Genomic DNA, 94164 nt, shown 5'->3' with positions numbered 1-94164 from the left:
AGGCCGGCCCCGGGCGCGACGCGCGGCCCGAGGTCGCCGGCGGCGCGCGCGAGGGCGGCGCGGCGGCGGTGCAGGGCGACGGCGCCGAGGACGGCGGCGACGGCGACCGCGAAGAGGAGGCGGAGGGCGCCGGGGTCGGCGAGGCGGAGCCCCTCCCCGAGGACGTCGAGCGTGAGCGGCGGGGCCGGCACGTCGGTCACGGGAACGCCCTCCAGCGCGTGGCCCCGAGGACGAGCCCGGCGAGGGCGAGCCAGAACGCCGGCGCGAGGAGCCGCGGGAACAGCTCGACGGGTCGGGACGTGCCCGTCGCCTCGAAGATGCGGGTCTTCTCCATCCGGTCGAGCACCTGCTGGAGCCCGTGCTCGAGCGTCTCGCGGTCGGTCGCGTTCGCGTACACACCGCCGGTGACCTGCGCGATCCGCTGGAGCAGCCCGGGGTTCACCGGGAACTCCCGGTACTGGTAGACCGGCTGGCCGAACAGGTCGGCGCCGATCGGGTACGGCACCACCCCGCCCTTGCCGACGAGGATGGGGAAGACGCGGATGCCGAGGGTCCGGGCCATCTCGGCGGCCTCCAGCGGCGCGAGCTGGCCGGAGTTGTTCTCGCCGTCGGTGATGAGGACGATCGCCTTCGACTTCGCGTCGGACTCCCGCAGCCGGTTCACCGCGGTGCCGAGCGCGTTGCCGATGGCGGTGCCGTCCTCGATCACGCCGAAGTCGAGCCGGTCCACCAGGGCGCGGAGGATGCCGTAGTCGAGCGTGAGCGGCGCCTGCGTGTAGGCGTCGCCGGCGAAGACCACGAGGCCGATCCGATCGCTGGTGCGCCGGCCGATGAAGCCCTTCAGGACCTCCTTCGCGACGTGCAGCCGGTTGTCCGGCTTGAAGTCGGCCGCCTTCATGGAGGTGGAGAGGTCGAAGGCGATGACGATGTCGATCCCCTCGACCTGGCTGGCCTCGGGGCGCCGCTCGCGCGCCTGGGGCCGGGCGAGGGCGACCGCGGCGAGGCCGAGCGCGGCCACGACGAGCGCGTGCGGGAGCCACCAGACCCGGGCCACGACCCCCCGCCCGGCGCGGGCGAGGGTGGCGGCGCGGGGGTGGCGGAGCCGCGGTGCGCGGCGGCGCTCGAGGAGGATCGCGGCGATCGCGAGGGGGATCGCCGCGAGGAGGACGAGGGCCCACGGGTGGGCGAGGTGCAGGGGAGCGGGGATCACGCCGAGCTCCCATTCCGATTCGCGGACGGACTCTCCGTGCCCGTGCCCGTGAGCGTACCCGCCCCCGTGCCCGCGTCCCGCGTCCCGTGGCCCGCGCCCCCTGGCCCGGCCTCCCTGCCGTCGCGGGCCACGGCCGGAGATTCCCCCACCGGTTCCGAGCCCGGAGGCCTGCGCGTCCGCGCGAGGAGCTCCCGCGCGAAGGCGCTCGCGGCGTGGCTCGCCTCGGGGGCAGGCTCGGCCTTCGCGAACTTCACCAGGTCCGCGGTGGCGAGGAAGCCGCCGAGCGCCTCGGGGGCGATCCGCGGATCGCCGCTCCGCTCCACGACGGCGATCAGCTCGCCGGTGGTCAGGTCGAGGGCGTTCGCCCCCGTGATCGCGCCGAGGTACTCGCGCACGATCGCCGAGAGGCGCGCCACGTGCTCCCGGCCCATCCCGCGCGCGGGGAGCCGCTCCGCCTCGAGCGCGTCGAGCCGCCGCTCGAACCGGACGTCGGCGGGGAGCGGCACCGGCGGCTCCGCGGCGCCCCGGGCCCGGGCGCGCCACCACCGCCAGCCGAAGAAGGCGGCGAGCGCCGCGGCGACGACGCCGATGGTCCACCAGACGAGCGCGAGGGACCGGACCAGGAGCGGCGCCGGCGGGGCGATGTCGCGGAGCTCGAGCTTCCCGGGCGGCGCGGCGGGGTCGATGATCCCGACCCCGGTCACCCGCGGCCCGGGTACGCGCAGGACCGCCGGACCGCCGGGGGTCGTCACCGGGAGGACGAGCTCCGGGACGTCCTGCGGCCCGAGCGCGAAGAGCGCGAGGGTCAGCGTGCAGGTGGTGGTGACCTCGCCCTTCGCCTCCGCGCGCTGGCAGCGGCCGTCCTGGGCGCGGAACGGCGCGAGGACGGGCGCGGCGGGGAGCGCGTACGACTCGTCGCCGCGGTGCCGGATCTCGATCGCGTAGCCGAACGGCTCGCCGAGCTTCACCTCGGCCTTCTCCGCCCTGGCCTGGAACGAGAGCGGCCGCGCGGCCGGCGCCGCGGCGGGCGCCTCCGGCCCGGGCGCGGTCGCCGCGACGGAGGCGGCGAGGGAGGCGACGGCGGCGAGGAGGACGCCCGCGCTCACCCGAACCTCCGCGCCCGCGCCCGGAAGAAGGCGAGCAGGGGCGAGACGTAGTCGGCGTCGTCCGCCCGGACATGGACCGGGTCGAGCTCGAGCCGGGCGAAGAGCTTCCGGAGCGCCTCGTCGTCGGCGCGGAGCGCGTCGGCGAGCCCCCGGCGCACGCGGCGATCGGCGAGATCCACGCGCGACACCGTCCCCGTCTCCGGATCCTCGATCCAGGCGAGCCCCGACGTCGGCAGCTCCGCCTCGAGCCGGTCGGAGATCCGGATCGGGACGACGTCGTGCTTGCGCGCGGCGATGCGCAGCGCGCGCTCGTAGGGCGGCGCGCCGCCGGCGCCCTCGACGAAGTCCGAGAGGAGGAAGGCCACCGTCCGGCGGCGGAGCGCGCGCCGGAGGTACTCGAGGGCGGTGCCGACGGAGGTGCCGCGGGAGCGCGGCCGGAACTGGAGGATCTCGGAGACCAGCCGGAGCGCGTGCCGGCGCCCCTTCCGCGGCGGCACCGCCCGCTCGACGCGGTCCGTGAACAGGACGAGCCCCACCCGGTCGCCGTTCGCGACGGCGGAGAGGGCGAGGAGCGCGGCGATCTCGGCGGCGACGTCGGCCTTGGTCCGCTCGCGCGACCCGAAGTCGGTGGAGGCGGAGAGGTCGCAGAGGATCATCACCGTGAGCTCGCGCTCCTCCACGAAGCGCTTCACGTGGAGCTGACCGGTCCGCGCGGAGACGTTCCAGTCGATCGAACGCACCTCGTCGCCGGGCGCGTAGGGCCGGACCTCGCTGAACGCCATGCCCCGGCCCTTGAACACGGAGTGGTACTGGCCGGAGAGGGTGTCCTCCACCGCCCGCCGCGTCGCGAGCTCGATGCGCCGCACGCGCTGCAGCAGATCCCGCGCGTCCGAGCGCGGGCCGGCCGCCCCTGGCCGCGCGCCGATCACGGCACCTCGATCCGATCGAGCACCTTCGAGACGACCTTCTCCGGCGTGAGCTCCTCCGCCTCCGCCTCGTAGGTGAGCGTGATCCGGTGCCGGAGCACGTCGTAGGCGACCGCCTTCACGTCCTCGGGGGTGACGAAGGCGCGGCGGCGGAGGAAGGCGTGCGCGCGCGCCGCGAGGGCGAGGAACAGCGTCGCGCGCGGCGAGGCGCCGTACTCGACGAGCCCGGCCAGCTCGGGCAGGCCGTGGCCGCGCGGGTCGCGGGTCGCGAAGACCAGGTTCACGATGTAGTCCTTCACGCGATCGTCCATGTAGATCCGCAGGACGGTCGCGCGCGCCGCGGCGAGCTCCTCCGGGCCGACCACCTTCCCGGCGCGGGGCGGCGTGGACACCACCATCCGGTCCATGATGACGCGCTCCTCCTCGCGCGTCGGGTAGCCGACCTTCACCTTCAGCATGAAGCGATCGACCTGCGCCTCGGGGAGCGGGTAGGTGCCCTCCTGCTCGACGGGGTTCTGCGTGGCGAGGACGATGAACGGATCCGGCAGCGCGAAGGTCTGGTCGCCGAGGGTGACCTGGCGCTCCTGCATCGCCTCGAGGAGCGCCGACTGGACCTTCGCGGGCGCGCGGTTCACCTCGTCGGCGAGCACCACGTTCGCGAAGACCGGCCCCTTCTTCGGGGAGAAGGTCTGCGACCTGGGGTCGTAGACCTGGGTGCCGATCACGTCGGCGGGGAGCAGGTCCGGCGTGAACTGGATCCGGCTGAAGGCGCAGTCCACCGCGTCGGCGATGGTCTTGACCGCGAGCGTCTTCGCCAGCCCCGGCACCCCCTCGAGGAGGACGTGGCCGCCCGTGAGGAGGCCGATGAGGGCCCGCTCGACCATGTAGCGCTGGCCCACCACGACCTTGCCGGTCTCGGCGAGCAGCGCCTCGACGAAGGCGGCGCGCGAGACGAGCTCGTCCTGCACCGCCTGGATGTCCGCCCGGATGTCCGCCCGGATGTCCGTGCCCAAGGAGTCCCCTTCTTCCCGAGAGTCGCCGGGAGAGCTTAGCCCGCGCCCGGCCGAGGTGGGAGAACAGCCGACGGGCGGGCGTGTTCCCCGGGCGGCGATTCGCGGCGTCGGCGCGCCGTCCCACGTTCAGGGCGGGTTGGCGGCGCTCGCGGGTCCGGGCCGACCCCGGGTGCGCGCGGCGCGGCGGGAGGGGCTTCACCTCGGGCGCCACGAACAACGCAGCGTGAGATCAGTGAAATTCACGATCCGTCCTGAGGTGGTGCGGGGGCCCGAATCACGGTGGGTCATGGTGACCCGACGTGAATCGATCGATCGCGGTCGGCGCCTGTCGGGAAATGCGCACCTCGACGACGCAAGTTGGATTGCGTAGGGTGAGTCACGATTCGTCAATCGGTCGGTGTGGCCTCGTCGTTACACGAACGTTCTGAAACGTTGTGACAGCAACGGAGGAACACGAGATGAGCAACTCGGGCAACTCGAATATGGGCCGGCGTTCGCTCCTGAAGGCGACGGCGATCGCGGGCGCAGGGATGCTGCTCGGTGGCAAGGCGGAGGCCGACGAGCGGCAGGGCGGCGCGCGTCGCCACCACACCCCGCCCCGCCGGATCACGGGCGTCCTCGCCCCGGCCATCACGCCGTTCCAGGCCGGGACCTACAAGCCGGACGTCAAGCGGTACATCCGGCACTGCCGGTGGCTCCTGTCGCACGGGTGCTCGGCGCTCGCGATCTTCGGGACCAACAGCGAGGCGAACTCGATGTCCCTCGAGGAGCGCGAGCAGCTGCTGTACGAGCTCGCCGACGGCGGCGTGAACCCGAGCGACCTGATGCCCGGCACGGGCGCCTGCGACGTCCCGAGCGCCGTGCGGCTCACCCGCGCCGCGGTCTCGGTCGGCGCGTCGGGCCAGCTCATGCTGCCGCCCTTCTATTACAAGGGCGTCCCCGACGACGGGCTGTTCCGCTACTACTCCGAGGTGATCCAGCGCGTGGGCGACTCGGGGATGCGGATCTACCTGTACCACATCCCTGGTACCTCGGGCGTGGCCATCCCCCTGCCCGTCATCGAGCGGCTCGTCAAGGCGTACCCGGTCGTCGTCGCGGGCATGAAGGACAGCGGCAACAACTTCACGTTCACGCAGTCCGTCATCTCCGCCGTCGGCAGCGTCTTCGACGTGTTCGTGGGCAGCGAGCAGTGGCTGCTCCAGAACATGCGGGCGGGCGGCGTGGGCTGCATCAGCGCCACCGCCAACGTGAACCCCGGCGCCATCGACCGCCTCTTCCGGACCTGGCAGGCCGCGGACGCCGATGCGCAGCAGGCCGCGCTGAACGTCGTGCGCGGGATCTTCTCGTCGTTCCCGATGATCCCGGCGCTCAAGTACGCCGTCTCGTACTACGGCGCCGATCCCGCGTGGCCGACCGTGCGGGCGCCGTGGGTGGAGCTGACCGCCGCGCAGGGCGCGCAGCTCGTCTCGAAGCTCGCCGCCGTCGGGTTCACCATGCCCGGCCTCCAGACGACGCGCTGACCTCCGGCCGTGGGGGGGGGGGGGGGGGGGGGCGGCGGGGGGGGGGGGGGGGCGGGCCCGGCGCCGCCGCCGCCCCGCCCCCGCCCGGTCGAGCGCGGCGCGCCCCGCGCGCCGCGGGCGCGCCGCGCCCTTCTCACCGCATCCCTTTCCTCGAACGGAGTGATCGCGACATGTCCAATCCCATCCGCGGCCTGCTGCTCGCGCTCGTCCTCGCCCTGCCGGCGGGGGCGACCCGGGCCGAAGACGTCGTGCGCGTCGGCAACCTCAAGTTCGTCCAGTACGGCGCCGTCTCGTACATGAAGGTCATCGGGCACAAGTACGGCTTGAAGGTGGAGGAGAAGTTCTTCGAGAAGGGCATCGACGTGATGGCCCAGATCAAGGCCGGCACGATCGACATCGGCGCGGGCGCGACCGACGCCGCGATCGAGGGCTACGCGAACGGGACGCCGCTCTACATCGTCGCCGGCCTCGGCCGCGGCGGGTCGATGCTCCTCTCCCGCAAGAGCCTGCCGATCAAGAAGATCGAGGAGCTGAAGGGCAAGAAGGTCGCCGTGCTCCACGGCTCGGCCCAGGAGCTGATGCTCTACGCCGAGCTCGTCCAGCACAAGCTCACCTGGTCCGTGAACGCCGGCCAGGACGTGCGCATCGTCCAGACCAGGGCCTCCGCCGAGGCGAACAAGCTGCTCCAGGCGGGCACGGTGGACGCCGTCTGCGAGTCCGATCCCTACGCGAGCCAGGCGATCAGCGGCGGGTTCGGCCGCGAGATCATGAAGCCGTACGACACGCCGCTCGGCGAGCCGGTCCGCGCCCTCGTCATGACGAAGAAGATGTACGAGAACCGCGACCTGGCCCAGCGCGTCCTCCGGTGCTTCGTGGAGGCGACCCGGACCTTCCAGGCGCAGCCGGCCCTGGCCGAGAAGTACACCCGCGAGACCGTCTTCGGCGGCACCCTCAACCACCAGGACTACGCGGACAGCGCCGCGAACGGGCCGCTCACGACCGACATCACGCTCAACTACGTGCAGAACACCGCGTACTTCATGGTCAAGTACGGCGCGGGCAAGCTGCCGATCCACCCCGTCGCGGCGGACTTCGTGCGACTCGACCTGCTCGAGGCCGCGAAGCGCGCCCACGGCAAGTAGCGCCGTCTCACCCTGGCTCGACGGAGGTTCCGTGCGCGTCACCCTCGGCTTGAAGGTGCTCAGCCTCATCAGCGGATCGATGGCCCTGCTCGCCGCGATCCTCCTGGGCGCCGACAACTACCAGACGAGCGGGATGTTCCAGGATCAGCTCAGGGAGCGAGCCCGGGCGGTGGCGCTCGGGCTCGCGAACAACCTGGGATACGCCACGTTCGCGGGCGACCGCGCTGGGCTCCAGGCCGCCGCCGACGCGACGGTGCGGGACCTCCCCGACATCGGCTACGTCCTGCTGCGCGGCGCCGACTCGCAGGTCCTCGCCCACGCCACCGATCCGGATCTCGGCAAGGTCGCCCCGGAGCAGCTCGGGACGCCGCGGCAGCCCGAGGGGCGCACGCCGGTGGAGCGGGCCCAGACGGTGCAGGGCGTCCCGGTGATCGAGGTGTCCGTCCCGATCATCCTCGAGGAGGTCGGCGCGGCGCACACCGCAGACGGGAGCGCTGGGCGGCGGGTGGGCCTCGCCCAGGTGGCGTTCCGCGCGGACGAGATCCGGCGCGAGCTCCGCGCCGCCTACGCGCGCTCCATCGTGCTCGGCCTCGCGATCTTCGGCGCCTGCCTGCTCGGGGCCCTGTTCCTCGCCCGGATGATCACGCGCCGGCTCGAGCGGCTGACGCGCGCGGCGGCGACCATGGCCGGCGGCGACCTCCAGCAGAGCGTCGAGGTCGGCGGGAACGACGAGATCACCGAGCTCGCCTCGAGCTTCGGGCGCATGGCCGAGTCGCTCCGAGGGATGGTGATCGACGTGAAGTCCGCCGCGAACGCCGTCTCCACCGCGAGCGACGCCATGGCGGCGAGCACGGTGCAGATGTCCGAGGGGGCGGCGGCGCAGGCGTCCTCGGCGGAGGAGGCCTCCTCGTCCATCGAGGAGATGGCCTCCGGGATCCGTCAGAACGCCGCGAACGCCGGCCAGACGGAGCGGATCGCGAGCGAGACCGCCCAGACGGCCATCGAGGGCGGCAAGGCGGTGACGGAGACGGTGGCCGCCATCCGGACCATCGCCGATCGGATCTCGATCGTGGACGAGATCGCGTACCAGACGAACCTGCTCGCGCTGAACGCGAGCATCGAGGCCGCGCGGGCCGGCCAGCACGGGCGCGGGTTCGCGGTCGTGGCGGTCGAGGTGCGCAAGCTCGCCGAGCGCAGCCGGGTGGCGGCCAAGGAGATCGGCGACCTCTCGAGCTCGAGCGTCCAGCTCGCCGAGCGTGCCGGCAAGCTCCTCGGCGAGATCGTCCCGGACGTGCAGCGGACCGCCGCGCTCGTCGCGGAGATCACCAGCGCGAGCCGCCAGCAGAGCACCGGGACCGAGCAGCTCCGCCGCGCGATCCAGCAGCTCGACGTGGTGACCCAGCAGAACGCGGCGTCGGCGGAGGAGATCTCCGCGACCGCCGAGGAGCTCTCGCAGCAGTCCCGGGCGCTCCAGGCGAGCGTCGCCTCGTTCCGGACGGCCGCGGACGCCGGCCCGGAGCGGGGAGCCGCTGGCCCGCGGGCCGCCCCGGGCGCGCCCAGCGGCAACGCCGCGTCTCACTATCAGGGGGCGCGTCGAGACGAGGTCGTCCCGCTCCAGCGGTGACGTCGGAGGAACGGGTCGCAGGCAGCCGGGCCTCGGTGCGGTACAGTCCCCCCGTGTCCCCCGACTCCTCCGCGCCGTCGCCCGCCCCGCCGGGCGACGCGCGCTGGTCACGTCGCGTCGCGCTCGCCGCCGCCCTCGCGCTCGGCGCCGTCGCCCTCGGCGTCCTGCTCGTGGCCCGTCCCGGCCGTCCGATGTGGTTCGACGAGTGCGTCACGGTCGCGCTCGCGCGCTATCCGCTCGCGCAGCTCCTCGGCCAGCTCGGCGGCACCGAGGCGAACGGCGCCCTCTACACCGTCTTCCTCGCCGCCCTCCTCCGTGTCACCGATCCGCTCGGCCTGGACGCCCTCGCCGTCGCGCGCACCCTCTCGGCGACCTTCGGCGTCATCGCCGTCCCGGCCCTCTTCCTCGCCGGACGTCGACTCGTCGGCGACCGGGCCGCGCTCGTCGGAGGCGGCCTCCTCTCCGTGAGCCACTTCCACGTCTTCTATTCGCTCGAGGCGCGCTCCTACATGCTCGCGCTCCTCCTGGTCGTCCTCTCGACGCTCGCGCTCCTCGCGCTCCTCGAAAAGCCGCGGCCGGCGGCGGCCGTCGCCTTCGGCCTCCTCGCCGCCCTCGCCACCTGGGCCCACCTCTTCGCCGCCTTCGTGCTCGCCGCCCAGGTCCTGGCCGCGCTCCGCCACCCTGGAATCCGCCGCGCGCGCGCCTGGCTCGCCTTGGGCGCGGCGATCGGGGGCGTGGGCGCGGCCGCGGCCATCGTCCTCGCAATGCACGGCGACGGCGGCCAGACGGCGTGGATCGGCCCGCTGTCGTGGGGCCAGGTGGCCATGGTCTTCGTCCACCTCGCCGGCGGCGCGCGGCTCCTCCTCCTGCCGGCGGCGGCTGGCGCGGTCGTCGCGGCGGTCGTGGCGAGTCGCGGCGGCGAGCGCGGGTTCGGCGCGGCGCTGGCGCTCGCCTGGGTGGTCGTCCCGGTCGGCCTCGCCGTCGCCGTCTCGGCGGTGAAGCCGCTCCTCGTGGCCCGCTACCTCCTCGTGGCCCTGCCCGGCTTCACCCTCCTCGTCGCGCTCGGGATCTGCGCGCTCCGCCGACCCCGGCTCGTCGCCGGGGCGGCCCTCCTCTTCGCCGTCGTCGCCGCCTACGAGGTGGGGCGCGACCGGCGCGCCGTGCCGCCGTGGCAGCCGATCGACCGGGTCTCGGCGCGCCTCCTCGGGATCGCCCGCCCCGGCGACGCGCTGGTGGTCAGCCACCCGGCGCTCGCCGTCTCCATCGACCGGGAGCTGGCTCGACTCGGCCTTGGTCCGGGGCCGGAGCGCGTCGAGCCGGTCCCGGGCGACCCGCTCTCGCTCGACGGCGCGTCGCGCCCGCCGCTCGATGCGCGGCTCGCCGGGCGGGCCGGGGCCCTCTTCGTGCTGCGCGACGAGCGATCGGGCTCGGCTCGCGCCCGCGCCGCGTTCGGGATCGGCGCTCGCGTCACCGACGACGAGGAGGTGGGCGGGGTCCGGCTGCTCCGCCTGGAGCGCCCGCTCGGGCGCTGATCCCGGCGAGCGCGAGGAGCCCTGGCGCAGTCCCAGCCGAAGCCCGAGGCCCGGCCGCAGCCGGATCAGTGCGCGTGGTTCAGCGCCCGGAGCCCCCACATCAGCGCGAGCCCGACGAGCAGCGCCCCGGAGAGCTGCCACTTCGAGCCGCCGCGCCGGTGGAGGTCCGGGAGGATGTCCGAGAGCGACAGGTGCAGGAACGTCCCCGCGCTCGCCGCGAGCACGAACGACGTGAACGTCTCGACGCGCACGAGCTCCTTCAGGGCGAAGTACAGGCCGGCCCCGAGCGGCACCATCAGCGCGAAGGCGGCGTTCATCGCGAGCGTCTTCCCGCGCGAGTAGCCCTCCGCGCGCAGGATCGTCGAGAGCGAGAACGAGTTCGGCACCTTGTGGGCGAGGATCGCGAGGAACACCAGCGCGCCGAGCTCCGGGGTCATGGTGGCGGCGCCGAGCGCGAAGCCGTCCACGAGCGTGTGCGCGCTCATCCCGGCGAAGGCCGCGAGCCCCATCGTGTGCACGTCGCAGACGGCCTCGTGCCCGTGCAGGTGGTGCTCGCCGGGAGCGTGCAGGTGCCCCACGGCGATCTCGCCGCCCTCCGCGCCCGAGAGGCGCGCGTTCGGCCCGGGCTCCGCGCAGACGTGCACGAGCACGAACCGCTCGAGGAGGTACAGCACCAGGAACCCGAGGAGCACGAAGGGCGACGCGCTCGCCCCCGCGCCCTCGACGGCCTCCGGGAGCATGTGGAAGAACGCGGCGCCGAGCATCACGCCCGCGGAGAAGGAGAGGCCGAGGTCGGAGCGGCCCATCCGCCCGAGCAGGGGGAGCGAGCCGCCGGCGAGGGCGCCGGCGAGGATGGCGCCGGTGTAGAAGGCGAGGGCCTGGGTCTGGGTCATGTCTCGTCCAGCTCGGGACCGCGCCGGAAGCTCGGGTCGAGCTCGAAGCTCTCCCCCCCGGGCGGGAAGTGCTGGTCCACGAGGGCCCGGACGTCGGCGGCGGTGACGAGCCGGTCGGCGTCGCGCCGGAAGAGGACGCCCCCGCGGCGCCCCCGCGTGTACCAGAGGAGGTGCTTGCGCAGCTCGCGGATCGCGGCGCGCTCGGCGGCGGCGGCGTCCTCCGCCGGAGCCTGCCGCCGCCGGTGCTCGATCTGGAGCCGCACGTGCTCGAGCACGGTCGAGGCCCACTCGTCGCGCGTGGGCGGCGGCGGCCGCGGCAGCCCGAGCTCGGCCGCGCGCAGCTCGCGGAAGATCCAGGGGTTCCCGCAGGCGCCGCGGGCGACCAGCACCGCGTCGCAGCCGGTCTCCGCCCGCATCCGGAGGGCGTCCGCCGCGCTCCAGACGTCGCCCGAGCCGAGCACCGGGACGGAGACGGCCTCCTTCACCGCGCGCAGGAGCTCCCAGCGCGCCTTGCCGGAGTACATCTGCGCCCGGGTCCGGCCGTGCAGCGCCACCGCGGCTGCGCCGCCCGCCTCGGCCGCGCGCGCGACCTCGACGCAGTTCAGCTCGGTGTCGTCCCAGCCCGCCCGGATCTTGACCGTCACCGGGACCTGGACCGCGGCGCGGATCGCCCGCACCGCCTGCTCGACCCGGCGCGGGTCGCGCCCGAGCGCGGCGCCCGCGCCGGTGCCGCAGACCTTCTTCACCGGGCAGGCCATGTTGACGTCGATGATCCCCGCGCCCGCCTCGACCGCCACCGCCGCGCCGCGCGCGAGCACGTCGGGCTCGGCGGCGAAGATCTGCACCGCGAAGGGCTCCTCGTCCGGCTCGCGATCCAGGTAGCTCCGGGTCTGGAGCTGACCGTGCACGAGGCCGTGCGCGCTCACCATCTCGGTGTAGGCGAAGCTCGCGCCCATGCGGCGGCAGATCGCGCGGAAGGGGCGATCCGACACGCCGGCGAGCGGCGCGAGGAAGAAGCGTCCGGGGAAGCGATGAGGACCGATCTGCATGGGGCGACGGGCGATCCGGCAGGCGCGGGGTGTAGCACGGCCGTTCAGGGTGTGGAAATCCAGGAATGCTCCGGCGCGCCGGCGGTTCGGGACTAAGCCCCGAGGCCGCCGTGCGCAAACCTTCCCGAGCCAGCCATCTGACCCGCGCGCCCATCGCGCGTCATCGCGGTCGCCCGCTCCTCCCCGGGACATGCGGGGGGGCTGCCGCCTTCCGAGCCCGTGCACAGGCTGCTGGTGGCCGAGGTGACTGGGACGAGGTCCGTCCGGCGGGGAGCGCGAATCCAGCGAGCGCGCGCCGGGTCGCGGACGCGTCGAGGAGGGCACACGAGGTGCGTATCGGTGGGTGTACGTACCTCACGGTGGACGGCGACGATTTTGATCTCCCGCGCAGGGCCGGTACGATGCAACCCAGAGCAGGCGCCGGTCTTTTCGCCGGTTTCCGAAACAGCCGAGGAGCGATGAGGCGGATCCGCACGACCTTCCTGGTTCTCTGTTCCGTGACGTTCCTCCCGGTGCGCGCGTTCGCGCAGGGCACCGTCGGCGCGGCCGCCGCGGAAGCCGCCGCACAGGCCCTGCCGCCTGCGGCGGTCCCCGAGCCCGCCCTGGTGCCGCCGGCGCCCGCGGCGCCCGCCCACAAGAGCGCCCCGGTGGACGAGGCCCTCGCCGAGGTGGACACCCCGGACGAGCCCGCCATCGCGGAGGAGATCCAGGCGGAGTCGGCCGAGCTCGACGAGATCCGCAAGGCCGAGGAGGCCGCGAAGGTCCGCGTGCCGCGCGGGGCGAAGCCGGGCCGCGCCGAGGGGCTCGGGCTCGAGTCGCCGCTCCGGGATCGCGTGGACGGCGCGCTCGAGCGCGACACCACCGCGCCCGCCGAGGGCGGCCGGATCGCGCTCCTCCCCGAGCTGGATCACGATCTCGCCCGCCTCAAGTCCGAGTACGACATCCCCATCGACGTGAACGACGCGGTCGTCGCGTACATCCGCTTCTTCCAGTCGCCGGTCATGCGCGGCCACTTCGTGAAGTGGCTCGGGCGCGCGCACCGCTACATGGAGAAGTACCGCACGATCCTCAAGAGCGCGGGGCTGCCGGAGGACACGGTCTTCCTCGCGATGATCGAGAGCGGGTTCGCGAACTTCGCCTACAGCCGCGCGAGCGCCTCGGGCCCGTGGCAGTTCATCGCCCCGACCGGCAGGATGTTCGGGCTCGCGCAGGACTTCTGGGTGGACGAGCGGCGCGATCCGGAGAAGTCCGCCCGCGCGGCCGCGCGGTACCTGAAGCAGCTCTACGAGCAGACCGGCGACTGGCGCCTCGCGTGGGCCGGCTACAACGCCGGCGTGGGCCGGGTGCTCCTGGGCAAGTCCCAGGGCTACCAGGACTTCTGGGAGATGGCCGCGGTGAAGGGGCGCGGCGCGCCGTTCCGCGAGGAGACGAAGGGGTACGTCCCGAAGCTCATGGCGGCCGCGATCGTCTTCAAGCACCAGGACGCGTTCGGGTTCCCCGCCGACGAGATCGAGCGCGAGAAGTGGACCGATTACCGGGAGGTCACCATCCCGCAGGCGACGCTCCTCTCCGTCGTCGCGCGCGCCGCCGGCGTGCCGGAGCGGGTGGTCCTCGATCTGAACCCCGAGCTGCGTCGCGCCTGCACGCCGCCGCGGCCGTACAAGCTCAAGATCCCGCAGAGCCAGGCGGAGGTGTTCGCGCAGAGCTGGCCGGCGATGCAGGACCAGGCCCGGCTCACCTTCGCCGGCCACGTGATCCGCCGCGGCGAGACGCTCGCCCGGATCGCCCGGCGGTACGGCGTGTCCACCGGCGGCATCCTGGAGATGAACGGGCTCAAGCCCGGCAGGCGCCTCCGGCCCGGGACCGAGCTGCTCATCCCGCGGCCCGTCGGGAACGCCGTCGCCCTCGCCCGCGCCCCCGAGCCCGTCGTACGCAACGCCTCCGAGACGCGCCGCGAGCGCGCGCTGGTCGCGCGCGCGTCGGCCCGGGAGAAGGCCCCCGCGAAGGCGGCGGGTCGCGCCAAGGTCCGCGTCCGCGCCGGCGACACGCTCTGGTCGATCTCCCAGCGGTACGGGGTCGAGCTCGGCGAGCTCTGCAAGTGGAACGGGATCAAGAACCCGCAGCGGCACAAGCTGGTGGTGGGGGCCCGGCTCGTCGTCTACCCGGAGCGCGGGTAGGCCGATCGCCCCGGCGCCGCCCTGCTCGACTCGAAACGGCCCGCACGGCTCCTGCCGTTCGGGCCGTCTCCGTCTCCGGGGCGCGCTCGCCCCGCATCACGTATGCGGTCGCCCTACGACAGCGTCCGCGCCGGATCGACCCGCGCGGCGATGGCGGCGGGGGCCAGGGCCCCGACCACGGCGGCGGCGGCCGGGACCGCGATCCCGAGGAGCAGGATCCAGGCGGGGAAGGCGAAGAACGTCTCCGGCCGGAACGGGAAGTCCGGGAGGAGCCCGAGGGCGACCCGATCCGCGAGGGCGGCGACGCCGAGCGCGGCGAGCGTCCCGACCGCGCCGCCGAGCACGCCGATGATCCCCGCCTCCGCGAGGACGATCGCCCGCACGTCCGCCGGGGCGGCCCCCACCGCCGCCAGCACCGCGATCTCCTTCGCCCGGCCGCGGATGCTCGCCGAGAGGGACTGCGCGATGGCGAGCGCCGCCAGGGCGCACATCACCGCCGCGAGCAGGACCAGCGCGCCCGTCGTGACGAGGACCACCGTGCCGACCCGCTCCGCCGCCGCGCGCTCGCCCTCGTCCACCGCGAACCCCATCCGTCGCGCCGCGGCGACGAGCCCCGGCACGTCATCCGGGCGCCGCGCGAGCAGCGTCACCTGCGTGTAGCCCTGGTCCGACTTGCCGTACTCACGGTGCAGACGCCTCACCGTGTCGAGCGGCACCGCCGCCATGTAGAGCGGCACGCGATCCGAGAGACCGGCGAGGACGAGGCGGCCGTCGTACACCCGGGCCTCGGTCTTCTGCGGGACGATCGAGAAGCCGATCCTGACCGGCACCTCGACGCCGACCAGGGAGATGCCGGGGGGGAGCCGCCGCACGTTCCACGCCGGCGCGATGGTCTTGTCGTAGACCTCGAGCAGGCGCCCCGAGAGGACCGTCGGGATCGGGCCTCCGTCCCGGGGATCGACGAACGGCCTCCCGCGGAGGTCCTGCGCGACGAGCCCCGGGGCCACCCCCACCACCGGCACCTGCACCGTCATCCCCGGCGGCCAGTTGTAGTCGAGCCCGCGGGGCGGGCCCGGCACCGCCAGCGGCACGCGCAGCGCGAGCCGCGGCCACGCGTCGGCGACGCCGGGCAGCGCGCGGAGCCGCGCCACCGCCCCGTCGTCGAGCTGCCCGCCCCCGAGGACGCCGCCGAGCGACACCGCGCCGGGGACGACGTCCACGAGCCGGGCCTCGGCGGGGAACATCCGGCGGGCCGCGTGCGAGACGCCGAGCCCGAGGGCGAGGAAGAGCACCAGGGACGCCGCGCCCACGCAGGCGGCCGCGGTGTTCACGATCGCGCCGCGGCGGTCCGCGCGCAGGCTCGCCCGCGCGATCCAGAGCAGGCCGCGCGCGCTCACGAGGAGAGCCTCCCGTCGTGGAGGTGGAGCACCCGCGCCGCCGCCCGCGAGACGCGCTCCTCGTGCGTCACGACGAGGACGGTGAGCCCGTCGCGCGCCAGCTCCCCGAACAGCGAGATGATGCCCTCGCCGGTCACCGCGTCGAGGTTGCCGGTCGGCTCGTCCGCGAGGATCACCCGCGGTCTCGTGAAGATCGCCCGCGCGATCGCGACGCGCTGCCGCTCGCCGCCGGAGAGCCGCGCGGGCGGCGCCTTGGCCTTCGCCGCGAGCCCGACCCGGTCGAGCGCGTCCGCCGCCCGCTCCCGGACGTCGGCGCGGTCCGTCCCGTCGCGCCGGAGCATGCCCGGGAGCATGACGTTCTCGAGCGCGGAGAGCCCCTGGAGCAGGTTGAAGGACTGGAACACGAACCCGACCGCCCGGTTCCGCAGCGCGGCGCGCCGGGTGGGCGAGAGGCCGGCGAGCGGCACGTCCGCGATCGTCACCTCGCCCCCGTAGTCGGTGTCCAGGGCGCCGGCGATGTAGAGGAGCGTGGACTTCCCGGAGCCCGACGGGCCCACGATGGCGACGAGCTCGCCCGGCGCGACCTCGAGGTCCACCCCCCGCAGGATCGGGAGGGCCTGCTCGCCGTCGCGGAACGTCTTCGTGACGCCGGCGAGCCGGATCACGGCGCCGCCCCCGGCGCCCGCATCTCCACGTCGAGCGAGACGAGGAGCGCGCCCGGCGCCAGCTCGGCCCCCGCCGAGAGCGCCGCGAGCCGCGCCGCCGGCTCGAGGAAGCGGTCCACCACGGAGCGGACCACGAAGCCGGAGGGCCCCGTCCCGAACGCGTCGTCCGGCAGCGCCCGCACGCTCGCGACGAGCTTGCGCGGATCGAGCACGGCGCCGCCGAGGCCGCCCCGGAGCGCCGCCGCGGAGGCCTGGGTCGGGGGCTCGAAGCCGGGGCCCGCGCCGCCGAGCCGGGCGCGGAGCGCGTCGAGCGCGCCCGGCGGGCCGCCCGCCGCCACGATCCGGCGCGCCTGCGCGTCCACGGTCCACGCGATCTCCCCGGAGGGCGTCACGACGCGCCACGTCGCCGGGTCGCTCGCCGCGGGCGCGGACGGCCCCGGGTTGGCGGCGACGGCGCGCGGGCCGCCGCGCGGAGGCTTCGCGCGCACCGCCCGGTGCGGCGCGATCCGCTCCGACAGCGCCGCCGCCGCCGCCGCGTCCCTCACCGGCAGCACCGCCTCGAAGTGCCCCACGAGGAGCGGGTCGGCGCGGACCGCCTCCTCGGAGACGGCGGCGAGGTCCAGGCTCGGCGGGAGCGAGAGGGCGATCGCGGCGCCCGGCGCGAGGAGGTCGAGGACGTCGTGCTGCGGGTCGATCCCGCGCGCGGCGAGCCGCGCCCGCTCCCGGGCGGGCAGGAGCGGCAGGAGCTTGCGGCCCAGGGCGGAGAAGTCGCCGTCGAAGCGGCCCGCGAGCGGCGCGCGCGGGTCGAGGCGCGCGACGAGCCCGGCGGCCGCGCCGTTCGCGGCGAGGGCGCGGAACGAGGCCTCGCGGTCGCCGAGGAGGACCGCGGCCCCGAGCCGGACGCCCTCGGCGCCGCCGGAGGTCGCGAGGGCGACGCCGTCCTTCAGCGCCCACTCCCCGGCGAGCCGGCGCGAGCCGGGCGGCACGAACAGGATCGCCGCGTACCGGTCGCCCAGGGCCCGCCGCGCCGTCTTCCAGGGCGCGGCCTCGGCGAGGCTCTCGGGGGGAGGCCGCGCGGCGGCGGCGGCGACGACCTCCGCCGCGAGGGGGCCGGCGGCGAGGAGCGCGGTCCGCTCGACCACCGCGTAGGCCAGGGCTGGCGGGGCGCCCGGGGCCGTCGCGAAGGTCGTGATCGAGACCGTGCCCCGGGTGTCCGAGGCGCGCTGCACGGCGCCGAGCCGGTCGCGGGCGATCCGGGCGAACAGCGCGTCGAGCTTCGCGGCGTCGCCCACCGGCAGGACGAGGAGCCGGGCAGGGTCGGCCGCGCCCCGGCCGGGCAGGGGGTAGGAGGCGATCGCCGCGCCGCGGCGCGGCTCGATGCCTGCGTCGCGGAGCGCCTTCGGGTCGAGCGGGTCGAAGCCGAGCTGGGCGCCGAGGGTGCCGCGCGCCTGGACCAGCTCGGCGCCGCCGGGGAAGCCGGCCACCGCGGCGTGCAGGGCCGCCAGCTCGCGCGCTGCGCGACCCGCCTCGGGCACCACCAGCGCCAGCTCGACCGCGGCCGGGACGAACCGCTCCGGCGGCGGACCCGCCTGCCTGCCAGGGCACGTACAGCTCGAGAGAGCGGCGACGGCGGCGAGGAAGGCGGACGGTCCTGTGGCACGCCCCAGCACGCCCGTTTCTTACCATGTTAAGAGAGGCCCGCTCATGATCTTCTCCAGCGAGGACGACGCTCCCATCGCGCTCGAGCTGCTGCCGGACTGGGGCGCGCGGTTCGGGCGGGCCGCGGGCCGGCTCGAGCTCGAGATCGGCTCGGGTCACGGCGGGTTCGCGCTCGCCTACGCGAAGGCCTTCCCCGAGCGCGCGCTCGTCGCCATCGAGCAGCGGAAGAAGTTCGCCGCGATGGTCGCGGCCAAGGCCGAGAAGCGCGCGCTCCCGAACCTGCTCGTGCTCTGCGGCGACGCGCGGCTCCTCGCCCCGCGGCTCTTCCCCGCCGGCGGGCTCGCGGCGATCCACGTCCACTTCCCCGATCCGTGGTGGAAGCGCCGCCATCACCGGCGCCGGCTGGTGGACGACCGGATGTCCACGCTGCTCCTCGGCCTCCTCGCGCCGGGTGGGCTCCTCGACTTTCGCACCGACGTGGAGCGCTACGCCCTCGAGGCGGTGGCGCGCCTCGAGGAGGCCGGGTTCGCCAACGAGGCCGGCCCCGGCCGGTTCGCCGAGCCCCCGCCCGACGAGATCCCGTCCACGCGGGAGCGGCGGTACCTCGCCACCGGCCAGCCGGTGTGGCGGCTCCGGCTGCGGAAGCCCTGAAGCGCCGCTCGATTGGGCTGAGCCCTGCTGCGGCGCACGCTGCCTGCCTGCGCCGGGCAGGCTCCTCCGTCCGCTGCTCGCCCTTCGACTCCGGCGCGCAGCGCGCGCCTACGCTCAGGGCGAACGGAGCTTCGAAGCGCCTGCGCTGCTCCGTCGTCGTGTGCCCCGGCTCGGCGACGGCATCGTGTGCCTCGCGACGGGCTCGACCCGAGAGGCGCTACGAAGCGCCGGAGCTACCACTTCCCTGCGGTCGAGCTCTCCTGGTCCTCGCCGGGACCGGTCGCGGCGATGTCGGGGCCGGTCGCGGAGCCGCCCCCCGGCTCGACGCCGGCAGGCGAGGCCGGGGCGCCCTCTTCGCGCCCGCCGGCGGACCCGGGCGAGGCCGGCGCGTTCGAGCCCATGCCGCCGGGCGTGCCCTGGCTCGCCTCCACGCGCGTGGCGATCTGGCGCCCGTCCTCTCGCTCGTCGTAGCTCACCCGCACGTCGGCGCCGGGCGCGAGGTCGGCCAGGCTGGCCTGCTGGCCGTTGACCACGATGGCGGCGTCGTCGGGCACGGCGACGGTCCGCTGGAGCCCGTCATCGGTGTCGATCACGAGCGCGTCGGGGGTGGACCGCGCCACGCGCCCGGAGAGCCGCTGCTCCCCCGGCGCCCGCTCGATCTCGCCCGGCGCGAGCGGCGCGGTGCTCGCGCTCGCGGCCGGCTCGGCGCGCTGCCCTTCGGGCTCCGCGCTCGCCGAGCGCGACGACTGGGTGGTGCTGCACGCGAGCCCGAGCCCGAGCGCGAGCGCGCCGAGGGCGAGGTCGAGGATCTTCATGGGTCCCTCCCGGAAAAGCGGAAGGTGAGGCCGCCCTGGGTGGGCGGCGAGCCCCGGACAAAGCGACGGGCGGGCGGACGGGGGGACACGTCCTGCGACCCTCCGGCGCCGCCCGCGCCCCGGCGGACCGGGCGTTCCAGCGCCGGCGAGGCTACACTCGCGAGCACCATGCGTCGCCTCCTCTCGCTCGCCGTCCTCTCCCTCGCCCTCGCGCTCCCCGCGTGCCGCCGCGCGGCGGGGCCCGCCGATCGGTACCGGGCCTTCGCGGCCGCGGCCCGGAACGGCGACGCGGCGGCGGTCTGGTCGATGCTCTCGCGGCGCGCGCAGGCGGCGTTCGACGCGCGCGCCAGGGCCCTCGGCGCCGCGGCGCCCGGGGTGGTCCCGCCGCGCGGCCAGGACATCGTCGTCGGCGACCTCGCGGTCCGCGCGCCGAGGCTGCGCTCGGCGCTGGTGCTCCGCGAGTCGGCGGACGCGGCCGTGGTGCGGGTCGAGGACGAGACCGGCGCGCGCGGCGAGGTCACCCTCGTGCGCGAGGGCGGGACCTGGAAGGTCGAGGTCCCGGCGCTGGGCGGGTAGCGGCGCGGCCGGCGGGGCGGGGGGAGTCGGGGCGAGGCGCCTGTGGATCCGGGCGCAAACGTCTGTTATTCAAGGCATCCCTCATGAAGACCCCGACCGCCGCCGACATCCGCGAGCTCTTCCTCCGCTTCTTCGAGGAGCACGGCCACCACCGAGCCCCGAGCTCCTCCCTCGTCCCGCAGAACGACCCGACGCTCCTCTTCACGAACGCCGGCATGGTCCAGTTCAAGGACGTGTTCACCGGCCGGGAGAAGCGGGACTACACCCGGGCGACCACCGCGCAGAAGTGCGTGCGGGCCGGCGGCAAGCACAACGATCTCGAGAACGTCGGGTTCACCGCCCGCCACCACACGTTCTTCGAGATGATGGGGAACTTCTCCTTCGGCGACTACTTCAAGCAGGACGCGATCGCCTGGGCCTGGGAGCTCGTGACCAGCCCGCGGTGGCTCGGGATCCCGAAGGACCGGCTCGCCGCGACGGTCTTCGCCGGCGAGGGGACGATCCCCTGGGACGCCGAGGCGTACGGGTTCTGGAAGGCGCAGGGCGTCCCGGAGGCCCGGATCCACAAGCTCGGGGCGAAGGACAACTTCTGGGCGATGGGCGACACCGGGCCGTGCGGCCCGTGCTCGGAGCTCCACTACTTCCAGGGCAACGACATCCCCTGCGCCGAGGAGAAGGCGGGGCGGAAGTGCCTCGGCGTCGCCTGCGACTGCGACCGCTGGCTCGAGATCTGGAACCTCGTCTTCATGCAGTTCGAGCGGAGCGCCGACGGCGGCCTCACCCCGCTCCCCAAGCCCTCCATCGACACCGGCGCCGGCCTCGAGCGGCTCGCGGCGGTGGTGCAGGGGAAGCGGTCGAACTACGACACCGACCTCTTCCAGAAGATCATCGCCGCCGTCGCGGAGCTGGCCGGGAAGCCGTACGGCCGGGACGAGGACGACTCGGTCTCGATGCGCGTCATCGCCGACCACGCCCGCGCGACCACCTTCCTCGTGGGCGACGGGGTGCTGCCGTCGAACGAGGGGCGCGGGTACGTGCTCCGCCGGATCATGCGCCGCGCCATCCGCCACGGGAAGCGGCTCGGGCTCGAGAGGCCCTTCCTCGCCGACGTCTGCCGCGTGGTGATCGGCGAGATGGGGGCCGCCTACCCGGAGATCCGCGAGAACGAGCCCTTCATCACCACCGTGGCGCAGCAGGAGGAGGAGTCCTTCCGGCGGACGCTCGACAAGGGGCTCGCGATCCTCGAGGCGGAGATGCGGAAGCTCGCCGCCCCGGACGCCGTCGCGGTCGGCAAGCCCGCCACCTCGGCGCCGGCGAAGGACGGGCGCCCCGTCATCGACGGCAAGGTGGCGTTCCAGCTCTACGACACGTTCGGCTTCCCGCTCGACCTCACCCGCGTGATCGCCGCGGAGCGCGGCTTCGACGTGGACGAGCAGGGCTTCGACCGGAACATGGCCGAGCAGCGCGCGCGCTCCGAATGGAAGGGCTCCGGCGAGGAGGCGGTCGGCGATCTCCACAAGGCCATCGCGGGCGAGCTCGGCGAGGTGAAGTTCCTCGGCTACGAGGTGACGAAGGCGACCGCGGAGGTGAAGGCGCTCATCGCGAACGGGGCCCGCGCGGCGAAGGCGGGGAAGGGCGACCGGGTCGAGGTGATCGCCGCCGCGACCCCCTTCTACGGCGAGTCCGGCGGCCAGGTCGGCGACGTCGGCACGATCACCGGCCCGGGCGGGCTCCGGATCCGGGTGGACGACGCCCAGCGCCCGGTCCCCGGGCTCATCACCCACGTCGGCGAGGTGCTCGAGGGCGAGCTCGCCGTCGGCGACCGGGTGGAGCTCGCGGTGGACGAGCGGCGCCGCGACCTCGTCCGCGCGAACCACTCCGCGACGCACCTCCTCCAGTTCGCGCTCCGCGAGGCCCTCGGGGAGCACGTGAAGCAGGCCGGCTCGGTGGTCGCGCCGGACTACCTCCGCTTCGACTTCTCGCACTTCCAGCCGCTCACCGCGGAGCAGCTCAACACCGTCGAGCGGCGGGTGAACGAGCTCGTGCGCGAGAACGTCGAGACCGAGACGGCGGTCCTCGAGCTCGAGAAGGCGCGCCAGGTCGGGGCGATGATGATCTTCGGGGAGAAGTACGGCGACGTGGTGCGCGTCGTCCGGATCGGCCCCTCGAAGGAGCTCTGCGGCGGCACCCACGTCCGGCGCACCGGCGACATCGCCTACTTCAAGATCGCGTCGGAGGAGTCCATCGCCGCCGGCGTCCGGCGCGTCGTCGCCCTGACCGGCCCGAAGGCGGTCGAGGCGGCGCAGCGCGAGGCGGACGAGCTCCGGCAGGCGGCCGCGCTCCTGAAGGCCGGCGCGCTCGAGGTCGCGCAGAAGATCGAGCAGTCGCAGCGGCGCACGAAGGAGCTCGAGCGCGCGCTCGAGGACGCGAAGTCCAGGATCGCCGCCGCCCAGTCCGGCGACCTCGCCGCGCAGGCGAAGGAGATCGGGGGCGCGAAGGTGCTCGCCGTGAAGGTCCAGGGCGACGGCAAGGCCCTCCGCGAGCTCGCGGACAAGCTGCGCGACCGGCTCGGGAAGGGCGTGGTCGCCCTCGGCGCCGAGCACGACGGCAAGGCGATCCTCCTCGTCGCCGTCACGAAGGACCTCACCGGGAAGCTCAAGGCCGGCGACCTCGTGAAGCAGGCGGCGAAGCTGGTCGGGGGCTCGGGCGGCGGCAAGCCGGACCTGGCGCAGGCCGGCGGCTCCGATCCCTCGGGCCTCGAGCGGGCGCTCGCGAAGGTCGAGGAGCTCGCGGGGCGCGCGCTCGAGTAGCCTCCGTCCGGAGGCGTCACTCCCGGGACGTGTCAAGGGCGACGGCGGCGTTGACCGTCGTCGGGGGGGATGCGGTACGATCTCCGGCCGATGACCCAGCCGACGAGAGGAGCGCGAGAGACGACGCGCGCGGCATCGCCGGAGGTCGTCGATCTCGCCCAGGCGCGCGACGCGCGCCGCCTCCGCGAGTTCCAGGTGCGCTGCAGCGGCGTGGACGAGGTGAACCGGCGGTCGCTCGCGCGGCTGTTCCAGACCGGCCTCATCTACACGCGGCAGGGCGCCCGGCTCGCGCGCGATCTGCTGCTCGCGCACCAGCACCTGCTCCGCGTCGGCGATCTCCTCGCGCGCATCGGAGAGCTGCCCGAGGGCGCCGACACCGGCGACGCGGCGGCGCTCTACGCCGAGGCGCAGTCGCTCCTCGCCCGCACCACCGAGCTGACGGCGCGCTGCGGCGCGGTGCTCGCGCGCCCCTGACTTTCCCCACGGTGAGCGTCACGACGCCGCGGCCGCGTGGCTCGCGGGAGGGGCGCGCCGCACCGCTCCGGGCGCGGCTTGTGGTCGCTCCCGTCACGATGGGAGCGCGCGATACGCCACACGCTCGAGCGGCGGGCCGCACAACTCCGCGAGAACAGGACGTTCACCCTGAGCGGAGCTGCGGCACTCCGGCGCAGCGCCCCGTGCGCCCCTGATTTGGTCTGCTTCGACGGGATGCGCCCCGCTGCTATCGTCGCGACTTCTCCGGATCTCGACTTTCGACCGCGCCGAGCGCGCGGAAGGAGACCTCGCGATGGCTTCTCCCGCGGTGAATCCGGCCCTGGACGCGCTCCGCACGCTGCCCGGCGACGACGTCCGCCAGATCATGTGGCGCTTCGCGGATCGCTACGACGTGCAGATGCTCGTCCAGTCCGCCCGCCAGGTGGCGCGCGGGCCCGTCGCGCGGCTCGTCGCCGCCGGCGGCCGGAACGACCACGACTGGACGCCCCGCAAGGCGGAGCTCCTCGCCGCCTACGACGCGTCCGGCATCACCGCGGCGTTCATGGAGCCGGAGGAGGGCGGCTTCATCTCCGGCCCGAAGAACCTGGCCCTGGCGCTCGCCGCGTTCGAGCTCGCCTGGGTGGACGCCGGCGCGGCCACCGGCGCGCTCGCCGGGTTCCTCGGCCTCTCGCCGATCCACGAGAAGGGCACGCCGGAGCAGCGCCGCCACTACATGAGCCTCGCCGTCCCGCCGAAGCCTGGCGAGGAGCGGAAGACCTGGCGCGCCGCGTTCGCGCTCACGGAGCCCATCCCCTACGTCGGCGTGGACACCGGCATGCTCTCCGGCAGAATCCGCGTGGCGGAGTGGCAGGACGGCGCGGAGCCGGTGCTCCAGGTCGAGAAGCGCGGGCGCTTCATCACCAACATGGGGTTCGCGAGCTTCGTCACCGCCGCCGTGGACTCGGGCGACCCGCGCATCAAGGGGAGCTGCATGGTGATCCTCGAGGAGGGCGACCCCGGCACCTTCGACCGCGGCACGCCCACGAGGAAGCTCGTCCACCAGCTCTCCTCCACGACCGATCCCATCTTCAGCCTGCGGGTGCCCGCGTCGCGGATCGTCGGCGGCTACACCGTGAAGGACGGCGTCATCGTCCCGAACTTCGACCACTCCACGATCATCGAGGCGGTGTTCCGGCGGACGCGCGTCACGGTCGGCGTCATCACCGCCGCGAAGCTCCTGAGCGCGATCGAGCCGGTGATCCGGTACCAGCGCAACCGCTTCCGCGGCGCCGAGCAGGCCGCGCCCGGGTCGATCCGCCACGACCTCGGGATCCAGCAGCGCGAGGACGCCCTGCACCGGCTGGTCGAGGTGTGGGCCACCGGGGAGGCGGCGGCGTCGCTCGGCCTGTCCACCGCCCGGCTCTTCGACGAGCTCGACCCGCTCGACCGGAGGAAGGACGCCCTCCTCGCCGCGCAGGGGATCGCCGGCGCGCGGGCCACGATGAAGTGGATGAAGCTCGTCGAGCGGAGCGCCCTCGAGTACCTCGACCTCGCGGCGCGCCCGCGCGGGGCCGCGGACGAGGCGCGGTTCCGCGTCCTCGGGGCGGACGAGATGGTCCGCTTCGCGCTCCTCGACGCGCAGGCGAACGTCCTCTGCCCGGCGACGAAGCTCTGGGACACCGGCCACGGCGCGACGGTGCTCCGCGAGGCCGTCTCGCTCATGGGCGGCTACGGCATCACCGAGGACTGCCCCGGGTTCCTCGGCCAGAAGTGGATGGACTCGCAGCTCGAGGCGACGTACGAGGGGCCGGAGGCGGTGCAGCGGCGCCAGCTCTCCGTCACGATGACGGCGCCGCTGTTCCTCGCCCAGCTCCGGGGCTGGGCGCGCGAGCTGCGGCACCTCGCCTCGAGCCACCCCGGCACCGGCGCGTGCGCGCTCGCCTCGGCGATGGAGCTGTGGCTCTGGACCGTCACCTACCTCGCGGGCGCCACCGACGCGGACGGCGAGAGGCTCGTCCAGCCGGCGCGCCAGGGCGTCTCGTTCAAGCTCGCCGACGCGCTCGCCTGGCTCTGCGCGTCGCGCGCGCAGATCCTCGATGCGGTCGCGCTCGCGGACGGCGGCGCCGCGGCGCTGGGCGACGCGCTCCCCGGCACGGCGCGCTTCCTCGCCGACCTCTGCCACGTCGAGGCCGCCCGCGCCGCGGGCGAGGTGGGCCGCATCTGCGCCGAGCTCGTGCACGGGTACAACCGTCACCCGGCCTGGGACGAGGAGGGCCGGAGGGCCTGCTGGAGCGCGGTGGACGCCGAGGCGCTCGAGGGCATCGTGGCCGGCCTCGCCGGCTGCGCGTGCGACCAGGTGGAGGGCGAGCATCACCCGGAGAAGGAGGGGCCCTGCGCCTCCTGCCGCGGGATCACCGACTTCGCCCGGCTCCGGGTGAAGATGGACGGCTGCCTCACCGGCGCGATGCTCGCGAAGGACCGGGCCGCCGAGGCGCTCGCGCACGTGATGATCCCGGAGGCGCTCGACTACCCCGCCTAGGACTGCTCCGCACGACTCATGAACCAGCCGACTCGAAGTGCTCCGCAGTACTTCGCGGGGAAGGCTCCAGGCCTTCCAACTCCTGACGCACGGTACTAGCGCCCGACGAACCCACCGACGGAGCGATCCCGATCATGGAGCCCCAGGTGTCCCCCGAGGCGCCGCAGCGCCAGACGATGGCCGTGGACGTCGCGTGCGTCGGCTTCGGGCCCGCGGCCGCCGGCTTCCTCACCACGCTCGCGCGGCGGCTCGCGGCGACGGACCTCCCCGCGCTCGAGAGCGCCGCGACGCCGGGCGCGCCGCTCCAGGTGGTCTGCTACGAGCGGGCCGACGACCTCGGGTTCGGCGTGTCCGGCGTGGTGACGCGGGGGCGCGGGCTCCGGGCCGCCTTCCCGGGGCTCGACCCGGCGCAGATCCCGATGGCGGCCCCCGTGCGCGAGGAGAAGGTGCTCTACCTCCTCGATCCCGTCGGCGCGAGCCGCCGCTCCGCCACGCTCCGGGCCGCGGACGCCGCGCTCCGCGCGCTCCGCGCCGTGCTGCCCGTCGAGGCCCACGCCCTCGAGCTCCCCTGGACGCCCGCGTTCCTCCACAAGCGCGACGGGTTCGTCTTCTCGATGGGCCAGCTCATGCAGTGGATGGGCGCGCAGGTGATGTCCACCGGCGCCGTGCAGATCTGGCCGGGCACGCCGGTCGCCGAGGCGCTCTTCGAGGGGAGCGGCGTCGCCGGGGTGCGGCTGCTCGACCAGGGCGTGGACCGGCGGGGCCGGCCGGAGGGCGCCTACCTGCCGGGCCTGGACGTGCGCGCGGCGCTCACGGTGGTCGCCGACGGGCCGGTCGGCGCGATCGGGCGGCAGCTCGACGAGGTGCTCGGGATGCCCGCGGGCCACGCCCGCCGCGACTGGGCGGTGGGGATGAAGCTCGTGGTGGATCTCCCCGAGGACACGCCGCTCCGCCCCGGGACCGTGCTGCACACCTTCGGCTTCCCCGAGCCGGAGATCTTCGGGTTCCTCTACGTCCACCCGGACCGCGTGGCGTCGGTGGGGATCTTCGTCCCGAGCTGGTTCGAGTCGCCCGCGCGGACCACCTACCGCTACCTCCAGCACTACGTGCAGCACCCCTACCTCTGGCGGTGGCTCGAGGGGGCGCGGCTCCGGTCGTGGGGCGCGAAGTCGATCCTCGAGTCGGGCCGGCGCGCCGAGCCGCTCCTCGCGGGCGACGGCTTCGCCCGCATCGGCGAGGGCTCGGGCTCGACCAACGTGCTCACCAGCTCCGGGGTGGACGAGGCGTTCACGAGCGGCGTCCTCCTCGGCGAGGCGGTGATCGCGCTCGCGGAGGGGAGGCGTCCCTTCACCCGGGAGAACCTCCTGGCGAGCTACGCGGCGCGGCGCCGGGCGAGCTGGATCGAGGCGGAGGGGAGGGTGGCCGAGCGCGCGCGCGACGGCTTCCAGCGGGGCGTCGTGAGCGGGCTCGTCGGGATGGCGCTCGCCGGGCTCACCCGCGGCAAGCTCGCGCTCGGGGAGGAGCCGCCGCACCCGGCGGAGAAGCTCGGCTCGCTCGAGGCGTTCTACGAGGGGAAGATCCCCGCGGAGGAGATCGAGCGGATCCGGCGCGCGTGCGCGGCGCAGGGCGTCCCGCTGCACGACGCGCTCATGGACCGCGCCGGGTGGCCGCCCATCGCGCTCGACGGGAAGCTCCTCGTCACGCACCAGGACGCGCTCCTCGTCGGCGGCAAGGTGCAGGCGCCGCCCGGCTACGCGGACCACGTGACGTTCGCGCGGCCCGAGCTGTGCCGCGCCTGCCGCGCGCGGGCGTGCGTCGAGATCTGCTCGGCGGAGGCGCTCCGCCCGGGCGAGGACGGCGTCCCGACGTTCGACCGGGAGAAGTGCGTGCACTGCGGCGCCTGCTGCTGGAGCTGCTCCCAGCGCCTGGACGGGACCGACCGCGTGAACCTCCAGCTCCGCGCCGGAACGGGCGGGCTCCACTCCGCCGAGAACTAGGAGGAGGAACGAATGACCGCCGGATACCAGATCGTGGTCCTCGGGAGCGTCGTGCCCGACCCGCTCCAGACGCTCGAGCCGGTCGCGACGCCGCAGGGGCCCGCGCTCAAGAACGAGGCGATGCTCCCCGCCGTGCTCGACCCCTGGGCGGCGCACGCGCTCTTCGAGGCCGCGAACCTCGCCGCGAAGGTGCCGGGCTCGAAAGTGACGCTCGTCTCGCTCGGGCCGAAGGCGAAGCTGCAGCAGGTCATGATGGCCGTCGCGCAGAAGGTGCCGCTCGAGCTCGTCGCGCTGGACGGCCCCGCCGGCGGCTTCACCGACGCCCACGAGGTGGCGGTCCGGCTCGCCGCCGCGGTGAAGGCGCTCCCCGGCCTGGATCGCGGCCGCCTCCTCCTCTTCGGCGGCTGGGAGTCGGCCTCGCGCGGCGCGGGCGTGACGCTCCAGCTCGTCGGCGAGCGGCTCGAGATCCACGACCAGTTCCAGGGCGTGGACCAGATCGCGGTGCAGGCCGGCGGCGCGCTGGAGATCCTCGAGCGCGTCGAGGGCGGGAAGCACCAGGTCTCCGTCGTCGCCGGCCCGCCCGCGGTGCTCGGCTGGGCGACCGGCAGCCTCCCCGAGCCGAAGAACAACCCCCAGATCGGGATGGCGAACATGCGCCAGGTGATGCCCGCGCTGCAGCGGGCCCCGGCGGCGCCGGTCGGGACGGCGGGGGTCGAGTTCCTCTCCGTCGCGGTGCCGAAGGCGCAGCGCGAGACCCGGATCGTGAAGGACGCGAGCCCCGACGAGATCGCGCGCGAGCTCGTCGAGTGGATCTCCCAGGACTGATGCACGACGGCGCCGCCCGCCCTCGCCCGACGCGGGCGGGCGCCGCCATGAAGGAGACGACGACCATGGAAGACGTGCTCCTCCTCGCCCCCGTCGAGCTCGACGGGGCGCTCCCGAAGGGCGCCCTCGAGGCGCTCTCCGCCGCCCGCGTCCTCGCCGCCGGCGGCCCGGTCCAGGTCGCGCTCCTCGGCGCGTCCGTCGGCCCCGCCGTCCAGGCGCTCGCGGGGCTCGGGGTCGCGAAGGTCCTCGTCGCGGAGGACCCGGCGCTCGCCGACGGCCGGTACGCGAGCGACGCGGCCGCGGCCACGGCGCTCGCGAAGGCGTCCGGCGCCGCGGTGGTGGTCGCCCCCGCCTCGTCGCGGACGTCGCGCGTCGCGGCCGGCGTCGCCGAGCGGATCGGCGGCCGGATCGACACGCACGTGGCGCAGGTGAGCGCCGACGGCGGCGCCGCCGTCGCGCGCTGGTACTACAAGCAGCGCATCGAGGCGAAGCTCCGGCGGAAGGAGCGGCCGTGGGTGCTGCTCGTGGACCCGGGCGTCGCGCCGGCGGCGCGGGCCGAGGGCGGCGCCGCGCCGCCGGTGGAGCGGGTCGCCGTCTCGATCCCGCCCCCCCGGACCGAGGTGACCGGCCTCCGCGCGCCGGCGTCCGGCGAGCAGACCATCCGCCCCGAGGCGAGGCTCCTCTTCGTCGCGGGCGCGGGCTGGACCAAGAAGCAGGCGGACGGCAAGCCGCACCCGGAGCGCGCCGAGGGGCTGATCCGCGGGTTCCTCCGCGCCTCGGGCGCCTCGCTCGGCTCCTCCAAGTCGCTCGTGGACCAGGCCGGCGAGGGGCAGAAGGTGTTCGCGTTCATGAGCCACCTGAACCAGGTCGGCCAGACGGGCGCGACCCCGCGTCACCCGAAGGGGCTCGCCACCTGCTGCCACGGCGAGGAGCCGCACGTGGTCGGCTGGCGGTTCATCCGCGAGCGTCGCGCGGTGAACCTGGATCCCGCGTGCGGGTGGGCGCGCGGGAAGGCGGACGTGCTGTACGTCGCCGACGCGTTCGCGGTGATGGAGAGGATGAACGCGCTGCTCGAGGCGAAGAAGGGCGGGTAGCGATCGCGCCGCGCGCCGCGCGGCGTGAGGCGCGGCGCGGGCGGACGCGGAGCGCGCGGTCGGCGCGGCCCCGTTGCGGGGAGCGGCGCGCCGGGGTAGGGAACCGGCATGTCCGGCCAGATGATCGAGGTCGAGATCGACTCCCCCGCGCTCGCCGGGAACCCGCTCGGCGATCCCGCGCGGCGGCCGCTGCTCGTCTGGCGCCCGCCCGGCCACGACGGCGGACCGCTCCCGGCCATCTACTTCCTGCACGGGTTCACCGGCACCGCGCGCGGCTGGACCAGCGCCGGCCCGTTCCAGCCGACCGTCCCGGATCGCCTCGGCGCCCTCGTCGAGTCGGGGGCGGTGCCGCCGTTCCTCGCCGTCTTCCCGGACGGCTTCACCGGCCTCGGCGGCACCCAGTGGATCAACTCCCCCGCCGTGGGCCGATACCAGGACTACGTGGCGGATGACGTGGTCTCCTTCGTGGAGGCGCGCTTCGGCGCGGTCCCGCGGCGCGAGGCGCGGGCGATCGTGGGGAAGAGCTCCGGCGGCTACGGCGCCCTCAGGATGGGGCGCGACCGCCCCGAGGTGTTCGCGCACGTCGCCTGCCACTCCGGCGACGCCGCCTTCGAGTACTGCTACCTCGGCGAGCTGCCGGTGGCGGCGGGGGCGCTCCTCGCCGCGGAGAGCCCGGCCGCCTGGCTCGCGGAGCTGAAGCGGCGCGCGCGAGCGACGAAGATGGCCGGGGGCGATCACCCGGTGCTGAACGTGCTCGCCATGGCGGCGCACTACTCGCCCGATCCGGACGAGCCGCTCGGCCTCGCGCTCCCGTTCGAGCGCGAGACCGGCCGGCTCCGGCCCGAGGTGTGGGCGCGCTGGCTCGCCGAGGATCCCGTCCGCTACGTGCCGCAGGCCATCGAGCGCTACCGGCGGCTCGCGACGGTGTTCGTGGACTGCGGCACGCGCGACGAGTACCACCTCCGCTGGGGGGCGCGGATGGTGGTCGAGAGCCTCCGCGCCGGCGGCGTCGAGGTCCTGCACGAGGAGTTCGAGGACGGGCACCAGGGCACGAGCTACCGGTACGAGGCGTCGGTCCGCGCCATCGCGAGGAAATTCCAGGAGGGCCGCGCCCTCGCCACACCGTGAACCGTGCCCGTCACCGTCACCGGTCTCCCCGTGACCCGTGAACCGGATCCCGTGGCCCGTAGCCCGGTTCCCGTAAACCGACGGAGACTCGGGCCAGGGGACACGGGACGCGGGATGCGGGCACGGATACGGGAACGGTCACGGGCACGGTGACGGGTACGGTGACGGGTACGGGTTCGCGCGTTCGCGTTCGGGCACGGTCGCTCCGCGGGTAGCCGTCGCCCCCAACCGGAGGTGCGGCTTCCTTTCGCGTCCGCGATCCGGCACGCTCCGTGATCCACCCCGGCGAGGAGCCAACGCATGGAGTCTCGGGAGCACGCGGAGCGGATCGGTCGGCTGCAGGAGACGCTGCGGGGGCGCGGGCTCTCGGGGGCGCTCCTCCTCCACGCGGTGGACGTCCTCTACCTGACCGGCACCCGCCAGAACGGCGCGCTCTGGGTCCCGGCGAGCGGGGCCCCGGTCCTCCTCGTCCGCAAGTCGGTCGCGCGGGCGCGGAGCGAGGCGGCGATCTCCGACGTGCGGCCGTTCCCGCCGTCGAGGGAGCTCGCGGCCGCGCTCGGCGCGGCGGGCCAGGTCGGCGCGACCTTCGACGCCGTGCCGCAGGCGACCCTCGACTGGTGGCGCAGGCAGCTCCCCGCGGCGAAGCTCGTGGACATCTCGGGCGCCCTCCGCGAGCAGCGATCGGTGAAGTCCGCCGCCGAGCGGGAGATCCTGAAGGACGGCGGCCGGCGCATCGCGGCGGCCTTCGCCGAGGTGCCGCGCTTCCTCCGCGCCGGCGTCCGCGAGCTCGACGTCTCCGCCGAGCTCGAGCTGCGGCTCCGGCGCGCCGGGGGCATGGGGACCCCGCGCCTGCGCGGCTTCAACTCCGAGCTGTTCGTCGGGATCGTCGCCGCCGGCGCGAGCGCGGCGACGCCCGGCTACTTCGACGGGCCGGTGGTGGGCGCCGGGCTCGGCGCGGCCTACCCGCAGGGCGCGTCCGCCCGGGTCATCGCCGCGGGCGAGCCGGTGCTGCTCGACTTCACGGGGGTGTTCGGCGGGTATGTCGTGGACATGACCCGCATCGCGGTGGTGGGCGCCCTCGCGCCGGAGCTGGAGCGCGCCTTCCAGGTCGCGCTCGAGATCCAGGCCGAGGTGGCCGGCGCGCTCCGCCCCGGGGTGATCTGCGAGGCGCTCTGGGAGCGCGCCCGCGCCCGCGCCGAGGCGGCGGGGCTCGGCGATCGGTTCATGGGGCCCCCGGGCGACCAGACCCGGTTCGTGGGGCACGGCGTCGGGCTCGAGCTGGACGAGCTGCCGGTGCTCGCGCCGGGGTTCGCGGCGCCGCTCGTCGAGGGGCAGATCGTGGCCGTCGAGCCCAAGTTCGTGTTCCCGGGGCTCGGGGCGGTCGGGATCGAGAACACCTGGGCCGTGACGCCCGCCGGCGGCGAGAAGATCACGGCGCTCGCGGACGACGTGATCAGGGTCCCGGGGTAGGGCGGCACCGCAGTCCCGGAGCGAGCGGGCGAGTCCGTTCGCGGGCCCATCCTGAGCACGGGGGCGACCGGACGGCGTCGCCGGGGCCGCGGAGCTCATGGGCCCGCCGGCCGGGGCCGTCACGCGTGCTCACTGGCCTCGAGCTCCGCCGAGCCGTAGGTCGGTCGGCCGGCGGTCCGGTAGGTGCTGATGAGGATCCCCTTGCTCGTCGCTCGCGTGGCGAGGAGCTGGAACGCCGTCGGGATCGCGCCGGAGCCGAAGAGCCGCTTGCCCGCGCCGAGGACGACCGGGAACTGCAGCAGGTTGAGCTCGTCGACGAGCTCGTACTCGAGCAGCGTCTGCGCGAGACCGGGGCTGCCGTGGACCTGGAGCTCGGGGCCGTCCTCGCGCTTCAGCCGCGCGACCTCTGCAGGCACGTCTCGGACGAGCGTGCACCCGCTCCAGTCGAGGCGGCCCAGGGTTCGCGAGGCGACCTACTTGGGGAGCCGGTTGAGCGCGGTGGCGATGGGGTTCGCCGGGTCGGTGACGCGCGGCCAGTGCTTCGCGAAGATCTCGTAGGTCCCCCGCCCCAGGAGGAACGCGCCGGCCCGCGAGAACACCTCGACCATGAAGCCGCCGAAGTCGGCGTCGGCGAGGGGAATGACCCATCCGCCGTGGAGGAACGCGCCGCTCCGGTCTTCCCGGGGTCCGCCGGGCGCCTGCATGACGCCGTCGAGCGTGACGAAGGTGGTCAGCGTCAGCTTGGACATGCGTGAGCCTCCTCCCGAGGGCGCTCGCCGTTGGCCATGGCGAACCCTCGGTACATAGAGGCCGCCGGACGCGGCGGGCGCCGCCGCATCATTGGACCCGAAGAGGGTCGCCCCGCCCGCCGAGCCCCATCTTCCCCGGAGGCCATTCCACCGGCCTGCGATGCGCTCGCAGCACGCGGCGACTTGACGGACTGTCACGCAGCCGCAAGGACGAGAGCGGGCGCCCGAATCGGAGGACGGCGCTTCGCCGCCCGCCGCGCCCCACCCCCGTCCCCGGGGTGGGGAGCGGAGGATGGCGTACGGGCAGGGACGCGCGTGGGATCCGGGCTCCGGCTGCCTGCGCTATCGCCGGCCCTACTCCCTCGGCGTCGTCCCGCCCCGCCGCAGGAAGGCGGGGATGTCGTACTGATCCTCGTCCGCCGGCGTGAAGGACGCGAGGTCGCGCCGGGCGGGGGAGACGGACGCGCGCACCGGGACGGTCGCCGGCGCGACGGTCTGGAGCCGGATGGGCTCCCGGGGCTTCGCCTCGACGGGGAGCGGCGGCGGCACGGTGCGGATCGTCGCCGGCGCACGCGCCTCGGCGGGCTGGCGCGCCAGCGCGCGGCTCCGCTCCTCGCGCCCCTGGAACCCGGTCGCGATCACGGTGATCTTCACCTCGTCGCCGAGGCGCTCGTCGATCACGGACCCGAAGATGATGTTCGCCTCGGCGTCGGCGGCGGACTGCGCCATCGTCACCGCCTCGTTCACCTCGTTCAGCGTGAGCTCCGGCCCGCCCGTGATGTTCACGAGGAGCCCGGTCGCGCCGTCGAGGGTCACGTCCTCGAGGAGCGGCGAGCTGATCGCGGCCTGCATCGCCTCCATGGCGCGGCGGTCGCCCGCGGCGCGGCCGGTGCCCATGAGCGCCATCCCCTGGCCGCTCATGATGGTCCGGACGTCGGCGAAGTCCACGTTCACGATGCCGTGGACCGTGATGAGGTCCGAGATGCCCTGCACCGCGTTGAGGAGCACCTCGTCGGCGCGCTTGAACGCGTCGGCGAGGGACATGTTCTCCCCGGCCACGGCGAGGAGCCGCTGGTTCGGGATCACGATGAGGGTGTCCACCGCCGCGGCGAGCTCGGCGATGCCGGCCTCGGCCTGCTTGCGGCGCCGGTTCCCCTCGAAGAGGAAGGGCTTCGTGACCACGCCGACCGTGAGCGCGCCGGTGGTCTTCGCGAGATCGGCGACGACGGGGGCCCCGCCCGTGCCGGTGCCGCCGCCCATGCCGGCGGTGACGAACACCATGTCGGCGCCCTCGAGCGCCCCGGCGATCTGATCGCGCTCCTCGAGGGCGGCGGTCCGGCCCACCTCCGGGTTCGCCCCGGCGCCGAGCCCGCGGGAGGCGCTCTTGCCGAGCTGGATCTTCACGCTCGCCTTGTTCGCGGCGAGCGCCTGCACGTCGGTGTTGGCGGCGATGAACTCGACCCCCTCGAGCCGGGCCGCGACCATCGTGTTGATGGCGTTCCCGCCGCCGCCGCCGACGCCGATCACCTTGATCTTCGCCGCGTCCTGCTTGTCCGTGTACTCGATCATGTCCGTCGCCCCCGCCGGCTAGAAGATCTGCCCGAGCCACTCCTTCATGCGGCCCTTCACCTTGCGGTACACGTTCTCGTCGCGGATCTTGAAGTACGGGCTCGCGTCCTGCTGCTGCGCCCCGAAGATCACCAGCCCCACCGCGGTGGCGTACATCGGGCTCTTCACCACGTCCACGAGCCCGCCGATGGACCGGGGCAGCCCGCGCCGGACCGGCACCCCGAGGACCTCCTCCGCCATCTCCGGCATCCCGGCGAGCAGCGTCGAGCCGCCGGTGATCACCACGCCGGAGGCGAGGATCTCCTCCATCCCGCACTTCTGGATCTCGTGCTGGACGAGCATGAAGATCTCCTCGACGCGCGGCTCCACGATCTCGGCGAGGATGTGTCGGGAGAGGACGCGCGGGGAGCCCCCGCCCACGCTCGGGACCTCGATCGTCTCGGACTTCTCGACCATCGACGCCATCGCGCAGCCGTACTGCTTCTTGAGCCGCTCCGCCTCGTGCGTGGGCGTGCGGAGCCCGACGGCCACGTCGTTCGTGAGGTGGTTGCCGCCGAGCGAGATGACGGCCGTGTGCTGGATCGCGCCGTTGTGGAAGATCGCGATGTCGGTCGTGCCGCCGCCGATGTCCACCAGGCAGACGCCGAGCTCCTTCTCGTCCTCGCTCAGGGTGGCGAGGGACGAGGCGAGGGGCTGGAGCACGATGTCCGCGACGTTCAGGCCGGTGCGCTGGGCGCACTTCACGATGTTCTGGGCGGACGAGACCGCGCCGGTGACGATGAGCGCCTTCGCCTCCAGGCGGACGCCGCTCATCCCGACCGGCTCCTTCACGCCGTCCTGGTCGTCGACCACGTACTCCTGGGGCAGGACGTGGATCACCTCGCGGTCGAGGGGGATCGCCACCGCCTTGGCCTGGTCGATCACGCGGTCCACGTCCTGCTGGCGGACCTCCTTGTCCTTCACCGCGACGACGCCGTGCGACGGGAACGCCTTGATGTGCCCGCCGGCGATCCCCGTGTAGACGGTGGTGATCTCGCACCCCGCCATGTGCTCGGCCTCCTCGATCGCGCGCTTGATCGAGGCGACGGTGGCGTCGATGTTGACGACCACGCCCTTCCGCAGCCCCTTCGACGGGTGCGAGCCGATGCCGATGATGTCGATCGCGCCCTCGTCGGTCACCTCGCCGACGATGGCGCAGATCTTCGTCGTGCCGATGTCCAGGCCGACGAGGATGTCGCCGCTCTTCGCCATGACCACCACCTCTCCGGGCGTGTCGCGCTCTCGCGCTCACCCGACGGGCCCTCTCGGACCCTCCGTGCCGCCCCGGGGCGCGCGGCCGCGTGCCCCGGAGCCTGCCACCACCTACCGCCCCGGCGCCGAGCGCCCGGGCGGATCACCGCCGTCCCCACCGCCACGTCCCGCCAGCCGCACGGCCACCCACTCCGGGCGCCGCCGGTTGTCGAGGTGGAGCACCTCCGCCCGCCGCCCCTCGGCGTCGAGCGCCGAGAGAACGCGCGAGAGGCGCGACAGCTTCTCCTCGATGTCACCCTGGCCGAGCCGCACCTCCGCGCCGTCGGCCGTGAAGAGCGTCGTCCCGTAGTCGGGATCGACGTGGATCTCCGAGATCGCCAGCGCGCCGAGCCCCCGCTCCGACCAGCGCCCGAGCAGGGCCAGCGCCGCCGCCAGCAGCGGCTCGTACTCCGCCCGGCGGTCGGTCCAGTCCTCGCGGTCGATGCCGGTGACGAGGGGCAGGTCGAGCCCGTCGCCCGGCGCCGCCCGCTTGAACACCTCGCCGTGCGCGTCCACCAGGTACAGCCCGCCGAGATCGACGAGGGCGGCGGGCTCGCGCTCCGTCACGGTGACCTCGAGCGCAGGGGGCCAGCGCCGGCGGACCACCGCCCGCGCGACCCACGGGTGCCGCCGGAGGGCCGCCTCCATCGCGCCGGGATCGATGAAGAGGAGGTGATCGCCGACGTGCGCCGGCGAGAGCTCCGCGAGCTCGGCGGCGGTCGCGCGGTGCAGCCCCTCGAACCGGAGCTCCTTCACGCGGAGGAGGTCACCGGCGAACCCCACGCGCCAGGCCAGGAACCCGGCGCCGCCGAGCGCGAGCACCGCCACGATCGCGGGCAGGGCGAGCCCGAGCGCGCGGGCGAGCCGCCGCCGTTGCTCCCCTGGAACCCTGTCCACCCGTCGTCGGTTCGGACCCCGCGCCACCGCCGCTCCACCCGCCCACACGGCCGCACCGATCGCGACCGCTTCCAGGCGCTATCACCCGAGGGTGCAGGATGCCCCAGCCTCCAGGCTTGGCAAGTTTTCGACCGGATCGACTCTGTGTCCTGGCATCCGGAGTGCATCCACCCCGCCCGCAGCCAGCCGGAAGCGCCTGCGCGATTCGCGACATCGACCCGGGCAGGGTGTTCGTGTAAATGAGTTCGCTCCCTCGAACGTCGAGAGGCAGGGCACTCGAAATCTCACGGAGCAGATCGAATGCGCGTTCGTTTCGCACCTCTCCTCACCGCCGCCGCGCTCGCGCTGGCTGCACAGGTCGCTCGCGGCGCCGACGACCGGCTCGCGCCGCTGCCTCGGGAGCAGGCGGCGTCTTCGCACGGTCCTTTCGAGATGGGGGCGTGCGACACGTGTCACGCTCGAAATGACTCGAAGAATCCCGGGCCGGCCTCGGCCGGCAACGACGTGTGCTTCGGGTGCCACGACGAGTTCAGCGGCTCGGCTCCGGTGAAGATGGACCGGGCCGTTCACCCGAGGACGAATGGCACGAAGTGCCTCGCCTGCCATTCGCCGCACAATTCCAGGAACCGGAAATTGCTCCTGCGCTCCTGAGCTTGCATTCTGGATTCCGGCACCACGCCGGATGACGGTTCGCGGAGTGGTGAATTTCGTCGCACTTGGGCCGGATCAAGGCCGATGGTCGTCAATGTAGTCAAAGATTCGTCCCCGACGCGCGTGCCCCACAGTGGACGAGCAGAGGCCGACGCGCGGCCGGCCCCTCGCAGCGGAGTGGAAATGGACAAGCGGCTCCCGATCCTCGCGGCGGCTCTCGCCGCGATCTCCCTCGGCCTCGGCGCGCAGCGAGCGGACGCGGCCCCGATGAAGACGGAGGTGAAGAAGCAGGCCCTCCGTCGCGGCGCCGACGTCGCCCCCCTGCCGAAGGACAAGGCGCTTCATTCGCACGCACCGTTCGAGGGCGGCGACTGCGGCGTGTGCCATCAGAACAACGATCCGAAGAACCCGGGGCCGATCCGGCACGCGAGCGTGAACGAGCAGTGCTTCGAGTGTCACGACGACGTGCGCGACGTGATGGCGCGGAAGTACAAGCACGTGCCGGCGGCCGAGGCGTGCACCGACTGCCACAACCCGCACAACTCCGTGGAGACCGCCCTCCTCGCCAGCGAGATGGTGGACATGTGCACCCGCTGCCACGCCGGCATCAAGCAGCAGGTGACCACCGCGAAGGTGAGGCACGACGCGGTGACGACGGGCAAGAAGTGCTCGAACTGCCACAACCCGCACGCGGCCAACGTCGAGAAGCTGCTCATCGCGCTGCCGTTCGACCTGTGCGTGAACTGCCACGCGAAGGACGGCATGACCACCGATGACGGGCGGCTCATGACGAACTTCAAGAAGTGGCTGGACGAGAACAAGGTGTGGCACGACCCGGTGAAGGCGAAGGACTGCTCCGCCTGCCACCGGACCCACGGTGGCGAGAACTTCCGCCTCCTGGTGGCGCCGTACCCCGAGAAGTTCTACGCGCCCTACGACCGGAAGCTCTACGCGCTCTGCTACGGCTGCCACAACGACAAGGTCGTCTCCGAGGCCGAGACCACCACGCTCACCGGCTTCCGGGACGGCTCGCGCAACCTCCACTACGTGCACGTGAACAGGGAGCGCGGCCGGACGTGCCGCGCCTGTCACGAGGTCCACGCGTCGAAGCAGGACCACCACATCCGCGACGGCGTGCCGTACGGCCCGAAGGGCTGGATGCTCAAGGTCGGCTTCACGAAGCTGCCGAACGGCGGCTCGTGCGCGAAGACGTGCCACGACACGAAGACCTACAACAACAAGACGCTGACCAGCGCCGCGGCGAAGTGAAGAGGCCGGCGTGAACGGGCGCTTCGCCGTCCGGGGGATCCTGCTGGGACTCGTCGTGGTGTGGGGGGCGCGGCCGATCGCCGGCCGCGCCTTCGCCAACGTGGCCGTGGGCGAGGTCGTCGAGGACGCGGAGCTCCGCACCATCGACGGCGGGAGGGCCTCGCTCTTGGCGAAGGGCGCGAAGGCCGACGTGGTGGTGTTCTTCCGGCCGCAGCAGGAGCACTCGACCGACGCGCTGAGGGAGCTGGCCGCCTGCCAGAGGGAGCTCGCGGGCAAGCCGGTCCACTGGGTCGGGGTGGTCTCGAGCTCCTGGGCGCCCGCCGAGGTCCGGGCCGTCGTGACCGAGACCGGCATCCGGATGCCGGTCCTGGTGGACGAGGGGGACGCGCTCTACGGCCGGTTCGGGGTCCGGCTGCACCCCACCGTCGGAGTCCTCGACGAGAGCCGGCGGCTCGCGGCGTACGAGCCGTTCCGGCAGATCAACTACTGTGAACGCGTGAAGGCCCGGATCCGGCTCGTGCTGGGGGAGCTCGACGAGGCGGCCGTCGCGAAGCTGGACTCCCCGGAGCGCTCGATCACGCGGACGGACGAGGGGGTCGCGCGGAGGCACCTCAACTACGCGCGGATGCTCCTGCGCATCCAGAAGCTCGATCGCGCCCTCGCCGAGGTCGAGAAGGTCCTCGCGGTCGCGCCGACGGCGGCGGGGTATGCGCTGCAGGGTGAGATCCTGGCGGCGCAGGGGAAGTGCCCCGAGGCGATCCGCGCCTTCGACGCCGCCTTGAAGATCGACCCCGCCAGCTCCGTCGCCGTGGACGGAAGGAAGAGCTGCGGGCGGTGACGCGACGCGCCGGCCGTCCCGCGATCGCGAGACAGACAACGAACACCGCCCATCGTGGCGGGATGCCATCATCCGAGCTCCCCATGACTCGATCTCCCCGATCCCCCCGGCGCTCCATCCTCCTCTCGATCCTCGCCGTCGTCGCCGTGCTGCCGCCCACCGCGCATGCCCACGCCGAGGCCGGCACGCTGATCGAGAACGTCGAGCTCAGGACGCTCTCGGGCGGCAAGGACCGGCTCCTCTCCGCGAAGGTGAAGGCGAACGTCTTCGTCTTCTTCCGCACGGGCCAGGAGCGCTCGGCGGACGCGCTGAAGCAGATGGCGCAGTGCGAGCACGACCTCGCCGGGAAGTCGATCCACTGGGCCGCGGTGGTCTCGTCCTCCGCGCCGCCCGACGAGGTGAAGGCGCTCGTGGCCCAGACGGGCTTGAAGATGCCGGTGCTCGTGGACGAGGGCGACGTGCTCTACGACCGGCTCGGGATCCGGCTCCACCCGATGGTCGGGATCGTCGACGCGAAGTTCAAGCTGATGGCCCTCGAGCCCTACCGGCAGATCGACTACTGCGAGGTCCTGAAGGTCCGGATCCGGATGCTGCTCGGCGAGGCCACCCAGGCGGACCTCGACAAGACCGTGAACCCGGAGAAGTCGCCGCTCCCCGGCGCCGATCCGATGAAGAAGGCGATGCGCGACGTGAACATGGCGCGGCGCCTGTACGAGCTCGGCCTGCCCGAGAAGGCGATCAAGAAGGCGCAGCGCGCGCTCGAGATCGCCCCCGTCGCGCAGGCCTACGTTGTCATGGCGAAGGCGTACGCGAAGCTCGGGCAGTGCGCCGAGTCCGCACAGGCGGTGGAGATGGCGGCGAAGCTCCAGCCCACGAACCCGGATCTCGGCGAGACGCGCGCGCTCTGCGCGGCCCCGTAGGACGGGGGAGGGACTCGCCGTCAGGCGGCGGGGAGGAGCATAGCGCGCGCCGCATGCCTCCCGGCTGCCAGCACGGTCCGTAATCGTACCCGTGACCGTGACCGTTCCCCGTGCCCGCGACCCGGGTCCCGTGTCCCCTCGCCCGTGATCCGGCGGATCACGGAGGGTGGGCCACGGGAGTCGGGAGCCGGTTCACGGGTCACGGAGCGGCCGGTGACGGCGACGGGCACGGTTCACGGCGACGATCACGAAAGAAGACGGCGCCCGCGAGGGCGCCGTCTCCGCTTCAGTCCGAACCCGGCGCCTACGCCTTCAGGCTCGCGCCCTCGAGCAGCCGCTCGCAGAGGTCCGGGAACGGGATGCCGTTGCCCGCGGCGATCTTCGGGACGAGCGAGGTGGCGGTCATCCCGGGGAGCGTGTTCACCTCGAGCACGTAGGGCGTGCCGTCGTCGGTGAGGATGAAGTCGCTCCGCGTGACGCCGGAGCAGCCGAGGCCGCGGTGGGCCTTCTCGGCCGCCTCCATGACCGCGCGCGCGTGATCGGGCGGGATCCGCGCCGGGTAGAAGTACTGCGTCGTCCCCGCGGTGTACTTCGCGGCGTAGTCGTAGAACTCGTTGGCCGGGACCACCTCGATGGCGCCGAGCGCGGTGCCGTCCAGCACCGCGACCTGGATCTCCTTCCCCTTCACGTACCGCTCGACGATGAGCTCGCCCTTGAACGACGCCGCGTCCTTGCAGGCGGCGCCGAGCTTCGCGGAGTCCTTCACGAGGTGGACGCCGACGCTCGAGCCCTCGCCGGAGGGCTTCACCACGCACGGCAGGCCGAACGGGAGATCGGCCACCGAGATCGACGGCGCCCGCTCCGGCGGGAACACCACGTACTCGATCACCGGCAGGCCGAGGGTGCGGAAGAGCACCTTCGCGATGCCCTTGTCCATGCCGACGGCCGAGGCGAGCACGCCCGAGCCGGTGTAGGGGATGCCCATGGACTCGAGGAGCCCCTGGATGCACCCGTCCTCGCCCCACCGCCCGTGGAGGGCGACGAAGGCCACCTCCGCCCGCGCCTCGCGGAGCCGCGCCGCGACGTCCACGTCCACGTCCACGAGGGTGACGTCATAGCCCTTCTGCCGGAGCGCGTCGGCGCACGCTGCGCCGGTGCGGAGCGACACGTCCCGCTCGCTCGATCGACCACCGTGCAGCACCGCGACCCGCTTGCCCGTCCACTTCATCGCTCTCTCCGGCGGGGCGGAGGCTCACGCTCCGGTCCCGCTCGATCCGGGGCGCGCTCGCGCGCCCCTGCGCTCGCCCAGGCGAGCGCGGGTTGAAGGCTCAGGATACGCCCGTCGGGGCCCCGAGATCCTCGAGCCCCACCAGGTCCTCTGCAAGGAACTCGCCGAGGAGCCGCACCTCGGCCTCGAGCCGGATCCCGAGCCGCTCCTTCACGAGGGCGCGCGCCAGCTTGACCAGGGCGAGCACGTCGCGCGCGGTGGCGCCGCCGAGGTTCGTCACGAAGTTGGCGTGGACCGTGGACCACGTGGCGTTCCCGACACGGTGCCCCTTCAGGCCCACCGCCTCCACGAGCCGGCCCGCGAAGTCGCCCTCCGGGTTGCGGAAGGTCGAGCCGAAGGTGGGGCGGTCGAGCGGCTGGGTCCGCCGCCGCTGCTCGCGGTCCGCGGCGATGCGCGCGGCGCTCTCCGCCACGTCCCCGCGCCGCAGCCGCACCTCGAGGCGCGTCACGACCGCGCCGGGCGGCAGCCGGCACGTCCGGTACGCGAACCCGAGCGCCGCCGCGGGCACGAACCCGGCGCCGTCCGCCGTCGCGAGCTCGACCCGCGTGACGATGTCCTTCATCTCCCCGCGCCGCGTCCCCGCGTTCATCGCCACGCACCCGCCGAGCGTCCCGGGGATCCCCGCCACGAACTCCATCCCGACGAGGCCGAGCTCGTGCGCGCGCGCCGGGAGGCGCGAGGTGGGCGCGCCGGCGGCGAGCACGAGCGCCTCGCCCGCGGAGGACTCGCCGGGGAAGTCCTGGGGGAGCTTCAGGACGACGCCGCGCACGCCGGCGTCGGCGACCAGGGTGTTCGCGCCGCCGCCCAGCACCGCGAGCGGCACGCCGAGCCGGCGCACCGCCTGGAGCAGCGCGGCGAGGGCGTCCGGGTCGGCCGGCCGGACGAGGAGATCGGCGGGGCCGCCCACGCGGATCGCGGTCCGGGGCGCGAGCGGCGCGTCCCGGACGAGCTCCCCGCGGACGACCCGCTCGATCTCGCTCCTCCAGTCCTTCATCGAACCCTTCCGAACCCTTCCGAACCCGCACGCGAACCCGTACCCGTCACCGTGACCGTCACCGTTCCCCGTGCCCGCCTCCCGCCTCCCGCCTCCCGTATCCCGTGTCCCCTGGCCCGTGATCCGACGCCGCGGTCGGACCACGGGAACCGGGCCACGGGCCACGCGACCCGGTTCACGGGTCACGGAGAAGCCGGTGACGGTGACGGGCACGGATCACGGGGCGCCCCGGTGCTCGACCTCAAGCCTCGAGGAGCTTCAGCAGCTCCGGCCCGACCGCGGTGATGTCGCCGGCGCCCTGCGTGAGCACGAGATCGCCGGACCGGACCCGCGCGCGCGCGGCGCGGGCGAGCTCGCCGCGTGGGACGTAGGTCACGTCGCGGTGGCCGCAGGCGCGGATCGCCTCGACGAGGTGCTCGGCGGTGGCGCCCGGGATCGGGTCCTCGCCCGCGGCGTAGACGTCCGTCACGAGGAGCACGTCCGCGTCGTTGAACGCCTTCGCGAACTCGGGCAGCAGATCGCGGGTGCGGGTGTAGCGGTGCGGCTGGAAGAGGCACACCACCCGGCGCTGGAACGCCTCGCGCGCGCCCCGCAGCGTCGCCTTCACCTCGGCGGGGTGATGGCCGTAGTCGTCCACGACCGTCACGCCGCCCGCCTGGCCGCGCACCGTGAACCGGCGCTGCACGCCCTGGAACGTCGCGAGCGCGCGGCGGGTCACGTCCGCGGGGATCCCCATCTCGTCGCCGAGCGCGATCACCGCCAGGGCGTTCATGGCGTTGTGGCGGCCGACCATGCTGAGCTCGAAGGTGCCGAGGGGCTCGTCGCGGCGGAAGGCCTCGAAGCGGACGGCCTGGCCGGAGACCCGGATCCCGTCGCCGCGGTAGTCGGCCTGGTGGCTCACCCCGTAGGTGACGACGCGCTTCTCCACCTCCGGGAGCATCGACTGGACGGTGGGGTGGTCGGTGCAGAGGATCGCGAGCCCGTAGAACGGGACGCGGTTCACGAAGTCCACGAAGCCCCGCCGCAGCGCCTCGGGCGTGCCCCAGTGGTCGAGGTGCTCGGGGTCGATGTTCGTGACGATGGCGATCGTCGGCGGGATCCGCAGGAACGAGCCGTCCGACTCGTCCGCCTCGACCACCATGTAGTCGCCCCCGCCGAGCTTGGCGTTCGAGCCGAACCCGTTCACCTTCCCGCCGACGACCGCGGTGGGGTCCATCCCGGCGGTCGCGAGGAGGTGGGCCGCCATCGAGGTGGTGGTGGTCTTGCCGTGCGAGCCGGCGATCGCGACGCCGTACTTGAGCCGCATGAGCTCGGCGAGCATCTCCGCGCGGGGGATGACCGGGATCTTCCTGCGGCGCGCCTCGATCACCTCGGGGTTGTCGCGGCGGACGGCGGAGGAGGTGACGACCACGTCCACCGCCTGCACGTTGCCGGCCGCGTGGCCGCGCGCGATCCGGCCGCCGAGCGACGCGAGGCGGCGGGTGGTCTCGGACTCCTTGAGGTCCGAGCCGGAGACGGCGTAGCCGAGGTTCAGCAGCACCTCGGCGATGCCGCTCATGCCGATGCCGCCGACGCCCACGAAGTGGATCTTGGCGGGACGGGAACGGAAGAGGCTCATGGCTCTCATTACTCCAGGGTCGCCTACGACGCGAGGCCGGGCGGCCGATCGGGCTTCTGACCGGGCTCGCGCGCCTGGCCGAACGGCGACCCCCAGCGGCGGCGCACGAGCTCGATGCAGACGTCGGCGATCTCCTTCGCCGCCTGCGGGCTCCCGAGGCGCCCCGCCGCGCGCGCCATCTGCTCGCGGCGCTCGGGGCTGCCGAGGATCGCGCGGATCTCTGCGGCGAGCGTCTCGCCGGTGAGCTCCCGCTCCTCGATCATCACCGCGGCGCCGGCGTCCACCAGGCTCCGCGCGTTCACCACCTGGTGGTTGTCCGCCGCGGCCGGGAAGGGCACGAGGATCGACGGCTTCTTGCAGACGGTCAGCTCGGCGAGGGTCGTCGCGCCGGCGCGGCAGACCACCAGGTCCGACTCGGCGTAGGCCGTGCTCATGTCGCTGATGAACTCGCGGACGTCCGGCTCGAACCCGCAGGCGCGGTACCCCTTCTCGACCTGCTCCCGGTCGCGCGCGCCCGTCTGGTGCGTGATCCGGAGGGCCTCGCGGAGATCGGCGAGGTGCGGCAGCGCCTCGACGACGCGCATGTTCAGGGCGTGCGCGCCCTGCGAGCCGCCGAAGACGAGGAGGCGCGGCCGGTCGTGGTCCACCCGCGGCCGCATGAAGTTCTCCATGAGGACGCGGCGGATGGGGTTGCCGAGCTGGTAGACCTTGCGGCGCGGGAAGCTCGCCGCCGCCTCGGGGAAGGCGGTGAAGGCGGCCTTCACGAACCGCCCGAGGACGCGGTTGGTGAACCCGGCGATCGCGTTCTGCTCCTGGACCGCGGTGGGGATCCGCATCAGCCACGCGGCGAGGACCACCGGCCCGGAGGCGTAGCCGCCAACGCCGACCACCACGTCGGGCCGCCAGCGTTTGAGGATCCGCCAGGACTGGAGGAACGCCCGAGGGAGGAGGAGCAGGTTCAGCAGCGCGCCGAGCAGCCCCTTCCCCTTGAGCCCCTTCACCTCGATGAGCTCGATCGGGAAGCCCGCCTGCGGGACGATCTTCGCCTCGAGGCCGCGCGCCGTCCCGACGAAGATGGCGTCGTTCGCGGGGTGACGCGTCACCACCTCCTCGGCGAGAGCGACGCCCGGGAACACGTGCCCTCCCGTGCCGCCACCGGCGACCAGCATTCTCATACGATGTCCTTCTCCATCTCCACGGGGCGTGCCGCCCCGCCCCGCAGGCGGAGCCCGTGCGGGCGCTCGGCGCCCGCGGCCTGGATGTCGCCCCACCCCGCGAAGCGGGGCCCGTGACCTCGCGCGCTTCGCTTCGCGACGACGCGCGAGGTCCCCGCGGTGAGGGGCTGCGCCCCTCTCCCGCTGCGCGGGGCCCCCACCCCGTGTACGGCCGAGCGCGTCGTCATGGCGCCTCCCCACCGCGCACCGGCGCGAGCCGCGGGGCTCCGCCCACGGGCGCGCCGATCCGGATCGCGGCGGGCAGGCGGCGCAGGAACCCGCCGCGCTCGCCGGAGATGGACAGGAGCACCCCGCACCCTGCGAGGAGCGTGATGAGCGAGCTGCCGCCGTAGGAGATGAAGGGGAGGGTGAGCCCCTTGGTGGGGAGGAGGCCGAAGACGACCATCAGGTTCACCGCGGTCTGGGCGCCGACGAGGACCGTGAGCCCCACGGCGGCGTAGCAGCCGAGCGCGTCGGAGGCGCGGAGCGCGGCGCGGATCCCGCGCCAGACGACGACCGCGTGGAGCGCGAGGAGGAAGAGGATCCCGAGCAGCCCCGTCTCCTCCGCGATCACCGCCGCGATGAAGTCGGTGTGGGCGGCGGGGAGGAAGAAGAGCTTCCCCTTGCCCTGGCCGAGCCCCTGGCCGAGCCAGCCGCCGTTGGCGGTGCCGAGGAGCGACTCCCAGAGCTGGAACCCCACCCCGGTCTTGTACTGCTCGGGATCGAGGAAGGCGAGCCACCGGGCGTACCGGTACGGCGTGGACTTCACGATGTGCCAGGCGATGGGGGCCGCGACGATCGCGGCGGCGAGCAGGTACGAGACCCGGGCGCCGGCGGTGAACAGCATCGCGAACATCACCAGGAAGAGGATGACGCCGGTCCCGAGGTCGCGCTGCCAGAGGCAGAGCCCGACCATCGCGCAGGTGACGATGAGGTGCGGCAGCAGGCCGATCGAGAAGGTCCGGACGTGATCGCCCTTCCTCGCGAGGGAGCGCGCCAGGTACAGGACGAGCGCGATCTTGGCGATCTCGGACGGCTGCAGGTTCAGCGGGCCGAGGGGGATCCAGCGCTGCGCGCCGCCCGCGGTCTTGCCGAAGAGCATCACCGCCACCAGGAGGAGGAGGCTCGCGAGGAGGCCGGGGTAGGCGAGGGCGAGGACCTTGCGGTACCCGACCCGGAGGGCGGCGAAGAGGGCGGCGAAGCCGATCGCGGCGGCGAACGCCTGCCGCTTCAGGTAGTGGAACTCGTCGCCGAGCCGCCGCCCGGCCTCGACGGCGCTCGCCGAGTAGACCATCACGCAGCCCACGGCGACCAGGGCGACGACGGCGGCGAGCAGCACGGGGTCGAAGCGCGGCTCCTCGCGCGGCGCGTCCGGAGGCCCCTCGCCCTGAACCCGCCGGAGGGTGCTCACGCGTGCTCCCTCGCGAGGCGGCGGAAGGCCTCCCCGCGCTCCTCGTAGTTCGCGAACTGATCGTAGCTGGAGCACGCGGGGGAGAGGAGCACCACGTCGCCCGGCCCCACCAGGGCCGCCGCCCGCCGGGCGGCGCCCGCCAGCGTGCCGCACGACTCGGTGGGCGCGAGGCCGCCCAGCTCCCGCTCGATGGCCGGCGCGTCCTCGCCGATGGTGAGGAGGGCCTTCACCCGCCCCGCGAACAGGGGCGCGAGCGGCGCATAGGGCGCCCGCTTCCCGTGCCCGCCCATGATCAGGACCACGCGCGGCGTGCTCGCCGGGAAGGCGGCGAGGCCGACGTAGGTCGAGTCGACGTTGGTGGCCTTCGAGTCGTTCACCCACTCGACGCCGTTCCGCTCCGACACCAGCTCGAGGCGGTGCGGCAGCCCGGGGAACGCGTCGAGGCCGGCCTGCGCCGCGGCGCCGGGCACGCCGACGAGCCGCGCGCAGAGGAGCGCCGCCATCGCGTTCTCGCGGTTGTGACGGCCGCGCAGCGCGCGGTTGCGGAGCAGGTAGCGCTCGGGGGCGCCGCCGTTCGGGGCGATCCAGATCGCGGCGCCGCCCGGGCCCGGCTCGCCCTCCTCCATGCGCGCGGCGCCGGGGGCCGCGGGGCCGAAGCCGAACGTGTACCGCTCGCCGCGCGAGGCGCCGGCCATCGCCATCGCGCGGTCGTCGCGGGCGTTCGCGATCGCCGCGTCGCCGGGCTCCTGGCGCGCGAAGAGGCGGGCCTTCGCGGCGGCGTAGGCCTCGACGTCCGGGTAGCGGTCGAGGTGGTCGGGCGTGACGTTCAGGATGGCCGCCACCCGCGCGCGGAACCGGTCGATCCCCTCGAGCTGGAACGAGGACAGCTCGACGACCACGGCGTCGGCCGGGGCGCCGGAGAGGACGTGCTCGCACAGCGGCGTGCCGAGGTTCCCGCCCGTGAAGGTGCGGCGGTCGCGGGAGAGGAGGGCGCCCACCAGGGCGGTGGTGGTGGACTTGCCGTTCGTCCCGGTGACGCCGACGACGGGGGTGCCGGGGGGCAGGAACCGCCACCCGAGCTCGATCTCGCCCCAGATCGTCACGCCGCGCGCCCGCGCCGCCCGGAGCTCGGGGTTGGCGAGCGGGACGCCCGGGGAGACGACGACGAGGTCCGCCTGCTCGAAGTCGGCGAGGTCGTGGCCGCCCAGGCGGCGCCGGACCTCGGGCCCGAGCGCGGCGACGGCGGGCGCGAGCTCCGCGGCCGGGCGCCGGTCGGTGACGGTGACCTTCGCGCCCTCCCGCGCGCAGAGCCGCGCGGCGGCGATGCCGCTCCGCGCGAGCCCGACCACGGTGACCTTCCGCCCCTTCAGCTCCGGGTTCGACACGGGCTACCTCAGCTTGATGGAGAGCAGCGCGACGAGCGCGAGCATCACCGAGATGATCCAGAACCGGACGATGATCTTCGGCTCCGCCCACCCCTTGAGCTCGAAGTGGTGGTGGACCGGGGCCATCCGGAAGATGCGCTTGCCGCGGGTCTTGAACGACCAGACCTGCAGGATGACGCTGACCGTCTCGGCGAGGAAGACGCCGTGCAGGATGGCGCTCGCGACCTCGTTCTTGGTGAGGACCGCGAGCATGCCGAGCGCGCCGCCCAGCGCGAGCGAGCCGACGTCGCCCATGAACAAGGACGCGGGGTACGTGTTGTACCAGAGGAACGCCACGCCCGCGCCGAAGATGGCCGCGCAGAGGACGCCGAGCTCCTCGGCGCCGGGGATGTACGCGATGCGCAGGTACTCGGCGAGGCTGAAGCCGCCGATGGTCGCGCCCGCGATGTACGAGAGGGCGAGGAACGTCATCGCCGAGACGATGGTCGGTCCGATGGCGAGCCCGTCGAGGCCGTCGGTGAGGTTCACCGCGTTCGAGGTGGCGATCACCACGAACACCAGGAACGGCAGGTACAGCCAGCCGAGGTTCGGGGCGAAGAGGCGGGTCGGGACGAACGGCAGGGTGACGTGGAGGTCCACGAAGCTGCCCACGAACACCCAGGGGAAGCGGGGCTCGACGTGGAAGTGCCAGTCGGAGAGGACGGCGTAGTAGACCACCACCACGACGAGGAGCTGGAAGAGGAGCTTCTTCTTCCCCGCGAGCCCCTTCGAGTTGCGCTTGGAGATCTTGAGCCAGTCGTCCGTGAAGCCGATGGCGCCGTAGCCGAGCGTGACGAGGAGCGCCGCCCAGACGAACCGGTTCGCGAGATCGGCGAAGAGCAGCGTCGAGACCGTGACCCCGAGCAGGATGAGCGCGCCGCCCATCGACGGCGTGCCGGCCTTCTTCTTGTGCCCCTCGGGCGTGTCCTCGCGGACGTTGCTCGAGCCGTACTGGAGGACCCGCATCCGCTCGATGAAGAGCGGACCGAGCAGCAGCACGATGATCATCGAGACCAGGCCGGCCGCGACGATGCGGAAGGACGGGTAGCGGAGGACGTTGAGGAGGGTGAAGCGGCCCGCGAGCGGGTACAGGAGGTGGTAGAGCATCTAGCGCAGCGCCTCGACGAGCCGCTCGAGCTTCATGCCTCGGCTGCCCTTCACGAGGAGGACGTCGGAGGAGGGACGGAGCTCGGCGCGCGCCCAGGCGACGAGCGCGTCCGGCTCCTCGGTGTGGAAGGCCTCGAGGCCGGCCGCCCGGGCCGCCTCGGCGGTGGCGCGGGCGCGCGGCCCGAACGCGGCGAGCCGGGCGATCCCGGCGCGGGCGGCCTCCTCGCCGAGGGCGCGGTGCGCCTCGGCCTCGAAGGCGCCGAGCTCGAGCATGTCCCCGAGCACCGCGACGGGGCGGGCCCCGGCGCCGCCGGCGAGCGCGACCACGGTCCGGAGCGCGGCCGACATCGAGGCGGGGTTCGCGTTGTAGCAGTCGTCCAGGAGCCGGAGCCCGGAGGCGAGCGTCTCGAGCCGGAGCCGCCGGCCCACCGGCTTCACCGCGGCGAGCCCCCGCGCGATCTCGCGGTCGGTGCAGCCGAGCGCGATCGCGGCGGCGGCGGCAGCGGCGGCGTTCGCGGCGTTGTGGGCGCCGACGAGGGCGGGGATGTGGACGGGGACCTCGCGGTTCCCGATCCCGAGCACGAAGCGGAGGCCCTCGTCCCCCTGCGAGAGGATCTCGAGCACGGCCACGTCGCCGCGGCGGCCGCGGCCGCTCGCGAAGGTGAGCATCCGCCGCCCGGAGGCGACCGCGCGCTTCAGCATCCGCGGGTCGTCGGCGTTGGCCACCGCGATCCCGCCGTCGGGGAGCCCCTGGTACAGCTCGGCCTTCGCGTCGGCCACCGCCTCCACGGTGCCCAGCCCCTCGAGGTGGGCGGGCGCGGCGAGCGTCACGACCCCGACCTGCGGCTCGGCGATCGCCGCGAGGCGCGCGATCTCGCCGGGGTGGCTCATCCCCATCTCGATGACCGCCGACGCGTGGGAGGCGTCGAGGCGGAGCAGCGTGAGCGGGACGCCCACCTCGTTGTTGAGGTTGCCCTCGGTCTTCAGCACCCCCCCGCGCGTCGCGAGGATCGCGGCGATCATCTCGCGGGTGGTGGTCTTCCCGTTCGAGCCGGTCACGCCGACGAACGGGATCGAGAAGCGACGCCGGTGCAGGCGCGCGATCGCGCCGAGGGCGGCGAGGGTGTCGGGGACCGCGAGGGCCGGGAGCGGCGGCGTCCGGCCGGCCGCGGCCCACGCCTCCGCGACCACCGCCGCGGCGGCGCCCTTCGCGGCCGCCTCGGCGAGGTAGTCGTGGGCGTCGAACCGCTCGCCGCGGAGGGCGACGAAGAGGTTGCCCGCGGCGACGGTGCGGGTGTCGGTGGAGACGCCGGCGAGCGTCGCGGGCGGCGCGCCGATCCAGCGCCCGCCGGTTGCGGCGGCGAGCTCGTCGGGGGTGAACGTCGGGAGGGTCATGCGTTGCCGAGGGCCCGGCGGGCCTCCTCGCGATCCGAGAACGGGCGCCGCTCGGCGCCCACGAGCTGGTACTCCTCGTGCCCCTTGCCCGCGACCAGCACGGCGTCGCCCGGACGCGCGGCGGCGACGGCGAGGGCGATGGCGGCCCGGCGGTCCGGCTCGACCACGTAGCCGGCGGCGCCGGCGCGGGCCTGGTCCGCGGAGAGGCGCGCGCGGCCGGAGGCGTCGAGGCCGGGGAGGACGTCGGCGATGATCGCGCCGGGGTCCTCGCTGCGCGGGTTGTCGCTCGTCACGATGGCGAGGTCCGCCGCGGTCCCCGCGGCGCGCCCCATGAGCGGCCGCTTGCCGTGGTCGCGATCGCCGCCGCAGCCGAAGACGCAGATCAGCCGCCGCGGGGAGAGCGACCGGAGCGCCTCGAGGACGCGGGCGAGGGCGTCGTCGGTGTGGGCGTAGTCCACGAAGGCGGAGACGCCGCGCCCGTCGAGCCGCTCGAGCCGGCCCGGCGCGCCGTGCGACCGGGACAGCGCGCGGGAGACGGCGTCGGGCGCCACGCCGAGCCCGAGCGCGACGCCCGCCGCGCAGAGCAGGTTCTCGAGGTTGTGCGCGCCGACGAGGGGCGAGCGGATCGCGAGGGCGCCCGCCGGCGTCTCGAAGGCGGCGTGGATCCCTTCGAGGCCGGTGGAGACGCCGGTGGCGCGGAGCGCGTCGCCGGCCCGCGTGCCATAGCGCCACACGCGCCGGCCGGGGCCGAGCTCGTCGGCGAGCCGCGCGCCCCAGGGGTCGCGGGCGTTCACGACCGCGAGGCCGCCCTCGGCGAGGTGCTCGGCGAAGAGGCGCCGCTTCGCGGCGAAGTAGCCGTCCATGTCCCGGTGGTAGTCGAGGTGATCGCGCGTGAGGTTCGTGAACGCGGCCACCTGGAAGCGCATTCCGGCGACCCGCTCCTGCGCGAGCGCGTGCGACGAGACCTCCATCACCACCGCGCGCGTCCCGGCGGCGCGCATCTCGGCGAGCACCGCCTGGATCGCGGTGGACTCCGGGGTGGTGTGGCTCGCGGGGCGGTCCACGCCGGGCCAGCGCCAGGTGACGGTGCCGATGACGCCGGCGGGCACGGCGGCCTCGGCGAGGCAGGCCTCGACGAGGTAGGCGACGGTGGTCTTCCCGTTCGTGCCCGTGATCCCGGCGACCGTCATCGCGTCCGCGGGCCGGCCGTGGAAGTTCGCCGCCGCCACGGCCATCGCGCGGCGGGCCGACGGCGCGAGGAGGAGCCGGGCCGGCGCGCAGTCCACCGCCCGCTCGGCGACCACCGCCACCGCGCCATGCCGCGCCGCCTCGGCGGCGAAGGCCCGCCCGTCCAGCTTCGCGCCGGGGAGCGCGAAGAAGACGGCGCCCGGGATCACCTCGCGCGAGTCGCCGGTGACACGGGTGACGTCCGGGTCCGTACCGGGATCGCCATGGGCGCCGGTGCCCGCGAGGAGGGAGGAGAGCTTCATCTTCTCGACCGAATTACCATGCAAACCGCCGTCCGTTCCGTTTTCCTCCGCGCGGCCGGCCGGTTGCGAGTCCGCCGTGTCCTCCGTGACACGGGCGGCGCCCCTTTTATCACCCGGGGGGCGCGAGCGTCATGCGAACGCGACTTCCTCGCTCGACGATCCGGCCCGGCGGCGGCGACTGGCTCACCACCCGGCCCGAGCCGGCGATCTCCGGCGCGAGCCCCGACTCCTCGAGCCGCTTGATCGCGGCGCGGGCGGGCAGGCCGCCGAGCGAGGGCACGGCGATGCGGCCGAAGGCGTCGTCCGCGTCCGCCGTCCACTCGACCGCCGGCGGCTCGGGCTCCTCCGCCTCCGCGGCGGGCTCGGCCGCGCCGGCGGGGGGAGCGACGGCGACGGGAGCCGCCGCTGCGGGGGCGGCGGTCGCGAGGGGCCGGGCGTCGCTGACCCGCAGCGCGAACTCGGCGATCTCCTTGAACGCCGGGGCGGCGACCTGGCCGCCGTAGATCTCCCCCTTCGGCTCGTCGATGAAGATCCCGATGACCAGGCGCGGCCGCTCGTACGGCGCGAAGCCGACGAAGGAGCTGAACCGGCGATCCGCCGAGTAGCCGCCCGAAACGCGGTCGGCCTTCTGGGCGGTGCCCGTCTTGCCGGCGGCTCGCCAGCCGTCGAGCCGCGCGCGCTTGCCGGTCCCCCGGGGATCCTCGATCACGCCCACGAGCCAGCGGCCGATCTGGTCCGCGGTGGCGGGGCTCACCACCTGGCGGATCACCTCCGGCCGCGGCGCCTCGATCACCTCGCCGGTCGCGGGATCGATCACGCGCCGGACGATGCGCGGGCGGACGAGCTGGCCGCCGTTGGCGATGACCGCCATGGCGTTCGTGATCTGGAGCGCGTTCGCGGTGATGGGGCCCTGGCCGAAGGACTGGGTCGCGAGGGCGACCTCGGAGCGCGCGAGGGAGACCACCCCGCGGACCTCGCCGGGGAGGCCGACCCCGGTCTTCTCGCCGAAGCCGAACGCGTGGAACCAGGCCTGGAGCCGCTCCCGGCCGAGCCGCGCGCCGATCCGCGCGGCGCCGATGTTCGAGGACTCGACGAGGATGCGCGAGGGGCCCGCCCAGGCGATGGGGTGGGAGTCGTGGATGGTGTGGCTGCCGATGGACAGGGCGCCGTTCCCGCAGTCGAAGGCGTCGCGCGGGGTGATCACGCCTTCCTCGAGCGCCCCGGCGATGGTCGCCACCTTCAGCGTGGACCCGGGCTCGAACGCGTCGGTGACGGGCCGGTCGCGCAGCGCGTCCGCCGAGCGCGCCGCGTTGGCGTTCGCCGTCGGGTAGGTGGCGAGCGCGAGCACCTCGCCGGTGCCCGCCTCGAGCACGACCGCGGTGCCGGCCAGCGCCCGGGACGCCGTGACCGCCCGCGCGAGCGCCCGCTCCGCCTGGGCCTGGATCCCCTGGTCGAGGGTGAGCTCCACGCGCGCCCCCTCGCGCTCGCGGCTGGAGCTGGGCCCGCCGGTGGTGAGCACCATCCGCCCGCGCCCGTCGCGGAGCGAGGGGACCCGCTCCGGCGCGCCGCGGAGCCAGTCGTCCTGGGCGCGCTCGATCCCCTCCCGGCCGCTGCCCTCGTCGTCCACGATCCCGAGGACCTGCGACGCCACCTCGGTCTTCGGGTAGTAGCGCCGGGTCTCCGGGACGAGCCGGATCGCGCGCACCCGCTCGCGGTCGAGCCAGGCCTGGAGCGCCGCCGCGCGCTCGGGCGAGAGCCGGCGCTCGAGCCAGACGAAGCGGCCGCCCTTCGCGAGCTTGCGGTCGAGGCCGCGCGCGTCGGTCCGCAGGAGCCGGGCGACGGCGCGGACGATCTGCGCGCGGCGCGGATCGTCCCGTCGGCCGCCGCCGGGCAGGAGCTTCGGATCGGCGTACACCGACCGGGCGTCGGCGCTCCCGGCGAGGAGGACGCCGGCCCGATCCGTGATGACGCCGCGGCGGGGCCGCAGCACCAGCTCGCGCAGGTACTGGTCCACCGCCTCGCCGGCGAGCGCGTCCCGCCGGAGGACCTGGAGCCAGAAGACCCGCCCCGCGACCGCCGCGAAGGCGGCCGCGAGGAGCACCGTCAGGACGCCGATGCGGATCGCGATCCAGCGCGCGGCGCGCGGGTCGACCGCGGTGCGCACGGCCTACGGTCCCCGGGGCGCCGCGCGGCCCGCCCGCAGCGGTCCCCGGAGCGCCACCTCGCCCCCGGGGGCCGCCACCGGGCCCGCCGCCGCCCGTCCGGGCGCCGTCGCCGGCGCCGTGTGGAGGGCTGGCCCCGCCGGTCGGGGACGGTCACCAACCCCGTCCACGCCCGCCCTACCCGTGCCGTCCAGGGGACGGCGCGGGCCTGCCGCCAAGACCGCACCCCGGTCCGGCGGGGCCATGCCCAACCTCGAAAGCCTGGTCCGCACCGCCTCCTCCAGCTTGGCGGTGGACCGCACCATCTCGAGCTCGATCCGCAGCGCGTCGTGGGCGGCGACCAGCTCCGCGTGCTGCTTCTGCAGCTCGCCGAGCGCGTAGCCCGCCGTGAGCACCCGCGTGCGCGCCCACACGTGGAACACCCCGATGGCCGCGAGCGCCGCCGCCACGAGGACGATCTCGGCGCCGAGGCCCGGGCGCGACCGGCCGGGGACGGTGCGCGGGGTCATCGCAGCTTCTCCACCGCCCTGAGCCGGGCGCTGCGGGCGCGGGGGTTCCGCGCGATCTCCTCGTCCGAGGCCTGGATCGCCTTGCGCGTGATCGCCTTGAACGACGCCTTCGCGCCGCAGACGCACACCGGCAGGTCCGGCGGGCAGGTGCAGGTCCGGGTGAGGGCGCGGAAACGCTCCTTCACCATCCGGTCCTCGAGCGAGTGGAAGGCGATCGCCGCCGCGCGGCCGCCGGGGGCGAGCATCGCCGGGAGGCCGTCGAGCCACGCCGCGAGCGCGCCGAGCTCGTCGTTGACCGCGATGCGGAGCGCCTGGAACGTGCGGGTGGCCGGGTGGATCCGCCGCGGCCACGCCTTGCGCGGGATGGCGCCGGCGACGATCTCGGCGAGGCGCGCGGTGTCGAGCTTCTCCTCGCCGACGACGGCGGCCTTGATCGCGCGGGCCACCGGGCGGGCGAAGGGCTCCTCCCCGTACTCGGAGAGGATCCGCGCGAGCTCGCGCTCGTCGATCCGGCGGAGGAGGTCCTCGAGGGTCTCCCCCTCCTCGCCCATGCGCATGTCGAGCGGGCCGGGGCGCGAGAACGAGAAGCCGCGCTCGGCCTCGTCGAGCTGCGGCGACGAGACGCCGAGATCCACGAGCGCGCCGTCCACGCCGGCGATGCCGAGGGCGGCGAGCACGTTCTTCGCGTCGCGGAAGTCGGAGCGGACCGCGCGGAACGCCTCGCCGAAGCGGGCGAGCCGCGCCGTCGCCGCGGCCAGGGCGCGGGGGTCCTTGTCGAGGGCGATCACGCGCGCACCCGCTTCGAGGAGGAGGCCGGAGTGCCCCCCGCCTCCGAGCGTGCCGTCGAGGAAGAGCTCGCCCGGTCGAGGGCGCAGGACCTCCAGGACCTCTCTGGCCAGGACGGGCTCATGGAAGAACTCCGCGCTCACGCCGCTCGCACGGCCTCCTCGACGTCTGGATAGAGCTCCACGTACCCGCCCGCACCACCCGCGAAGACGAGGTCGCGCACGTACCGGCTCGCGCCCGCCGCGCGCAGCCCGGGGATCGCCTTGAGGAGCGCCGCGCCGGCGTAGTGCAGGTGGGTGACCCGCTTCAGATCGACGACGACCATCCGCCCCTCGTCGCGCGCCCGCCGCGCGATCGCCGCGATCTCCGCGAGCTCGTCCACCGGCAGCTCGCCCGTGCACCGGATCACCGTCACCTCGTCCTGCCGCCGCGCCTCGAACACGATCCGCCTCCGCCGCCCTAGATCTTCGAGAAGAAGTCCACCACCTGATCCGCCGGGATGTCGGCGGCCGACTCGGCCTCGTACCGCGCCTTGTCGAACAGCTGCATCGTGCGACCCATCCCGACCCACACCACGTCCTTCGAGAGCTCCGCCCACTCGCGCAGCGCCGGCGGCACGAGCACGCGCCCGTGCACGTCGAGGTCCACCTCGTGCGCCGACGAGACGAACTTGAGGACGCTCCGCTGCCACCGCGCGTCGAGCGGGGACGCCTCCATCACCTTCTTCACCAGCTCGTTCCAGACCGACTGTGGCAGCGCGAGGATCGACCGCCAGTGCGGGTACTGCATCAGGACGATCCGCGGCTCTCCCGCCGCGGCCAGCGCCTCGCGGAACTTCACGGGGAGCGACGTGCGCCCCTTCGCGTCGATCGCGTGGTTGAAGGTCCCGAAGAACACGTCCTGGCCGATCTTCCCGCTCTGATCCGCTCGTTGACACTTTTTCCCACCAGACGGTCTCGATCTACGGACATCGAACCGCGAAGTCAACGGGCGCTGGACCCGCGCGAAAATGCGCCTGGATCCGCGTTCAGGACCCGTGGCGGGGGGAGTCCTACACGGGGGAAAAGGGCCCCGGTTCACGGATCACGAGAAGCCGGTGACGGTGACGGGCACGGCGAACGGCCGCGTTCGACCGCGGCTGGGGGCCGCCGACCTCCGGGCAGCCCCCCTTCCGGTGCCGTTGTCTGCCGCGGCGGACCCTGAGCATCCTCGGCGCTCCCTCGACCCCGGAGGTCCACATGCCCTCGCTGCGCGGAAAGACCGTCTTCATCACGGGCGCGAGCCGCGGGATCGGCCGGGCCATCGGCGTCGCCGCCGCGCGGGAGGGCGCGAACGTGGTGATCGCCGCGAAGACCTCGGCGCCGCACCCGCGCTTGCCGGGCACCATCCACGACGCGGCGGAGGAGATGACCCGCGCGGGCGGGAACGCGCTGCCCATCGAGTGCGACATCCGGGACGAGGGGCAGATCGCGGCGGCGGTGAGCGCGGCCGTGGAGCGGTACGGAGGGATCGACGTCTGCGTGAACAACGCGAGCGCGATCTTCCTGGCCGGCACCCTCGACACGCCGATGAGGCGCTGGGACCTGATGCACGAGGTGAACGCGCGCGGGACGTTCGCGACGACCCAGGCCTGCCTCCCGCACCTGCTCCGGGCCGGAAACCCGCACGTGCTGATGCTCGCGCCGCCGCTCTCGCTCGAGCCGCGGTGGCTCGCGAGCCACCTCGCCTACACCATCGCGAAGTACGGCATGAGCCTGTGCGTGCTCGGGATGGCGGAGGAGTTCCGCGACCGCGGGGTCGCCGTGAACGCGCTCTGGCCCCGCACGGTGATCGCCACCGCCGCGCTCAACCTCCTCGGCGGGGAGGAGACCGCGCGCCACGGACGGAGGCCCGAGATCGTGGCGGACGCGGCGGTGGCGATCCTCCACCGCGAGGCGCGGGCCTGCACCGGCAACTTCTTCGTGGACGAGGACGTGCTCCGCGCCGAGGGGGTCACCGATCTCGAACGGTACGCGGTGAAGCCCGGCGAGGAGCTCGCGCCGGACCTGTTCCTTTGACGGGCTGCGGGGCCTGTCGATCCGTCCCGCGCGAGGCTGGCGGAGGTCCCGACTCCGGCTGCGTTCCGCGCCGGGCTCGTCACCGCGCGCCCCGCTCGAATCGCCCGCTCGCACCGCGCATCCATCGGGAGCGAGCCCGAGAGGTCGCCTGTGCGTGTCGAGGTCGCGCGGCTAGAGTAACGCCGCGCTGCTTCCGCTGACGGCGGGAGGCCGGGGTGCATTCCACACGTCCGCCGCTCCGCATCCCTTGCTCGATGGGCATCATGGCCCATGACGAGGCGGCGAACATCGGGCGCCTCCTCGAGGCGGTCCTGTCGCAGCGCATGGAGCTCGCCGAGCTCACCGAGATCGTCGTCATCGCGAGCGGCTGCACCGATGGAACCGAGGACATCGTGCGCGGCTGGGCCCGGCGCGACGCGCGCATCAACCTGGTCGTGCAGCGCAGGCGCGAGGGGAAAGCGTCGGCCGTGAACCTGTTCCTGGCCGAGGCGCGCGAGAAGGTGCTCTTGCTCTGCAGCGCCGACCTGATCCCGGCGCAAGGCACGCTCGACGCCGTCGTCGCGCCGTTCGGGGACGCCGAGGTGGCGATGACCACGTGCCGCCCGGTTCCGCTCGACGACCCACGGACCTTCATGGGGTTCGCCGCGCACCTCCTGTGGAACCTGCACCACGAGATCAACCTTCGCTCCTTCAAGGCGGGAGAGCTGATCGCGTTCCGCAAGATCTTCGAGCGGATCCCGTACCGCTCGGCGGTCGACGAGGCCAGCATCGAGTCCGTGGTCCGGAGCCAGGGATACGGCGTCCGCTACGTGCGCGACGCGGTCACCTACAACAAGGGGCCCGAGACCGTGCGGGACTTCCTCGGCCAGCGGCGCCGGATCTACGCCGGCCACCTCGCGGTCCGGGAGCTGGTGGGATACCGCGTCAGCACGCTCAGCGGGTTCAAGGTGCTGTGGCTCCTCCTGCGCCACCTCGACTGGCGCCCGCGCTCGTTCCTCTGGACCTGGGCGGTCGCCGCGCTGGAGGCGTACGGTCGTCTCCTGGGGCGCAACGACTATCGCCGGCGTCGCGACCACGCCGTGTGGGCGATCGCGAAGACGACGAAGTTGCTCCCGGCGCCCGCCGTCCTGCCGAGCCCCGGCCAATCATCGCCGCGTCAGGGGCTCACGAAATGAACCGGATGGCCGGCGTGCTGGCCCGGGTCCCGCTCTTCATGCTCTATCGGCGGCTCGGCTGGCCCCGTTTGTTGCCGCTCAACGTCACCCTCTCACCGTCGCCGAGGTGCAACTCGCGCTGCCTCACCTGCAACATCTGGATGAAGCGCGAGGACGAGCTCACGCTGGACGAGTGGGACCGGGTGCTCGCCTCCCTGGGTCGGGCGCCATACTGGTTCACCATCAGCGGAGGCGAGCCGCTGATGTTCCCGCACGTGGTCGAGCTCGCGGAGCTCGCGTACCGCCACTGTCGGCCGGGCGTCATCAACATCCCCAGCAACGGGATCCTCCCCTCGATCCCGGAGCGCGTCGAGCGGATCGCGCGCGCCTGCCCGGAGAGCCAGCTCATCGTGAACCTGTCGCTGGACGGGATCGGCGCAGAGCACGACTTCATCCGCGGCGTCCCGGGCAACTTCGCGAAGTTCGAGGAGCGCCTGCGGCAGCTCCTGCACCTCCGCGACACGCTGCCGAACCTGACGGTGGGGATCCACTCCGTCATCTCGACGTTCAGCGTCGGTCACATCGACGACCTCGTCGCGTACGCCGACCGCTCGGGGGCCGACCAGTTCATCACGGAGATCGCGGAGCCGCGCGTCGAGCTCGACACCGTCGGGCTCCCGATCACGCCGGGCCGCGAGGAGTACGCGAGGGCCGTCGATCGCCTCGTGGCGTACGTGCGATCGAAGCGACACGTCGGCGTGGCGCGGATCACGGAGGCGCTCCGCCTCGAATACTACCGGCTCGTGAAGCGAATACTCGAGGAGGAGGACCAGGTCATCGACTGCTACGCCGGCTGGGCGAGCGCGCACGTCTACGCCGACGGGACGATCTGGCCGTGCTGCGTGCGGGCCGACGAGATCGGCAATCTCCGGGACCACGACTACGACTTCAAGCGGATCTGGTTCGGGGAGGGGATCCGGGAGGTGCGCCGCAGCATCTCGGCCAAGGAGTGCCACTGTCCGCTGGCCAACGCCTCCTACACCAACATGCTGCACGATCTGCCGACGCTGACCCGGATTGGCACGAGGCTGATCGCCGGTGGGCGTGGACCTGCGTGATCGGGGGATCGCCGTGGCGTTCGACTGGCTCAGGGAGTTCCAGCGGAATCAGGAAAAGGCCCCCGACTACGTCGAGAAGACGCTCGGCGCCTACGCGCTGGGCATGAGGGCGCACGGCGCCATCGTCGGAGTCGCCATCGACGCGGATCCCGACGGCTGTGCCGCCGCGCGGGAGGTCGCGGGCGAGGTCTACGATCCCCTCACGGCGCCCCGCCTCCCCCTCGCCGGTTGCGCTCGCGGCGCCCATTGCCGGTGCGTGTATCGCCCGGTCATGCGTTACCAGCGAACGAGATGAAGCCGCCTCGCCACCACCTCCTGCGCTCCAACGGGGCGCGGCAGAGCCTCGTCCTGGGCGCCGCGATGATCACGTCCGGCGCGCTCGACTACGCGGTGAACGTGGTCGCCGGCCGTCGCCTCGATCCGCTCGACTTCGGCGTGTTCGTCTCGGTGATGGCCGTGCTGCAGGTCCTCACCCTGGCCGCGATCGCGATCCGCATGGTGGTCGCGTTCTACACGGCATCGATGAGCGTCGGCCCGAGCGCGCCGGCGCGGGTCGCGCGCTTCCTGCGCCAGGTCGAGGCCTGGGCGTGGAGATACGGGGCGATCTCGACGACGTTGATGGCGCTCGCGGCACCGCCCCTCGCTCGCTGGTTGCGCCTGCCCGGCCCGTCGGCACTTTGGGCCGCCTCCTCGATGGTGCTCCTGCTGTACGTGCGAGAGGCCGCCTTCGGCGGGCTCCAGGGCGTCGAATCCTTCCTCGCCCTCTCGGTCGTGCAGGTCGTCCAGGCCGCGCTGCGGCTCGCCGCCTGCGCCGTGCTGATCGGGATCGGCTGGGGCGCGGTCGGGGCGATCCTGGCGCAGCCCCTCGCGGCGGCCGTCTGCGTCGCGCTCTCGGCCGCGGCGCTGAGGCCGCACCTCGGCCGGCGCGGCGACCCGGGCGACCCCGGCGTGAGCTGGCATTACTCGTTCTCGACGTTGCTCGCGCTCATGGCGTTCGGCATGCTCACCAACGTCGATGCGCTGTTCGTGCGGCGCTTCTTCGACGTGCGCACCGCGGCCGACTACGCTCCGGTGGTGACGCTGGCCAAGGTCGCCCTGTTCCTGTCCTGGGCCATCGGCCTGGTGCTCTTCCCCAAGGTGGCGCGGCGGACGGCGGCGGGTGAGGACACGCGGGTCCTCCTCGTCGCCGGCCTCGCGGCGGCGCTCTCGCCGGGCCTCGCCTTGAGCGCCCTGTACCTCGCGTTCCCGGGGGCCTTGGTGAAGGTGATGTTCACGGGGGCGTACGCGGATCCGGGGGTCGTCCTCGGCCTCGCGAGCCTCGCCGCGACGCTCTATGCGGGGCTCCACATCTGGCTCAACTACGCGCTCTCGACCGAGCGGAAGTCGTACGCGTACGTCCTGGCGGGCGTCCTCGTCTGGCAGGTCGCCGGGATGTGGCTGCTCGGCCGCGGTGACCTCGTCCACATGACGCTCGTCATGGTCTCGGGTGGCGTCATCGGAAACGTCGCCGGGGCCGTCACCACCTGGCCGCGGGCGCGGGTGGCGGGCACGTCGGCGCTGCAGCTGGCCCGGCGCTGACGCTCTGGAGGGACGCGAGATGCGGGTCGCGATCACCGGCGCCACGGGATTCCTGGGGGGCGCGCTGGCGCACGCGCTCGCCCGACGGGGTGCCGACGTGGTCGCGCTGAGCCGCCCCGGCTCGGATCGCAGCGGCCTGCGTCATGCGCACCTCACCTGGCGTGAGTGTGACGTCACCAGCCCTCGCGGCCTCGAGCACGCGCTCGAGGGCGCCGACCTCGTGGTCCACGCCGCCGGCCGGCTCGGGGAGGCGGGCGTGCCGGAGGAGGCGTACCGCCGGCTCAACGTGGAGGGGACGAGGAACGTCCTCGCGGCGGCGCTGGGATCGCCGGCGCCGCCGCGCGTCCTGCACCTCAGCAGCGCGGGCGTGCTCGGCGTCACCGGTCGGACCGCGGCCCCGGAGGAGGCGCCGTACGCGCCGCGCAACCCCTACGAGCGCAGCAAGGCGGAGTCGGAGCGGGTCGCGCTCGAGTTCGCGCGCCGAGGACTTCAGGTCGTCGTGGCGAGGCCCGGGTTCGTGTACGGACCGGGCGACCGACACGTCCTGGGGCTGTTCAGGGCCATCCAGCGAGGGCGCTTCTTCTACGTCGGCGCCGGGGAGCACCTCTGCCAGCCGACCTTCATCGACGACGCGGTCGACGGGATCCTGCTCTGCCTCCGCGCCGGCGCGGCGGGCGGCATCTACCACGTCACGGGACCCCGCGCGGTCACGTTCCGTGAGCTCGGGGACGCGGTCGCCGCGGCGCTCGGCGTCCGACCGCCCTGGCTGCGGCTCCCGCGCTGGGCGGCGACCCTGGTGGCCGCGGGGCTCGAGGCGGCGGGCGCTGCGACGCGCCGCAAGCCGCCCCTGAGCCGCGCTGGAGTCGACTTCTTCGGACAGGATCGCCTGTTCTCGTGGCGGAGAGCCCACGACGAGCTCGGCTACACGCCCCGCCACGATCTCGGATCGGGCCTGCCGCTCGCCGTCGCGTGGTATCGCGAGCGCCGGCTGCTGTGAGGTCGTCGCGGCCGGCGCCGTTCAGCCGCGTCCGCCCTGCTCCACGTACCAGCGCGCCGCGAGCCTGAGCCCGTCCCGGATCGCGATCGCGGGCGCATAGCCGAGCTCGCGCCGGGCCTTCTCGATGTCGTGCCGGTTCTCGCTCCCGAACAGCCGGACCCCGAGCCGCGTCACGAGCGGCTGGCGCCGCGGATCGTCCGCCCGCACCGCCTGCTCCGCGAGGACCGCAGCCGCGTACAGCGCGGGGTACGGCACCTTGAGCCTCGGCGGCGGAGCGCCGATGTCCTCGGCGATGGCGCTCCAGACCTGCTCCTGCGTGAGCGGCTGGTCGTGCGAGAGGTTGTAGGTCTCGCCGACGGCGCGCTCCCGGGTGGCCGCGAGGATCATGCCCTCCACCACGTCGGTGACGTAGACGAGCGGGAGGGCGTTCCTCCCGGACCCGATGATGATCGCCTTCCGGGCACGCACCCGATCCGCCATCCGCCCGTAGTTCACGCGGTCGCCGGGGCCGAACATGGTTCCAGGGCGAACGATCACGGCGGGCAGGCGATCGCGGAGGACGCGGGAGCTCACCAGCTCGTCGGCGGTCGCCTTGGTCCGTGTGTAGGAGTCGAGGATGGGCCTGAGGGGCGCGCCCTCGGCCACCGGACCCTTCAGCCCCATTCCGTAGACCGTCCAGGAGCTGACGTGGACGAGCCGCCTGGCGCCGACCGCCATCACCGCCCGGCAGACGTTGTCGGCGCCGCGCACGTTGACGTCGTAGTACTCCTGCTGCGGGCGCCACAGCCCGTGGACCGCCGCGAGATGGAACACCGTGTCGGCGCCCCGCATCGCGTCCACGACCGTTTCGGCGCGGCGAACGTCGCCCCGGCAGACGACGGCGCCAGCCTGCTCGACGCGGGTGGCGTCCTCCCCCGGCAGCGCCAGGACGCGCACTCGGGCGTCGCGCGCGCGCAGCGCCGAGACGAGATGGTACCCCACGAACCCCGTCCCGCCGGTGACCAGGGCATCCACGGTCATGCTCCTCGAGCGGGGCCCGGCGCCATCGCGACGCGATACCAGGCCACCCCCTCGCGTACGCCCTCCATCATCGAGACGCGCGGCTCGAACCCGAGGTCCTCGCGCGCCCGGCGGATCGAGGGGCGGTTCTCGCCGCCGAGCAGGCGGACACCGAACCGCGTCAGCGGCGGCGGACCCGGGCGGCGGAGCGAGCGGGTCGCGTGCTCGGCCGCCGCCGCCACGAGGAGCGCGGCGCGATAGGGCACGTGGCGGCGCGGGGCCTCGACGCCCAGCTCGGCGGCGATCGCGCGGAGATAATCGTTCTGCGTGACGAGCTCGTCGTTGACGAGGAAGTACGTATGCCCCTCTGCGCGCTGCGTCTCGCTGGCCCGCACGATGCCCTCCGCGACGTCGCCCACGTACGCGAGCGGCAGGTGGTTCTCGCCGGAGCCCATCACCACCATCCGGCGCTGCTCGATGAGGGCGGCGAACCGGCCGAAGCTCCCGCGGTCTCGAGGGCCGTACACGAGCCCCGGGCGCACGATGACCGCGGGCGCGCGCCGAGCGCGGATCGCGTCCTGGACGATCCGCTCGCCCTCGATCTTCGACCAGCTGTATGGGTTCGGCTCCGGCTTGAACGGCGCCGTCTCGTCCAGGCTTCCCCCCGCGTCCGTGCCGACCACGATGGCCGAGCTGACGTGGACGAAGCGCTCGACCCCGGCGGCGAGCGCCGCCTCCAGGAGCGCCTTCACCCCGCGGACGTTGGCAACGGCGTACTCGGCCCGCGGCCCCCATGGACCCGTCCTCGCCGCGCAGTGGACGACGCGTCTCACGCCGCGCACCGACGCGTGCAGCGACGGGACGTCCGCGAGATCTCCGCGCTGGAGCTCGACGCCCATGCCGGCGAGGCCGCTCGCGTCCTCCTCCGGGCGGACCAGCGCGCGGACCTGCTCCCCGCGGTCACGCAGCAGACCCGCCACATGCCCACCGAGCAGCCCGGTCGCGCCGGTCACGAGGACTGTCATCGCGCACTCAACCTCGCACGATCTCGAACGCGCGCGGGATCCCCGGCGGGCCCTGCCCGATCGATCCCTGCGCGGGAGCGCGCGCCCGGTCGCGGCGCTCATGGTGCCACCCACTCGCCTCGTCCGTCGCGAGGCACACGATGCCTTCATCGAACGAGGGGTGCACGACGACCGCGCAGCCCAGGCGAGCCTGGAGGGCCGCCTGGAAGACACGTCGAGCAGCGCAGGGAAGAGCCTGCCCCGCGCAGGCAGGTCCCGACCCGCTCAGAACTCCGCGGTGACCTGCACCGGTTCGCTCGCCGTCGATCCGTCGGTCGGGACGAGCGTCGCGGAGAGATCCCCGCACGGGCCCTGGGAGACGGACGCCCAGAACGACGTCAGGGTCGTGGACACGGCGCCCACCGTCGGCGCCGGGCCAGCCGCCCACTGCGAGGTCGGCGTGGCGACCGGCTGCGCGGTGGCGACCGCGGAACGCACCGTCCCCAGGGCGAGCGTGTAAGGGGTGTAGAGGGACGGCTTGCCGGGCCACGAGACCTCGACCTGGAACGCCGGGGCGCCGCTTCCGACGGTGTTCAGCGTGAGCTGCCAGGCTCCGCCGCCGATCTCCTTGAGGGCCACGTGGCAGGCGTAGGTCCCCGTGAGGCCCCCGGTGAAGGCCACCGAGCAGTACGGGGTCGGCTGGCTCGGGTCGTCGTGAGTCGTTCCGCCACCGCCGCAGGCGATGACCGCGAGCCACAGGGCAACCAGGCACCCCGACCGTGCGACTGAGGACATGGCACCCTCCGTCTCCGGTCAGGTTAAGACACGGGGAGTCAGGCGCCTGCTCCCCGGGCGGAGAGCAGGGGGCCTCGTCCGCGCCCGAGCACGCCCCGGCCGTGAGAGGTGCCGCAACTATGAGTCACATGGACGCAGCGTCGATCCCGCCCTCCAAGCGCTCGAGCAGGTCTTCGAGGATGGCGTCCTCCGGCCAGACATGGCCTTCGTGCCAGCCGAGGCGCTCGTCCCAGTGGCCGGGGCAGGCGTACACCGCCTTCGACAGGAACCCGTAGCTCACCTCGAGGATGCGCGGTGCGCCCGAGGCGTCGCGCACGAAGTCGAAGGCCATGCTCTGGGACCTGGCCCGGCGAGCGACCTCGAAGGCGGTGGTGACGCAGCGGGGGTCGATCCGCCGTACGTCGTAGTCGATGCTCCCCGAGCCCGACGCCCGGAAGTCGCCGGGGCGCACGTTGCGCGTGAAGGCGAAGGCTCGCCGCCCGATGACGGTGAGGCGCATGTCGAAGGCGTTGCCGGGCAGGAACTCCTGGAAATAGACGTAGCCCTTCTCCCGGTCCGCCCGCTGGCGCGCGCGGTTCATCCGGATCAGCGTGGCGGGCACCCGAAGCAGCATGCCGGCGAGGTCGTGGCGCGTCCGGGCCCGCCCGACGCGCCGCCTGGCGTCGGTCAGCGGCCCCTCGGTGGGCGCGAAGCCGCCGTCGAACGCCCGGCGGGCGAGCGCGCGGGCCTCGCTGCGCGTCCGCACCAGGCGGACGTTCACGGAGCCGGCTCCCCGCCGCAGCTTGAACACGAGCGGCAGGGTCGCCCCGTCGATGAACGCGTTCGCGCTCTCGAGATCGTACCAGACCCAGGATCGCGCGAGCGGCGCTCCGACCGCCTCGAGGAGGTACTTCTGCGCGATCTTGTCGTCGAAGTGCCAGCTGGTCGCGCGGTCGGGGAACACCTCCAGGCCGAGGAGCTCCGCTGCGGTCAGCACGTTCCGGGCCATCAGCAGATCGCAGGGACGCGCGTGCGTGAAGTGCCACAGGAGCGCGCGGCACGAGGCGAGCCGGGAGACGATGTCCGGGGCGTAGCAGTCGACGACGGCGTAAGGGATGCCCAGCTCGGCGCACCGCCCGATCCACCGGTCCGAGTAGCTCCCCTCCCTTCGATGAATGGCCACCGTCGCGGTTCCCGCCATGTGTCCCTCCCTCCCCTAAACGAGGGTTCGCGATTCGCGAACACCTTCGGTGTCGCGCCTCGCGCCCTCGTTTAGCCATGTTGCACGGGGGCTGCGCCCCCGCCCCGTCGAGCGAAGCTCCCCAGCGCACGCGGGGCGTGCGCGTGTTCGATGGTGCCTCACCCCGCGAAGCGGGGCCCACGCGCGCTGGCGCGCGCTGTCCCGCGGGGAGGGGCGCTGCCCCTCCCCACCTGCGGTGGGGCCCCTCCCCGCTGACCGTTCTCGAATCATGATCGTCCGTTTAGAGCCGCCTTCGGATCACCGAGCCCGTCTCTCCGCGCTGGCGGCGTCGCCGCCGTCGCCTCTCCGCTGCGCTAGCGCCCGTCGAGGTAATGCTCGAGGTTGGTGTAGCCGTCGGCCTGGACCCGGGGCCCGTCGGTGGGGTCGTTCGGGTCGAGCCCGTGGGCGGTCTCGTAGATGTCGGGCATCCCGTCGCCGTCCGTGTCGGTGCAGGGCGTGCGCGGGGTGAGGACGGGGAGGTTCGAGACGCTGGCCGAGGAGGCGTAGTTGGCGTAGCTCGCGACGGTGCTGGGCGGCGTCGGGCTGCCGTTGAGGTACGAGCCGATGATGCGCGTCTCGGCGCTATCGCGGAAGTTCGTCCACGTTCCATCGCAGTTCAGGAAGCGGGACGCGCCCGCGCCGGCTTGGGCCGTCAGGAGCGAGGGCAGGCTCGTCACGCTGTCCACCGGGATGTCGATGCCGCTCGCCGGGGGCGGAAGACGGGCGTACGGGGAGCGCTTGTAGCTCGACGGCAGCGGGAGCAGCCCCGCGGACGCCGCGCCCTGGTAGACGGTGCTGCCCGCGGTGAGCTTCGACCACTGGAACGCGTCGGACGAGCCGGCCGGCACGGTGCCCCGGTCGCCCGGGGTCACGTCCCATCCGCTCCAGTCCGACCGGTTCCCCGAGACGAACAGGCTGACGTCCGCCACCGGGTTGGCGCGGTTGGCCATGATCTCCCGGTAACCGGCGACGCCAGCGGACTTCGGCATGTTGCCGGCCTTGTAATCGTTGCCGATGAAGTCGACCAGACCGGCGGTCCCGGTCGAGTCTCCCACGTCCTCGTAGGAGGCGCGACGCCAGTTGAACACGGCGTTGTTGACGAAGCGTCCCGTGGCGACCGCGAGCCCCGGGAAGCGATGCGAGGCGTTCGCGAAGAGATTGTGGTGACAATCCACGTCCGTGACGCCGGCCGGATCGTAGTGGGCCGACCTTCCTGCCAGGAAGAGGAGGGGGGTGGACTGGCCCTTCTTGTAGACGGAGCCGTTGTGGACGTTCTCGCCGCCGATCGACCACTGGAGCGTGTAGTTCGCCCCCGGCTTCCCGGCCGAGCCCACGTTGCCGCCGAAGGTGAACCCGGTCTGCCAGAGCGCCGTGACGTGATCGATGATGACGTCCGGAGCGTAGGTCATCACCGCGATGCTGCCCCTCGCCGGGGCCGGACCCTCGCCCACGACCGCCTGGCCCCAGATCCGGACGTAGCGGATGATCACGTCCGGCGCCTCGACGGAGAAGGCCTTGAGGCCCTGGCCGGAGACGGGCATCCCGAGCCCGGTGTAGATGGCGATGCCGCCCGGAGCGGTCTGCCCGGCGACCGTGAGGTGTGGGTTGTGGACGTGCAGGGTCGAGAGCAGGTCGATGCGGCCGCCCACGGCGAAGACGCAGGTGCGCGGGCCGCTCCGGGTCTGCACGCAATCACGCAAGGAGCCCGGACCGGAGTCGTTCAGGTTCGTGACCTTGATCACCTTGCCGCCTCGGCCTCCCGTGACCGCCGCGCCGCCGCCCTGCGCCCCGGGGAACGCCGGCGTCGTCGCGCCGGCCGAGCGCGGAGGGGCAGGGCGCGTCGGGGTCGGCCGAGCGCGCGAGGCCGCGGCGGCCAGCTCTCCGGAGACGCTCGAGGGACCGGCGAAGGCGAGAACGGCCCAGGCGCTCGCGACCGCGGAGGCTTTCGTCCCTGGGCTCATGCGGGAGGGGGACGGCATCGAAGATGGGGAACGAGGCCGCTCACCTCGGGAGGCTCCGCGCCTCTCCGGAGCGCCGGGCCTCCCGGGCCGCGGGCGAGCCCGCTCGCTCCCAGTTCTTCGGCAGGACGAAGCCGAGCGCGGGCACCTCCTCCAGGGACACGCGGTCCCGCCCGAGCGTCACCGGGAACCGCAGCCCTTCCGCCACGGCGAACGGCGAGTTGCGGTGGAACAGCCCGTGATAGACGGCGGGGATCCGGGCGATCGTGTACCCCATCATGCGCGCCAGCACCGCGTCCACGAGGGCGGGGTTCTCGCCGCCGACCAGGACGCCCGCCGGATGTGGCGTCGGGGTCAGGGGGCCTTCGCCCTGCCCCGCCACGATCCCGTCCACGATGGTGATCACGTGGGCGGGGGAGTCGGGGCTGAAGTACAGGATCCGGTTCAGGTCGAGCGTCGTGCGCCAGATCGTCTCGTTGCCGCTCCAGCTCCCGGCGCCGGTGCGGCTCGTCCGCGCGAGGCGGCTCACGACCCGGAGCGCGCCGTCGAGCGCCGTGCGGCCGAGGGACGACAGCTCGGCGTAGCGCTCCCAGGTGAAGTCGTACATCGCGTCATACAGCTCCTGCAGCCGACCTCCCTCCGCGTAGCAGTCGCCGCCGGCGGCGTAGGCTCCCCGGATGTGATGGGGGAGGAACTCCTTGTGCCCGTTGATGCCGACGAGGTTCTTGAGCGCGCCGGTGAGGCCCGCCTTGATGTGCGTCTTCATCTTGGGCACGTTGACGAGCAGATCCGCCCCGAAGACGTCCTTCCGCACGAGGTACTCGTGCTTGCCCGGGCGGTGGTGCCGCTGCATCTCGCTGGGGCGGTACATCGTCACCCGGAACCGATCCGAATGGTCGGAGAGGTCCTCGAGGAAGCTGCGCTCGCCGAGATCGACCAGGCGGTAGTCGCGCGCCGCGGACTCGTCGTGATCGGGGCGGAGCGCCTGCCGGCCCCGGGAGAGGCCCCCGGCCCCGGGCGGCGCCAGCGTCGTCAGCCGCCAGTCGCAGATGCGCAGATCGAGCTTCGGGTGACGCTGCCGCAGCCCCGCCATCGCCTCGTCGATCCGGCAGCGCGCGCGCAGCTCGGCGAAGTCGCACCCCTGCACCGGCGCGTCGCCGATGACGACGGTCCCCTCGCCCTCGAGCGCCGTCGCGGCGTGCTCCACGAGGAGCTGGAGGAGGGACGTGTGCGTCACGAGGGAGTCGAGGTCGAACCCGAGGGGGTTCGCGTGCCTCACCCAGTTCGGCTTGATGACGATCCGCGCGCCCGGCCCCACGAGGTCTCCGAAGGGGTTCTCCGGGTCCCGGCCCCAGCTCTCGAAGAGCTTCCCGAGCGCGGCGGCCACGGGCCCGCCGTGGCGCGAATAGGGGAAGGCCGGATATCGCGCCTCCGAGGCGCGGACGACGTGGACGTCAGGAGTCATGCGCGATCCCACTCCGGCTTGCGCGACACGAGGCTGCGCGTGTAGAGGAGCTTGCCCTGCGGGGTGCGGGGAACCTCGTCGACCGGGCGCCAGGCGATCCGGCAGCGCTCGCCGAGGACGAGCCGGATCTTGGCCTCCAGCGCCGCGCGCGCCGGTGCCCGCAGCGCCGTGCCGGGGACCGGGACGAACCAGATCTCGACGCGGTCGACCTCGGTCTGGAGGACCTGGAACTCCTTGAGCCAGTCCTGGAAGTAGAACAGGTGCGTCAGGTACTCGCCGTGGACGAGCTCGCCCGTGGCGGTGACGAAGTGGTCGGTGACCCGGCCGGTGACCCGGTCGAGCGTCGGCAGCTCGAAGAGCGCGCCGGGCTGCCGCGACCTCACCGCGGTGTCCCCGATGTCGTAGCGGAGGAGCGGCATCGAGTAGGTGTGCAGGGTCGTCACGAGCACGCGCCCCTCGCCCCCCGGTGGCACCGGCTCCCCGCGCGCGTCCACGATCTCGACGTGGTTGTGGAAGTCGAACACGTACAGCTTGCCGTCGCTCGCCTCGCCCGCGATCGGGCCGACCTCGCGAGAGCCGTAGAAGTCGTAGGCGCGGCAGCCGAACGCCCGCTCCACGACCTCGCGCATGTGCGGCCTCAGCGCCTCCGCCGCGGACTGGACGAACCGGGGGGGACGGATCCCGAGCCCCTTCGCGGTCGCGAAGCGCGCCAGCTCGTAGAGGGACCCGGCGTAGCCCTGCACGTACGCGGGACGCGCCGCGTCGATCGCCGCCACGTAGTCCGCCATCCGGGCGTCGCTCATCCGGAACGAGTTGAGGAACGTGGTCCGGGTCGCCCAGTCGTAGAGGCGGCGCTTCGGATCCCGCTGCCGGAAGATGTCTCGCTCCGATCCCCAGAGGACGACCTTCGGGTCCATGACGTCGTCGGCGTCGAGGAAGCGCCTGAAGTAGTAGTGCACGGTGGCGCGGCGCCAGTCGTACGCGTCGCGGTCCTGGACGAGCGTGATCGGTCGGCCCGTGGAGCCGCCGGAGCTGTTCGTGACCCAGCGCCGGCGCCCGAGATCCTCCGACTTGAGGTCCTCGAAGTGGACCCGGATCTGGTCCTTGGTGAGCGGTGGCAACCGCTTGAACTGCGCCAGCAGGTCGCCGTCGAGGCTCAGGCGCTCCCGGTAGTACGGGACGCTCCGCGCCGCGTGGGCGAGGAGCCGCTCCAGGGTCGCCGTCGGCGGCTCCGGCCCCCGCAGGAGCTGGTCGCAGTATCGACCGGACGACCGGAGCAGCCGCAGCCCCGCCCGGACGATGTCGTCGCGCAGCGTCATCCCCGGCTTCTCCCGGCGCATCCTTCCTCCGCGGCGAGCGCCGACGTCGTGGCCGCGGGGGTCGAGCCGGTCGCCCATGCGCCGCGCGAACCGCTCCAGCTCGGCGCGGAGCAGGCGAGGCGAGGTGACCAGGGAGGCCGGGCGATCCTCATCGTGGTCCCCGCTCACCCGACCCAGGCGCGCCGACGCACCCGATCCAGGAACGCCTCCGTTCGCCGCACGAGGAGGTCCACGGAGTAGTGCGCCTCGATGCGCGCCCGGGTCGCCGCCGACATCGAGCCGCCGTCCGCCCCACTTCGCTCCAGCGCGCCGGCGATCCCCCGCGCCAGCGCGGCGTCGTCTCCCGGGGGGACCACCGCCGCGGTGTCGCCCACGATGCTTCGCACGTCTCCCGTGTCCGTCACGACGCAGGGCCTGCCGCACGCCATCGCCTCGCCCAGGGTGTTCGGGAAGCTCTCGCCGGCGCCGGAGGAGAGCACCGCGACGTCCAGCGCGCTGTACACCTCGCGCGTGACCCTGCGACTCCCGGCCCACGAGAGGCACGACGAGATCCCCAGCTCCTCGGCCAGCCCGCGCAGCCGATCCCGGTAGGACGGGTCGCCGTCGCCGATGCACACGAAGCGGATCCCCTCGTGCGAGCGCGCCAGGCGGGCGGCGGCCCGGAGGAAGACGGCGTGCCCCTTGACTGGATCGAGCCGGGCCACGATCCCGACGAGCGGCGCGTCCCCGTGAACTCCCCACTCGGCGCGGAGGCGCGCGCGCGCCTCGAGGTCGAACCTGAAGCGCTCGCAGTCGATCCCGTTCGGGATGACGACGATCTTGCGCGCGTCCATCCCCATCGCGACGGCGCGCTCCCGGGCCGCGTGCGAGTTCGTGACGATCGCGTCCGCCAGCGGCGACGCGAGCCGCTCCAGCCACGTCCCGGCCCAGGTCGCCCAGCCGTACGAGCTCACGTCGCCGATGGCGGTGCGGATCCCCCAGACGACCGGCACCGGCGGACAGAGCGGCTTCGCGAGCGCGGCGAACAGGTTGGCGAGCCCCATGTACGCGTCCACGACGTCGGGGCGCTCGGAGCGGATCAAGCGGACGAGCCTCGCCAGCACGGGGACCGTGTCCCAGCGGCCACGCTTCGACAGATCGTGCACCGCGATGCCGTCCGCGCGCAGCTCGTCCTCGAACACCCCGCCCCCGTAGAACACGGCCACCGCGACGTGGTGGCCGTTCCGCCGGAGGCCGCGGGCGAGCGCGGTGACCTGGCGTTCGCACCCCCCGAGGTTCAACCCCCTCACGATAATCAGGATCCGCATGGGCTCGGGCGCGAAACCGTCGAACGCCCGAGCGAGGAATAGGGATGCCCCGGCGCGGCGCGTACCGCCCCGACGGGCCCACGACTCGTCGTGGCCAGGCCTCGTCCCGATGCTCCCGGCGCCCGACCAGACGATGTGCGCGCGGTCGTCGACGACGGAAGCTCGGGGGGCACCCTCGGGGTGACGGCTCGGTCCGGCGACGCCGCGCGGGTGGCGCTCCCCTGGGAGAGCGTTGCGCACGGGCATCGCGTCGGCGAAGTTGGCGCGGGGATACGCCGTCTCCGGGGGCCGGCGCCGTCGGTGCGTGATCGCCGCCCGCGCGCGAGAGGGAGAGCTGCTTGCCCGTCGAAACGGGAGTCACGGAGTCCGCCAGCGGATCCCCTGCCGATCGGGACCGCGGCGCGGCGCCGGGCCCCGCCGTCACCGCGCGGCGTCGAGACGAAGCCGGGATGCTCTCGATCCTGAGCCAGTTCGCGGCGATGCAGCTCGTCCTGGCCCTCACGGGCGTGATCCGCAACAAGGTCGTCGCCACGAGGCTCGGCCCGGCCGCGTTCGGCGAGATCGCGCAGATCGCGGCGGTGATCGCCGTGGCCTCGACGCTGGTCATGTTCGGGATGGGCGTCGGCCTCGCCCGGAACGTGGCCAAGCATGCCTCGCTCGAGGAGCGCCGGGCCCAGCTCGCGAGCGCGAACGGGCTCGTGCTCTGCCTCGCCGCGGCGGCGGTGGCCCTGATGCTGGGGCTGCTCGCGTCCGGGCGGTTCCTGCCGCTCGTGGGCCTGGCGCGGCGGCCCGAGACCGTCGCGGCCGCGGCGATCTTCGTCGCCGCCATCCCCGTCGACGCGCTGAAGAACAACTACCTCGCCGTCCTCCAGGGCGTCCTCGACGTCCGCGGGCTCGCGATGCGGCGAAGCCTGGCGGTCCTGGCGGCGACCGCCGTGGCCGTCCCGGTCGTCTGGCTGTTCGGGTTCATCGGCGCGGCGATCCAGTACTTCGCGCTGGCGGCGCTGGTCGCCGTCCTGCTCGGGGGGCGGTGCCGGGCGCTCGGCTACCCCCCGCTGGCCGTGCGGCTCGAGCCGAAGGTGCTCTCGCTGCTGGCGTCGTTCGGCGTCGTGTCGGTGCTGAGCGGGTTCGCGCAGGCGTTCAGCGACGCCGCCGTCCGGGCCCATGTCATCCGGGTGGCGGGCCCCGCGGCCAACGGGCTGCTGCAGGCGCCCTACGTCCTCTCGGCGCTGCTGCAGGGGATCGTCCTCGCGAGCATCGGGAGCGTCTCCCTCGCGAAGATCGCCCCGAAGACGGAGCGCCGGGACGTCTCCGCGTCGATCGACGCGATCCTGGACGTGGTCGTCCCCCTGGGCACCTCGGCGCTCGGGCTGCTCGGCCTGCTCGGCGCCACCGCGCTCTCCGTCCTCTACTCGAGCCAGTTCGCGTCCGGCGCCGCGTTCTTCCCGTGGATCCTCGCGGCGGACCTGCTGCTCGCCTTCGTGTGGGTGATCGGCGCCCCGATGCTCGCCCGGGGCGACCGGGTGCTTTGGCTGGCGCTCAACCTCGTCTACGCGGCTGCCCGGTGGAGCGTCGCGCTCCTCCTGATGCGCCGCCTCGGCCCCCTCGCGGTCGTCGCCGGCTACCTGGCCGGCGTCGCGCTCCACCTCGCGCTCACGCTCGGCGCGTACCGGCTCCGTTACGGGCTCCACCTGGAGCGGAGACACCTCCGCCGGCTCGCCCTCGGGGTGGTGCTCGTCGGCGCCCTGTCCGTCGCCGGGGCGAGCCCGACGAGATCGCCGCTCGTCATGGCGGCGGCCCTCGGGGCCTGGCTCGCGTACTCGCTGCACCACGCGCGCCGCGGCGGCGTCCTCGAAGCGTTGCGCGCCCGCCTCGCGGGCGGATAGGCGAGATCGTGCCGACCCCTCCGCTCGTCTCCGTGGTCATCCCGGCGTACGACGCCGCCGCGTTCCTCGCGGAGGCCCTGGCGAGCGTGCTGCGGCAGACCTGGCGGAACCTCGAGGTCATCGTCGTGGACGACGGATCGTCGGACGGGACGGGCGCGCTCGCGGACGAGCTGGCGGCCGGCGACGATCGCGTCCGGGTCGTTCACCAGGTCAACGCAGGCGTCAGCGCGGCGCGCAACGCGGGGATCGCCGTCGCGCAGGGCGAGTATCTCTGCTTCCTCGACGCGGACGACGCGTTCTTGCCGGACAAGATCGAGCGGCAGCTGACGTTCTTGCTCCACCACCCTGAGTGCGACCTGGTGTACTCCGACCACTACCTCGGCGACGACCACCTGAAGCCGACGTTCCTGAACTGCCGGCGCCCTCCGCCGATCCCGATGCAGGAGCTGCTCGTCTACCGGAACTGGTTCGCGGTCTGGTCACCCCTCATCAGGGCGAGGCTCGTGGCGAAGGTGGGGAAGTTCGACGAGGGCCTGCGCGGATCGGAGGACTGGGACTACTGGCTCCGCGCCAGCAAGTGCGGCGTCTTCTCCTACCTCCCCGGCGCGGTCGGCGTGTACCGCACGCACCCGCGTCAAGCGCACAAGGACTCTCGGTGGATGCGGGGCTGCATGGAAGCCGCCATCCGGAAGCACTTCCGGCCCGGATCCCGGGAGTGGCGCGCCGTGCGCGCGGCCGCGGCGTGGTGCGAGGCGAAGCAGCACTGGGCGCGACGCAGCTACGGACGGATGATCGCCCAGATGGTGCGCTGCGCGTGGCTCGCGCGCTCGCACCGCACGCTGAGGACCGTCGTCGAGCTCATGGATCGGTGAACCCCGAGCGTCGCGAAGCCGGCAGCGTAGAAGAAGGCCGCAGCGCGTCGGGGCATCCCGGCGCGCTGCGGCGCTGACCAGCTTGAGGCTGTGTTACTGACCGTCGAGGTAATGCTCGAGGTTGGTGAAGCCGTCGGCCTGGACCCGGGGCCCATCGGTGGGGTCGGTCGGGTTCAGCCCGTGGGCGGTCTCGTAGACGTCGGGCATCCCGTCGCCGTCCGTGTCGGTGCAGGGCGTGCGCGGGGTGAGGACGGGGAGGTTCGAGACGCTGGCCGAGGAGGCGTAGTTGGCGTAGCTCGCGACGGTGCTGGGCGGCGTCGGGCTGCCGTTGAGGTACGAGCCGATGATGCGCGTCTCGGCGCTGTCGCGGAGGTTCGTCCACGTTCCGTCGCAGTTCAGGAAACGGGACGCGCCCGCGCCGCCTTGGGCCGTCAGGAGCGAGGGCAGGCTCGTCACGCTGTCCACCGAGATGTCGATGTGGCTCGCCGGCGCGGGGAGACGCGCCCAGGGCTTCCGCTGGAACGAGGTCGGGAGCGGGAGCAGCCCCGAGGACGCCGCGCCCTGGTAGACGGTGCTGCCCGCGGTGAGCTTCGACCACTGGAACGCATCCGAGGAGCCGGCCGGCACGGCGCCCCGGTCGCCCGGGGTCACGTCCCATCCGGTCCAGTTCGACTGGTTCCCCGAGACGAACAGGCTCACGTCCGGCACCGAGTTGGCGCGGTTGGCCATGATCTCCCGGTAGCCGGCGACGCCGGAGGACTTCGGCATGTTGCCGGCCTTGTAGTCGTTGCCGATGAAGTCGACCAGCCCGACGGTCCCGGTCGAGTCTCCCACGTCCTCGTAGGAGGCGCGTCGCCAGTTGAACACGGCGTTGTTGATGAAGCGCCCGGTGGCGACCGAGAGCGCCGGGAAGCGATGCGAGGCGTTCACGAAGAGGTTGTGGTGATAATCCACGTCCGTGACGCCGGCCGGATCGTAGTGGGTCGAGCCGCCTGCCAGGAAGAGGAGGGGGGTGGACTGGCCGTTCGGATAGATGGAGCTGTTGTAGATGTTCTCGCCGCCGATCGACCACTGGACCGTGTAGTTCGCACCCGGCTTCGTGGCCGTGCCCACGTCACCGCCGAAGGTGAACCCGGTCTGCCAGAGCGCCGTGACGTGATCGATGATGACGTTCGGAGCGTAGGTCATCACCGCGATGCTGCCGATCGCCGCGGCCGGGCCCTCGCCCACGACCGCCTGGCCCCAGATCCGGACGTAGCGAATGATCACGTCCGGCGCCTCGACGGAGAAGGCCTTGAGGCCATAGCCCGAGACGGGCGTCCCGAGCCCGGTGTAGATGGCGATGCCGCCCGGGGCGGTCTGCCCGGCGACGGTGAGGTGCGGGTTGTAGACGTGCATGGTCGAGAGCAGGTTGATGCGGCCGCCCACGGCGAAGACGCAGGTGCGCGGGCCGCTCTGGGTCTGCACGCAATCACGCAAGGAGCCCGCGCCGGAGTCGTTCAGGTTCGTGACCTTGATCACCTTGCCGCCCCGGCCTCCCGTGACCGCCGCGCCGCCGCCCTCGGCGCCGGGGAAGGCGGGGACGACGCCCGGCGGCAGCGTCGGGGTCGGCGAGGTGGTCGACGGCGTCGCCGTGACCGTGATCGTCGCGGTGGCCGACTGCGATGAATCGGCCGCGCTGGTGGCCACCACGTGGAACGTGCCGACGAGGAGCGGCGCCGTGTAGAGACCGGTGGCGCTCACGGTCCCGCCTCCCGACTCGGTGACCGACCACGTGACGGCGGTGTTGGTGGAGCCGGTCACGGTCGCGCCGAGCTGGACGGTGTTCCCCTCGATCACCGACGCGGTCGCCGGCGACACCGAGACCGCCACCGGCGCGGGGGCCGGCGCGGGGGCTGGCGCGGGAGCTGGCGCGCCCGGCGGGTCGGTCACCGTGACGACCGCGGTCCCGGACTGCGTCGGATCCGCCACGCTCGTCGCGACCACGTGATAGGTGCCGGCGGTCGCCGGAGCCGTGTACGTGCCATTCACGCTCACGGTCCCCCCGCCGGACTCCGTGACCGACCAGGTGACGGCCTTGTTGGACGTGCCGGTCACGGCGGCGCTGAACGAGAGCGTCTGGCCCGTCGCGACGCTCGCCGTGAGCGGGGTCACGGCGACGCGGACGTTCCCCTTCACGTTGATCTTCGCGGTCGTCGTGCTCGAGACCGGCGCGCTGATCGTGCCGGTCGCCAGGGCGGTGCTCTGGGCGGCGCTCGCGGCGGGCGCGCTGAGCACCGCGGTCACGTGATAGGTCCCCTCCGCGTCGGGGGCGACGTAGGTGCCCGTCGCGTCGATCGTGCCTCCGTCCGACTCGAGCACGGTCCACTGCACCTGCTGGTTCGGGACTCCGGCGAGCGTTGCGTTGAAGTGCACGGTCTCGCCGGGCGCGGCCTCGATGGTCGCGGGCGCGATCTGGAGCGCCGACGCCGTGGTGTTGGTCGGCGAGCTCTGGCCCGACGAGCACGCCGAGAGGGAGGCGAGGAGAGCTGCGGCAGCGAGCACGGCTCGTACTGCGTATCGTGTCGTCACGCGAGGGTTGCCTTTCATGTGGGGCTCTCAGCGAGCACCTGTTGCGCGACCCGGCCTGCGGACCGGGCGTCCGTGCCTGTCGGGCACGGGAGGGCGCGCTCTCACACCGAGCGAAGCAGCTGCCGCCCTCTCTGCACCCGAACGGAGAACGCGGGTCCGTTCATTCCCGGGACGGGTGACCTCGAAAGGCCTACATCGTCCCCCGGAGGCGCAGGTGCGAGCACCATCACGCAGAGTGATGGGCGGGGTTGCGCATCATCCCGATGTGCGGAGCGAATCGCCGGACCCCGCGGCCGTGTGCGGGGACGTGCGGGGGGCTCCGCGCGAGTGCGCGAAGACCTCGCCCGCCGACGTCGGGCCACGCGGGCGAGGCCGCGCCGAGCCTACGCCGAGCGCGTGGGCGTCGAGTCAGGGGGGAAGCGCCGCTACGCCGCGGCCGGACGGATCGCGCTCAGCTGGATCTCGGCGAAGCGCCGCGCGACGACCTCGATGGCGTAGCTCGCGATGACCCGCGATCGCGCCGCGGCGCCCCGGGCCTCGCGCTCGCGCTCGTCGAGGGCGAGCGCGTCCAGCACCGCTCCGGCGAAGGCCCGGGGATCGCGGACGGGGACGACGGCGCCGGCGTCGTCGCCGAGGATCTCCGCGACGTCGCCGCAGTCCGTGGAGACGCAGGGGACCCCGCACGCCATCGCCTCCCCGAGCACGTTGGGGAAGCTCTCGGTCACGGAGGACAGGCACGAGACGTCGAGGGACGCCGTGATCCGCTCCATGTCGTCGCGGCGTCCGAGCAGGTGGACCGCCGGGCGCAGGCCCAGCCGGTCGAGCTTCGCCGCGAGGTCCCCGTTGCCCCACTCGACGCCGTGCCCGCAGAGCAGGAAGCGCGCGGCGGGGTGCGCGTCGCGAACCCGCGCGGCCGCCTCGAGGAAGGTGTCGTGGTCCTTGTGCGGGTGATACCTCGCGACGAGGCCGACGAGCGGTGCGTCCAATGCGATGCCGAGCTCGCGCCGCACCGCCGCGCGCGCCTCGGGGCTCGGCCGGAACCGCGACACGTCGAACCCGTTGGGCACGACGACGAGCTTCCGCGCCGCGTAGCCCGCGCTCGCGTGAGCCCGTCGCGCCGACTCCGAGTTGCACACGATCGCCGTGGGCAGCCGGTACGACAGGAGGGCGCACGCGCGCCGGGTCACCCGGGTGAGGAGCTTGTCGCGCCGATCGGCCTGGCCGTGGCGAACGCCCCATATCACGGGCAGGCGGAGGAGCCTCGCGGCGATCCCGCCGAGCAGATCCGCGTGGTACATCCACGTCTGGACCAGGTCCGGGCGCTCCTCCCGAAGCAGCCGGACGAGGCGGAGGAGCGCCGCGGGATCGGGGCGGCCGATCCGCATCCCCAGCGTGGAGACCGGGACGCCGAGCTCCCCGATCCGTGCCCCCGCGGCGCCGATGTCCGTGAGCGACACCACGCGCGCCTCCCGCGTCGCGCCGCGCTGGGCCTGGAGGAGCCTGCACAGCATGGTCTCGGCGCCGCCGAGGCCCAGCCCCGTGATCACGTGCACGATCTTCACGCGCTCACCCCGCGCCCGCCGTTGGAGATCGGCGCCCGGCCGAGCGCCGCCGTTCGGCGGCACCTGGCGCGGGTCCGTTCGCATCGCGATGCCCCGATCATGGCTCGCCTCGACGGGACCGGCTGTCTCGCGCTGCCGCCGTGGGTGGCGGTGCCGCCGCAGCGGTCGAGACGGCGGCGCCGCTCCGCCGCGCGAACAGCACCCAGAGCGTCGTGGTCTCGTGCGTGATCGGGGCGTCGCGTGTCGCGAGATACCCGCGCGCCGCCAGCAGGCGCACCGGATCCACGGACAGCGGATAGCGGCGGTCGGGGGGATCGCGGTAGACCACGAGGAACTGCTCGGCGTCGACGCGCGCGAGGGCGGCGGGCTCGAGCTTCTCGATCTGAAGGCCGCGGAGCTCGGCGTGCCTGGGGACGTGGAAGGTCAGCGCGTCCCAGACGAAGGGCTCGAGCGTGTAGACCGGCACGCGCCGGCGGCTCGGGGGCACCGCTCGCGCCAGCCGGGTGGCGACGTCGTCCCAGTCGAGCCTGTGCGAGCGCACGAACCATGACGCGCCGGCGCAGATCGCCCACAGGGTCAGGGCCCAGGTCGCGGCGCCGCTCCATCGACCCGGGCAGCGACGCGCCGCGATGGTCACCAGGGCGAGGAAAGGCACGGCGGACACGATCAGCGATCGGGGGGCCCACACGGGCACCCGGAGGACGAGCGCCGCGAGGAAGGTCGCCGCGACGGGCAGGACGGCGAACCAGGCCAGGAACCTCACGGTCGAGGCGCGCTCGTCCCCGGGCCGCGTCGCCCGCACGCAGAGCGCGCCCAGCAGGCCCGCCAGCGCCGCTCCCAGGATCACGCCGCTGTGAGGAAAGGGGAGCCCGCCGACGAGGGACAGATAGAACGTCACCGGCGCCGACGGTCCCGGCTGCACCATCCATACGATCTGGCTCGTGTAGGACTCCCGGCCCGAGGTGAAGACGGCCACGATCCACGGCGCGACCAGGACGGCGAGCAGCCCAAGGTGACGAGCGAACGCCGGGAGCTTGCGGCGCGCGAAGGCGACGAGGTAGGCGGCCTCGCACCCGACGAACACCCAGCCCCAGAGGTGCGCGTAGGCCAGGATCGCGTTGGCGGCGAGCAGCGATCCGGTGGTCGCTCTCGAGGGCGCGGGCGCTTCGAGCCAGCGCAGGAAGGCCCAGAGGGACAGGACGGAGGCCGTCTGCAGCAGCGCGAACATCCTGATCTCGAGCGCGTAGAGCTGAAGCAGCGGGGTCACCGACGCGAGCACGACGAGCACGAGCAGCTCGCCCGGCCCGAGCTTCAGCGCGTTCGACAAGCCCCACAGCGCGAGGAGCCCCGCGAGCGCCGTCAGCGCCGGGAGCAGTCGAAGCCACACGACGGAGTCGCCGCCGATGGCCGTCCAGAGCTTCAGCAGGCCATAGAACAGCGGCGGATGGGAGTCGACCTTCGCGATCCAGCTCCACAGCGCGTGCCAGGACATCGAGGACGCGCGAAGGCTGAAGATCTCGTCTACGCCGAGCGGCTCCCGCGCGTGTCCGATCAGGTTCGCGAGCACGAAGAGCGCCGCGAGGAGCGCGGTGAGCGCGAGCCGGCCGGCCTCGCCCCGCCGGCTCTGGCCGCTCCCCCGACGATCCGGCTGCGAGGCCGCGGGATCGCGAGGTGACGCTTGCATCGGGGCCTTCCCTCCGGCTCCCCGGGGCGATCCACCGCGCGGGCAGCGTCCGTCGCGCATGAGCTACCCCTCGACGAGCGGACCGGCGCCCCGCCGGGCGGGCACCTCGAGCCCCGGCGCCACCTCGACGCCGCCCGGACCGGGCTCGCGCCGTCTCGCGTCCCGTCGCAAGGACGCGCGCTCCGGGGTCCCTCCGGCCGCGGCGAGCGCGACGGCGACGAGGATGGCGCGATCCTCGACGAGGTTGTGGCTGAACACCCCCGCCCCCAGGAGGACGAGCGCGACGGGCCCGGCGCCGCGGCGCGCCGCGATCAGCGCCAGCGCGAGGGCGGGCAGGAGCAGGAGGCCGACGACCCCTTGCTCGGCCGCGAAGGTCAGGAACATGTTGTGCGCCCCGGCCCCCGTGTCCCACTCGGTCGCCGCCCCGATCCCGTTCCCGAGGAGCGGAGCGTCGCAGAAGAGCCGCCACGCCTTGAGGGCCACCTCGCCCCGGCCGCTGTCGTCCTTGGCGAAGGTGACGCGCTCGACGACCGCGGGCCCCAGGCGCCCTTGCGACTCCAGGTAGCCGGCCCCCTTCATGGCGATGAGCGCCCCCAGCGCCAGGCCGAGCAGGAGCCCCCACCCCCCGACGGTCCGGCGCAGCGCGAACGCCACCAGCAGGAGCCCGAGGCAGATCATGGAGCCGCGGGAGAGCGTCGCGACCACGCCGATGGCGGTGACGACGACGAGGGGGACGCGCCAGCTCCTCCCGAGCTCCGGCGCCGCGATCGCGAGGCCCAGGACGATGATGCTCCCCGCGCTGTTCGGGTTCATGTAGAACCCGGCGGCCCGGCCGACGCGGACGACGGCCGGAGTGTCGATCCGGCTGAAGTCCAGGAAGCCGAGCATCTCGGCGGCGTCGACGAGCGCCCCCAGCGCGACGGCCATCGCGACCGCCCTCACCGCCAGGCGACGGGCGCGCGGGTCGTCGAACACCACCGCGAACGCGACGAGGAGCGCGATCGACCGGTACCTGGCGTCGACGAGCTGCGCCGTCACCGTGCTGTTCCGCGTCCAGATCGCCCAGAGCGTCGTGACGAGGAAGAAGCCGTAGGCCCAGAGGACGATGGGTGAGCCCAGCGCGGGTGCGCTCCGCCGCGGCGTCAGGACGAGGAGCACCGCGGCGCCGAAGACGACGACGAACACCGAGTAGAGCGGCTTGGGGGCCCATCCCACCACGAACGCGTACTCGTCCAGGTGCGTGAAGAACACGGCCACGCCGAAGACCGCGAGGGCGCATCGGGTGACCGTCCCGATCGTGATCGCCTCGGACGCAGCCTCGCCTCGCATCGCCTCACCCCTTGGCGGCGCGAAGCGCGGCCGACCATCGCTCGAGGACGACGCCCGGCGAGAGCGTGGCGCTGATCTCGCGCGCGGCCCGCCCGAGGCGAGCGCGCGCGATCGGGTCGTCCATCAAAGAGGACAACGACGCGGCGAGCGCCCCGACGTCGCCGCGCCGGACCAGGAGACCGTTCACGCCGTCCGCGACGATCTCCGCCGGCCCGCTCGGACAGTCGAACGCCACGACGGGCAGCCCGCAGGCCATGGCCTCGAGCAGGGCGTTCGGGAACCCCTCGAACCGGGAGCTCAGCGCGAAGACGTGGGAAGAGGCGAGGAACGGCAGCGGGTCGAGGACGTGCCCCGGCAAGGACACGCGCTGTTCGAGGCGGGCCCTCCGGACGCGCCCCTCGAGCGCCGGCCGCTGCGGCCCCTCGCCCAGGATCGTGAGCGACCACTCCGGGTGGGCCGCTGCCACCCGGGCGAACGCCTCGATCAGCAGGTCGAACCCCTTCTCGGGCCCGAGCCGGCCCATGGCGAGGAGCCGCCGCGGCCCCCGATCCACGCGGGGCTCCGCCAGCCTGGACGGGCGCTCGACGAAGTTCGGGATCACGTGAACGCGCGGGCAGAAGGCGCGCGCCCAGGTCGCGACGCTCTCGGTCTGGACGACGACGCCGGCGGCGTGCGGATAGAGGAGCCGCCGGGCCGCCGTCCAGGTCTTCCCGACCAGGTTGTGACGCGGATCGGTGCGCTCCGAGACGAGCACAGGCAGCCCCGTCCCGCGGCAGGCCAGGATCGACAGCACGTTGGTGCGCGCCAGGAAGCTCACGACCACCTCGGGCCGCGCGGCGGCGAGCGCGTCCCGGAGCGCGCGCACCCTGCGGGACGCCTGGAGCGCGCCCTGCACGACGTTGCGTGACGGTCGGAGGAGATCGAGCGCGACGCGGTGCACGCCCGGCGGCAGGGCGTGGACGTCGGTGTCGCGCGAGCTCAGCGTCACGACGCTCACCCGGACGCCCGCCCGCGCCCAGTGGCGCGCGAGCCCCGCGACGATCCGCTCGGCCCCGCCTCCGGCGAGGCTCGAGATGACGAGCGCCACCCGCGAGACGTCCTCGCCGACGGCCCCCCGCCGCCCCGACCGGACGATCGCGGGCGGGCCGTCCGCCGCCGGCGCCGCGATCCGGACCCCAGGCGGTCCGGCCGCCAGTCCGCTCCGATCGTCACGCACCGTGACACCACCCCCACGTGTGGCCTCGGCGACGCTCGCGGCGCGCGCCGCACCCTGCGGCCAGCCCAAGATACGTAGGCCCGGCGGAACGTCAGCGCCCCGTGGGTATGCCGTGCCTCGTGGCGAGTTCACGCGCCGGGCCTCCGTGCCTAGATCCCCGCGATGCGCCACACCGCGACGCCGGCACGGGCCGCCCAGCGCCGCGCGGACCGGGTGACGGAGCCGGCCCGCGCGACCGTGGTCCACGTCACGACCGTACCGCTCTCGCTCGTGACGCACCTCTCCGGGCAGATCGGCTTCGTCCAGCGCCGCGGCTTCGCGGTCCACGTGATCACGTCCCCGGGGCCGGAGCTCGACACGTTCGCGGAGGGGGAGCGGATCCCCGTCCACGCGATCCCGATGGCCCGGGCCATCACCCCGCTGCGGGATGTCCTCGCGCTCTGGCGGCTCTGGCGCACCCTCCGCCGCATCCGCCCCGACATCGTGCACTCGCACACGCCGAAGGGCGGCCTGCTCGGGATGATCGCGGCGACGCTCGCGGGGACGCCCGTGCGCGTCTACCACCTCCGCGGGTTGCCGTTCGTGACGGCCAAGGGGGGCCGTCGCCGGCTGCTCCGGCTGAGCGAGCTCGCGTCGTGCTCGCTCGCGCACCGCGTCCTCGCCGTGAGCCACTCGATGCGCTCCATCGCCGTCGAGGAAGGGCTCTGCCCCGCCGACAAGGTGAAGGTCGTCCTGGGCGGCAGCGGCAACGGCGTCGACACGGAGCGTTTCCGGCCCGCCGCCGACGACGCGCGCCAGGCGGCGCGCGCCGAGTGTGGCATCCCGGCCGAGGCCCTCGTCATCGGCTTCGTGGGACGGCTCACGCGCGAGAAGGGCATCCGGGAGCTCGAGCGCGCCTGGCGCGCGCTGCGCCGGGCCGAGCCGCGGGCCCGGCTGCTGCTCGTCGGCTGGGTCGAGGCGGAGGACGCGGAGTCGCGCGACGCCGTGGCGGCGCTGCGCGCGGACCCCCGCGTCCACTTCACGGGCCCGGTGGCGGACACGGCGCGGCTGTATCCGGCGATGGACGTCGTGGCGCTCCCCACGTACCGCGAGGGCTTCCCCAACGTGGCGCTCGAGGCGGCGGCGGCGGCGCTCCCGATCGTCGCCACGTCGGTGCCGGGCTGCGTGGACGCCGTCCAGGACGGCGTCACGGGCGTCCTCGTCTCGCCGCAGGACGCGGCGGGGCTCGAGCGCGCGTTGCGGCGCTATCTCGCCGAGCCCGCGCTCCGCGCACGCCACGGCGAGGCGGGCCGGCGCCGGGTCGTGGCGCAGTTCCGCCGCGAGGCGATCTGGGAGGGGATCGTCGCGGAGTACCGCGCCTTGTTGTCGATCGGACCCGGCGCTTCCCTTTCTGCCCGCGCCGACGATGCCCCGGCTGGAAGCCGATGAAGAGATGCCGCAGGGGCGGGCGGTTCCTCCGCCCGAGCGCGATCAGTCTCGAGGAGCAGCGGCGGCCGCGCACGGCTCCGCGAGGACGTCGCGCGAAGTCGCCGGTCGCGTCGGTGCGACGGATCGGTAGGCGGGGAAGAACTCGCTGCTCGGTGGTTGACCCCCGTGCTGCGCCGACCAGGCGCGCGTGAGGGCCGCATAGGTCGCCATGTCGTGCACGCGCCGGTACGTCCGGAACTGGGCCCGCAGCGGCGAGAAGTTCGCCTTGAACCGGAACACGCCGTCCCCGGCCTGGTACGCGCCGCCGCACAACATCCGGCGCTTCCCCTGGCGCACCGCCCAGCGGATCGTGTCGTAGTGGTACGCGTTCACCGGCCTGATCCCGGAGAAGGCCATGTCCGCGGCGGAGAGGTGCCACACGACCTCTCGCTCGTCGTGGAAGTACAGCCCACCTGCGATGACGCGATCGTGGTGCTCGGCGAGGGCGAAGAACGCGTTGTCGGGCATCGTCTCGAAGAACGCGACGAAGTGCTCGAGGGGGAAGTGGTAGCGATCGGCCGCGTTCCGACGGGCCATGGTGAGCTCGTACAGCCGATGGAACTCGCGGACGTCCTCGACCGACGCGGCCCGGCGCACGCGCACGCCCGCGCGCTCGGCCTGCTTCACCTGCCGCCGCGCGTCGGTCGTGAGGGACCGTCTCCAGATCTCCTCCTCGCCCCAGGTGAGGTCGATGTAGACGATCTCGCGGTTCGGGTGGACGCAGGATTCGTCGAGGAGCTCCGGCGGCGTCCACGGGCTCAGGTGAGCGAACTCGGCGACGATGCCCTGCTCCCGGCAGTAGGCCGCGAAGAGGTCGGCGAAGCGCGAGGCCCCCGCGTCGCCCGGCGGGGGCGGTCGGGTGAAGATCGGTCCGCTGTACTCGGGCGTGAAGGTGTCCCATCGCTCGCCCGCGCCGGCCGCGAGTGGCGGCGCCCGCACCGAGCGCTGGAGGAACGGGTACGCGGCGGCGGCCTGGCCCCAATCGGCGACGAAGAGCCGCGCGGCGCCGCCCGTCAGCTTCTCCAGGACTCGCGCGTACTCGACGCTGCCCATGACGAACGCGTTCGTGGGCAGCACCGCGCGCCAGCGCTCCGCGTCCTCGGTCGTGAGCACGTATCGGCTCGTCATGGGCAACCGCCCCCCCACCCTTCGTCGGAGCGCCTTCGCTCGCCCAGGCGCTCTCCGAGCTGCCGCAACGCCCCGCCGGGTAGCCGGCGGATGCAGCCCAGCACGTACTCGTACCAGCGGCTCCCGTACGGCACGTAGGCGCGGACCGGGTACCCGTCCCGCACGAGGGCGGCCTGGAGCGCGGGGCGCACCCCGTACAGCATCTGGAACTCGAGCGCGCGCCGCTCGAGGCCGGCGTCGGCGGCGACCCGGCACGCATGGTGGATGGCGTTCGTGTCGTGCGTCGCGATCGCGGGGTGGCGCCCGCGCGCGACGAGCCGGTCGATGTCCCCGAGGAACGCCGCGTCGATGTCCGCTCTCTTGCGGTAGACGACGGCGGCCGCCTCCCAGTATCCGCCCTTGACGAGCCGAACCCGCGCGCCCGCCGCGACGAGCCCGTCGAGGTCGCCGCGGCGGCTCCGCAGATACGACTGGAGCACGATGCCGACCGTGTCGTTGCCGTGGGTCTCGCGCGCGTCCTCGAACATGCGGAGCGTCCGCTCGACGTAGGCGGACTCCTCCATGTCGACGCGGACGAACCCGCCGCCCTGCCTGGCGCCGTCGAGCACGCGGCGGAGCTGGGCGCGGCAGAGGTCCTCGGAGATGTCGAGCCCGAGGTGCGTCAGCTTCACCGAGACGTTGGCGTCGAGCCGCTGCTGCGCGATGCGGCGCAAGGACTCCAGCGCCGCGTCCGCGGCGGCGACGGCCTCGGGCTCGGTGCGGACGTGAGTCCCGACGTAGTTGAGGGTCGCCTTGATGCCGCGCGCGTTCAGCGTGCGCACCGCGCCCAAGGCGGCTTCCAGGTCCTCGCCGGCGACGAAGCGCCAGGCGAGATCGCGCACGCCGGGCAACGTCACCGCCGCCTTCTTGATCCAGGGCTGGTGCAAGGTGAGCGAAGCGAGCTGCCGCAGCATCGGCGTTCCCCCCGTGCTCCTCTCGCCGCACGACCCGCCGGCGGTGCAAAGCCCGGGGTTGTTGGGCCCGCTGAAGATACGCGCTCGCCAGGCTCCTGGTAGTCGCGGGACCTCGAAAGGGATGCACCTTTCGTCCGGGAGGGGGCAGCGACACCGCCCGTGCATGCTGCTCTCACGGTGACGAGCATCCGACGGGAGAGCCTCCCCGGATCAGGTGGGACGCCTCCGAGGCGTGGGAGGAGTCGCGGTGGGTGCGCTCGAGACCGCCCCGTCGGCGCGCTCCTCGGGGGACTCGTCGCCCCACGATGGCGGCCCGCGGCGGCCCCCGGCGTCGCGGCCACCGCCGGTCCTCCGCGCGTTCCTCCGTGAGGGCCGGCCGGCGAGGGGACTGGCGTTCAGGGGGGGAGCGATCGACCTCTTGCGCATCGCAGGGAGTGCCGTGACCGAAACGGGGAGATGAACGAGCGATGTCGCACGACCCGAGCCGGGGACGCACCGCGCGCACGGTGAAGCGCGGAATGGACGTGCTCGGCGCCGCGACGCTGCTCGTCCTCCTCTCCCCGGTGCTCGCGCTCGTCGCCGCGGCGCTCGCCGTGCTCGACGGGCCGCCGGTGCTCTTCCGGCAGCTTCGACCCGGGCTGGGCGGCAAGCCCTTCTGCATCCTGAAGTTCAGGACCATGCGGCCGCTCCGCCCCGGCGAGGCGCCGTACTGGTCGGACGCCGACCGCGTGACGCGGCTCGGCCGGTTCCTGCGGGCGACGAGCCTCGACGAGCTGCCGGAGCTCTGGAACGTGCTCGAGGGGGAGATGAGCCTCGTCGGCCCTCGCCCGCTCCTGGTCGAGTATCTCGACACCTATTCGCGGGAGGAGGGGCGCCGTCACGACGTCCCCCCCGGGATCACGGGATGGGCCGCGGTGAACGGGCGTCACGCCCTCAAGTTCCACGACCGGCTGAAGCTCGATCTCTGGTACGTCGATCACTGGAGCCTCTGGCTCGACGTGAGGATCCTCGCGCGGACGGCGCGCGAGGTGCTCTGGCGCCATGGCGTCGCGACCACGCAGGACATCGACGAGATCGACGCCCCCCTCCCGCGCCCCGCGTCTGCGCTTCGCGGCGTGGGCCAGGACCCAGGAGGCGCCAGGCGATGAACGGCGGCGGACCGCGAGGGGCCGAGCGCGACGTGCGCCGCATCCGCCTGTCGACGCCGCGTGTGGAGGGGAGGCGACGGGGGCCCTTCGCGGGACCGGGCACGGCCAGGTGAGCGCCGGGGCGCGTCAAGTGCGTCGTCGAAGGAGAAGGACATGTCGAACACGACGCGGGGGACGGGGACGCGCGCCGAGGGATCGCGCGCGCCGTCGACGACGAGGGGGTCCGCTCGGGTCGGGCGCCGCGAGGCGCTGGGCCACGTCGCCGAGGCGCCCTCGATCGCGCAGCTGGCCTGGACGATCCTCGAGTACCGCTACACCGTCCTCGTGGTCGTCGTGCTGGCGCTCGGCCTGGCGGTGCTCCGGCTCGTGACGGCGGTCCCGTCGTACGAATCGAGCGTGCTCGTCCAGGTCGAGGGGCGCACGAAGACGGTCCCGGGTTTCAGCGACGTCTCGCCGCTCTTCGACCGCGAGTCTCCCGCGGAGGCGGAGATGCGCATCGTGCGCTCCCGGCCGCTCCTCCAGGCGGTGGTCGAGGACCTCGCGCTCGACATCGAGGCGCGGCCTCGCCGCGCGCCCCTCCTCGGGGCCGCGTTCGCGTGGTGGCGCGCGGGCCCCGGGCTCGCGCCCGCGCCCTTCGGGCTCACGCGCTACGCGTGGGGTGGCGAGCGCATCGGCATCGCGCGGCTCGAGGTCCCGGCGGAGCTCGTCGGGGAGCGGCTCACGCTCACGGCCCGAGAGGGCGGCCGCTACGACGTCGCCGCGCCCGAGCGCGGGGTCATCCTCGAGGGCGAGGTGGGCAAGCCCGCCCCGAGCCGGTCCGGGCTCCCTCGCGCCGAGATCCTCGTCTCGGAGCTCGTCGCGCGGCCCGGGACCGAGTTCGTGGTGGTGAAGCGCAGCGCCGGCGACGTCGCGGACGCGCTCCAGGCCTCGCTGCGCGTCGCGGAGCAGGGCAAGGCCACCGGCGTCGTCGAGGTGTCGCTCGAGGACCGGAGCGCCCCGCGCGTGGCCACGATCCTGAACGCGATCGCGGAGACCTACGTGCGCCAGCACGGAGAGCGGACCTCGGCCGAGGTCACGAAGACGCTCCGGCTCCTCGAGTCGCAGCTCCCCGCGCTGAAGGCGAACATGGACAAGGCGGACGTCGCGCTGAACGCGTTCCGTCGCGACGCGGGCGCGGTGAACCTCTCGGCGGAGGGCGAGTCGATGCTCTCCCGCGCGACCGACCTGGACAAGAAGATCGCGGAGCTGGAGGTCGAGGCGGCCGAGCTGCAGCAGCGGTACTCGGCCGGCTACCCGGCCGTGCTCGCGCTCGAGGAGCGGCTGAAGAACCTCCGCGCGCAGCGCACCGCCCTCGACCAGCACATGAGGGCGCTGCCGGGCCGCGAGCTCGAGGCCGCCCGGCTCTCGCGCTCCTCCCGGCTCGCGACGGAGCTCTACCTGAACGTGCAGAACCGGGCGCAGGAGCTCCGCATCGTGAAGGCCGGGTGGATCGAGAGCGTGCGCGTGCTCGAGCCCGCGGTGGTGCCGGCGCGGCCGGCGAGCCCGAAGCGCGACGCGACCATCGTGCTCGGGCTGCTCCTCGGGATCGGGGCCGGCGTCGCGGCGGCGCTCGTGCGCAAGGGGCTCGACGAGGGCGTCGAGGACCCGGACGAGATCGAGGCCCGCACCGGGCTCCCGGTCTTCGGCGCGATCCCGCGGAGCGCCGCCCAGCGCGCGCTCGAGCGGCGCGGCAGGCGGCGCGGCCCCGTCGAGCCCCTCTCGCTGGCGGCGCCCGGCGACGTCGCCGTCGAGGACCTGCGCAACCTCCGCACGAGCGTGCAGTTCGCGCTCGTGGGCGCGAAGAACAACATCATCACCATCTCCGGCCCGGCGCCGCGGGTCGGGAAGTCGTTCGTGAGCGTCAACCTCGCGCACCTGCTCGCGGGCGCGGGGCGGCGCGTCGTCCTCGTGGACGCCGATCTCCGCCGCGGCCGGCTCCACCGCCACTTCGGCGTCGAGCGGCACCCCGGGCTCTCCGACGTGCTGCTCGGCGCGGCGACGCTGGAGACGGCCGTCCAGACGACGGCGGTGCCGCAGCTGTCGTTCCTGCCGACCGGCCCTCTGCCGTCGAACCCGGGGGAGCTCGCGGCCAGCCCGCGGATGGAGGAGCTCCTCGACGAGCTCTCGCGGCGGTACGACGCGGTCGTGGTGGACACGCCGCCCATCCTCTCGGTCACCGACTCCGCCCTCGTCGGGCGTCACGCCGGGGTGAACCTGCTCGTGCTGCGCGCCGGCGAGCAGACGGTGCGCGAGATCGCGTTCACGCTCCGCCGCCTCGCCCAGAACGGCGTCGAGATCCGCGGCGGGATCCTGAACGACCTGCGCCCGTCTGCCGGAGGGCGGTACGGTCGGTACGGCGGGTACCGCCTGTACTCGGCGTACTATGTCCAGAAAGACTGGCGGGATCGTTGACGGCGCCGCTTCGGGCGCGTCGGCTCGCTACGGTCGGTGAATTCGGGAGGGACCCGGTCCGTCGATCGGTCGCTCGAGCGGGCGGCGCCGTGTCGCCCGCGGAGCGCCGACGTGGGCGAATGTCGGATGTAGGCGCGACACCGCCTCCCGGCAGGCAGGCGAGCGTGCTACCGGATGTACCGAACGCTCGACATCCGTCCGCCTCGGCGGACCAGGAGACCGACCGATGAAGAAGACGCTCCTCGCCGCGGTGGCGGCCCTCGCCGCCGCGTGCGGCGGCAACGACAGCAAGCTCGATCCGACGACCGTGAAGTTCACGTACGGTTCGTCGAGCACCCCGGTGGACGCCGCGACGACGAGCAGCGCCGCCACGACGGCCTCGACCGCGCTCTCCGCGACGCCGAGCATGGATCAGACGACGACGCTCGACTCCACGGCCGCCGACCCGAACGTGGGCTCGATCATCACGCTCCCCGACATGATGTCGAGCCAGGTGATGGCGTCCTCGACCACGGTGATGTCCGCCCAGACCGGCGCCGCCGGGAAGGCCATCCAGGTCGGCATCGGGAAGCTCACCCCCGCGGCGGCCGGGTTCGACCCCGCGTGCGTGACGGCCTCGCTCACGCGCGTCACGTACTCCGGGTGCGTCGTGGACGTGACGAACACGGACGGAACCTGGAGGGTGACCGTGAACGGCACCGTGACCCGCGCGCTCCTCGGGACGGGCCCCGCCATCGCGAACGTGGCCTGGGATCTCAGCACGCACTTCGACGGGACGAGCACCACGACGTCGTACTCGCTCGCGCTCGACGTCCACCAGACCGGCGCCGTCACGATCACGGAGCCTGCCGTCTCGACCGACGACTGGACGCTCACCGGGAGCGCTCGCGCCGACACGAACATGAGGTTCTCCATGACCGGCATGAGCGTCTCCGCGAGCGAGACGCTGCTCACCGATTACAACCTCGCCTTCCAGTACGATGCGGCCCTGTCGCAGGCCACCCCGACCAACGGCACGATCGAGCTCCGGCGCGTGTGGACCGAGCAGCCGGCGGGCTCGAACCAGCCGGACGTGGGCGTCCTCTTCACCTGGAACGGCGGCACCGTCACCGCCGTCTTCGGGGCGAGGCAGTAGCGCGTCGTCACCACGCCTCGGGCGCCGGAACGGGCCGCCTCCCGCGCCAGCCAGGGCGCGGCGGGGCGGCCCGCGACGTCTCGGGGGGCGCAGCGCGCGTCCGGCTCCCTCCGACGGAGGGCTCCTCCTCGTGCCCGCGCGTCGGCGGGCCGCGTCCGCCTCGCACGTGTTCGGAGCGCCGCCCCGTCGCTGGCGTCGCGCGGTCCGGGCGCCGTGCCGATCTCCGCGCCGAGAGCCTCACGAGCTTCCGCGTGGAGCTCACGAACGGTCCCCGACACGCGACCGCGTCGCGGGGCACGGACCGGGGGAGACGACGGGAGCCGGAGGATGGTGAAGCCGCGCCGCGATCGTCGGACCGTCCGCGTCCGGCCCGCCACGCGGGCGCCGCCGCGGCGCGTGCCGCTGCCGCAGTCCCGCCCGAAGCCGGCGGCCGAGGACGTCACCGCGCCGGCCCGCGTTCGCAGGCTCCTCGCGAGCCCGAGCTACGTCCCCGCCGACGAGGACGTGGCGTTCCTGAGGCGACCCGAGACCCGCGGCGTCCGGCTCCAGCTCGACTACTTCAAGGCCGAGGACCTCCTCCGGGCGCATCGGGTCGAGCACACCATCGTCGTCTTCGGCTCGACGCGGATCCCGGAGCCGATCGCGGCGCGCCGGAGGCTCGAGCGCGCCCGGGCCGCCGCGGCGGCCGCGCCGCGCGACGCCCGACGCCGGCGGGCGGCGGAGATCGCCGAGCGGGTCGTCGAGAAGAGCCGCTATTACGACGTCGCCCGCGCGCTCGGACGGCTCGTCGGGCGGCGCCCGAACGCCCTCGCGGGGGGGCGGCTCGTGGTGATGACGGGCGGCGGGCCGGGCATCATGGAGGCGGCGAACCGCGGCGCGGCGGACGCGGGGGCGGAGTCGGTCGGGCTCAACATCGGCCTCCCGCACCAGCAGTTCCCGAACCCGTACGTCACGCCCGCGCTCTGCTTCCGGTTCCACTACTTCGCGATGCGGAAGCTCCACTTCCTCCAGCGGGCGCGAGCGCTCGTCGCGTTCCCCGGCGGCTACGGGACCTTGGACGAGCTGTTCGAGACGCTGACGCTCGTCCAGACCCGGACCATCGCGCCGGTGCCGGTGGTCCTCGTCGGCGAGGCCTACTGGCGGCGGGCGCTCGACGTGCGGTTCCTGGTGGACGAGGGCGTCATCGACCCGGAGGACGCGGAGCTGTTCTGGTACGCCGAGACCGCGGAGGAGATCTGGCGCGGAATCATCGACTGGCACCGCGGGCGGCGGCCCTCATGAGCGCCGCGCTCCACCCCCGAGCCGGCGCGGTGGCTCGAGCAGCGATCTCATGGTCAGTCCGCGATCGGGTCGATCATCGCCCGCCGCCGTCGAGCGCGCGCGCGGACAGGAAGCGGCCCATCGGATCGAGCAGGACCTCGATGGGCGCGCCCGAGCCGTCGTTCACGAGCCGGACGACGCGGCCCCAGTCGTCGCGTCGCTGGGACAGGACCGGGAGCTCCATCACGTGGCGGACCGTGGGTCGCCCGAGCTGCTCGCCGTCGGGGCCGACGAGCGTGAGGACGACGCGGCCGCTGGGCTCGACGGTGCGGACGACGGTGAGGCGGGCGGCGCGGGGCTCGGGCTCCGGAGCGGGCGGGGCGGGGGGCGGGGCAGCCGTCGAGGTCAGCGCGTTCGGGCTCGTCGGCGGCAAGTCCTGCATCCATGGCCCGCCCGACGGTCCGGCCGCCGGAGGCGCCATCGCGACCGGAGCGGCAGCGGTGAGCGGAGCGGTGGCCGTGAGCGGGGCGGCGGCGGCGACCGGGGCGGCGGCGAGCGATGCAGCGGCGCCGACCGGAGCGGCGGCCGCGACCGGAGCGGCGGCGGTGACCGGAGCGGCGGCGGTGAGCGGGGCGGCGGCGGCGACCGGAGCGGCGGCG

The 94164-nt window shown here is 73.8% G+C and carries 77 protein-coding genes and 1 pseudogene; 32 read left to right on the top strand and 46 right to left on the bottom strand.

Annotated features, from left to right (window positions below):
* From MNZ27_RS07355 to MNZ27_RS07335, 5 genes are all read right to left on the bottom strand, one after another.
* The coding region (locus tag MNZ27_RS07355; RefSeq protein WP_242393394.1) for a hypothetical protein at positions 1 to 200 on the bottom strand (200 nt) is incomplete at its 3' end.
* The gene (locus tag MNZ27_RS07350; RefSeq protein WP_242393393.1) at positions 197 to 1210 is read right to left on the bottom strand and encodes a vWA domain-containing protein; all 1014 of its coding nucleotides are present in this window, start codon (positions 1208 to 1210) and stop codon (positions 197 to 199) included. The genes MNZ27_RS07350 and MNZ27_RS07355, both read right to left, overlap by 4 nt.
* A complete protein-coding gene (locus MNZ27_RS07345) occupies positions 1207 to 2316 on the bottom strand; it encodes a hypothetical protein (RefSeq protein WP_242393392.1) in 1110 nt (369 codons plus the stop codon). Before MNZ27_RS07345 ends, MNZ27_RS07350 begins: the two co-directional genes overlap by 4 nt.
* Positions 2313 to 3245, bottom strand: coding sequence for a DUF58 domain-containing protein (locus MNZ27_RS07340; RefSeq protein WP_242393391.1), 933 nt, complete (start codon positions 3243 to 3245; stop codon positions 2313 to 2315). Before MNZ27_RS07340 ends, MNZ27_RS07345 begins: the two co-directional genes overlap by 4 nt.
* Positions 3242 to 4255: an AAA family ATPase gene (locus MNZ27_RS07335; RefSeq protein ID WP_242393390.1), complete on the bottom strand. Its 1014-nt coding sequence runs from the start codon at positions 4253 to 4255 to the stop codon at positions 3242 to 3244. The genes MNZ27_RS07340 and MNZ27_RS07335 overlap by 4 nt, the downstream gene beginning before the upstream one ends.
* A gap of 458 nt (positions 4256 to 4713) precedes the next feature.
* Here MNZ27_RS07335 and MNZ27_RS07330 point away from each other — a divergent pair, with 458 nt between their 5' ends.
* The 4 genes from MNZ27_RS07330 to MNZ27_RS07315 all read left to right on the top strand — a co-directional run bounded on the left by MNZ27_RS07330 (position 4714) and on the right by MNZ27_RS07315 (position 10073).
* Complete coding sequence (locus MNZ27_RS07330) at positions 4714 to 5775, top strand: dihydrodipicolinate synthase family protein (RefSeq protein ID WP_242393389.1); 1062 nt, start codon at positions 4714 to 4716, stop codon at positions 5773 to 5775.
* A 170-nt stretch (positions 5776 to 5945) separates the two neighbouring features.
* The gene (locus MNZ27_RS07325) at positions 5946 to 6917 is read left to right on the top strand and encodes an ABC transporter substrate-binding protein (protein WP_242393388.1); all 972 of its coding nucleotides are present in this window, start codon (positions 5946 to 5948) and stop codon (positions 6915 to 6917) included.
* Positions 6918 to 6948: 31 nt separating this feature from the next.
* Positions 6949 to 8541, top strand: coding sequence for a methyl-accepting chemotaxis protein (locus MNZ27_RS23950; protein WP_242393387.1), 1593 nt, complete (start codon positions 6949 to 6951; stop codon positions 8539 to 8541).
* A 53-nt stretch (positions 8542 to 8594) separates the two neighbouring features.
* On the top strand, positions 8595 to 10073 hold the full coding sequence (locus MNZ27_RS07315) for a glycosyltransferase family 39 protein (protein ID WP_242393386.1): 1479 nt from the start codon (positions 8595 to 8597) through the stop codon (positions 10071 to 10073).
* Positions 10074 to 10138: 65 nt separating this feature from the next.
* Here the strand turns inward: MNZ27_RS07315 and MNZ27_RS07310 are convergent, their stop codons facing one another.
* Complete coding sequence (locus MNZ27_RS07310) at positions 10139 to 10966, bottom strand: ZIP family metal transporter (protein ID WP_242393385.1); 828 nt, start codon at positions 10964 to 10966, stop codon at positions 10139 to 10141.
* Positions 10963 to 12015, bottom strand: a complete 1053-nt coding sequence (gene dusB, locus MNZ27_RS07305; protein WP_242393384.1) for a tRNA dihydrouridine synthase DusB — start codon at positions 12013 to 12015, stop codon at positions 10963 to 10965. Before dusB ends, MNZ27_RS07310 begins: the two co-directional genes overlap by 4 nt.
* 458 nt (positions 12016 to 12473) lie before the next feature.
* Between dusB and MNZ27_RS07300 the strand changes: the two genes are divergently transcribed.
* On the top strand, positions 12474 to 14192 hold the full coding sequence (locus tag MNZ27_RS07300; protein ID WP_242393383.1) for a lytic transglycosylase domain-containing protein: 1719 nt from the start codon (positions 12474 to 12476) through the stop codon (positions 14190 to 14192).
* A gap of 113 nt (positions 14193 to 14305) precedes the next feature.
* Here the strand turns inward: MNZ27_RS07300 and MNZ27_RS07295 are convergent, their stop codons facing one another.
* The 3 genes from MNZ27_RS07295 to MNZ27_RS07285 are packed head-to-tail and all read right to left on the bottom strand — an operon-like array spanning position 14306 to position 17924.
* Entirely contained in the window at positions 14306 to 15589 is a 1284-nt protein-coding gene (locus MNZ27_RS07295) for an ABC transporter permease (RefSeq protein ID WP_242393382.1), read from the bottom strand.
* Positions 15586 to 16254, bottom strand: coding sequence for an ABC transporter ATP-binding protein (locus MNZ27_RS07290; RefSeq protein WP_242393381.1), 669 nt, complete (start codon positions 16252 to 16254; stop codon positions 15586 to 15588). The genes MNZ27_RS07295 and MNZ27_RS07290 overlap by 4 nt, the downstream gene beginning before the upstream one ends.
* Positions 16251 to 17924, bottom strand: a complete 1674-nt coding sequence (locus tag MNZ27_RS07285) for a hypothetical protein (protein ID WP_242393380.1) — start codon at positions 17922 to 17924, stop codon at positions 16251 to 16253. Before MNZ27_RS07285 ends, MNZ27_RS07290 begins: the two co-directional genes overlap by 4 nt.
* Before the next feature lie 34 nt (positions 17925 to 17958).
* Here MNZ27_RS07285 and trmB point away from each other — a divergent pair, with 34 nt between their 5' ends.
* The gene (trmB, locus tag MNZ27_RS07280; RefSeq protein WP_242393379.1) at positions 17959 to 18564 is read left to right on the top strand and encodes a tRNA (guanosine(46)-N7)-methyltransferase TrmB; all 606 of its coding nucleotides are present in this window, start codon (positions 17959 to 17961) and stop codon (positions 18562 to 18564) included.
* A gap of 233 nt (positions 18565 to 18797) precedes the next feature.
* On the opposite strand, the gene MNZ27_RS07275 is transcribed toward trmB, so the two are convergent.
* Positions 18798 to 19379, bottom strand: coding sequence for a prolipoprotein diacylglyceryl transferase (locus tag MNZ27_RS07275; RefSeq protein WP_242393378.1), 582 nt, complete (start codon positions 19377 to 19379; stop codon positions 18798 to 18800).
* 168 nt (positions 19380 to 19547) lie between these two features.
* On the opposite strand from MNZ27_RS07275, the gene MNZ27_RS07270 reads away from it, so the two are divergent.
* The 9 genes from MNZ27_RS07270 to MNZ27_RS07230 all read left to right on the top strand — a co-directional run bounded on the left by MNZ27_RS07270 (position 19548) and on the right by MNZ27_RS07230 (position 32292).
* Positions 19548 to 19955, top strand: a complete 408-nt coding sequence (locus tag MNZ27_RS07270) for a hypothetical protein (protein WP_242393377.1) — start codon at positions 19548 to 19550, stop codon at positions 19953 to 19955.
* Between the two features lie 83 nt (positions 19956 to 20038).
* A complete protein-coding gene (alaS, locus tag MNZ27_RS07265) occupies positions 20039 to 22765 on the top strand; it encodes an alanine--tRNA ligase (protein WP_242393376.1) in 2727 nt (908 codons plus the stop codon).
* A 90-nt stretch (positions 22766 to 22855) separates the two neighbouring features.
* Entirely contained in the window at positions 22856 to 23239 is a 384-nt protein-coding gene (locus tag MNZ27_RS07260; RefSeq protein WP_242393375.1) for a hypothetical protein, read from the top strand.
* 313 nt (positions 23240 to 23552) lie between these two features.
* On the top strand, positions 23553 to 25778 hold the full coding sequence (locus MNZ27_RS07255; RefSeq protein WP_242393374.1) for an acyl-CoA dehydrogenase family protein: 2226 nt from the start codon (positions 23553 to 23555) through the stop codon (positions 25776 to 25778).
* A gap of 134 nt (positions 25779 to 25912) precedes the next feature.
* Positions 25913 to 27775, top strand: coding sequence for a 4Fe-4S ferredoxin (locus tag MNZ27_RS07250; protein ID WP_242393373.1), 1863 nt, complete (start codon positions 25913 to 25915; stop codon positions 27773 to 27775).
* A gap of 12 nt (positions 27776 to 27787) precedes the next feature.
* A complete protein-coding gene (locus MNZ27_RS07245; RefSeq protein ID WP_242393372.1) occupies positions 27788 to 28600 on the top strand; it encodes an electron transfer flavoprotein subunit beta/FixA family protein in 813 nt (270 codons plus the stop codon).
* 65 nt (positions 28601 to 28665) lie between these two features.
* Positions 28666 to 29694, top strand: a complete 1029-nt coding sequence (locus MNZ27_RS07240) for an electron transfer flavoprotein subunit alpha/FixB family protein (protein ID WP_242393371.1) — start codon at positions 28666 to 28668, stop codon at positions 29692 to 29694.
* 108 nt (positions 29695 to 29802) lie between these two features.
* A complete protein-coding gene (locus tag MNZ27_RS07235; RefSeq protein ID WP_242393370.1) occupies positions 29803 to 30822 on the top strand; it encodes an alpha/beta hydrolase in 1020 nt (339 codons plus the stop codon).
* Between the two features lie 300 nt (positions 30823 to 31122).
* A complete protein-coding gene (locus tag MNZ27_RS07230; protein WP_242393369.1) occupies positions 31123 to 32292 on the top strand; it encodes a M24 family metallopeptidase in 1170 nt (389 codons plus the stop codon).
* Between the two features lie 119 nt (positions 32293 to 32411).
* Here the strand turns inward: MNZ27_RS07230 and MNZ27_RS07225 are convergent, their stop codons facing one another.
* From MNZ27_RS07225 to MNZ27_RS07205, 5 genes are all read right to left on the bottom strand, one after another.
* Complete coding sequence (locus MNZ27_RS07225; RefSeq protein WP_242393368.1) at positions 32412 to 32708, bottom strand: dihydrofolate reductase family protein; 297 nt, start codon at positions 32706 to 32708, stop codon at positions 32412 to 32414.
* A 57-nt stretch (positions 32709 to 32765) separates the two neighbouring features.
* On the bottom strand, positions 32766 to 33041 hold the full coding sequence (locus MNZ27_RS07220; RefSeq protein ID WP_242393367.1) for a dihydrofolate reductase family protein: 276 nt from the start codon (positions 33039 to 33041) through the stop codon (positions 32766 to 32768).
* Between the two features lie 354 nt (positions 33042 to 33395).
* Positions 33396 to 34610 (bottom strand): cell division protein FtsZ, encoded by a 1215-nt coding sequence (gene ftsZ, locus MNZ27_RS07215; protein ID WP_242393366.1) that lies wholly within the window; start codon positions 34608 to 34610, stop codon positions 33396 to 33398.
* A gap of 18 nt (positions 34611 to 34628) precedes the next feature.
* On the bottom strand, positions 34629 to 35861 hold the full coding sequence (gene ftsA, locus MNZ27_RS07210) for a cell division protein FtsA (protein WP_242393365.1): 1233 nt from the start codon (positions 35859 to 35861) through the stop codon (positions 34629 to 34631).
* Positions 35862 to 35972: 111 nt separating this feature from the next.
* Positions 35973 to 36797, bottom strand: coding sequence for a cell division protein FtsQ/DivIB (locus tag MNZ27_RS07205; RefSeq protein ID WP_242393364.1), 825 nt, complete (start codon positions 36795 to 36797; stop codon positions 35973 to 35975).
* Between the two features lie 300 nt (positions 36798 to 37097).
* Here MNZ27_RS07205 and MNZ27_RS24245 point away from each other — a divergent pair, with 300 nt between their 5' ends.
* From MNZ27_RS24245 to MNZ27_RS07190, 4 genes are all read left to right on the top strand, one after another.
* The gene (locus MNZ27_RS24245; RefSeq protein ID WP_408629683.1) at positions 37098 to 37448 is read left to right on the top strand and encodes a cytochrome c3 family protein; all 351 of its coding nucleotides are present in this window, start codon (positions 37098 to 37100) and stop codon (positions 37446 to 37448) included.
* Between the two features lie 183 nt (positions 37449 to 37631).
* Positions 37632 to 38717: a cytochrome c3 family protein gene (locus MNZ27_RS07200; protein ID WP_242393363.1), complete on the top strand. Its 1086-nt coding sequence runs from the start codon at positions 37632 to 37634 to the stop codon at positions 38715 to 38717.
* Positions 38718 to 38727: 10 nt separating this feature from the next.
* Positions 38728 to 39555, top strand: a complete 828-nt coding sequence (locus tag MNZ27_RS07195; RefSeq protein WP_242393362.1) for a tetratricopeptide repeat protein — start codon at positions 38728 to 38730, stop codon at positions 39553 to 39555.
* Positions 39556 to 39638: 83 nt separating this feature from the next.
* Positions 39639 to 40475: a thioredoxin domain-containing protein gene (locus MNZ27_RS07190; protein WP_242393361.1), complete on the top strand. Its 837-nt coding sequence runs from the start codon at positions 39639 to 39641 to the stop codon at positions 40473 to 40475.
* A gap of 304 nt (positions 40476 to 40779) precedes the next feature.
* Here MNZ27_RS07190 and MNZ27_RS07185 read toward each other — a convergent pair whose 3' ends face one another.
* The 14 genes from MNZ27_RS07185 to MNZ27_RS07120 all read right to left on the bottom strand — a co-directional run bounded on the left by MNZ27_RS07185 (position 40780) and on the right by MNZ27_RS07120 (position 56770).
* Entirely contained in the window at positions 40780 to 41703 is a 924-nt protein-coding gene (locus MNZ27_RS07185; protein ID WP_242393360.1) for a D-alanine--D-alanine ligase, read from the bottom strand.
* Between the two features lie 100 nt (positions 41704 to 41803).
* On the bottom strand, positions 41804 to 42757 hold the full coding sequence (murB, locus tag MNZ27_RS07180; RefSeq protein WP_242393359.1) for a UDP-N-acetylmuramate dehydrogenase: 954 nt from the start codon (positions 42755 to 42757) through the stop codon (positions 41804 to 41806).
* A gap of 241 nt (positions 42758 to 42998) precedes the next feature.
* Positions 42999 to 44375: a UDP-N-acetylmuramate--L-alanine ligase gene (gene murC / locus MNZ27_RS07175; protein WP_242393358.1), complete on the bottom strand. Its 1377-nt coding sequence runs from the start codon at positions 44373 to 44375 to the stop codon at positions 42999 to 43001.
* Positions 44376 to 44398: 23 nt separating this feature from the next.
* Positions 44399 to 45550 (bottom strand): undecaprenyldiphospho-muramoylpentapeptide beta-N-acetylglucosaminyltransferase, encoded by a 1152-nt coding sequence (gene murG, locus MNZ27_RS07170; RefSeq protein WP_242393357.1) that lies wholly within the window; start codon positions 45548 to 45550, stop codon positions 44399 to 44401.
* Positions 45551 to 45773: 223 nt separating this feature from the next.
* Positions 45774 to 47000 carry a putative lipid II flippase FtsW gene (gene ftsW / locus MNZ27_RS07165; RefSeq protein WP_242393356.1) on the bottom strand — a complete coding sequence of 409 codons (1227 nt, stop codon included), beginning with the start codon at positions 46998 to 47000 and terminating at the stop codon, positions 45774 to 45776.
* Positions 46997 to 48385, bottom strand: coding sequence for a UDP-N-acetylmuramoyl-L-alanine--D-glutamate ligase (murD, locus tag MNZ27_RS07160; protein ID WP_242393355.1), 1389 nt, complete (start codon positions 48383 to 48385; stop codon positions 46997 to 46999). The genes ftsW and murD overlap by 4 nt, the downstream gene beginning before the upstream one ends.
* A gap of 3 nt (positions 48386 to 48388) precedes the next feature.
* Positions 48389 to 49531, bottom strand: coding sequence for a phospho-N-acetylmuramoyl-pentapeptide-transferase (gene mraY, locus MNZ27_RS07155; RefSeq protein WP_242393354.1), 1143 nt, complete (start codon positions 49529 to 49531; stop codon positions 48389 to 48391).
* Complete coding sequence (locus MNZ27_RS07150) at positions 49532 to 50926, bottom strand: UDP-N-acetylmuramoyl-tripeptide--D-alanyl-D-alanine ligase (protein ID WP_242393353.1); 1395 nt, start codon at positions 50924 to 50926, stop codon at positions 49532 to 49534. It abuts the gene before it with no gap.
* Positions 50923 to 52416: a UDP-N-acetylmuramoyl-L-alanyl-D-glutamate--2,6-diaminopimelate ligase gene (locus MNZ27_RS07145; protein ID WP_242393352.1), complete on the bottom strand. Its 1494-nt coding sequence runs from the start codon at positions 52414 to 52416 to the stop codon at positions 50923 to 50925. Before MNZ27_RS07145 ends, MNZ27_RS07150 begins: the two co-directional genes overlap by 4 nt.
* Positions 52417 to 52525: 109 nt before the next feature.
* Positions 52526 to 54580 (bottom strand): penicillin-binding protein, encoded by a 2055-nt coding sequence (locus MNZ27_RS07140; protein ID WP_242393351.1) that lies wholly within the window; start codon positions 54578 to 54580, stop codon positions 52526 to 52528.
* Positions 54581 to 54583: 3 nt separating this feature from the next.
* A complete protein-coding gene (locus tag MNZ27_RS07135; protein ID WP_242393350.1) occupies positions 54584 to 55087 on the bottom strand; it encodes a hypothetical protein in 504 nt (167 codons plus the stop codon).
* The gene (rsmH, locus tag MNZ27_RS07130; RefSeq protein WP_242393349.1) at positions 55084 to 56016 is read right to left on the bottom strand and encodes a 16S rRNA (cytosine(1402)-N(4))-methyltransferase RsmH; all 933 of its coding nucleotides are present in this window, start codon (positions 56014 to 56016) and stop codon (positions 55084 to 55086) included. The genes MNZ27_RS07135 and rsmH overlap by 4 nt, the downstream gene beginning before the upstream one ends.
* The gene (locus tag MNZ27_RS07125) at positions 56013 to 56315 is read right to left on the bottom strand and encodes an STAS domain-containing protein (RefSeq protein ID WP_242393348.1); all 303 of its coding nucleotides are present in this window, start codon (positions 56313 to 56315) and stop codon (positions 56013 to 56015) included. Before MNZ27_RS07125 ends, rsmH begins: the two co-directional genes overlap by 4 nt.
* A gap of 17 nt (positions 56316 to 56332) precedes the next feature.
* A complete protein-coding gene (locus tag MNZ27_RS07120) occupies positions 56333 to 56770 on the bottom strand; it encodes a division/cell wall cluster transcriptional repressor MraZ (protein WP_242393347.1) in 438 nt (145 codons plus the stop codon).
* 341 nt (positions 56771 to 57111) lie between these two features.
* Here MNZ27_RS07120 and MNZ27_RS07115 point away from each other — a divergent pair, with 341 nt between their 5' ends.
* The 6 genes from MNZ27_RS07115 (at position 57112) to MNZ27_RS07090 (ending at position 62777) form a co-directional block, all read left to right on the top strand.
* Positions 57112 to 57930, top strand: coding sequence for an SDR family oxidoreductase (locus MNZ27_RS07115; RefSeq protein ID WP_242393346.1), 819 nt, complete (start codon positions 57112 to 57114; stop codon positions 57928 to 57930).
* Between the two features lie 263 nt (positions 57931 to 58193).
* Positions 58194 to 59105, top strand: coding sequence for a glycosyltransferase (locus MNZ27_RS07110; RefSeq protein ID WP_242393345.1), 912 nt, complete (start codon positions 58194 to 58196; stop codon positions 59103 to 59105).
* 5 nt (positions 59106 to 59110) lie between these two features.
* A complete protein-coding gene (locus tag MNZ27_RS07105) occupies positions 59111 to 60202 on the top strand; it encodes a radical SAM/SPASM domain-containing protein (protein WP_242393344.1) in 1092 nt (363 codons plus the stop codon).
* Complete coding sequence (locus tag MNZ27_RS07100; protein WP_242393343.1) at positions 60183 to 60497, top strand: hypothetical protein; 315 nt, start codon at positions 60183 to 60185, stop codon at positions 60495 to 60497. Before MNZ27_RS07105 ends, MNZ27_RS07100 begins: the two co-directional genes overlap by 20 nt.
* On the top strand, positions 60494 to 61780 hold the full coding sequence (locus tag MNZ27_RS07095) for a lipopolysaccharide biosynthesis protein (protein WP_242393342.1): 1287 nt from the start codon (positions 60494 to 60496) through the stop codon (positions 61778 to 61780). The genes MNZ27_RS07100 and MNZ27_RS07095 overlap by 4 nt, the downstream gene beginning before the upstream one ends.
* A 19-nt stretch (positions 61781 to 61799) precedes the next feature.
* Positions 61800 to 62777, top strand: a complete 978-nt coding sequence (locus MNZ27_RS07090; RefSeq protein WP_242393341.1) for an NAD-dependent epimerase/dehydratase family protein — start codon at positions 61800 to 61802, stop codon at positions 62775 to 62777.
* Positions 62778 to 62798: 21 nt separating this feature from the next.
* Here the strand turns inward: MNZ27_RS07090 and MNZ27_RS07085 are convergent, their stop codons facing one another.
* From MNZ27_RS07085 to MNZ27_RS07050, 8 genes are all read right to left on the bottom strand, one after another.
* On the bottom strand, positions 62799 to 63791 hold the full coding sequence (locus tag MNZ27_RS07085; protein ID WP_242393340.1) for an NAD-dependent epimerase/dehydratase family protein: 993 nt from the start codon (positions 63789 to 63791) through the stop codon (positions 62799 to 62801).
* 2 nt (positions 63792 to 63793) lie between these two features.
* Entirely contained in the window at positions 63794 to 64801 is a 1008-nt protein-coding gene (locus MNZ27_RS07080) for an NAD-dependent epimerase/dehydratase family protein (RefSeq protein WP_242393339.1), read from the bottom strand.
* Between the two features lie 264 nt (positions 64802 to 65065).
* Positions 65066 to 65575, bottom strand: a complete 510-nt coding sequence (locus MNZ27_RS07075; RefSeq protein ID WP_242393338.1) for a hypothetical protein — start codon at positions 65573 to 65575, stop codon at positions 65066 to 65068.
* 124 nt (positions 65576 to 65699) lie between these two features.
* The gene (locus MNZ27_RS07070; protein ID WP_242393337.1) at positions 65700 to 66755 is read right to left on the bottom strand and encodes an ATP-grasp domain-containing protein; all 1056 of its coding nucleotides are present in this window, start codon (positions 66753 to 66755) and stop codon (positions 65700 to 65702) included.
* Between the two features lie 353 nt (positions 66756 to 67108).
* Positions 67109 to 68536, bottom strand: coding sequence for a thrombospondin type 3 repeat-containing protein (locus tag MNZ27_RS07065; RefSeq protein ID WP_242393336.1), 1428 nt, complete (start codon positions 68534 to 68536; stop codon positions 67109 to 67111).
* Between the two features lie 259 nt (positions 68537 to 68795).
* Entirely contained in the window at positions 68796 to 70217 is a 1422-nt protein-coding gene (locus tag MNZ27_RS07060; RefSeq protein ID WP_242393335.1) for a DUF362 domain-containing protein, read from the bottom strand.
* Positions 70214 to 71557, bottom strand: a complete 1344-nt coding sequence (locus tag MNZ27_RS07055; protein ID WP_242393334.1) for a phenylacetate--CoA ligase family protein — start codon at positions 71555 to 71557, stop codon at positions 70214 to 70216. The genes MNZ27_RS07060 and MNZ27_RS07055 overlap by 4 nt, the downstream gene beginning before the upstream one ends.
* Positions 71558 to 71700: 143 nt before the next feature.
* Entirely contained in the window at positions 71701 to 72816 is a 1116-nt protein-coding gene (locus MNZ27_RS07050) for a glycosyltransferase (protein WP_242393333.1), read from the bottom strand.
* A 476-nt stretch (positions 72817 to 73292) separates the two neighbouring features.
* On the opposite strand from MNZ27_RS07050, the gene MNZ27_RS07045 reads away from it, so the two are divergent.
* Both MNZ27_RS07045 and MNZ27_RS07040 read left to right on the top strand, forming a co-directional pair.
* Complete coding sequence (locus MNZ27_RS07045; protein WP_242393332.1) at positions 73293 to 74729, top strand: oligosaccharide flippase family protein; 1437 nt, start codon at positions 73293 to 73295, stop codon at positions 74727 to 74729.
* A gap of 8 nt (positions 74730 to 74737) precedes the next feature.
* Positions 74738 to 75601 (top strand): glycosyltransferase family 2 protein, encoded by an 864-nt coding sequence (locus MNZ27_RS07040; RefSeq protein WP_242393331.1) that lies wholly within the window; start codon positions 74738 to 74740, stop codon positions 75599 to 75601.
* Between the two features lie 93 nt (positions 75602 to 75694).
* On the opposite strand, the gene MNZ27_RS07035 is transcribed toward MNZ27_RS07040, so the two are convergent.
* The 5 genes from MNZ27_RS07035 to MNZ27_RS07015 all read right to left on the bottom strand — a co-directional run bounded on the left by MNZ27_RS07035 (position 75695) and on the right by MNZ27_RS07015 (position 83834).
* Positions 75695 to 78145, bottom strand: coding sequence for a hypothetical protein (locus tag MNZ27_RS07035; protein ID WP_242393330.1), 2451 nt, complete (start codon positions 78143 to 78145; stop codon positions 75695 to 75697).
* A 452-nt stretch (positions 78146 to 78597) separates the two neighbouring features.
* A complete protein-coding gene (locus tag MNZ27_RS07030; protein ID WP_242393329.1) occupies positions 78598 to 79734 on the bottom strand; it encodes a glycosyltransferase family 4 protein in 1137 nt (378 codons plus the stop codon).
* 97 nt (positions 79735 to 79831) lie between these two features.
* A complete protein-coding gene (locus MNZ27_RS07025) occupies positions 79832 to 81418 on the bottom strand; it encodes a hypothetical protein (protein WP_242393328.1) in 1587 nt (528 codons plus the stop codon).
* A 63-nt stretch (positions 81419 to 81481) separates the two neighbouring features.
* Positions 81482 to 82747 carry an O-antigen ligase family protein gene (locus MNZ27_RS07020; RefSeq protein ID WP_242393327.1) on the bottom strand — a complete coding sequence of 422 codons (1266 nt, stop codon included), beginning with the start codon at positions 82745 to 82747 and terminating at the stop codon, positions 81482 to 81484.
* Between the two features lie 4 nt (positions 82748 to 82751).
* The gene (locus MNZ27_RS07015; protein ID WP_242393326.1) at positions 82752 to 83834 is read right to left on the bottom strand and encodes a glycosyltransferase family 4 protein; all 1083 of its coding nucleotides are present in this window, start codon (positions 83832 to 83834) and stop codon (positions 82752 to 82754) included.
* 291 nt (positions 83835 to 84125) lie between these two features.
* On the opposite strand from MNZ27_RS07015, the gene MNZ27_RS07010 reads away from it, so the two are divergent.
* Positions 84126 to 85391, top strand: a complete 1266-nt coding sequence (locus tag MNZ27_RS07010; protein WP_242393325.1) for a glycosyltransferase family 4 protein — start codon at positions 84126 to 84128, stop codon at positions 85389 to 85391.
* Positions 85392 to 85433: 42 nt separating this feature from the next.
* Here MNZ27_RS07010 and MNZ27_RS07005 read toward each other — a convergent pair whose 3' ends face one another.
* Complete coding sequence (locus MNZ27_RS07005; RefSeq protein WP_242393324.1) at positions 85434 to 86558, bottom strand: lipid II:glycine glycyltransferase FemX; 1125 nt, start codon at positions 86556 to 86558, stop codon at positions 85434 to 85436.
* Positions 86555 to 87511, bottom strand: a complete 957-nt coding sequence (locus MNZ27_RS07000) for a proline dehydrogenase family protein (protein WP_242393323.1) — start codon at positions 87509 to 87511, stop codon at positions 86555 to 86557. Before MNZ27_RS07000 ends, MNZ27_RS07005 begins: the two co-directional genes overlap by 4 nt.
* Before the next feature lie 467 nt (positions 87512 to 87978).
* Between MNZ27_RS07000 and MNZ27_RS06995 the strand changes: the two genes are divergently transcribed.
* The 4 genes from MNZ27_RS06995 (at position 87979) to MNZ27_RS06980 (ending at position 93526) form a co-directional block, all read left to right on the top strand.
* Positions 87979 to 88659 carry a sugar transferase gene (locus MNZ27_RS06995; protein WP_242393322.1) on the top strand — a complete coding sequence of 227 codons (681 nt, stop codon included), beginning with the start codon at positions 87979 to 87981 and terminating at the stop codon, positions 88657 to 88659.
* Between the two features lie 153 nt (positions 88660 to 88812).
* Positions 88813 to 91110 (top strand): polysaccharide biosynthesis tyrosine autokinase, encoded by a 2298-nt coding sequence (locus MNZ27_RS06990; protein ID WP_242393321.1) that lies wholly within the window; start codon positions 88813 to 88815, stop codon positions 91108 to 91110.
* A gap of 226 nt (positions 91111 to 91336) precedes the next feature.
* Positions 91337 to 92245, top strand: a complete 909-nt coding sequence (locus tag MNZ27_RS06985; protein WP_242393320.1) for a hypothetical protein — start codon at positions 91337 to 91339, stop codon at positions 92243 to 92245.
* Positions 92246 to 92572: 327 nt separating this feature from the next.
* The gene (locus MNZ27_RS06980; protein WP_242393319.1) at positions 92573 to 93526 is read left to right on the top strand and encodes an LOG family protein; all 954 of its coding nucleotides are present in this window, start codon (positions 92573 to 92575) and stop codon (positions 93524 to 93526) included.
* 73 nt (positions 93527 to 93599) lie between these two features.
* Here the strand turns inward: MNZ27_RS06980 and MNZ27_RS06975 are convergent.
* Positions 93600 to 94164 (bottom strand): annotated as a pseudogene (locus tag MNZ27_RS06975) (hypothetical protein); the annotation flags it as partial.

The sequence above is a fragment of the Anaeromyxobacter oryzisoli genome (genome assembly GCF_022690765.1).
GTDB classification, from domain to species: Bacteria; Myxococcota; Myxococcia; order Myxococcales; family Anaeromyxobacteraceae; genus Anaeromyxobacter; species Anaeromyxobacter oryzisoli.
The sequence above is the reverse complement of the archived record's forward strand: the minus strand, read 5'-3'. Positions and strand labels throughout refer to the sequence as shown.

Coding starts and splice junctions, on each gene's coding strand:
- MNZ27_RS07300 (WP_242393383.1), top strand. CDS start 12,474: ATGAGGCGGATCCGCACGACCTTCCTGGTTCTCTGTTCCGTGACGTTC.
- MNZ27_RS07310 (WP_242393385.1), bottom strand. CDS start 10,966: ATGACCCAGACCCAGGCCCTCGCCTTCTACACCGGCGCCATCCTCGCC.
- MNZ27_RS07010 (WP_242393325.1), top strand. CDS start 84,126: ATGCGCCACACCGCGACGCCGGCACGGGCCGCCCAGCGCCGCGCGGAC.
- MNZ27_RS07260 (WP_242393375.1), top strand. CDS start 22,856: ATGACCCAGCCGACGAGAGGAGCGCGAGAGACGACGCGCGCGGCATCG.
- MNZ27_RS07075 (WP_242393338.1), bottom strand. CDS start 65,575: ATGTCCTCAGTCGCACGGTCGGGGTGCCTGGTTGCCCTGTGGCTCGCG.
- murG (WP_242393357.1), bottom strand. CDS start 45,550: ATGAGAATGCTGGTCGCCGGTGGCGGCACGGGAGGGCACGTGTTCCCG.
- MNZ27_RS07325 (WP_242393388.1), top strand. CDS start 5,946: ATGTCCAATCCCATCCGCGGCCTGCTGCTCGCGCTCGTCCTCGCCCTG.
- MNZ27_RS07185 (WP_242393360.1), bottom strand. CDS start 41,703: ATGAAGTGGACGGGCAAGCGGGTCGCGGTGCTGCACGGTGGTCGATCG.
- ftsA (WP_242393365.1), bottom strand. CDS start 35,861: ATGGCGAAGAGCGGCGACATCCTCGTCGGCCTGGACATCGGCACGACG.
- MNZ27_RS07095 (WP_242393342.1), top strand. CDS start 60,494: ATGAAGCCGCCTCGCCACCACCTCCTGCGCTCCAACGGGGCGCGGCAG.
- murB (WP_242393359.1), bottom strand. CDS start 42,757: ATGAAGGACTGGAGGAGCGAGATCGAGCGGGTCGTCCGCGGGGAGCTC.
- MNZ27_RS07200 (WP_242393363.1), top strand. CDS start 37,632: ATGGACAAGCGGCTCCCGATCCTCGCGGCGGCTCTCGCCGCGATCTCC.
- MNZ27_RS07055 (WP_242393334.1), bottom strand. CDS start 71,557: ATGCGCCGGGAGAAGCCGGGGATGACGCTGCGCGACGACATCGTCCGG.
- MNZ27_RS07000 (WP_242393323.1), bottom strand. CDS start 87,511: ATGCTGCGGCAGCTCGCTTCGCTCACCTTGCACCAGCCCTGGATCAAG.
- alaS (WP_242393376.1), top strand. CDS start 20,039: ATGAAGACCCCGACCGCCGCCGACATCCGCGAGCTCTTCCTCCGCTTC.
- MNZ27_RS07275 (WP_242393378.1), bottom strand. CDS start 19,379: ATGAAGATCCTCGACCTCGCCCTCGGCGCGCTCGCGCTCGGGCTCGGG.
- MNZ27_RS07235 (WP_242393370.1), top strand. CDS start 29,803: ATGTCCGGCCAGATGATCGAGGTCGAGATCGACTCCCCCGCGCTCGCC.
- MNZ27_RS07090 (WP_242393341.1), top strand. CDS start 61,800: ATGCGGGTCGCGATCACCGGCGCCACGGGATTCCTGGGGGGCGCGCTG.
- MNZ27_RS07230 (WP_242393369.1), top strand. CDS start 31,123: ATGGAGTCTCGGGAGCACGCGGAGCGGATCGGTCGGCTGCAGGAGACG.
- MNZ27_RS07060 (WP_242393335.1), bottom strand. CDS start 70,217: ATGACTCCTGACGTCCACGTCGTCCGCGCCTCGGAGGCGCGATATCCG.
- ftsZ (WP_242393366.1), bottom strand. CDS start 34,610: ATGATCGAGTACACGGACAAGCAGGACGCGGCGAAGATCAAGGTGATC.
- MNZ27_RS07045 (WP_242393332.1), top strand. CDS start 73,293: ATGCTCTCGATCCTGAGCCAGTTCGCGGCGATGCAGCTCGTCCTGGCC.
- MNZ27_RS06990 (WP_242393321.1), top strand. CDS start 88,813: ATGTCGAACACGACGCGGGGGACGGGGACGCGCGCCGAGGGATCGCGC.
- MNZ27_RS07255 (WP_242393374.1), top strand. CDS start 23,553: ATGGCTTCTCCCGCGGTGAATCCGGCCCTGGACGCGCTCCGCACGCTG.
- MNZ27_RS07020 (WP_242393327.1), bottom strand. CDS start 82,747: ATGCGAGGCGAGGCTGCGTCCGAGGCGATCACGATCGGGACGGTCACC.
- MNZ27_RS07190 (WP_242393361.1), top strand. CDS start 39,639: ATGACTCGATCTCCCCGATCCCCCCGGCGCTCCATCCTCCTCTCGATC.
- MNZ27_RS07270 (WP_242393377.1), top strand. CDS start 19,548: ATGCGTCGCCTCCTCTCGCTCGCCGTCCTCTCCCTCGCCCTCGCGCTC.
- MNZ27_RS24245 (WP_408629683.1), top strand. CDS start 37,098: ATGCGCGTTCGTTTCGCACCTCTCCTCACCGCCGCCGCGCTCGCGCTG.
- MNZ27_RS06985 (WP_242393320.1), top strand. CDS start 91,337: ATGAAGAAGACGCTCCTCGCCGCGGTGGCGGCCCTCGCCGCCGCGTGC.
- MNZ27_RS07005 (WP_242393324.1), bottom strand. CDS start 86,558: ATGACGAGCCGATACGTGCTCACGACCGAGGACGCGGAGCGCTGGCGC.
- MNZ27_RS06980 (WP_242393319.1), top strand. CDS start 92,573: ATGGTGAAGCCGCGCCGCGATCGTCGGACCGTCCGCGTCCGGCCCGCC.
- MNZ27_RS07245 (WP_242393372.1), top strand. CDS start 27,788: ATGACCGCCGGATACCAGATCGTGGTCCTCGGGAGCGTCGTGCCCGAC.
- MNZ27_RS07330 (WP_242393389.1), top strand. CDS start 4,714: ATGAGCAACTCGGGCAACTCGAATATGGGCCGGCGTTCGCTCCTGAAG.
- MNZ27_RS07240 (WP_242393371.1), top strand. CDS start 28,666: ATGGAAGACGTGCTCCTCCTCGCCCCCGTCGAGCTCGACGGGGCGCTC.
- MNZ27_RS07220 (WP_242393367.1), bottom strand. CDS start 33,041: ATGTCCAAGCTGACGCTGACCACCTTCGTCACGCTCGACGGCGTCATG.
- MNZ27_RS07115 (WP_242393346.1), top strand. CDS start 57,112: ATGCCCTCGCTGCGCGGAAAGACCGTCTTCATCACGGGCGCGAGCCGC.
- MNZ27_RS07135 (WP_242393350.1), bottom strand. CDS start 55,087: ATGACCCCGCGCACCGTCCCCGGCCGGTCGCGCCCGGGCCTCGGCGCC.
- MNZ27_RS07250 (WP_242393373.1), top strand. CDS start 25,913: ATGGAGCCCCAGGTGTCCCCCGAGGCGCCGCAGCGCCAGACGATGGCC.
- MNZ27_RS07080 (WP_242393339.1), bottom strand. CDS start 64,801: ATGACAGTCCTCGTGACCGGCGCGACCGGGCTGCTCGGTGGGCATGTG.
- dusB (WP_242393384.1), bottom strand. CDS start 12,015: ATGCAGATCGGTCCTCATCGCTTCCCCGGACGCTTCTTCCTCGCGCCG.
- murC (WP_242393358.1), bottom strand. CDS start 44,375: ATGAGCCTCTTCCGTTCCCGTCCCGCCAAGATCCACTTCGTGGGCGTC.
- mraY (WP_242393354.1), bottom strand. CDS start 49,531: ATGCTCTACCACCTCCTGTACCCGCTCGCGGGCCGCTTCACCCTCCTC.
- MNZ27_RS07025 (WP_242393328.1), bottom strand. CDS start 81,418: ATGCAAGCGTCACCTCGCGATCCCGCGGCCTCGCAGCCGGATCGTCGG.
- MNZ27_RS07105 (WP_242393344.1), top strand. CDS start 59,111: ATGGCCGGCGTGCTGGCCCGGGTCCCGCTCTTCATGCTCTATCGGCGG.
- MNZ27_RS06995 (WP_242393322.1), top strand. CDS start 87,979: ATGTCGCACGACCCGAGCCGGGGACGCACCGCGCGCACGGTGAAGCGC.
- MNZ27_RS07110 (WP_242393345.1), top strand. CDS start 58,194: ATGGCCCATGACGAGGCGGCGAACATCGGGCGCCTCCTCGAGGCGGTC.
- trmB (WP_242393379.1), top strand. CDS start 17,959: ATGATCTTCTCCAGCGAGGACGACGCTCCCATCGCGCTCGAGCTGCTG.
- MNZ27_RS07150 (WP_242393353.1), bottom strand. CDS start 50,926: ATGACCCTCCCGACGTTCACCCCCGACGAGCTCGCCGCCGCAACCGGC.
- MNZ27_RS07070 (WP_242393337.1), bottom strand. CDS start 66,755: ATGGCGGGAACCGCGACGGTGGCCATTCATCGAAGGGAGGGGAGCTAC.
- MNZ27_RS07145 (WP_242393352.1), bottom strand. CDS start 52,416: ATGAAGCTCTCCTCCCTCCTCGCGGGCACCGGCGCCCATGGCGATCCC.